Here is a 106,682-nt window from a genome sequence, read left to right as displayed (position 1 = left end):
ATCGTTGGTCACGTTTGAAAGGCCCACCTGGGTTTTGGTCACGGCATGGGGGTTGGCTTTGTCCGCTTTATGGCTGTTCAGTGCATTTTGCACCGCAGCAATGGCTGCCGCCTGGGCAGTGCTCACCGGCTTGTCCACGTCGGCTGTATTATCACAGCTGCCAAGCCCCACCTGGGCCTTGGTGGTCTTATGCGGGTTGGAGGTATTCCCGGTATGTGCGGCAAGGGCACTTTCCAGCGCACTTTTCACCGCCGCGTCCTTCTTGTCGGTCTCTTGCTGAGTGTATGCCCCCGCCTGATGGGCGGTCACGGTATGAGGATTTTCCGTGTCTGCCAGATGCTCCATCAGGCTGCGCACCGCCTTGGCCAGCTTGCCGAAGGCAAGGGCCAGGGTCTCGCCGCTCACCAGACGGCTCAGCGCCGCCGCCTCGGTATAGGTGGGGGTCTGGTCGTTGGTGGCCACGTTGGGCACATTGCCAAGGCCCACCTGGGTTTTGGTCACCGCGTGGGGGTTAGCCTTGCTGGCCGCGTGGGCGTCGAAATGCTCCCGCAGTTCGTCCGCCGCCGCTTTGTGGGCATCCAGCGTCTGCTTTGCTGCCGCCAGCGTGATGGCCGGGCCGTCGTTCCAGGCTTCGGTTCCCTTGATGCCCGCGATCTGCTGGCCGATCAGGGTCAGCAGTGCCTGAAGCTTGTTTTTCACCCCGCCCACGGTGCGCAGGCCGATCTTCTCATCGGTGACGCTGCCATCCGGGTGAGCCAGCACCGAGGCTGAAGCGTGAGCATTCAGCTCGGTACGGCTGGCCTTCAGGTCGTCCAGCTCGGCATCCTTATCCGCCTGCTTTTTCAGCTCCCGGTCGATAATCTCCATGTCGTAGGTCAGGTCGTCGATGTCCGCCGGATCATTACGTTCTTCAAGACGTTCCGGTAAACGCAGCTGGTAATTCTGGCTCTTTCTCATGCTTCACTCCCTCTTTTCAATATCATTTCTCCTTTCAGCCCTCCACCGCTGTATGTGAGCTGATTTTTCAGCACCTGAGCCGGGGCGGCCGTTTCCCATTGGATGTCCAGCAGAACCCGGTCGATGGGGTCCATCTCCGGGTTGCCGCGGGTGGTGCAGGTGTAGGTGCTGCGGCGCAGCAGATGCCCCCGCACCCAGTCCGCCACCGCCAGCGCCCGGTTCAGGTCGGTAATGAGCGGATTGTCCAGCGTTTCCACTGTGCCGTTCTCGTCCGCGTCCGTCACCGGGGCCACCGCGTTCTGGCTGCTGGTCTCCAGCTTTTTGCCGCTCACGATCAGGGTTGCCGGGCCGCTGCCCTCCAGCACCAGATCCGCCGCCGCGGCATACAGCGCCTGACTCGTCACCTGTGCGCCCTCGCACTCCACGCGGATGTCCGCCGCCTGATTCCAGCTCAGGTGCAGCTCCAGCCGCCCGTTCACCTGATAGGTACCCTTGTGCAGCTGGCTCTCCTTTTCCGCGGGAGCATACACCGTGGCCGGGCACTCCACCTGAAGAAGGCTCGCAGTCTTTTCCACTTTGGGCGCGCTTTCCAGCATGGCCGAAAGCCCGATGCTCACCCCGCTTTGGGCGCTCTCATCCGGCTGGATGCGGATCACGCCATCCCGGTCGGCATACAAAAGGCAGCAGGCCGCGTGAGCGATCAGCTGCAAGCATTCCCGATGCTGCTTTACTGGCAGCGGGGCAGCGGTGGTGATCTCTTTCAAGCCCTCCCACAGCGCCCAGGGCTGCTCGTCCTGCCTGCGGCGAGGAAGCTTCGCGTCCTCCAACACCAGCGTCGCCAGTTCCCACAAGCTGTGGGGCGCGCCGTCCCACACGCCCTTGTAATAGGTGCCATCCAGAAGGCCCAGCGCATCGGTGGCGGAGAATTTGTCATACAGCCCTTCCACCGTGGGCTGGCCGGTCAGGTAAAAGCGCCCACCAGGCATCCATTCCACAAAGCCACCCTGATATAGCTCCCGCCAGCCGCTGGAGGCCAGGTCGCCCCATTCCAGCGCCGCCGCGTCGCCCCACTTCATGCCGCCAGTCAGTTGCTGGCCGTAGCGCACCGTGATGGGGTTGCGCTGCTCGAAATACTTCCAGATGCCCTGCGGGTTGTCCGGGTCATACAGACCGTTCTGGCTGCCGGTGAGCAGGTTCACGTTCACCGCCGAGAAGCTGAACTCCCCGGTGGGCAGCCTGCGGCCGATGGGGTCTACCTCCATGGTCTGGGCCGCCTCGGTCAGCTCCGCCTGGCCGAAGATCAGCTCCATGCCGAACATTAGCCGGGTCAGCCGCGCCCGACGAAAGGGCTGGCTGGTGGCCTCAAAGCGGATTTCCAGCCGGTCGAAGCGATCGATCTGCACCATCTCCTGGTGCTCCACCGCCTTGGGCAGCACCTGCCGCTGCACCAACTGCTCGCCGCCCTTCCAGGCGGTCACGGTCAGCGCGGTGCACCATTCCTCCGCCACTTGGTCAAACCGGAAGCTCAGCGCCGGAACGCTCACCGGCGTTTCAAATTCCAGCGCCAGCACCGGCGGAGCCTCAAACCTGCCATCCGCTCCGCTCATCGCCTCGCTCACATAGCCCTCGGTCAGCAGTGCGCCGCCGGGCTCGTCCGCAATGCGCAGAGTTCCGTCCGCCTTCCAGCGCCCCGGCTCGAAGGTGGCGTAGCTGCGCTTTTGCGCGCCGTCCTGAGTGAGGGCGCTTTCCACACTGGACCAGTAGGCCTGCCCCTCGCTTTTGTCCGCCGCGCCGGGGGCTGCGTCCTCGTCCACCACGCTCAGGGTCACGGCCAGCTTTGCCGCGCCCAGCACCGGCTTTGTCATCTCCTGCCGGTAGGCATCGCTCACCTTTTGCATCAGATCACCCCGCAATCGATTACATTTACACTTGCATCTCGCAGGAAAGCTGGTTCCCCTGTGCCCGGGTCGATGATCTCCGGCGATACCTTTACATCGGAGATGTACATCAATCTGGTCAGCCACCGGCCTGTATTGAAGTTGAAATAGTGGCAGTAGAACGTAAAATGGTTGTCCTCGAACCAGCGATTCATCTCCCACCACAGAGAGCACGAGATAGTGCTCCATCCCATCTCCTGCTTGTCCAGGCTACGGCCGATCATCCGGCCCACCATAGTGCCCTGAGCATTGCGGGCCGAATCCACCAGACGACTGGTGGTAAACGGGGCTTTGCCTTGATCCGGGTAAGGAACTGCGATGCTATGGTTCTCCCTGCTGGTCTCCGGGCTGGTGCCGAGGTACAAAAAACCGGTGGCTTCCTTCAAATTAATAGGCATTTGCGAATGCACCTCCGATCTTTGCGCCCCGGTTTGCTTCGATCTTCGCCATGGCGCGGTACAGCACCTGTCCATCCAGTTTTACCTCGATTGGCTGGCTGGCGGTAAACTCCTGCGTTCCGCCAAGCTGAGACAATGCCGCAATGACAGCTTGGGTGATGGTCTCCAACGGGGCCTCCACGTTGGTTCCTCGCCGCTGGTCACCCACCACAGCCAGAAACGGATTGTTGGCCGGAAGAACCGCGCCCCGAGCAAGTTTTGGAATCTGAGGCGGGTCGAACTTCGCAAAGTTGAATCCGATGGTCTCACCGCCGATTCCCTGTACCCAGTCAGGCACTGTGAAACTGAGCGCATTGATTTTGTCAATAATCGCGTTCACGCCCAGCGCCACCGCACGCAGCACAGCATTGATCATATCAATTACCGTATTCACCGCTCCTTTTAGCACTCCCACAATGCCATCCCAGACACCGCCAAAGATGTCCTTGATACCATTCCAGGCCTTTTCCCAGTCCCCGGTGAAAACACCCGTCACAAATTCACAAAGGCCCTTCAGGATGCGAATCACCGCACTCACAATATCGCTGATCTTGGCGAATGCTGTAGCGAATGCGTCCACCACGAATTTGATTGCTTCGGCGAGAATTGGGGCGAATATATCCACCATCTGTTGGATCCAAGGATAAATATATTCATTCCAGATCGCGAGGACCATCTCTGCAAACGCACCAAAAAACTCCATGAGGTTATCCCACAAAGGTTTCAGGTGCTCACTCCACAACCAGTCGATCTGTTGCATGATTTCTTCGAGCACAGGCTTTACCAGGTTGTAGTAGACATCGGAGAGGATATCTCTTACAGACTGGAATCCAAGAGCAAGACCATCCAGGATTGGCTGACCGTATATATCCCATGCACCTTTGATGCCGGCAAACATATCCTGAATAACCTGCTGCAGAAAACCAAACATCGGCAGCAAAAAGGAATTGATCAAATCTCCAATGAGATTACACGCCCATTGGAACTGCAAAGCGAACTGCTCCATGATCAGACTGCCGATGTCCGCGAATATCGGCGCGAATGTCTCTGAAAAAGCATTCGTCACGCTGGGGATAAAATCTCCCAGAATGTACTCACCCAGCGGGCGCAGAGCAGTATCCCACAATTCCAGCGCGCTCCCCTGGATAATGCCCCAGGAACTTTTTGCCGCTCGGGACAGCTGATCAAAGGCCTTACTCCAAGCGGCGATGCTGGGCGCAAAGAGTTGCCCGATCTGTGCGATCAACTGCTTAATTTTTTCCAGAATCGGCGGTACTTCCTGTGCTTCGTCCACCGCTGCTTCAGGTACAAGGTTTGCCACACCTCCTGTACCACCACTGGCGGACGATCCGCCAGAACCAGCTGAGCCGGTATCCTGCTGCAGCACGTTCAGTTCGTCGATGCTCGCGGTCGCGGTCTTGGCTGCTTTGGCTGCCGCTTTGGTGCCGTCGGCCAGCTCGTGCTCACCCGCTGCCGCGGCTCCTGCGCTGGATGCGATTCCGGCGTTTGCCCCTTCAATGGCCGCGCCAGTCGTCTGGATCTGCTTCTGCGCGCCTCCAAAAATGGACGTAATCACCGCATTGAATGCGTTGGCCATATTGATGAGGGCGGCCACAATGGTATTGAGCATTTTGACCACCGGCAGAAGTACCGTAGTAAGAGCCTGACCGATGATGCTCATAAACTGCTGCCACTGCATGGACAGAATGCGGGTCTGGTTGGCCCAGCTGTCCTGCGTACGCAGGAAGTCGCCTTGAGCCAGCTTCAGCGAATTCATCACAAAACTGTATTGCAGTGCAACTCGCTCGGCCTGGCTCATGGCCTGGATATTGCTGTTCATCCCGTTGGCCATAGCATACTGCTGCAGGTTTGCCTGCGTCATGACCACGCCCAGGTCCTTCAATGCCTCAGTTTCACCGGTGAAGATGCTCCGCAGTTTGTACGCCGCATCCTCCTGACTGATGTTGAAGAAGCTGGCCACATCGCCGGACAAGCCGGTCAGCGAAATGGCCATATCGCTGGCAGCCTCATCCGCTACGCCCATACCCTTTGCCATGGCCATATAGGTGCTGCCGGTCTTTTTGGCCGCCAGCTCACTCATGCCGAAGCTGGTGATCGCAGTGTCGGCGAACTCCTCCATCTTGTAGGCCATGCCGCCGAACGAAACATCTACAACGTTTTGCACCTCGGCCACATCGCTGCCCAGCTGAATACAGGCAGCGCCGAACTGGATTACTTTCTGTACGGCAAATGCTGCAGCAAGTGCTGCTGCCAGCTTTCCAGCAACCGAGCGCAAACCACCAAGGCTACCGCTAACCTGATTCACACCACGTTTAAATCCAGTGTTATCCAGCGCCGTACTGATTGTTACCTTACCGTCTGCCAATTACATCGCCTCACTCTCCCAACAGTTTTTTCAGGCGCTCCTGCTCGGCCAGCTCCTCTGCGGTGTAGCGGGGCCGCAGGTCCACCTCAGCTTTGTGCTGCTGATAGTAATCCCTCTCCCAGCCTTCCAGCTTTTTGCCCCGGCGCCGCTTATCGCGAATACTCACTACTGTGGACAGCTGACCCTCGCCGATGGCCCCGAACCAGGCAAGGAAGGTCCACCAGTGCACGAAGGGCAGGGCGCGGATCTCGCACCCGGCCACCTTGTTCACATCTGCCACAATCATTCCCTGATCCTGCTCCCAGTCGATCAAACGGGGGCCAGATGGGCCGGTATCTTCCACGCCGCCCGCGATGAAGATCATCATCTGGCGGGCCGCCTCTTCCTGGTCCTTCTGGGGGATGCTGTCCCAATCCTCAAAAAACAGCTTCAGGGACACGAAATACCGCACCCGCTCATCCTCATCCGGATTGTTCAGCCAGCGGATGACCTCCAGCACATCCCGGAAGTCGGCGTTTATGGCATACTGCCGCCCGCCGATTTCCAGTGCCTCCGGCAGACTCCAGCGGTCCATTATTTGTGGCCGGCCGCACGCCGGGCTTCGCGGTTCGCCTGAGCCTTTGCCACAGCGGCATTGGCTTTCTCTTCGTAGAACCGGCTGGCACCCTCCTGAACAATGGGCCGCAGCGCATCCAACAGGTTGGTTACCACACGCTCACCGTTACCGGCCACCGCCATCAGGTTCACACCGTCCAACAGCTGGTCGAAGTCATTTTCCTTGCCGAATGCCTCCTGCAGAGCGGCCTTGGTTTTTCGATCAGCGTCAGCCAGAAGAGCAAGGGCTGCAACGCCATTATCCTCTTTCGGCAGCTGGCCTGCCTTCTCCACCAGCTCATTTTCCACGGCCTGGACCTTTTCCAGCATCTCCGTAAACCGGTTGTACACATTGGGGTCGCTGGGATTGAAACGCAGCACACCGCTGCCGTTGATTTCGAACTCCTGCACACCGGTGTCGATGCTCAATTTCTGTTTTGCCATACTGACCTCCTATACAAAATTACCCGGCCGGTGACAACCTTTCCGGCCGGGTGTATGCTTACTCTTCTTCGTCCACGGTGAAGGTCTTGGTGTCCACTTTGAAGTGGCCCTTCACGGGCTTGCCGCTGTAGTGCAGATTGAAAGGAATCTGGTAACCGGTAGCATCGCCACCATAGCTGCTTACCTCGATCACCGCATCGTCCTTGACCGCAGGGTAGCCTTTTTCAGGGTCCGCCTCTTCCCACAGATGCACCTCCACCACAGTGGTATTGCAATCATCCAGAATCTTGCACTCATCAACAATGCCCTGCAGCCGGGCAAAAAGAGGATCGTCCTTTTCTGCGTAGTAGGGTTCCACGCTGCCGCTCTTTTCGTAGCTGGTCAGCATGATGCTGCTTTCGCCCAGAATGTTTTGCTTTTTCTCTACGTTGGCGCTCAGCTCAGGGCTGTATTCCTCCAGATCTTTGCCCAGCCGCACATAGTTGGGGCTGCCCTTCGATACGCTGGGGAGTGCTGCATCGATATAGTGGGCCATATACTTTCGTTCGATTTTTGCCATCAGATCACCTCATACTTTTCTTTGAATTCCGCGCTCAAAGCCACGATGTAGAGCCCAACTCCATCCTGGTCAGTGTCGTACAGTTCGCCGTTCTGTGCCTTGATGCGCTCCTGTTGTTGATCGATATTGCCAAAGGTAGGGGCCCTGTGCGTAATGCTCTGCTGTTGGACCCAGCGCTGGAAATCTAGCACCCAGTCAGCGTTATAGGCCGCGCTCGCACCATCCCCAGGGCTTTTCGCCACCGCAATATACAAGCCGAAGTTATACTGGTTACTCACAGTCACATTGCCCAGGATATCCTCATTGCGGCTGATCTCCACCAGCCCACCCGGCCGCAGGCTTTTGCTGCCCGGGATGCTGTCCAGATAGTCCACCAACATGTTTGCGGCCAGATCATACCCGGGATAGGTCCCAAGCCACTCCCTCAGCCGATCCAGATCACTTTTTTGGTTCATCCATTACCCTCCCTTACTCCTGATATACCTCTGCACATCTGCAGCCATGGCAGGGCCTTCCGCTGCGGAAAGCGCACGGTCCCAGAAGGGTCCGGCTTTCGGATTTTTGGTTTTGGTGTAATCCAGAGGACGGTTCACGACATGCTTGGTCTCTCCCTTTCTCGCCCAGGGGCTTCCGGTCACATCGCTGACCATAAGCTTACCGTTGAAGAGGAACCGGGCGTAAGGCGTGTCAGTAACGATCAGCGGTTTGCGGATATTAGTCTGCGCCACCGTAACCTTAACGGTCATGCCACTCTGATAGGGCATGTACTTCACGATACGCCGCAGCACGTTCTGGGTGTGAAACATCTGCACATACCCATCCGGAGCCAGACCTTTGTCTTTCAGGATTCGCTTCACACTGTGCATCTCCAGATATGCCACGGTCCCATCCGGCAGGCGGAAAAGCTGTTTCTTATTCGCCATATCAACCACCCGCCTCAATATGGCACACCGCAGCGTTCCAGTATTTCACATCCACGTCCTTGACCACAACCAGCCCCGGCACACTGGCCGGGATAAAATTCCCCCAGTCCGTCCGATCAGAAATCTCCGGGCCATCGCCCAGAAACACCTTGTCCCCGGCCGCCAAGGAAAACACCGTTTGATCTGCACCAAGAGGCTGTGCGGCTGCCGCATCCACCCACACCGGGCGGCCATCCCACCCGGATGGAAGAACAAGCAGGAAACTGTTTGCCTCCTGCCTGCCGATTTTGTCCACGGTCTGCACCTTCTTGGCGTCAAAAAATGCACCGCGAAACAGGGTTCGGGTGCATTGAAAACCGTTTTTTAAATCTGCATGGTACAACGTGACAGTCTGGTTACACAGACTGTAATCCACCGGCGGGCCAGGTCTTACTCTGAACATATCACCATCCCCTTTCGGTCCCACGGTAAATATCCAGATAGAGCTGGGCGCAGCGGTAAAGCTCACGATTCTGGGCGGCCGGGCTCAGATCCGGCTGCACACCCTGCGCCCGGCTGCTGCTCACACTGCCAACACTCACGCTGGCAGCCGCCCCGCCGCTTCGCACCCAGTCGAAATAGTACAGTGCATCGATCATGGCACACAGGGCCATCTGTTCGCTGTTTTCGGCCGTGGGCGTTACGGAATAGATGCGCTTGTAGCGTTCCAGATGAGCCGAAGCGTCTCGGGCATACGCCCGGAACTCTCCTTCCGGCACACTGTCACCGCCATATACATCCCGGTAAAACGCAAATTCAACCACCGCGCCACACCTCCTTAACCCGCAGCAGGCGGGGTAAGCGTCCCCTCGACCGTTTGCGTGGTCTCATCCGTCAGGGTAATGGTCAAGGTCAGCTTATTGCTGCCATCGATACTGCCGGCGATGGTCTTGATGCCAACACCAGGGTCACCCTTGGGGCCCGGGTCCCCTTGCGGACCAGCGGGGCCTTCCGCCCCACTGGCTTCATCGACCAGAGCAAGTACGCGGTTGAAATTCTCTGCGACTTCAACCTCGCTACGAGGGTCCAGCAGTCGCTTGTCGATTTTACGCATCATCCTGCACCTTCTTCTTGGATTTCCCCGGGGCTGGGCTCTCCACAACGGTGGTATCCACAGCGGTGGTATCCATAACGGGCTTCTCTGCCTCCTGCTTCTTTTCGGCCGGTTTCTTGGGTACCAGGTAGCCTACAATTCTGCCCATACGCGCACCTCCATCAACCAGCGGATTTGTAGCTGGCGTATACACCCTTCACCTTGTTCTTGTACACATCAGCGATACCAACATTGCGGTAGCCGTACTTGTAGGCGTCCGCGTCCTGATTCTGCTCAGGGGTCACGATCTTGGGGGCCACATGCTTCTCGAACTGAATCAGGGCGGGCTTGTGGATGACCATGAAGTTCAGATCGGCACCGCCGGAAGAAGCCTTGGTATAACCGCCGGCTTCCTGCCCGCCGGTGTGGCCGTCCTTCTGATCGATGGCAGTGTAGAAGCGAGTCTGGGGAACCAGCGTCTTGCTGGCGAAGCGGGCCAGGATCTCCCGGCTCTTGGTGGTGTCCAGATCGGCGATCATGCCGTCCAGGGTGGGGGTGATGAAGAGGTGGCGGTCTTCCATGGGCACCTCGGCTTCGTCCATGGCGGTGATGGCCACCCGCAGGGCCGCCAGTACGGCTGCGCCGTCGTTCAGGGTCTCTTCCTTCTTGGTGATGCCGCTCTTGCCGCAGTAGCTGGCAAAGCGGAAAGCGTCCAGCTCAGGCACCACCTTGGTGCGGATGAACTCACCCGCCAGGCGGCCAAAGGCCAGACCGGCGGTCTCAGCGTTGTCCATGTTGTCTACAGTGAACATGCGGCCGCGGTCGAAGTTGCACTTCACGGTTTCGTTGGTCATTGTCACGTTGCCGGACGCATAACCGCTGTTGCGGTCGTAGTCGCCCAGGCCCTGCATATCCAGCATGGGGACGATCAGCTCATTCGCATTGGCGCCCTGCTGCGCCAGTTCGGGTGCGCCATCCAGCTTCGCGGTCAGGGATGCATTCTTGTATACCTCATCCAGCATGGGGATGTACTTTTTTGCCAGTTCGATCGTGTTTGCCATATTCTCTTACCTCACTTTTCAAAAATCACTTGTTTTCCGCTGCGGGCAGGCCAAACGCCGCACGCAGCGCCGCATCCGGGTCGCCGCCGGCCGGGCTGCCGCCGGTACCGCCTGCATAGGGAGGGGGCGGGTTGCCAGTATCAAACAGATAGTCGTTGTCTTTGGCCAGCTGCTCCAGCGCAGCGGAAATGTCCTTGTCCGGGTCCTTGCTGGCCCGCAGGGTATCCACATCCAGCAGCGCCTTGATGGCCTTTGCATTGCGGCCCTTGGCCTTGCCAATGGCGGAATCCAGCTGTGCATCGAAGCGCACGGCCTCCACCTGTGCCGCGGCATCCTTTTCGGCCTGCTCGGCCTTCTTCTTCCAGTCGGCAGCTTCCCGGCGTACCGCTTCGATATCCATGTCCTCGAAGGCCTGGATCCTCTTGTTTGCCTCGGTCAGCTGACTTTTCAGGGTCTTGTTCTCGGTGTTCTTGGCGTCAAAATCCACCTTGGCCACAAAGGCCTTACCAATCTCAGCGCTCACCTTCTTGTCGATCTCCTCGGTGTAGCTATCACCCAGGATCTCCTTCAGCCATTCCAACATATGGTCTCCTTCCTTGATTCCGCTGTCCTTTTTGTGGGGCCAGTCCCCCTACTGCGGTGCCCTGCTTATAGTCCCCCGGGCCGGGGGTATTTTGAGTATAAAAATAGCCCGCCCCGGCTTCATGCGGCCAAGGTGGGCATAAAAAAACCACCTTGCAAGGCAGGGTGGTTTTTTCTTATGTGTTGCTCAAATACAAATCATCATAGGCACGCTGCGCTTCGCGGCCAAAGTCGTTGTAATCCTCGTACTTAGGGGGGGCAAAGCCTTTTTCGTCAATCAAAATATACAAAGCCTCCAAGACATCTCGGATGTTTTGCATTTCCAGCGCTTCCGGCAAATTCTTTTCAAGAAACGCCCTCGTATTTGCTTGCATACAAATCATGAGATCCCCCTCCTTTGTTGTCACATTGGGTTTGTTTGAATCAGGCGGCCATCATTGACAGCAATCGTAACTGTCGCTTTTTCTCCAAAAAACGTTTGGCGCACATCAGATTCGCTTATTGTACGAATCTCACCTAATTTCACCGGATTTTGCAAAGCAGCCAACGCAACCTCAACGCTCACGCCTGTTCTTTTACCCGGATGCGGCTCTGCTACTTGACCAATCACCCGGTCAATGAAATGCGTGGAAAAACTTTCAATTTCCACTCCGGTGGAAGTTTTTTGCCCAACCATGACCTGCTGTATCTTTTGACTTGTTTCTTTGTAAACATCAAAGCCAACCAGAGGGGATATGTCGCCTTTTTCGACTGCGGCGTTGTATCCTTTGAGCAGTTCATACTCAGGAGATTTATTATACTTCCCATCGTAGTATTTTGCAAGTGTATTCAGCTCTGTGCTTTCCGCGCCAATGGATTTAAGCCATTCGGCGTGGTGTGCCTTTGCACTTGCCCTCGCTTTCCCAGCCTGCCGGCGGCTCCACCCCACAACCTCCAACCTTTCTGCCCGACTCTTGAAACCCATGGCTTTGTTGAAGCGGGTATACTCCTGATTCAGTCGGGCCAGCTTGATCCGGTCGGTGAGCAGCTGCGACTCATCCCCGGCCAATTCGCTCATCAGCACACGCTGCTTCTGGGTGCGGATATTCCGCTCAATACGGTTCTGGTACTGGGTAGCCTCGTAGCCGGTCATGTGCCGGCCCTCGTAAGTAACGCCCCGGGCATTGTCCTGCCGGAAGGCTTCCAGCTCCGCATCTGTATACTGCGGACTATTTATCCCCAGCAAGATGGGGAAAGCCACATGGCCGCAGTTCAGCGTACCGATGCGCCGCGCGAGGTTGCCATTCAGACGCTGGAACTCTGCATCACTGTACTGTCGGCCCTGGATCGGCTCGTGGTCGGGGGCGCTGTTGGCGTGGGCACTGATCTCCCAGCCGTTGCAGCCCAGCGCATCATGGTTCTGTTGGGTAACCTGCTCCACCAGCAGACCCATGCCACCCATCAGGTTGCGCCGTACAGCTGCTCCCAGTTCTGTGCTGATGCCGCTGGCATAGTCGATGGTCACAATACCGCGCCCGGCCAGCTTGCGGGTTGCCTGTCTGGCCGCCTCGCTGGCGCTGGTGGCGCCTGTGGCCACCAGTTTGAATGCCTCATCCATGCACTCCCGATACACGTCCTGCAACGGCAGAGGCTTACCTGTGGCGGGAGAAACCATTCCCATGGTCTGAGTAATATTCTCCAGCTGCTCTCCGGCCAGCTTTACAGCAGCCTCCGTCAGCTGCAGCAGACTCCCTGCATCCGCTTCGGTGGCCCACACCCCTACACGGGCATAGTCATCCTTTTGGGCAAATTCCGCAGCGCTTGAAAGCAGCTGCTCGGCCTGCTTTTTCGTAACCTTCAGCTGAGCCTTCAGGTATTTTTGCAGGTCTTTCCGAGCCAGCCCAAGCGCCTCGGCCCGATATGCCTCATAGGCAGCGGTGCTGGTCATCTTACCGGCTTCCAGGACCCGCTCAACGATGTCTTTCAGCAGCCACTCGATAACCGGCTGCGCGATCTCCTCCGCCGCTACCTGATAACCTGCAATCTGTTCCGGGGTCAGAGCCACGGCCTACACCCCCCTTATTCCAGCATGGATTCCAGCTCAGGCATGTATTTCTCGCGCACCTTCTGCAGATCACTGGCAGTCTCCCAGGGCAGGCCGTATTTCCAAGCCAGGGCAATCTCCGGCTTGAGCATTCCTGCACTCACCAGCTGCATAGTCTCGGCCCATTCTTTGTCCTTGTCATACAGAACGCCGTTGCCCCAGTCAATGCACACCGCCCGTTCCGGGTCCGGTTCGAAAGCGCCGGGGACTCGGTACAGTTTGCCCAGTTTGCCGCACAGCACTACGGTGCACCGCACAGCTGCTTCCCACATCTGCTGCAGATCCTGAATGGTCAGGCTGTAATCGCCCTGACTGCTGGTCACCTCGGTGGCAGTGCGCTGAGCTGCCTCCACCTCCCCCAGAATACCCCGCTTCAGGCCGATCAGGCTCTCAACGTTGCGCAGGTATTCTCGCTTGCGGGCCAGAAAACTCTCCTGCCGCAGGGTGGGGGCAAACACAGTGACGCCGGTGTTGGCGATATCGTCGTCGATGCCCACGAATAGGCCGGGCGGCAGCACCGGGCGGCCGTTCTTACGCTTGTCCAGCAGGTCCGCCGATGCGAACACCCGGCTCTCGCCGTGGTCGAACTCCCGGCTGAGCTGTCTCTCGTTTCGGTTGATGTTGTGAATCAGGCCGGCCGCTGCAGCGTAAACGCTCACCGGATCAGCGCTGCCATCTACACAGTTCTCCAGGGGCACCTTCAGGCCCACGAGACCGATACCGCCAACATCGCCCACCACCGCCTTCGGCTCCAGCGCAGCATATTGTGGCAAAGCGGTAAGCCCTACCTGGGTGCCGATACTTTGTCCATCCCAGCTGCAAAAGAGTTTATTCTCAATCACCAGCCGGCCCGCTTCGTCCAGGCTGCGTCGTTCCAGCAGCGTGTAGAATTTGCCGTTTTCCGTGGTCAGCTCAGCGCTGCCCAGTGCGGTGGCCTCGCCGTCCGGTCCCCGGCCCAACACCGTAACCATATCCCGACGCATTACAGTGAAGGAAAACCCGGTAGGTCCCGGCACCGGTTTCAGCCATGCCTCGCCGCCGATCATGGCCAGCTGCATCGCCTTTTTGCGCACCGATTCCAGACTATCCAGCACACCAATCACAAATGGATGCTTTTCGCCGGCCGCTGCTTCGTATTCCGCAAAGCACGTTCGGCTCAGCTTGCTCACCACCGTGTAGGGCAGCCGCTGGCAAGGGTCCTCCTCGTCGGTCACATCCCGGTCGAAATAGAGGCGGAACCAATCCTCGATAGCTGTTCTCATGGCAGCAGAGGTGCAATCCTTGGCCCCCGGATAAGCCTGCTCAAAATGATAGACCTTGTTATTCAGCAATGCGCCAAAGAAACTCACCGGCTCACCCCCACGCCCTGGTTGTAGATAATCACACGGCGCTGACGCCGCAGTCCATCCTGCATCCCTTCAATGTAGCTTTCCAGCCGCTGGTTTTCATGCTGCAGTTCTGCCAGTTGCCGCACCAGCCTCTGGTTTTCTTCCATCAGCTGTCGGCGTGCCCACTCAGGCAGGAAACGCAGCCGCATCCAGGTATAAAATTTCTTGATCATGCGCCCCTCCTCTTCCAGATCCGGCTCATCGCGTAGCGCACCGCATCGATGTGGTGGTTATCCAGATCCGGGTAACCTTCCAGCACCTCGCCGGTCTTCTTATCCTTCTCATATTCGTACTCGCTGAATTCCTTGGCGGTGTCCGGGCAGCGGGCCGGATCGATGCGGATCTCCGCAAGGCTCTGCAGCCACTTCATGCCCGCCTTCACGCTGCCCGGGCCTTTTTCTGCTCCCCGGCAGGGCAGGCCCAGTGCGCGATAATCACCACAGCTCTTTTCCTCCGCGGAATCTGCTGTCAGATACTCTTCACGGCCATCCTCCTGACACACGCCCTTATCCAGCAGGATTTGGGCCGTATCTGCGTTTGAAGTGCGTCGGCGAGTAGATTCATCCCAGATATATAAAACCTTTCTGGCGGCATCATAGCCGCAGCTGTTGAAGGCCCAGGGGTCAGGGTACCATCCCCAGTCCACCCCGTGGTAGCGCCGCTCCATCCGGGCAATCTCCTCATCAGTGATGGCCGTTAGATTCAGATTTTCAAAGACCTGCGTTCCGCTGCCCACCACCTCGCCCAGATACTCGTGGCGATATGCGGTTTCGTTCGTGGCCTGCAGGTGCTCGGCATCCGCCAAGAATCGAGGCCCCAGCCATTGGGGCGGAACGCTGCGGTAGTCCGATCGGTAGACCAGCTTCCCAGGGCGCTCCTCCAGCGCATATCGGTTCGCCCAGTTACGGGCCATTGCCGGAGGGTTGAAGCTCTTGAACGCAAAAGAAAAAGAGCCGCCGCGAAAAAGCGACTGCTCTGCACTGCGGATCTCTTCCGGCCCGGAATACTGGTCCAGCTCCTCGAACCACACCAGACCCACATAGCCAAACGGAACCTTGATGGATTTAATTTTGCCCGGGTCATCCAAACCGAAAAACATGATCCGCTGCCCGGTCGGTTTGTAGATCGCCCGCATTGGGCTCACCGTGAGCTCGAATCTGCTTTCTAAGCCAAGTTCTGCGATTGCCCAGGCTACTTGTTCATATACGCTGTTGCGCAGGGTATTGGCCACCTTGCGCAGTACCACTGCATGACAATCTGGATGCCGCAAAAGCATAAGAATCAGCTCCACACTGGCGAAACTGCTCTTGGTGCTGCCACGACCGCCCGGGAGGACCACTTCGTTGACACCGCCCTGTCTGATAGCCCTGTGGACATCGTACAGCCCCGGGCTGATGATCTTACTCAGGGATGTCGTCAATAATGGTCACTCCTTCCGGTGTTTCCTGGCTATCCCTATCAAACAGGCCCAGGTTCCTGCCCATCAGCTCCAGGGCCCGAACCTTATCAGCCATCTTGATCTCAAGTCCATACTTGCCTTCTTTGATGGATGCAATGGCCTTTCGCGTATCTCCTGGCACATCGTCAGTATTGGATATCACAACCCGGCCAGCTTCCACCTTTGCCAGATTTGTAACATCAGCGAAGCCTATCGCAGCCAGTTCCAGCAGCACCCGTTCCGGGCTCACCGCCCGCTTGGCCATCTGCTGGCGCCGGCGGGTCAGATAACCCTGAATCTCTTCCCGATCCAGCAGCTCATAGCTGCGGCCCCTGGCAAAAGATTCGCTATACCCGGCTGCCAGAGCCGCCCGATATGCGTTCCCGCCATTGCTCAGGTAGGCGTCAGCGAACGCCTTGTATCTTGTGCGCAGTTCACTTTTCGCCAACGCCACCACCTCTCTATAAAGAAAATCCCCAGACCCACCCGCCGGCGTCTCCTATGCCGGCCACTCGTTCCGATCGGGCCCTCGTGCGGGCCAGATTGGCATAAAAATACCCCGGCCAGGTTGTTCCCGGTCGGGGTATCGTGTGTGGCAGACTACTCGGCCCGCGGCCTGCCAGCGCGGGTAAAGGAGGGTACGTGGCTCATCATGCCCAGAGCCTTATCGATCGGCGCTCATGCGCTTTTCGACAATTCCAATTGTACTACAAAAGCTGTATTAATCAATTGAAATTATCCGAAATATCGGACAATGCTTTTTGATGAAGATACATCAGCGATCTAACCTGAGATTCCCCATCACGGCCATACATATACAGTGCGATCTCCTTCCATGTAAACGGTCTGATGCTATTACTATCCATATACCGCAGCCGCAGCACCTCCCGTTCGAGCGGATCAGGCAAGGCGGCTACGGCGGCCTCGATCTGGGCCATCTCCCGGCGATTCGCGTCCACCAGCGGCCTGATCTGCTCCTCGTACTCCATGTAGGCCTCGATGGCCCGGGCCATTCTCTCCCCACTGGAGCCGGTGTGCTTGGAGCCGTCAGGATCTTTCTGAGCAGGCATCTCAGCGTTGCTCTTCATTCTGGCCAGCCGCTCCAGCCGGTTCTCGTTCTCTTTTTTCAGGCTTATGTAGCGGGTCAGCCGCTCTTTTGTAACCGGCTCCATGGGATCCTCCTTATCCTATTTTCAAAATCTCACTTGGGAAGAAGCATTCAAGATAACTCCCGCCCGTAACCGTGAAGCGCACCAGCGCCCAGCGCCCCTTCGGATCCACGTCCTCCAGAACGCCCTTGTCGGGGATCCTCGGCCGCCAGTCATCCCGGTAGCAGGGCGTGAAGCGGTAGACCAGCACCTCGCGGCCGAGCGTCAGGTTTCTGACGTCACGAAAGCCGTTTTCCGGAAGCCTTTTGCGTACTTTCATCCGGATCATCTCCAATCGCTTGCTTTTTATCGCTTGTCGCTTGTTCCTGCAACCATTCCTCAAAGCCCTGGAGCACTTCCAGCTGCTCTACTGCCGCCCGGATCAGGGCGCATCCCTTGATGCCGCAGTTGTCCTCGTGCTGGCAACCCATGCAGGCCAGACTGCCGGTCTGCACCTTTAGGTGGTTGAGTTCATGGATCAGGTACGCCCTATTCACGGTTGGCCTCCTTTTGCAGATACTTGTAAAGCTTTCGGCTCATCACTTCACACGGGCACTTGCCTTCAGCGTTTCGCCCTTCGCAGGGCTGACCATGACCGCCGTACAGCTCGCAGGCCAGGCAATCCCTGGGCCATCCTTTTTCCTTGTTCATATGTCCTCCTTCGGTGCAAAATCGTCGCAAAAGCCTGTCTCTGACTTGTAATACCCAGTATTTGCGCATTTGGAATCTACATAGGCAGCGCACTCCCCGCAGCGGCCAACCGGCAGGGTCGGGCGGGTGTTCCAAAATTCGATTGCCTTTTGAATCGAACTGCTACCGGCTCCATAAGCCCCGCAGTAATGCTTTTGGCAGGCCACCGTATACAAAGGCTTTCCGCCCGTGTGCAGCTCGTTTACTTCGGCTTCTCCGCCGCATTTCCAGCACGGCAGCAAAACCCCCTGTTGGGTGCATTCTTCCTGCGCCTGCCGGTCGCCCAGCAGAGCGCGGCGCTCAAGATCAGTCACTCTGTTCACCGCCTTTTCTCGCAATCAAAGAATCAAGCAGAGACGCGCATTCTCCGCATACCACATGACCTGGTGCAAGAACCTTCCCACAACCTTGGCAAACAGGCTTTGGTGGCTCACTCATGGTTCTTGCCCGCTTTCGAATCTCATTTATCATGTCGTCTGCCAGCTGTTTTGCTCTTTGGTTAAAAGGAGATTCGCATGTTTCTGCGATCTGATACAGCTGCTCCGCATTTACAGCAGCGCATACAATTCCCTGCAGCCGCTTGATGGCCGATGCCCTCTGTAATGTATTCACTGACTTTCACCAACCTTTTCCGACTTAACTCGCGTGTCAAAATAAGTCACCGCAACCGCCATAGCCTGCCATGCATCGGCACTGAACCCGTAGAAGAACCCGGGATTCTTTTTGGTGCCTTTGCCCCTGTTGGGCTGCCCTGTAGCGTATCTGTCCACCAGCGCCTGAATAATATTGGAATCGTTTGCTTTTGCCGAGTGGCACAGATTACTCTTTTCATCAATCCGGTAAACAAGGTGTTTTTCGGTGTTATCGGGAAGAATTCCGCCGGCCTGGAGAAAGCGCCCGATCCATACACAGGTTTCAAACACCTCCCGGCCAACAGCCATCCCGTAACTGGCCACCATTTCTACGGTAATTTCATTCACACCCACATGATAGGGTAGCTCACGGAGCAAAGCTTCGTTCTGAATTTTCCCTTTGTGGATCACCTGGACGATCTCATTTCCATCGTGTTCCACAATCACAAACCCACTGTGAGTAGTGCCCGGGTCAATCGCCAAAATCCGATTATTCAACCTCTTCATTCCTTTCGATTTTGCCCGGGCCGCAAGTGCAGCCCGGGCTTTTCTTTTAATTGATCGTTCAGCAGCCCAAACGGTGGGGTCCGGATAGTGTTCTACGTTATAGAACACGGAGAGCAATCCTCCCTCTTCATACGTAGCGGGCGGCGCACAGGCCGCGCTAAAAAATCGTTGCCGCTGGGTGTAGGCCTGTCCACTCTCGCGTTGTAGCCGACCTTGCGGCGGATCTGCTCCGCCTCGTAGGCCGCCAGATCCATGCCCTTGCGCTTGCACTCCTCCAGAGACTTGGCAAGGTATGGCCACTTCTGGCCGCCAGCCTGAGCCGTGACCTCGATCACCTTGCTCACCAGCTCCGGCCCGAGGCTTTCCACGTAACTCCCCAGCGACCGGCGAATCACCGGGGTAGCAGTACCATAAGCCCCTTCGTATGATTCAATGAGCGTGGTCATCGTCGTCGTCGTCGTCAAAACAACCCCTTCTTCTTTAGAAGAAGATGATTCTTCTTTTTTATTTGTTTCTTCTTCTTCTTCTTCTTTTTCTTCTTCTTTAGGTTGTTTAGGTTGTTTTTGCTTTCTGGCGTTCTGATTTCCCACCGGGGCGCCGCCTTTCTTTCCATTTTCCCGCTTTTTCTCGACCTTGGCATCGTAAGCCGCAGCCTCGCGGTCAAAATTGGTTTTCATGAAAGTAAAGGCCATCCTTTCGCTGGGGGGCAGATCAGGGATGGTTTTGTCCGCGCCGTATTTGAGGATAGCGCGGACAACCCGCCCAACTTCTTCGTCCGTCAGATCGGCCAGCGGCTCGAGATAAGAAAAGTACATCTGAACATAGCACATCGCCATCTGGCCAGTCCTCCTGTTATCTTTATTCGATGGACAACTGCTCAGGGGTTTCGCTCTTGAGCGGCTTGGGAGCTTTGACCGGACTGCCAGTGATGTGCCGGAGTACCGGTAAAATCTTGGGATCAACCCGATACTCGGGGATACCAACAGCAGTCACCCGGGCCAGACTCTCGCCGAATCTGGACGGTACCGCTACACAGTCACCCACCTTCAGCTCCTGATCGGCGTAGTAAGTATATTCCCGACCCACAAACTCACCGGGGCGGGCGGTGCTCATAAACTGTACGGATACGATATCGGTTGCCATATTAACCTCCTGTCATTCTTGGCCGGCAATGATTACCTGCCGGCCGGTTGCTGCAGCCACTGCATTGCGCATTGCCACGCGGTCCCCATGGCTGTGACTGATGTGGATGAGCCTGATATCCTGCACCTGGCTGAGATCCTGATGCAGGAGAAAGCGGATGCAATCGTCCAAGCTCATGTGGTTACGGATCACTCGGTCAGCGTGGATAGCATTTGTCTGTCCCATACTGTCCAAACCCATGTGGTTGCACTCCACCATGATGTGGTGGACTGCTGGCAGCGAAACATCAGCAACCCTTGTGTCAGTGAGGAACACCAGCCGCTGACTGCTGGCCTCGGAGTAGATCAACCACCCCAAAGGCTCAGCAGCATCGTGCTCCACTGCGATGGGCATGATAGCCATGGTCCCAATCTTCACTACATGACCTGCGCGCATTTCCGAATGCACCACAGGTTCACCATCGATTTTCAGCGCCGTCGCCGTCCCTTTGCTGCACCAAATTGGAATACCGAGGCCAATCAGCTGCTTTACAGCCCTGGCATGGTCCCCATGCTCGTGGGTAATCAGGCAGGCAGACACACAGGAAAGAGAGTATTTGCTACGGCGCATCAGCTCTCTCAATGGGATGCCGCATTCCAGCAACAGCACGGTGCAACCATCGTCCACCAGATAGGCGTTACCGGTGCTCCCTGTTGCCAACGTCTTGATTTTCACATGCTGTGCCCCCTATCAAAACGGCGCCACATTGGACTGAGGAGCCGGGCTGGCTTTTTCGGCCGGTGCCGCAGGTTTCGAGGCCTCCGGCTGGGGGTCCTGCCGGGGCGCCGGGGCCTCCTGCGGCTCTTCCGGCGCCGCAATGTACCCCGCCGGGTCCTGGATCTCCTGGTATTCCACCGTTATAGGCTGACTTGCCGTCCCCTCCTCCGCCGCCATGCTGTTGTTGTACATGGACAACGCCATGCTATTGGCGAAATCCTTGGGGATGGGCTTGATGCAGTTGTTCCGCATCTTTCGCAGAATCATCCGCTCACGGCTTCCCTCCCGCCAAGCGGGGGAGATGTACGGCTGAAGCTCGGGGATGTCCAGGATCTCATCAATGTCCTTGCCGTCCATCAGGGCCTTCAGTTCGGCCTTGCGCTCCTCGATCTGCTTGCGCTGCTCCACCGTTGCCTTGTAACGGTTTTCAGCGATCCCGAAGGTCTCGTTCATGAGATTGTTGCTGATGTGGGCCACCAGGTTTACCCGGACGTCCTCCCGCTCCGAAATAAAATACTGGACCGAATCGTCCTTGAACCGGACCGGGTATACCACCCGCACATACTTGCCCTTGCCGCTGCGCTGCCAGACGGGCGGCTCCACATCAACGCCCCGATGCACCGGGTAAGTAAAATCGTCCCCCTCGCGCACGTCCCAGTAGGGATACACCTCGGCCACGTTATGGCCAAAATTCCGCAAGATGGCGTCGTTCCCGTCGCCCTCAATGCCCATCTCTACAGTGGTGACCCACTCACCATTGGGCTGCTTTTTCTTGCGGGCCGTGAAATAGCATTCGCGCGGCTGGCTGTAAGGATTCAAGCGCAGCGTGGCCACCTGCTGCAGGATCTCCGACAGGGTGGTGCGGTCGATGTCGTTGATCATGATGCCGTTGGCGTTGGCCACATCGTTGATGACCGAGATGGCGTTGATCATGCACTGCTTTTGGTAGGCGTCCGGCTGGATGCCGTTGCGCCCGAGATGGGAGACCATCATCGGGATCATTACGTCCGCCGCCTTCTGAACGATGGTTCTGGCGTCCGGGGCCTTTTTCGTCATCTGAGTGTTATTTGCCATAATGCTCCTCCTTTTGCTTTTAGCTGCAGCTGAGCCCGACCGCAGCCGGATCCACCTGCAGGTTGATCACTTGCATGGTTTCCGGGATGTCCAGGGTGCTGACGCTCTCCCGGTTGTCAAGAAACAGGGGCAGCTGATAGCCCGAAGCCAGCGCAAAGGCCCTCACGATCTCCACGTTGGCCTGCATTTTGCTGGCGGTGTTCAGCGCGCCGTAGGGCACACCGTCCACCTCTGCTTCACAAATTTCCTTGAGCCCACCATTTTTCTGAGCCTCAAACAGTCGCCAGCGAACTCGATTAAAATGCTGGTTGACTCGGTTCGTCAGCTGCGTCACCATCTGGCGGGTGTACTCATCGCACAGGGCCAGCCCGCGCTCCGCGGTTTCCAGCTCCTTCAGGGCCTGCTTTTGCTCCAGCTGCAGCTCATCAATGCGAGCTTTCACGGCAGCCACTCGCTGGATTCCGGCCAGCTCCCGCTGAAGATCTTCCACTTCTGCCTGCAGCCGGTCAATCTCCGCTTTGTGCGCCTTGCCTGCATCTTGGGCCGCCTGTGCTGCATTCTGGATAGATGCCATAATTTCTGCGGCCCTGGCGTTCAGCTGTTTCTCCTCCAGGTCAAGACTGGCCATCACTTCCCGGTCTACTTCAGGCGGTTTCTCGGCGGCAATCGCATCGTACTGCCGGCAGCACTCGGCGTAGAGCACTTGCGCACATTCTTTCGAAGGCCTGTTCTCATCCAGCAAATTGCAGCACCGGGCCAGTGCGGCCTGCTTCTCCTTGGCACTGGCCGTGATGGCACTCAGCTCATCGGATTTGCGGAGATTGCACCGTTCCTGTGCTGCCCTAACCTGCTCCACGGGGATTTCCTGGCCGCAGGTGGGGCAAACCGTATCCACTGCATCCACCCGGCTGTTGCGCGCCACCCACTGATCGCGCAGACCCTGAATCTCAGATTCCAGCCGGGATTTCTCCGCCAGGAGGGTGGATCGTTGTCCTTCCACCTCCTGAAGGGCAGCAGCTGCATCCTGCTTTTCTTTCAGCGCCCGCTCCATTTCCGAATTGTGAGCTTTGAGCCAGTCCCCGGTGGTAAGATCCTGCATCATCTTGCGCCGCCGGGGCAGTACCGCCAGTTTCTCGTTCACCTGATCCAGTTCCTTTTGGGCCTCTCTCTGCACACTACTCTCGGTGGTATGCTCAATTTCATACCGGAGCTTAGCAATGGCCACATTCCGCTCGCCAATTTTTCCGCGAAGGTCTTTTTCATCGCCCACGGAATCCGGAAGCTGCTTACGGTTTTCGTCGATGCGGGCCGGAATCGCGTTCAGAGCATCGGTATATTTCTTCCGGCGCTCAACACAGATACGGCGATATTCATCCACGGAATGCCCCTCCAGCAGCTGGATCAGCGGCGCCAGCGTGGGGCTGCCCTGTAACACATCCATCTCCTGCAGCCCGCCGAAGTAAGTCAACAGCAGTTTTCGGCGCTCCTTGTAGTCCTTGGTCTGCTCGCTGAAATAGGATGCATTGAGCAGCACCGGAATCAACGTCGGGCAGCACAAAGTGACAAGGCGCTGATTGTACTCGGTGACACTGACCGGCACATCGTCAATCGTGCATTTGGTTTCGTCACCGCTGTACTCACTCTCGGCCGAGCCCCGGCGCTTGGTCCACTTTTCGGCCAACGCCCGGGTGAGCACAAGATGGGTACCATTCTCAAAGAGCAGGCATGCGGTAACCTTCGGGAAGCACCCAGGCAACCGCTGGCCGTCCGGCCCCAGCGGGAAAATATTGTAATCGGCCCGGCCCTGTGCGTCCTTGCCGGTGAGCAGCCAGAGGAAGGCGGTCATCAGAGTGGATTTTCCCGTTCCGTTTGCGCCACGCACTGTGATGCTATTTCCTTTGGGATTGATTCCAGCATCCCGAACGCCTTTGAAGTCATGTAATGTCAATGACAAAAGATTAATCATTGTCCTCGCTCCTATCCTCAAAAATTTCGTCGATCGAGTCCGCAAATTCACGCAGCGCCCGGGCTAAGCTGTCCAGCGCGCCGACATCGTAAAAAGCCAGCTCCGCGCGTTGGGCATTGCTCAGCAGCGAGGTCTGCATAGTGCGCAAATACTGCTCCAGGACGGAAGCCTGAGCGGACACCGTGTTCCCGGATGCCATCTGCTTGATCTGCTCGTCCCTCTGGTTGATAATCTTGAGCAGAGGTTCAGACAGCTCGTTGGCCCGGCGCTCGATTTCCTCCTGATCAACCGCAGCGGCCTCGACGGTAATACCGGATTCCAGCTCTCGGATACGCTCATCCCGCTGGTCGACAAGCTCCTGCATCTCGAGACCGGCCTGCTTCCAGCCGGCCGCATCTTCTTCAGCTGCCCGGGCGCGACGCTCGGCCTCCTCGGCCCGGTGCTCGGCATCCTCTATCCGCTGTTCGGCGGCGTCTCTCTGCTTGGAGAATTTGTTGGCCATGGCGGAAAGATTGGCCTGCGCATCCCGGGCTGCGTCACGCTCCTGCTCAGCCTTTTCTTTGGCTTTCCGCGCTTCGTCCCGCTCGGTCTGGACGGCTTTTAGCTGGTTCAGAATGTCCTGAATCCGGTCCGAATCACCTTCCCCGGCTGCTTCAACCACCTGATTCGCTACGCCATTACGGGCGATCAGATTAAGATCCTTCTTGGTGAGAACCGGAAGATTTTTTAAATCCGCAACGCTTGCGGATTTAAAACCGTCTCCATTTTGCACCATGGTTCGGGCGCTGCCTTCGCTGATTCCCTTACTCTGATACCAAGCCGTCCAAGTTCCACCGCCGTATCGCCCAGCTTTTGCTGTAAGTTCGTGAATACGAGCCAAATAGATGCAGGATACCAGATATTCGTCCTGCGCCCGGCCATAGTGCAAATTGAACTGCTCGTCCGCTTCGGCTGCCTGCTCGGCCAAGTCACCCAGCGCCGAGAAATCAAAGGCTGTCAGCCCACCACTGCCAACAAGAATATTTTCGTCGGCACCGGTCGTCGCTGCGCTGGTCTTTGCAACAGGTGCCACCGTCATACTGGCCAAATCCAACGGTTCCGGGGTGGCCGCAGTTTCCTCTGCCGCAGCAGTGGCAACAGCCGAATAAGTAGGGTTTTCAGAATCATCTCCGCCGCCTTGCTGCGCATCGGCATTGACACTCTGGGACTGCGAGAGCAGCACATCCGATGCAGTAGGAGCACACTGCTGCACATCTTCGGCGGCATTGGTAGGGTTTTCGACCGGCACATTCTCCACCGGCTCCCAATTGTACTTCTGAGCAGCTTTGTCCAAAACTGCCTGAAGCTCTCCGATCGTTTTGGCGTCATCCTTCACGGCGGCCAGAACACCACTCATAACCCACTGCTCAGATTCTTTTGCCTTGCACATCAATGCAGGTGAACCATTATGTTCACGCACGGCAAAAAGGGTGCCGTACTGGTTTGTGTATACTTGCATATCTTTTTCCTTTCCGCTTGCCTTCGCTTTGCCCGCCTCGATGGCGGCCAGTACAATGGCTTTTTCTTCTTCCGGGGTCGTATCCAGCCGGTGCCCGTCCGGACCAAAGAAGCGTTCGATCAGAGCAGCCTTCGCGGCCATGCCCTTCTTGTTCTGCATCGGGTAAACGGACATGCCATAAAGCCCGCCGATAAACTCGGTGGCGCGGATCTTGCTGCGGTCAAAGCTGCAGCTGATTTCCTTGTCGGGAAATTGCTTGGCTGCCCAAGCGGTCACCCGGTCCAGGAAGTCATAATCCAGGCTGTAGATGTGCAGCACACATTTATCTTCACCGCCGCCCTGGTAGTAGGTGGCATAGTCCAAGGACGGTGACATCCTGCATTCGTAGCCTTTGACATCGGTCACCATAGCGTGGCGGGTGGCGTCCCACTGGGTGGGCCCCCAGGGCAGCAGGTACGGGCAGCCCTTGCAGTTTTCGGTATCCCGGTTGCCGGTGTTGTCGGCGTTGGTGCTCTTGCGCACTTGACGCCCGCACTTGCAGATGTAGATAGTGGCCATCCTTATGCACCTCCAAGCCAACGGACAACCGTTTTTGCGTCCGCCTCGCTCAGGCCGGAAAATTCGTCTCCATCGACCCCGACCACAAGAATCGTCCCGACAAAATCAATCCCGGGAAAGCGGCAGTTGTGCGGCAACCCCATCAGTCTGCCCTCCTCGTTGCAGATGATGACGGCGTCCCGGGCAAGCGTCACGGTCTCGATCGGGCCGCCTACGGCATGCTGTAACGCCTCCAATGTGTTATCCACCTGTGCCACCACCGGCGGCCGCCCGGGTGATTTACAAACCACTTGCATGATTGTCCTCCTCCCATGCGTCGAATTCCTTCAGCAGTCCGATCACACGGCCAATATCCTCTGCGTGGATACTACACGGCTCCAGCTGGCAATCATGGCGGGTCACGAACACCGTGCCGTACAGGTGTTCGTGGGTAGCCCGGCAATAGTACCCACCCTCGCCAGCACATTCCAACTGCGCCATCTCATCCACAAAGGCGAAGAACAGGCCCGCCGGGTCAATGCTCACGGCATACGGGGCCCCGGCCAGTTCAGCCTGTACGCCGTTGCTCAGCTCCACGATCTCCGGGGCCATCCCCGGGGTCAATTTAATTGCATACATGTGCTTAGTCCCTCCATTGATGAATCAGTTCACGGCTCACCAAAGCCACAAGCAATACGAAAAGCGCGAACACAGTCAGCGCCGGGGCTTTGTGGTAAAGCCACTCAAGCCCCCCACACCCCAAACACACGGCCGCACCAAAAGCAGCCACCTGGATGCAGCCAATCAGGGTCTTTAAACCTCGGCGAAAAAGTGGTACAATGGGGGTGCTCTTCGAGGCACCCCGCAAGGGGTTTCTGGCGTCCAGCTGTTGCCGCAGCTGGGCGCTTTCTTTTTTCAGCATCTTGCTCGCTCCTTTCGTGCCTCTGCCTCAACGGCATCGGCAAAATAGTTGGACATTTCTTCAAGCGGAATTTGCAGCAGGCCGCAGGCCCGGAAGGCGTCGGCCATGCTCCAGGGCGTACGCCCATTCAGCCTGGCCGACAGAACCGAACCCGGCCAGCCCATTTCTGCGGCAAACTCCTGATCCTGATATCCGGCATCTTCAATCCGATGCCGCAGCTGCAGGAACAACCTTCTTTGTACAGGCATTATGTTCCCTCCATTCTTTGTGGATTTCTGCCTTCAGAGCCATAAGCGCCTTAAATTCATCAGGGTCACGTTGCCCCAACGGGGTGCATGCGTAACGCTCAGCCCGCTCCAGATACTCCATGACCTTTTCATCGGTACGCATGGTTTACTCCTTTCTTCGGACCATTTTGCCGGCATCAACAAAATGGTCTATTCGTTTCTTGTCCAACTTCCCGGCCAGTGCTACAATGAGCTGGAAAGGAGGTGATTTACATGAATATGATTCCGGTGAATTCTTCAAACATCGCGAGTATCGGATATGTGGGTGGTTCTTCAGGAACGCTATATGTTGCATTCCACTCCGGAACACTCTATTCCTACGCCGACGTACCTCGCTCTGTTTATGAAGGCCTTATGAATGCTCCCTCTCATGGCAAATATTTTCATGCATTCATAAAGAATCGCTATGCTTATCAGCGAATTTCTTAGTCTGTAACCATCAGCACAACTGCCGGTCCTTCGGCCTCAAACTTGGATTTTTGATAAGGCGGAAGGACAATTTTTTCTACGCCATCTCTATCGACCAACTCCTCCACGAGTTGGTTGGTAGGGATGCCTTTTAATTCAGTCGATGCCCGGTCACTATTCTGGTGACTCCGGATACACGCCTTGACTGCACTTGAAACCGCATCGAGCGGAGATTCTTGACTCCGCACTCCGCTCAAGAGCGTTGCGGTCTCAATCATTGCCCGTGTGAGATTTGGTAATTCTTCCAGAATAGCTTCTTCAGAACGCTCGGAGAGCAGCTGCAACTGCTTTTCGAGCATTTCTTTTATTTTGGAATCCATAGAGTTACTCCTTTCCGCCGCCTTGTGCAGGCTTTTTTATTCCATTGCTCCTTCGCTCAGCTGCCTGATCTCCTGGGCAATGCACTCTTCCCAGAAGCGCACATTATCGCGGATCCCTTCCCGTGTCTTGCGCCACTCGTCATAGCGTTTCCGGGCTTCGTGTGCTTGCCTGCCGGCCTGAGCGGTGATGCGTTCAATATCCGCCAGCAGCTTGCGGTTCCGATCCAGCTTTGCCTGATATTCATCCAGCTTGGCCAATCGTTCCGGCGGCACGCCATAAGCTCCGGTCTTACGGATGCTGGGCAGCACATCGTGGGTCACCCAGCGCTTGAACTGCTTGGCCTCCGGCTTGTCCGACCGAAGGATGACGGAGTACAGGCCGGGTTCGTTGACGATGGTGGTGACGCGGGTCTGAGTGACCCCGTTGGAGCTGGTGTAAGGCAAACTTACATCAGCTCTTTCGTCCTCATCCAGCCGCCCTGCCACCATGGCGGGGTTGCTCATGCCCAGCACCCGGCAAACATCCCTCAGCACCCACCACAAGCCGTCATCTCGCTGGACGGTTCGCAGCTGCTCGCCGCTGTACACGAAAATCTGTAAGTTGTTCATGCGGTTCTCCTTTCGTCGGTTGATGTTTCTCAACTCTTAGGGCAAAAAAAATATTTTCCGATTTCATGCGCATCAATATCAAGAATATTGCACAGACCGTTGATTTCATCTTGGCGGAAAACATACTCGCCAGACAGCTTCCGACTAAGCTGTCCCTCGCTAATTCCCAGTATCTTTGCGCATTCTTTTTGGGTCAATCCAAACTCCTTAATCCTTCCAAGCAGCGGGTTGTAGTTCATTTCAGGCACTTCTCTCACCTCCCTCCTTTTGGTTGCGGTTTCTCAACCACAAGGTCAGTTTAGCACACGAATTGCGCAAAGTCAACACCGTTTTTTGATATTCATCAACTTAATTTTGAAAAATGTTGATTTTCCGCAATTCTAGGGATATAATATAAACACATACAAAATGAGGTGGTAGATATGCCGGATAAAAATTCTTCATTCCAATCTCGACTACGTGACGGGCTGGATTCTAAGGGTATGACTCAAAGCGAACTATCCAAACAATCGGGCGTCAGCAAATCCAGCATCTCACGCTATCTTAGCGGTGCCTGGGAGGCAAAACAGGATGCGGTTTACCTTCTTGCTCAGGCTCTGGACGTAAGCGAAGCATGGCTAATGGGCTATGACGTACCGATGGACCGGAACGCCGCTTCGGCAGAGAAGGACAATACCCTCCATCTCCCCTCCAACATCATCCCGGTGCCCCCGGCCTCCAAGACTGTTCCCCTGCTTGGCACGATCGCCTGTGGTGTTCCAATTCTGGCCGAGGAAAATCTGGATGGTGAAGTCTCTCTCCCCGACTTTATCCACGCTGATTTTGCTCTACGCTGCAAGGGTGACAGCATGGTGGACGCCCGTATCCTGGACGGGGATATCGTATATATCCGCAAACAACCTGACGTGGAAAACGGCGAGATTGCTGCCGTACTGATCGGCGACGAGGCCACCCTGAAACGGGTGTATAAGTACCCTGGTCAGATTGTACTCCAACCCGCAAATTCCAAATACGCACCAATGATCTACACCGGCGAATCAATCAACGAAATGCGAATTTTAGGAAAAGCGGTATTTTTCCTGTCTGCAGTACAATAGCCAAACTGCCGCCCCTCCCATGGGGCGTGGATAGATAGTGGAAACCAAAACTTGGTAATTCAAAGGAAAGGCGGAACAATCGTGTCACTTTTTGGTCTTAAGGAAAAGAAAGAAATCGAACGACTGCGGGCACAGATGTCTCCCGAACAGCTAGAAATGGCCGATTTACAGGGAGCGCTCGATAAGGCCCGGGCCGAATTAGATGCACTCACCCAGCAAGCGGAACAGCAACAGCGCCGTTTGGACGAACTGCAATCGCAAATTATCGAAACCGATGAAGCTGTTTCTCTCCAATCTTTTGGAGTTTACATGCCCCGCTACGATTTCATGCGCGCCGATGAATACCGCGCTCGATTGCTGGAAATCCGTGCAAAGCAAAAAGAACTGATTAGGGGAAAGGCAGCCACTACCGGCCTGACCAACTGGACTGTAAACAACAATGCAGCCCAAGGGCGAAAGATGGTCGCTGACATGCAAAAGTTACTATTGCGAGCCTTTAACGCTGAGTGTGACGACATCATTGAGCATGTGCGGTACAGCAATCTGGATGCCAGCGAGAAACGCATTACCGTTTCCCGAGATGCTATTTCCAAGCTGGGCGCGATCATGGGAGTTTCCATTACTCCCGCCTATTATCGGCTCAAGATCGAAGAGTTGTATCTGGCCTTTGAATACCAGCAAAAAAAGCAGCAGGAGAAGGAGGAACAGAAGGAGGCCCGCGCCCGCTTGCGGGAGGAAGCGAAGCTTGCCAAAGAGATCGAGGAAGAGCGCAAGAAGCTGGAAAAGGAACAGCGGCACTACCAAAATGCACTGCGCAAAATCGAAGCCCAGCTGACCGGCGCCTCGGAGGCCGAGAAAGCCGATATCGAGCAAAAGCGCGAAGAACTGGTGCAGCAGTTGGAGAAGATCGATCAGGCTTTCAAGGATGTGGATTATCGGGAAGCCAACCAGCGCGCAGGCTATGTGTACATCATCTCCAATGTGGGTGCTTTCGGCGAGAACGTATATAAAATCGGCATGACCCGCCGTCTGGACCCCATGGATCGTGTGGATGAACTAGGCGATGCATCCGTTCCATTCAATTTTGACGTGCATGCCATGATTTTTTCCGACGATGCCCCCAAACTAGAGGCGGCTCTGCACAAAGCTTTTGCCGACCGTAAGTTGAATTTTATCAATCAGCGCCGGGAATTCTTCCGGGTAACACTGGACGAAATCAAAGATGTGGTCCGTGCCAATTTCGATAAAACCGTGGAGTTCGTAGACTTTCCTCCGGCCGAGCAGTACCGCCAGAGTTTAGCAATCGCTGTGGAATCTTCCCAGTCTCAAAAATAAAAAATCCCCCACCGGCGCCAACCGGTGAGGGAATATGAACAGGCTTACACGAAAGGTGCAAACTCGTCCGGACAACGAGATTATACCACCTCCCGAGTAGGCTTGTCAAAGTGCACCTACAGGGAGGTATTTTTATGTCAATTCGCACCAATACGGCCGTCTGGGTCGAGGGCCGCCAGCGCTGGCAGATCAATGTGCAGAAGGACGGCGTGCGCAAAACCTTCACCAGCGCGAAGCCCGGCCGTACCGGCCAGAGGGAGGCCAACCGGAAAGCCGATGAGTGGCTGGAGCACTCGGTTATCAGCACATCCACCAAGGTGGACGTGCTCTATCCTCAGTTTTTGACATCCAAGCGGGCCACCACCAGTCTCAGCAACTGCCGCCCAATGGATGGCCGCTGGCGGAACAAGATTCAGCCGTTGATCGGCCAGAAGTCCATCGGCCGGCTGACTGATGGAGATCTGCAGCAGGTACTGGACAGAGCCCTTGCCGGTGGATATTCCCGCAAAAGTCTGCAGAACCTGCGGGCGGATCTATGTGCGTTTTTGAAATGGGCTCGCCGGAACCGTTACACCACTCTGACCGGCGAGGACCTTGAAATCTCCAAAGCTGCTCAGAGGGGTCAGAAACGCATTTTGCAGCCGAAGGATGTCCTGATACTCTTCAACGTAGACACCACCATCCTGCGCAAAAATAAGGCCGTGGAAGATTACATCAACGCATACCGGCTGGAGGTGCTCACCGGGCTACGGCCTGGGGAGATCAACGGTCTGGAATGGGCCGACTGGCACGGCGACCGGCTGGAGCTGCGCCGGGCCATCAACTGCTACGGCGAAACCACCACCGGGAAGAACGATAATGCCCGCCGGGTGGTTTACCTCTCTTCCCTGGCCCGCCAGGTGCTGGAAGATCAATATCGCATCACCGGCCCGAAGGGGTCTGTGTTCTGCATCAGCAACCTCCAGCACTACCACAGCCGCTGGAAGCGATATTGTAAGGTCAATGGGCTGCCGGATATCGCGCCCTATGAAATCCGGCACACGTTTGTGAGCATCAGCGACGCCCTGCCGGAAGCCCAGATGAAAAAGCTCGTCGGCCACAGCCAGAGCATGGACACCTATGGTGTGTATGGCCACGAAGTGCAGGGCGAAGGAGAAGAGATCAGCCGCAACCTGGATGCCATCTTCTCGAAGATCCTCAGCGCCACATAAAGCCGTATGCAAATATGAAGTGTGTACCTTTGTGTGTACCTGAATACAAAAAAGCCCGGTAGAATCGCATTCTACCGGGCTTTTTCTGGCGGAAAGAGAGGGATTCGAACCCTCGGTGGGTTTATGGCCCACACACGATTTCCAGTCGTGCGCCTTAGACCAGCTCAGCCATCTTTCCATGTGGAGGTGCTGACCAGATTTGAACTGGTGAATGAAGGTTTTGCAGACCTTTGCCTTACCACTTGGCCACAGCACCAAATTTGGAGCGGCTTACGAGGCTCGAACTCGCTACCTCCACCTTGGCAAGGTGGCGCTCTACCAGATGAGCTAAAGCCGCAAATTGTTGCTCAATTATAATACCATAGCCTTATGAAAAATGCAACCCCTAAACTGCCACTTTTTTCATTTTTTATGTTTCTTTTTGAGAAAACGCCGATTCGCCCCCGCACATCTTTCCTGTCTGGCCAAAAGATGCCCCCCTGCCCGGGCTCCTGGCTGGGGCTGCCGTGTCTCCAAAGCCGGAAGAAAAGGCGGAAACCGCTGCAACTGATCTTCCTGTGCTTTACAAATCGCCTGCGTATCTGGCCAAAAGTGACCGATGAATCAAAAAAAAATCGACAAGCACCACAGGGCACCTGTCGATTTTTTGGTTGGGTTGGCGGGATTCGAACCCACGGATGCGGGAGTCAAAGTCCCGTGCCTTACCGCTTGGCGACAACCCAGCAAAAACGCCGTGTTTACGGCGGGATGATATAGAAAAAAGCGAACTCTTTCGAATTCGCTTTTTTAGTGGGGTGGCTAGTGGGATTCGAACCCACGGCCTCCAGAGCCACAATCTGGCGCGCTAGCCAACTGCGCCATAGCCACCACATGTTTGGTGCGCCCGGAGGGACTCGAACCCCCGGCCCACTGCTTAGAAGGCAGTTGCTCTATCCACCTGAGCTACGGGCGCTTAGTCGTTCTTCCCTGGGAGACGCTGCTCAAATATAATACCATCCTGCCCAGGTATTGTCAATAGCTTTTTTCAAGTTTTTTTAAAAAACTTTTTCGACCCGAATTTTACCGTTTCAGGCGCCCGCGCCGGAGCATTTTCTCACGCCCGGCGCGGGCATCTTTTTCTGTCAATTCAGTTCTCTGCTTTCTGTTCCATTTTGCGCTGCAGTTTTTTCCAGAACACCGCAAACATGATCACAAGAATCACACCCTTACAGATGCTGGAGATGGAGATGCTCCACCAGATGCCGTTCAGGCCCAGTGCGGTGCTGGTCAGCACCATGGCCAGCGGGATGCGCGCCATGGTGAGCACCATGCTCAGAATACTGGGCGGCGCGGTATGGCCAAGGCCCGCATAAGCTCCCTCCACCAGAATCTCCCAGCACATGAACAGCTCGGAAAAGCCCAGAATCACCAGATAGTCCACACCCAGCGGCCGAACCGCCTCCTCCGGAATGAAGAATCCGAAGATGGGGCCCGCGGCAAAAATCAACAGGCAGCTGCAGAATACGCCCCACAGGCTCATCATGGCGAAGGCGGCGGCAAAGCCCTTCTTCGCACGTTTCAGATTGCCCGCGCCATAGTTCTGGCCCATAAAGCTGTTCACCGCAGCGGCAAAGCCGTCCGCCGTCATCCAGCTGATGGACTCGATCTGACTGCCCACCTTCTGAGCGGCCACCGCATTATCGCCGAAGGCGGCCACCATGCGGGCGATGTACATGGAAATCAGCGGGAACACCACATTCATCACAGTGGCAGGGCCACTGATGCGTACCAGCGCCCAGAGCTCATCCCGGGTGGTGCGCTGGGTCAGGCGCACCGCATCGAACAGGCAGCGATCCTGCCGGGCATAAGCCACCAGCAGCACAAACACCACCACCTGCGCCATCACGGTGGCCAGCGCAGCGCCCGCCACCTCCATACGGGGAACCGGCCCCACGCCGAAGATGAGCACCGGATCCAGCACAAAGTTCAGCCCCAGACCGCAGCACATGGCCAGAAACGGCGTGTGACTGTTGCCTGTGGCGTTGATCACCGCAATGAGTACCTGGTTCAAAAAGGAAAAGAACATGCCAAGGCCCACGATGATCAGATACACCCGCGCCTGCGCAATTACCTGCGGGCTGTTCAGCTGGAAAAAGCCGATCAGGGGCCCGGCCCCCGCCACCATCAGCAGCGCATAGACCAGAGAAATGACGGTAGCCAGCTGAATGGCCGCAGCCGCATAGCGGGCAGCGGCCTGCTTGTCACCCGCGCCCAGACGCTGGGCCACCAGCACCTGCCCGCCGGTCTTGCCCAGAATCGCCAGACCGTTGGACAGCCACATGAACATGCCGGCAGCGCCCACAGCTGCCACTGCACCTGCGCCCACGCGGCCGACCCAGATCATATCCACCAGATTATATGCCATCTGCACCAGCTGGGAGCCCATGATGGGCAAGGCCAGTGCGGTAAGGCTTTTCAGGATACTGCCGTGCAGCAGATCCACCTGCTTTGCCATTGTAATTGTTTCCTCCTCTTTTCTGTTTTCCGTCAGCGGATCACAAGCCCCAGCACCCGGGCAAGATCCGCAGCCTGGCTCACGTTCACGATTGCGCCCCGCAGCTCCTTACCGGTATCGCTGACCACGATGCCCTCCATGCGGCTTCTGGTGAAATCCAGGCCGTATAAAAGCGTGCCGAAAAAACTGGTCCCCATCAGGGTGCATTCCCGAAATACCAGCCCCTTGTGGCGGCACTGGGCCAGAAACGCCTCGCTCAGATCCACCTCCTGCAGCTGTACCTGCTGCAGCAGTGCCCCGGTCAGATTGGCCTGCCGCAGACTGGTGCCGGTCATCTGCACATGGGCCAGCCGGCTGCCCGCAAGGCTCGCCCCCAGCGCCTTGGTGTTTTCGATCCTGCAGCGGCAGAAATCCGCATCCTCTGCCTGAAGGCCCGAGCAGTCGCAGCCCCGCAGCACCACGTCCGAAAAGCGGGCTCCGTGCCAGTTGGCGCCGGTGAACCGGCAGTTCTGGAACAGACATCCCTGCACCTCCAGCTCGGTCATATCCATACCGGTCAGGTCTGCCCCAGCGATCTGCCAGCCTGTAAGCGCATCGCCCCGGGCCAGCGCCATATCCACCAGCTCCTCCGGCCGCTCCGCCAGCTCCAGCCGTGCGGGCAGCGCAGGCTCCAGCAGCCTGCTTCGTTCCATTGCCTTCTCCTCCTTTTTGTCTGTTCTGCACTGGTTCTATCATAATCCATTCCAGCGGGCGGCACAATCCCCCCTGCCACCTTTGCCTGCATCACAAGGCCCGGCGGCCCCTTCCGAAACCGGAAGGAGCCGCCGGGCTGCTTTAAAAGAATGTTATGTCGAAAGCCTGTGTATTGCTTCAGCTCTGTTTACGGCGCAGCAGCACCAGTGCCGCCGCACAGGCCAGTGCCAGACCGCTCAGCGCAGCCAGCGGCCAGACAGCATCGCCGGTCTGAGCGGACGCCGCACCGGTGGGCGCGGAAGTGGCCGCCGGTGCCGTACTGCTGGCGGAATTGCTGCCGCCGTTCTGACTGCCCTGCTGGCCGCCGCCCTGATCCGGCGTGGGAGCAGGAGTGGGAACCGGTGTGGGCACAGTCGTCGGGGCGGGAGTCTCTTCCGGCCCGCTCTCATTCCGGGTATAGGAACCGGTCACCACCAGATTCTGCTCCGGCATGGTCTGGGGCAGGTTCTGCCAGCCGCTGAAGGTATAGCCCTCATGCTCCGGCGCGGCAGGCGCGGTGATCTGCTCGCCCGCCTTGCAGGAAAGGGTGGCAAAGCTCTCGTTGGCAAAATATTCGCCGGTGATCTGGAAGGTCACGGTATAAAGCACGTCGGCCTTTTTCTCCAGACTGCTCATCGCCCGGAACAGCGCTCCGGTGGCCTGATCAATGGCTTTCTGGGCCTGCTCCGCCCGGGTCTGTGCGGAGGCAAGACGGCTGACCGCCTGCACGAACAGCGCGCCGTCCTGCGCCGCGGCCTGTTCGGCGGCAGCACGTTTTTCCTCCAGCAGGTTCCAGCTGGCGGGGGTATAGAGGGCCTCGTCCAGCTTGTCCACAGCTGCCAGCAGATTTTTCAGGCCGGAAGCGTCGGTGCGGTAATAGCTCTCGCCTGCCTTCAGCTCGCTCTTCAGATAGAACGCCATCTCTCCGCCCTTTGTTTCAGAGATGCGGAACCGGCCGTTCTGAACCAGATAATAGGTGGTGCCATCCAGCTCGGTGCTGATCTGATAACCGCCCTCCCCGTTGCCGGTGATGGCAAAGCGGGTGGGGGGTTCGGATACCGGCGCCCAGTCGTCACCGCTGGAGCCCTGTACCGCCAGATAGTGGCCCGGCCATGCCATGCTCTCCAGAGTATAGCCCTGCTCGGTTCCGGTCACCTTCCAGGTCTGGGTGTCCATGGTAAAGGAGGGTTTGTCGTAGTTCGGATTGAGTTCGCCGCCCTGATCGGTCACAGCCAGCTGATCCACACGATTCAGATCCTTTGCGGAATACAGAACCTTTCCGCCGGAGACGATGGCATAGACGCCATCCTCAATTGGGGTCTGCACCTTCAGCAGGGCGTTGTCATTGCGGGCAATGCCCTCCACGACGCCGCTGTTTTCAAACTCGTCGGGCACCGTCACGGTGTTTTCGTCGGACACATACACCCGCACGCTGTCGCTCAGGGTGAGTACCCGGTCCTCGCATACCGCCTGCGCGGTCACGGTCAGGGTCGCCTTGCCCGCCGCCTGTGCGGTCAGGGTCACCGCTTCGTCCACGGCGGTTTCGGTCTTGTCCAGCTTCGCCACCTGGGTTTCGCCGTCCGCTGCAATGCTCCACTGAAGTTTGCCCTGCAGCTCGCCCTTCGCCTGGGCGTTCAGCTGCACGCTGTCGCCTGCGTTCAGTGCAAGATCGCCGGAAGCAAGGCTCAGAGAGGGAATCTCGCTCAGATATTCCCAACCTTCGCCCAGCAGGCTGGTCATGGCAAAGGAATCATACAGGATGTAGCCCGTGCCGTAGCTGGTGTCCTCCTTTTCATACAGAAGGCCCAGATTCTCGCCCTCCAGCTGGGTCAGACAGGAATACAGATAGCTGCCGGGGTATTTGATCTCCGCCGGGTTCAGCCAGGTCACCTGATTGGTGGCCGCATCCACACTGCCAATGCGCAGCACGCCGTTGTTGCGGCCGCTGCCCTTCGGGTAGGAGGCCGCGATCAGATTGGTGTACACGTTATTGTCCGCATCCACCAGAGCGCCGTCCACATTGATGAAGGAGACCATGCAGTTGCCCACATAGCTCAGATCTTCGTCCCTGTGGGAGGGGCCCCAGGTCACGCCGCCGTCGTAGCTGTCGGCATAGCTGATGTAGCCGATGTCGTTGCGGGAATACATGCGGATACCGCCGTCCGGCAAAAGCACGGTCTGGGACTCGCTGGTCTTGCCCACATTGTTGGTCACATGCTCGCCCCGATGCCAGGTAGCGCCGCCGTCATCGGTGTAGATGGTGCTGGCCCGTTCCTGGCCGGTGGCATTGTCGTAGACCTGGAACAACACCCGCTCGGTACCGTTCTCGCCCAGCTCCACGGTCAGGCCGCGGCCGGGGCACACGCCCACAAAGCCTTCGCCCTGCTGCTTTACGTTCAGAATCTGGGGCTCGCTCCACTGAATGCCGGTTTCGGTCACGGTACCGGTGCGCAGCCAGATGTGGAAGGTGGGATAGATTTTCCATTCCGACTGACTGTAGAACACATTGTTCTGCACGGTCTTGCCGGTGATCTCCTGCTTGCACAGAGACTTCACAACCGCATCACCGCTGGTCTCGTACAGATTGTACTCTGCGTCCACCCATGCGCCGGTCAGCTGACCGGCAGCGTCCTTGATGGGATAAAGGGTGCGGTTCTGGCCTTCCACGAGTTTGGTCTGGGGGGCCTTGCCGTCGATGTAACAGGTATAGTCTGCCGCTTTGGTGGAAGCGATCTTGCCGGCTTCGCCCTTTGCAATCACCAGATTGCCGTTTGCATCAAAGCCGGTGCTCTCTTTGCCGGCGGTGCCGCCGTTCTGCAGGCCGGAATAGGCCGGGCAGGCGTCCACCACCATGTAAATAGTGCCGTCCTCACTCTGGATCAGCGCCGGATCAATGAAGGACGCGCTCTTTTTATAAGCGCCGGGGGTCTGGTCCGGGTAATCGGCAAAATGGTTGATCATCTGCCATTCCCAGGTCTTGCCGCCGTCCCTGGAAAGGCTGACCAGCCCGTCCAGATTGTTGGCGGCGTCCATGGTGGAGCCCCAGCGGGCGTCCGCCGCGGTCAGAATCCAGCCGTTGTCCAGCGTGATCATCGCCGGAATGCGGAACCGGCGGCTGGCGCCGGTCTCGTCCGGGATATAGGGCTGGCCGGTGGTCACACCGGAATGGCCGCCCTCCACCGGGCCTTCGTAGCTGGCCAGATAGCTCCAGCCTTCGCCCAGCATGCCGGTGATGGTCAGGTCCTTGTAATAGATGCCGCCTGCACCGCTGTTTTCGGTGCTGCCGGGGCCGGCAGTGCCGGATTCAAACAGCAGACCCAGCGCGTCGCCGCCCTTCTGGGTCAGGCAGGAATACTGATACCGGCCCGCGAAGTCCACCTCTGCGTCGTTCAGCCAGGTAACGGTTCCGGTGTCTGCGCTCAAAGAGCCAACGCGGATCACACCGTCGGTGCGGCCGTTGCCCGCCGGGTAGGAGGCCAGCACCAGATTGCCGTAGACCTTCCCCTCCGGGCTCTTCACATAACCGGCTGCGTTGATGAAGGACACCATGCAGTTGGAGGTATAGTTCAGCGCGTTATCCGCCACGGCCTGGCCCCAGGTGGCGCCGCCGTCGTAGCTGTCCGCGCAGGTGATCTGGCCGCCCAGATTGCGGCAGAAAATGCGCATGCCGCCGTCCGGCAGGTTCACCACCTGAGACTCGCTGGTCTTGCCGTCGCTGGCCAGGTTATTCACCCGTGCGCCGCGGGTCCAGGTTGCACCGTTATCATCGCTGTAAATCACGCTGGCATACTCGTTGCCGGTGGCGTTATCGTACAGGGGGAACACGATGCGCTGCTTGCCCTGCACGGTGGTCACCAGGCCGCGGCCGGGGCACACACCGGTGAAGGGCTCGTTTTCGGTGTATTTGATGTTCAGGAAGGTGGGCTCGCTCCACACCAGGCCGTCCGCCGTGATCTCGGCGCTGCGCAGCATGATGTAGAACACCGGATAGGCCTTCCAGACGCTGCTGCGGTAGAACAGATTGGTCTGCACCATCTCGCCGCTGTCCAGCTGCTCCCGCATGACCTTTTCCACGGAATCGGACTTGCCGTCCCACAGGAACAGATCCAGCTCCGCATCCACCCAATAACCGGTGGCTTCGCCGCTCTCGGTGGTGATGGGGTACAGCTTCAGCTCGGTACCCTGCACCGTGACCCGGGAAGGCTCTGCATTCAGATCCACCCGGTGGGTGTAGGCGCTCTTTTCCTTGGGAGCATCGCCGTTTTCGCTGGCGAGGACCACCAGCATGCGGTCCTGCTCGTCAAAGCCGCTGCTCTGATTGCCCATCCGGTTGCCGCCCATCAGGCCGGTGTAGGAGGGGCAGGCATCCACCACCATGTACAGCTTGCCGTCCGGCCCCTGCACCATGGAGGGGTCGATGAAGGAGGCGCTGGCCTGGCTGGTGGCGCTGTTGGCCTGATCGTCAAAGTAGTTTACGATCTCGTAGCTCCAGGTCTTGCCGCCGTCCCTGGAAACGCTCACGATGGTATCCAGGTTCTGGGGGGAATCGGCGGTGGTCTGCCAGCGCATGTCCGCCGCAGCCACCAGCCAGCCGTTGTCCAGCGTGATCAGGGAGGGGATGCGGTAGTTCTTGCCGTTGCCGCCATCCGGTTCGCCATTCACAAAGGGCTGGCCTTCGGTGGTGCCGGTAATGGCCTTCTGCGGGCCGCAGGCAGTCAGGGTAACGCTGCCCAGCTCCACCGTTTTGTCAGCGGTATAAACCAGTTTACCGGCGGCCGTAGCGGTGCCGCTGGCCTTGCGTGCGGTGAGCACACCGTCTTTCAACTGGAACGCGCCGTCGGGATTTTCGGTCAGAGTCCACTCCACAGCCGCGGGGTGCGCGCCCTCTGCGTCGGTGTAGATCCATTCGGTACCGCCGGTCACCGCCAGCTGGCTGGTGCCCGCATAGCCCTGTTCCACAACCGCCTTTGTGCGCACCAGCGTGGGCTGCTCGGTCTTTTTCAGGAACAGCTGCACGGGGCTGCCCTGCTCGCTGGTGGTAAAGCCGCCGTTTTCCACAGCCAGCTTTCCATCGTCGGTGCCGATGGTATAGGTGTTGTTGTCGTTCTTCGTCACGGTGAGCAGCACCGGGGCATCGCTGCGGAATACGCCCTCGCTGCTCAGGCCCAGATAAACCGGGCCATCCGGCGTCATGGCGGTGAGATACACCCCACCCTTCGTGCTGGTGAGCGACAGCTCCGCGCCGGCCAGCGCCTCGTTGGTATTGGTCAGCTTACCGGTCCGGTCGTCCCGCAGGCCCTCGTTTGCGTTGTTCTCGCCACTGGTGGAAAGAATGCGGAAGCCATTGTCGTAGCCCACCACAGCATATACACCATCGGTCAGCGTATCAGACTCAGCCCGGGTGTAGCCGTCGATTTTCAGTTCCGTCTCATTCAGGGTGATGTCCCGGGCATAGAGCCAGAGGGTGTAGCTCTTGCCTTCCGCCAGATTGCGGGGGCCCCAGAAATCGGTGATATGATTGGGGAACTGGGTGGTATCGCCTTTGCGGTTAAAATCCAGCACACGGCTGCCGCCCTTGATCTGCCAGCCGTCGCCCGCCTTGACCACACCCAGCTTTACCGCCTGAGCCGATACCATATTGCTTTCCGCCAGCGCCAGATAGTTGCCGCTTTTGGCGTTCTGCAGGCTGAAGCCGTCGTCCATGGCGCTGCCCACCAGGGTCAGATCCTCCATGGAAAGGAGACTGCCATCCTTCAGCCAGGCGGCCTGCACACTGCCGTCGGTCAGGGTCAGCTTTGCGGTGACGGTACCGTCCGCACCGTTCAGCGCGCCGGGGTTCAGGCTCTTGCCCGCGTCGCTCAGGTACAGAGCATACACCTCGTCTTTATAGGCTTCATTCTTGCCCCGGGTCACAATCAGGTATTCCTTGCTCAGATCCAGCTGACTGCTGGTATACAGCGAAAAGCCGGGAATCTGAGGGGCACTTTCATCCGCCTGACGAACATACAGGTAGACGCTGTACGCCGTTTCCGACTGGGGACCCCAGAAATCGGTCTGAGCGCCGGTGAAATTGCCGCCGTCGCCGTTGATGTTGAAGCTGAGCACCCGGTTATGGGCCGCGTTCCACAGGTTATAGGAACCGTCGGCCTTTTTCTCCACGGCCAGATAGTTCTCGGAGCCGGCGGTCATGCTGCCGTCCAGCTTCAGCCACTGGCCGGTTGCCGCGTTGGAGAAGGCATAGCCGCCCTCCTCGTTCTGCTTCACGTCCAGCAGCAGCTGATCCAGCGAAAGCTGTTCGCCGTTTTTGAGCCAGGCAGCGCTCACCGCGCCGTCGGTCAGGGTCAGCTGGGCAGTCACCGCGCCCTTCGCTTTCAGAGCTCCGGGGCCGACGGACGCGCCGTCCGCGCTCAGATACAGCGCGTATACATCGTTGCTGCCTTCCCGCTGATCCTGAGCCACCAGTAGATACTGGGCGGCGGTATCGATGACTTCGCCGGTGTACTGTTCAAAGCCCGGGATCTGAGGCGCGGCCTTTTTGCTCTGGGCCGCTCTGTCCACCTCATCCGGCGCCGCCGCAGGGGTTTCCTCTGCCGCGGGCACACTACTGTCCGCCGGAGTCTCCGTGGGTACCGGGGTTCCGGTCGAAGCCGGTACTTCGGTTGGCGCCGAAGTTTCAGCCGGTGCCGGCGCTTCGGTGGGCGCCGGAGTTTCGGCCGGTGCCGGTGCTTCGGTGGGCGCCGGAGTTTCAGCCGAAGCCGGTGCTTCGGTGGCTACCGGAGTTTCGGCCGGTGCTGGTGCTTCGGTGGACGCCGGCAGTTCACCGGGTGCGGCTTCTTCGCTCAAATCCGCGCCGGATACTGCCAGCACCGGCAGCGGTTCCTCTGCCGCAAAAACAGGGGCCGCCGTGCTGGCCATCACACAAACTGCCAGCAGCAGCGACACCATGCGTTTGATCTTCAATTTCATGCTATCCTTAACCTTTCCGCTGTTCTGCGTTTAATTCCTTGCGCAACGGCGTTTTTTTGCCTTCCTCCTCTCCGCTTCATCTATTTGCACATTGCACAGATTTTCTCGTCAATGATAGCATTTTTCATTGATATGTATATCTCGTTTTCCACTTTTTGGCTTAATGGAAAAATTTTTCATCCTTTTGTGTAAATTATGAAATTTTTCTTCATCAAAACGCCTATTTTTTTAATGGATTTTTGTTTGGTATGAATATTGCTTTTTTGTCGAACATACGTTCTAAGAAAAACTGCGTAATCCGTTTTTTCTTTTTCTCTGCCCGCTTTTGCCCCTCAAATATCCGGTTGATTTTTCTCTCTTTTTGCATTTTCCTTTTATTTTTCTTGCGCTTTCATCCACCTGTCTTTTCGTGTTACCGGTCAAGATGCCTGTATGCCAAAAGAAAACAGGCCCCGGAAGCAAAACGCTTCCGGGGCCTGCTCATCCATTTCTTCCGAGCCAGAGATGCAGAGACATCGATCCGCCCTGCCGACACAACGAAAAAGACCCGGTCGAATGACCGGGTCTTTGGTGCGGATGAAGGGACTTGAACCCCCACGGTATCGCTACCACTAGAACCTGAATCTAGCGCGTCTGCCAATTCCGCCACATCCGCATATTCTGTTGTTGCAGCCAGCAAGCCGGAGCCCTTGGCCCTTGCCTGCTTTGTGGAGCAGGTGATGGGAGTCGAACCCACGTCCTCAGCTTGGAAGGCTGATGTACTAGCCGTTGTACGACACCTGCGCATCAGCTCTTGTGTCGGCTGCGAAATGTATTATAGCACGGTGTTTTACAAAACGCAAGCCCTTTTTTCAAAATATTTTTCAAAAAATTATTTTTCTTTTTCCCGAGGCCCTGCTGAGGTCCATAGAAATATATGTTATAATAAATATTACTGCGCTTTTTGCAAGCTGCACATTCCCCAGCCAGGGCGCAGCTGTGCGCTGCCCGGCCGGGCAAATTTTCTGTGAGGGAGTTTTTCTTTTATGAGCCTGATCGAACTGTTTATTCTGGCTGTGGGCCTTTCCATGGACGCCTTCGCCGTATCCATCTGCAAGGGTCTGAGCCTGCCGGTATTAAAGCCCCGTCATGCGGCCATCACCGGCCTGTACTTCGGCGGCTTCCAGGCTTTGATGCCTCTGGTGGGTTATCTGCTGGGCACCCAGTTCCAGCAGTTCATCACCAATGTGGATCATTGGATTGCCTTTGCCCTGCTGGTATTCATCGGCGGAAACATGATTCGGGAATCCCGCTCCGAGCCGGAGGAGCTGAACAGCCAGTTTGGCCCCGCCGCCATGCTCCCCCTGGCGGTGGCCACCAGCATCGACGCGCTGGCCGTGGGCGTGACCTTCGCCTTCCTGTCAGTGGACATTGTGCCCGCCGTCAGCTTCATCGGCGTGATCACCTTCTGCCTTTCTGCCGTGGGCGTTGCCATCGGCCATCGGTTCGGCGCCCGCTACAAATCCCGTGCGGAACTGGCCGGCGGCATCGTTCTGGTGCTGATGGGCTGCAAGATCCTGCTGGAACATCTGGGCCTGCTGGCATTTTAACCGGCAGCGTTGCATCCCGCTTTGTTTTGTGGCATAATCGTTTTATGGAATTCTGGTTGGCATCTTGCCAAAATTTGTAACCCCCGGGAGGCCTTTTGATGGAATTTTACGAATACCTTCCCTTCTGGCCCAAGCTCACCCGTGAGCAGCAGCAGTTTCTGGCCCAGAACGTGACGCTGCACCATGTGACCAAGGGTGAAGTGGTACACAACGGCTCGGAGGATTGTGTGGGCCCTCTGATCGTTGTTCACGGCCAGCTGCGGGGCTATTCCTTTTCCGATGAAGGGCGCGAGGTCACCCTCTACCGCCTGTTCGAGCGGGACGTGTGCATTCTGTCGGCCTACTGCATGCTGAACAGCCTGCAGTTCGACATTTCGGTGCAGGCGGAAAAGGACTGCGTGCTCTACCGCATCCCCGCCCCGGTCTACAAAAAACTGATGCAGGAATCCGCCCCGGTTGCCAACTATACCACCGAGCTGATTGCCAGCCGCTTTTCCGATGTGATGTGGCTGCTGGATCAGATCCTCTATAAGCATCTGGACAGCCGCCTTGCCGCCTTCCTGGTGGGAGAGGCCCAGCTGAACGACACAACCGAGCTTCGCCTGACCCACGAGGAGATTGCCCATCATCTGGGCAGCGCACGGGAGGTGGTGACCCGGATGCTCAAGTATTTCCAGACCGAAAAAATGGTGCTCATTGCCCGGGGCTGCATCACCCTGCTGGATATGGACAAGCTGCGCGCTGTGGCCAAAGACAGCCTGCGCTGAACTGGAAAATTTCCACCATTTCGGTATATTTACCGTGATTTTATCACGGATAAGCCATTCGGCCGCTGGTATACTAAAGCCAATGGATGAACCGCCCCGCCCGCCGGGGCCCTGAATAAAAAGGAGTGTTATGAAATGAGCGTTGTAACCGTAAATAAAGCAAACTTCGAGCAGGAAGTCCTGCAGAGCAACCTCCCCGTTCTGGTGGATTTCTGGGCAACCTGGTGTGGCCCCTGCCGCATGATGGCCCCCATCGTGGATGAGCTGGCCGAGGAGAAGGCCGGTCAGGTGAAGGTGTGCAAGATCGACATCGACGAGAACCCTGAGCTGGCCATGCAGTTCGGTGTGATGAGCATCCCCACCCTGATCGTATTCAAGGACGGCGTTGTTGCCAACAAGAGCGTGGGCCTGAAGCCCAAGGCCGCTGTGGAAGAGCTGCTGAAGTAATTCGATTTTCAAAACCGCCGGCTTTGACCGGCGGTTTTTCATTTGTATGCAAAAGCGTGCCCGCCCGAATTTTTCGGGCGGGCACGCTTTGCCTTGTCGATTTATTTTTTGCCGGTCTTTGCGGATTTGGCGGGCTGTGCAGCAGCCTTTTTCCCCGGCTGGGCCGGATCCAGCATGTACTTTGCCTTTTCCACACCCCGGCTGCGCAGCCGCTCCCGGGTTGCAGTGCGCAGCATACTGTACAGAACCGAGCACAGAGGAATCATCACCAGCATGCCCACCACACCGAACATGCTGCCACCCAGCGTAACCGCGGCCAGCACCCACACCGAGGGCAGGCCCACCGAGCCGCCCACCACGCGGGGATAGATCAGGTTGCCCTCGATCTGCTGGATGACCAGGAACAGAATCACAAACACCACAGCCTGCATGGGGTTCTGAATCAGAATCAGGAACGCGCCCACAAAACAGCCGATGAAGGCGCCGAACACCGGAATCAGTGCGGTGACCGCCACCAGTACGCTGACCAGCAGCACATAGGGCATGCGGAAAAGCAGCATGCCCACCGCAAACAGCGCCCCCAGAATGCAGGCCTCCAGGCACTGGCCGGACAGAAAGTTCGAGAAGGTCTTGTTGGCCAGGCGAACCACCTCCAGCACCTTTTCCGCGTGCTCGGGGCGCATCCAGGCAAACAGAAGCATCCGGCCCTGACGGCTCAGCGTCTCCTTCTGGAACAGCAGGTAGATGGCAAAGATCAGTGCGATAAAGAAATTCACAAAGCCCGAGATGATACCGGTGGCAGCGGTGACCGTGTTGCCCACCAGTGCCAGTCCGCCATTCTTCAGCCAGTCCATCACCTGCTGGGTCACATTGCGCAGGTTCAGATTCCCGGCCTCACTCAGCCAGTCCGCCAGCTCCGGGTAACGGATCATCAGCTCGTTGGCCCACTGCTGCGCCTGTGCCCAGAAGGCGGGCATCCGGGCTGCGATGGTCTGCACGGTGTTTTTCAGCTGGGGCAAAACCAGAAGCGACACCACCATTACTACCCCGACCACCGCCGCCAGGGTAAGCACCAGAGAAATTCCCCGGTGAGCCCGCTGCAGCTTTTGGGGCAGATGGGTCTCGATGGCCCGCATGGGCACATTCAGAATGAAGGCCATGGCAGCGCCCAGCAGGAAGGGCAGCAGCAGGCCGCCCACCGTGCTCAGAAAGCCCGCCACCTGATCCATGTTCTGCAGGCCCCAGTAGAGCAGGATGCAGAAGGTGGCAATGCCCAGCACATTGCGTAGAAATTTTTTATTTTCCATACGATTCTCCTAAAACGGATGTATTTTTCTCTTCCCACGGGCCGTATTTCACGCCTCTCCGGCAGGCCCGCTGCGGTATCGCCTTAACCATAGCACGTTTCGGCTGCGGATGCAACTGAAACCGCCGCTATTCCTCAGCCAGAATCAGGGCGATCCGGTCCAGCTTATCCTGTGCGGCGCGCCACAGGGCATAATAATCGGAATTCTCCGGCTGGCCAGGATCCACCTCCGGCAGGTAGCCGTTTTTGCCCGCAGCCCGGATCAGGGGCAGATAATCCTTGTAGCTGTAGTTCAGATCCACGTTTCCGTTCACACCGCCAACCTGCCCCACCGAGGAATACTGCCATACACCGTAATCCCCCTGATAGCCCACACAGCCCCGGTAATCCGCCACCCACAGCGGATAATCCTCCAGCTGCCGGGTGTTGATGTAACGGCGCAGAAATTCCGTATAGCTGTAATACCCCGGGAACCAGCCCTTCTGATCCAGAATGTCCATGGAAAACTGAATCAGACCGGTCACCTTCTCCCGGCCCAGACTGGCCAGCGAAGCGTCTTCCGCATCCACATAAACCGGATACTCCAGTCGGTGCCCCTCCAGCGCCTTCAGAAATACCTCCAGCTCCCGGATGACCTCGTCCTCGCTTTTTGCGTAGGTGTAGAAATATGCCCCCACCCGCAACCCGGCTTCGTGCGCGCCCTGTACATTGCGGGTAAAATAAGGATCCACATAGGGCCCGCTCTGGTTGCTGGAGCCCACCCGGACGATGGCGAACTCCTTGCCCGCCGCGGCCACGGCGGACCAGTCCACCACACCCTGATAACGGGATACATCGATCCCTTCCTGAAACACGGTCATTATGCTCCCCTCCTTGCCCGCATTGTATGCGGCAGGGAGCCAAAGCGTTACACCACCAGCCCGCCGTTCACGCCCAGCACCTGGCCGGTGATATAGTCCGCGTCGTCGCTGGCCAGGAACAGAATGGCCTTTGCCACCTGCTCCGGGCTGCCCAGACTGCCCAGCGGCGTTTCCTCCGCCAGGGCGGCCTTGTCCTCAGCGGAAAAGGATGCCATCATATCGGTTTCGATCACGCCGGGGGCCACGCAGTTCACGGTGATGCCGCTGGGGCCCTCCTCCTTTGCCAACGCCCGGGTCAGGCCGATCAGCCCCGCCTTTGCGGCGGAATAGGCCACCTCGCAGCTGCCGCCCACCTGCCCCCACATGGAGCTCACGGTCACAATGCGGCCCCATTTCTGATGCAGCATGTGGGGCAGCGCACACTGGCAGCAGTGGAACGCACCGCTCAGGTGCACATCCAGCATCCGCTGCCACGCCTCTGGGGTCACGTCGGTGAACAGCTCCTGCCGGGCAATGCCCGCATTGCACACCAGCACATCCACCCCGCCGAAGGTCTCTTCCACCTGCCGGAACATGGCCTCCACCTGGGCCCGGTTCGCCACGTCCGCCTGCACCGGCAGCACCCGGCCGGGCCACTGGGCTGCCAGTCCCTCAGCCTCGGCTTTGCTGGTGTTGTAGTTGGCAGCCACCCGATACCCGGCAGCGGCAAAGGCCCGGGCCACTGCGGCCCCGATGCCCCGGCTGGCCCCGGTGACAAGCACGGTTTTTTCTCTCATTTCCCCTTTTTCTCCTCTCGTTTGCGCCGCAGCATGGCAAAAAACTCCTGCAGCAGCTCCGCCGCCTCCTGCTCCCGCAATCCGCTTTCAATCACCGGATGATGGTTGAAGGGGTAGGCGAACAGATCCACCAGCGAGCCACAGCAGCCGGCCTTGGTATCCTTTGCGCCGTAGACCACCCGCTTGATGCGGCTGTTGATGATGGCCCCGCTGCACATGGGGCAGGGCTCCAGCGTCACAAACAGCTCACACTGCCACAGCCGCCAGCCACCCAGCTTTTTGCAGGCCGCATCGATGGCCAGCAGCTCGGCATGGTGCAGGGCATTTTTCTCGGTTTCGCGGGTGTTGTGGGCCATGGCAACGGGTTCGCCGTCCTTGGCCACCACTGCGCCCACCGGAACCTCGCCCAGTGCGGCGGCTTTTTTTGCCTCCTCCAGAGCAAGGCCCATCAGTTCTTGGTCGGTCATCGGATTTCTCCTTCGTGATAAATCATGTAAATGTGGCGTGCAGCATCTGCATCGCCAGCAGCACCACCGCCAGCCCGTAGCCGGGGCAGCGGATCAGAACGCCTGCCCCGGTCCCCTGCAGGCGGGGCGGACGCCCTGGCTTTATCGCCCATGCCATCAGCGCGGCGGCGGGCAGGCCAAACAGCAGCAGCGGCTGAACCCATGCACTGCCTGCACCGGTCTGGCTCAGCAAAGCCAGCGTATTGTTGTAAAGATGAAAAGCCATGCCGGGCAAAAGGCCGCCGCTGGTTTCCGCGCAAAGGCCCAGCGCCAGCCCGGAAAGCAGCGCCGAAAGGCAGGCCGGTGCATCGCCGTGCAGCAGCGCAAACAGCACCGCCTGGCCCCACACCGCCGCCCGGCTGCCCCAAGGGCGCAGATACCCCTGCATCAGCCCCCGGAACAGCAGCTCTTCGCCCACCGCCGGAACCAGCGCCAGCCGCAGCCAGATCAGAGCCGCGGGTGCGTCCGCAAGCTCTGCGCCGCCCGCTTCCCCCAGCAGGGCCAGCAGGCCGCTGCTGGCAAGGTTTCCCGCCATGGTAAGCCCCCAGAACAGCACAAACAGCACCGGAAGCATTCCTCTGCGGGGCCGGCGCAGCCGCACCGGGGCCCCGGGCGGGCAGGCCAGCACCAGCAGAAAGGGGGCGGCCAATGCCAGCAGATTCTTGCCCAGCGCCACCAGCTCGCCCGCCGCCGGGGGCAGGCCTTCTACCGACGGGCCAAGCAGCCCGCTCAGGGCCGATTCCGCCGCCAGATAAGCCAGTGCCCCCAATCCGCACAGGGCGGCGGCCCGCTGCATGTCCGGCGACGGGGTCTGTGCCCGTTTCGGATTGATCCGTTCCATGCCGGGTCAGCGTTTTTCGTCCAGATCGCGCCAGTCGGCCTCCACGATGTCGCCGTCGTCAAAGGCGGGATCGGTGAGCATCTCCTGCATCTGATCCGCCATATCCCGGGCGGCCTTTTTCAGGCCCTTCAGCTGAATTGCCGCCCAGATGGAACCGGCCAGATTCAAAATGCCCTCCACCATCAGGATCACGCCGATGGCCATGACCAGCACTTCCACGGTGCCGAACGGGTTCCACAGCATTACCGCGCCCAATACCACGCTGACCAGCGCCAAAAGCAGCAGGCTCCACCAGCGGTCATAACCTGCAGCCCGCAGCTCAAAGGCACTCTGCACCCGCATCACACCGTCCATGATTACAAACAGGCCCACCAGAATGGGCAGCACGGAAACTACGGTCTGGGGCCGGATCAGCAAAAAGATGCCCAACGCCACCGCAGCCGCACCGAACAGCCAGCCGAAGTAGCTGAAGAAGCCCCGCACCTCTGCCCGCAGGAAGGTATAGATGCTGCTCACGCCCTTCAGCAGAATTACCAGGCCGAACAGGCCGCACACCAGCCGGAGCGAAATATCCGGCCAGAGCAGCAGTGCCAGGCCCACCAGAATAAACGCCACCGAAGAGATGGAAAAGGTCTTGCGGAAATTTTTCATTGTAAATTCCTCATTTCATCCGGGGGCGCCCATGATAGGACGCCCCGTTTTGATACTCGTTTTGATTATTATACCATAAAACCGGGCGGTTTCCCGCTGCATCGTGCATATCCCTTCTTTTTTTGCGCCGCCGGGGCTAAGTGTGGTATGATAAAGTGAAAAAATGCGGCGGTCTTTCCCGCCGGGATACCGCTTTAAAGTTTAAAGGAGCAATCCCAATGTCTGATTCATTTTCCCCGCTTCTGGAAGCACTGGCCCGGCACAGCACCGACGGCCCTGCTCCCATGCACATGCCCGGCCACAAGCGGAACTCCGCTCTGGCCCCCTATCTGGCTGCACTGGGCGCGGCCTGGGATATTACCGAGATTCACGGCTTCGATGATCTGCACGAAGCCGAGGGTATTTTGAAAGACTCCATGGACCGGGCTGCCCGTCTGTGGGGTGCCGCAAACAGCTTTTTTCTGGTGAATGGCAGCACCTGCGGCATTCTGGCCGGTATCCGGGCGGCGGCAGGCCGGGGCGGCAAGGTGATTCTGAGCCGCGGCTGCCACAAGTCCGTGTACCATGCGCTGGAGCTGTGCGGCGCGGTGCCGGTCTGGCTGGCCCCGCCGGTGGACGAAGCCTTCGGGGTGCTGGCCTCCATCACGCCGGAGCAGGTACGCACGGCGCTGGCCGCCCATCCGGACGCAAAACTGCTGGTGCTCACCAGCCCCACCTATGAGGGCGTGATCAGCGACCTTTCCGCCATCTGCGCCGCCGCCCATGGGGCGGGCGTGCCGGTGCTGGTGGACGAAGCCCACGGGGCCCATCTGGGCCTTGCCCCCGGCTGGCCCGCCGGAGCGGTAGCCGCCGGTGCGGATGTGGTGGTGCAGAGCCTGCACAAAACCCTGCCCAGCCTGACCCAAACCGGCATCCTGCACCAGCAGGGGAATCTGGTTTCGGCCGAGGCGCTGGAACGCCAGCTGGGCATCTTTGAAACCAGCAGCCCCTCCTACCTGCTGATGGCCAGCATGGATGGCTGCGTGGATCTTCTGGAACATCGGGGCGACGAATTGTTTGCCCGCTGGCAGGCGGCACTGGCCGCCTTTGACCGGGCCATTGCCGGCCTGACCCGGCTGCGGGTGCTCTGCCACGGGACGGACGCACCGGAACGCCACCCCACCCTTTATGCCCACGACCCGGGCAAGCTGGTAGTCTCCACCCGGGGCACCGCCCTCACCGGCCCGGGGCTGATGGCCCGGCTGCGGGAGGAATTCGCCATTGAGCTGGAGATGGCCAGCGGCGACTGGGCCATTGCCATGACCGGCCTTGGCGATACCGAGGAAACCCTGCTGCGGCTGGCCCGGGCGCTGGTGGCAATCGACCAGAGCCTGGCCGCCCGCCCGATGCCCCCTGCCGCCGAGCCGCTGCCGCTGCCGCCCTCTGTCCTTCCGGTGAGCGAGGCGCTGGAACGCCCCGGAGAGGAAACGCCGCTGGCCGATTGCGAAGGCCGGGTGTGCGCGGAATATGTGTGGGCTTATCCGCCGGGTATTCCTCTGATCGTGCCCGGCGAACGGGTGGACCGCACATTCCTTTCCTGCTGCGCCCGACTGACCCGGCAGGGCGTTCGGCTGCACAGTACCGGCGGCGGCATGCCCCGCGTACTGCGGGTGCTGCCGGATGAACCCAATCTGACCAAAGGAGGCTGATCGAATGTTATCCAGCTTTTCCAACGCGGAAGCCTTTCTGCGCCGTCACCGCCGTCTGGTACCTGCCGCCGGGGCGGTGAGCGGCCTTTTCTGTGCACTGTTTCTGCTCTGGGCCTGTCAGGTGTGGGCCCCGCCCGCCTTCTGTTTGTTCTGGGGCGTCTGCTTTGTGTGCGCCGTGCGCGGCCTGTGCCAGAAGCCCGGTCGGCGGGAAGGTCTTGCCTGCGGGGCCTTAGGCGCGGCGTTCTGCTTTTTCACCCTGGGCCAGAACGCAGTGGCCGGCACCATGCAGTTTGACCTTTCCTTTCTGCTGTTCTGGGTGATTCTCAGCGCGCTGCTCTTCCCCATTCTGCTGGGGCTGTGCCGGTTTCTCACCCATCTGCCTGCGGTGCAAGTGCCCACGGCGCCCGCCGGGCCGCTGTGGCGTCAGCTGGCGCTGTACACCGGCGTGATTCTTCTTTTGTGGCTGCCGGTGTTTTTGTGCTGGGGCCCGGTGCGGCTGGATGTGGACTCCGTTTCCCTTCTGGAGCAGGCGCTGGAGGGCGGCCTGAACGACGCCCACCCCATCCTTTACACGCTGCTGCTCCGGCTGATTCTCTGGCCCTTTTACAAGCTGGGGCTGATCGAACTGGGGGCCTATCTCTTCGGCTTTTTGCAGATGACCGCCGTGGCCGCCATGCTGGCATACAGTCTGGTATGGATGCGGCGGCGGGGAGCGGGGCTTCTGGCCGTCGGCCTGGGCTTCGCGCTCTTTGGCGGCTGCACCATGTACGCCTTCCAGAGCCTTGTGGTCTGGAAGGATCCGCTGTTCAACGGGGTGCTGCTGCTCTACTGCCTGTTCCTGTTCGACACCGCCCGCTGCCGGGCGGAGAACCTGCGGCAAAAGGGCCCGCTGATTCATTTTGTTGTTCTCACCCTGCTTTTGTGCTTTCTGCGGGGCAACGGCTGGCCCATTGCGGCGGTGGTCTGCCTTGCGCTGTGTGCTTTGCGCCCGGCCCGCCGCCGCATCCTCACCGTGATGCTGCCGGTACTGATCGCCGTGAAGCTGGTCACCGGCCCGCTGTACACCGCGCTGGGGCTGCAGAGCACCATGACCGCCGAGGCCTGGGCCGTACCGCTGCAGCAGCTGGCCTATGTGGCCTCCTCCAAGCCGGAGGCCTTCAGCCCCCAGCAGGCCGAGACCATTGCCCGGGTGATCCCGGTGGAGGCCATGGCCCAGAATTACAGCCCCATCACCGTGGACCCGGTGAAAACCAGTTCCGAGTTCAACGCCGAGCATTTTGGCACTTTGCAGGGCAAGCTGGATCTGCTCTCGGTGTGGGCGCAGCTGCTGCCCGGCCACTGGCAGGGCTACCTGAAGGCCTGGCTGGCCGAGATTGCGGGCTATGTGAGCCCCCGGTTTGACGGCGGCAGCTATTCCTTCCCCTACGAGGGCAGCAACGGGGCCTTCGGCATCACCAGCAAGGACATCGTGCTGGGGCTCACCGGCTGGGCCGGCCTGCGGGACGAGCTGGAAGCCCGGGCGGTGTTCTTCCCGCCGGCACTCATGGCCTGGGGCCTGCTTTTGTGCGGTGTGGTGCAGCTGCTGCGCCGCCGCGCCCGGCTGCTGCTGGCCTATCTGCCGCTGTATCTGGTGTGGTTCGGGCTGGTTCTGGGTGCGCCCAGCTATATGCAGATCCGCTACCTGCTGGCCTTTGCCTACTTTATCCCCTGCGCGTTGTTCACCCTGCTGGCTCCCGCCGGGGCTGCCAAAGTAGGTATTGACGAAAAGGCCGCTTCCATTGTATAATAAACGCAAGTTTCTATAGGTTTCTTAAGCACCGGGCATTCCCGCCCGGTTCCCGGAAATTTATGGTATAGAAAGGGGGACGTATCGATGAACCGGATTCAGACTCTCGAGACCCGCGACCTGGCCAAGAGCATACAGACCGGCGGCTGCGGCGAATGCCAGACTTCCTGCCAGTCTGCCTGCAAAACCTCCTGCGGTGTTGCTAACCAGATGTGCGAGCATAAGAACGACGAGAAGTAATTCTTGCCTTGCAGCATACCGCCTGCCGATCCTGCGCAGGCGGTATTTTTTGCGTTTTCATCCAGTCGGGCCTGCTGCCCGCCGGATTTTTGAATAGATTCTTATTCTTTGATCGATTCATTTACAGAAAGGAACCTTCGTTTCATGATCCATCAGTATAAACTCAACGGATACAACATCGTGCTGGATGTATTCAGCGGCTCGGTCCATGTGGTGGACGAGGTGGCCTACGACGTGATCGGCCTGTACGAGACCACCCCCGCCGACGAGATCGTGGCCAGGATGCTGGAAAAATACGCCGACCGCGAGGACGTGACCGAGGCCGACCTGCGCCAGTGCCTGGCTGATATTGCCGAGCTGGAGAAGGCCGGCAAGCTGTTCGCCAAGGACATCTACGGCGACATGGCCTTCGATTTCAAAAAGCGTGTGACCGAAGTGAAGGCCATGTGCCTGCATGTGGCCCACACCTGCAACCTGAACTGCGAATACTGCTTCGCCAGCCAGGGCAACTACCACGGCGAGCGTGCCCTGATGAGCTTCGAGGTGGGCAAGCAGGCGCTGGACTTTCTGGTGGCCAACAGCGGCAAGCGCCGGAATCTGGAAGTGGACTTCTTCGGCGGTGAGCCCCTGATGAACTGGGACGTGGTCAAGCAGCTGGTGGCCTACGGCCGCAGTCTGGAGGAGCCCAACAACAAGAAGTTCCGCTTCACCCTGACCACCAACGGCGTTCTGGTGGACGACGAGGTCATCGAGTTCGCCAATAAGGAAATGAACAACGTGGTCATGAGCATCGACGGCCGAAAGGAAGTCCACGACCGGCTGCGCAAGAACTACGCCGGTCAGGGCAGCTACGACACCATCGTGCCCAAGTTCCAGAAGTTCGCCAAGGCCCGCGGTAACAAGGAATACTATGTGCGCGGCACCTTCACCCACAACAACGTGGACTTCACCAACGACATCTTCCATCTGGCCGATCTGGGCTTTGACCAGCTGAGCATGGAGCCGGTGGTCTGTGCCCCCGGCGATCCCTACGCCCTCACCGAGGAGGACCTGCCCAAGATCATGGAGCAGTACGAGATTCTGGCCAAGGAGATGCTGCGCCGCGAGAGCGAGGGCAAGGGCTTCACCTTCTACCACTACATGATCGACCTGAACCACGGCCCCTGCATCTACAAGCGAATCTCCGGCTGCGGCAGCGGCACCGAGTATCTGGCCGTGACCCCCTGGGGCGAACTGTTCCCCTGCCATCAGTTCGTGGGCGACCCGAAATACAGCATGGGCAACGTGTGGGACGGCGTGACCAACACCGCCCTGCGGGATGAGTTCAAGCTGTGCAACGCCTACGCCCGCCCCGGCTGCAAGGACTGCTGGGCAAAGCTGTACTGCTCCGGCGGCTGCGCGGCCAACGCCTACCACGCCACCGGCAGCATCACCGGCGTTTACGAGTACGGCTGCGAGCTGTTCCGCAAGCGGATGGAATGCGCCATCATGATGAAGGTGGCCGAGGCCGGCATGAAAAAGTAATTTTCCACAACCTTTCCACGAAGTTTTCCACATTCCCACATGGGAACGGTGAAAAACTGACCTGTCCTGTTCACAAATCCCCGAAAAGCGGTGTCCATCGCACCGCTTTTCGGGGATTTTTTTGCCGTAAGAAAATTGTATGGAAACTGAAAGCCGGCCGCAAAACACCTGCGGCCGTTTTTTGTTATAACAGAAGCATCCAATACCACGCCGGGCGACGAAGCGCATTTTCCGCTACCCGGCAAAGAAAGGCCGATGCTTGTTATGACCACTCCGCGCACCATGCGCCCCCGCTGCCCGGTATGCCAGCCCGCGGCGGCACGCCGTGTTTCCCCTGCTCCCCGCCGCCGGGCAAGGCGCCGGCGCCGCAGCCGCCGCGGCCCGCTGGCTTTGTGGCTGCTGGCCCTGCTGCTCTTCGCAGCACTTGCCGGATTCAAATCTCTTGCCGGCGCCGAATCCGGTGCGTCTGCTCCTGCCTCTTCTCCTTCCTCCACCGTGCCCGCTTTGAACGGGCTTTTCAGCCCGCGGGCCGCCCTGCTGGATCGTTCCAGCGGCAGGTTTCTTGCCGGGCAGGCCATGCAGGAGCAAGCCCCTCCCGCTTCGCTCACCAAGATCATGACGGTGCTGCTGGCCATCGAAAGCCTGCCGGATCTGGATCAGATGGTGACCGTTCCCGCTGAAATTTTCAATGATCTCTGGGCCGAGAATGCCTCTCTGGCCGGTTTTTCCCCAAGCGAAACCGTTCCCCTTCGGGATCTGCTCTACGGCGCAATGCTGCCCTCCGGTGCGGAGTGCTGCCTGACCCTTGCCCGGCAGGTCAGCGGCAGTGAATCTGCCTTTGTGGAGCAGATGAACCGGCGAGCCAAAGAGCTTGGGCTGGAAAATACCCGGTTTGCAAACTGCACCGGCCTGCATGACCCGGACCATTACGCATCGGCGGCGGACCTTGCCCAGCTGCTGGACGCGGCGCTGAACAATGAAATCTTCCGTCAGGTGTTCACCTCCCGCAGCTACACCACATCCCCCACTGCCCAGCATCCCCAGGGCTTCACCATGTACAGCTCCATGTTCTCCCTGCTGGACAATCTGCCCGGGCAGGGCAGCGAGCTGCTGGGCGGCAAAACAGGCTATACCAGTCAGGCGGGGCTGTGCCTGGCCAGCCTGATGGAGGTGGACGGCCGGGAATACATTCTGGTCACCACCGGTGCACCCGGTGACCACACCACAGATCCCTATCATCTGCTGGACGCACTGGAAGTCTGCGACCAGCTGCGCAGCGGCATTCTGAACGCATAAAGAAACGGAGCGATGAACCCATCGCTCCGTTTTTGTTTATCCCAGTGCCACGTCCAGAATCATCATCACCAGAAAACCGGCCATCACGCCCAGTGTGCCCACGTTGGAGTGCTCGCCCAGATGAGCCTGCGGGATCAGCTCCTCCACCACCACATAGATCATGGCGCCCGCTGCAAAGGCCAGCAGCCAGGGCATGAAGGGCCCGATGAAGCCCGCCAGCAGCACCACCAGAATGCCGAAGATGGGTTCCACAATTCCGGAAAGGCTGCCATACACAAAGGCCCTGCCCCGGCTCATGCCCTCCTGATGCAGGGGCAGCGAGATGGCCGCACCTTCGGGAAAGTTCTGGATGCCGATGCCGATGGCCAGCGCCATGGCTCCGGTAAGCGCCGCCTGCGCCCCGCTCTGCTGAGCCGCCAGCGCGAAGGACAGGCCCACCGCCATGCCCTCCGGGATGTTGTGCAGGGTCACCGCCAGCACCAGCAGAGTAGTGCGCCGCCAGTTGGAGTGCAGGCCCTCCGGCTGGGCCGAACCCGCGTGCAGGTGGGGCAGCAGCCCGTCCATCAGCATCAGAAAGGCCGCGCCCAGCACAAAGCCGCCTGCCGCCGGAATCCAGCCGATCTGGCCCACCGCCTCCGCCTGTTCGATGGCCGGAATCAGCAGACTCCACACCGAAGCCGCAATCATTACACCGGCTGCAAAGCCCAGAAAGATGCGCTGCATCCCCTCGCTCGTCTTTTTTCGAATCAGGAACACCATGGCCGACCCCAGGCTGGTCATGCCGAAGGTTATGCCTGTTCCCAGCGCCGCCCACAGCAAGGCTTTTGTCATTGTTTCCTCCGTTCTGCGGGCCGTTTTGCCCGCCGTGTTCTTCCTTTGCCCGGAGTATATAGGAATAATTCCTGTTTGTCAAGTGACATTGTTGCACAATGCTTTCCGGATTCCGCCCTGAACAAACGAAAAGCGGCTTCCCCAAAACAGGAAAGCCGCCGTAAAACCGCATTTTGCTCAGCAGTCGGTGTAGTATTTGCCCAGCTCGTCCGCCGCCAGAATGGCTGCGTATACGCTGTCGGCGTCCACCGGGAAGGGCATGTTGTGCAGGGTGTCGGCGTCGGCGCAGGCCAGCTTTGCAACCTCCATCAGCTGCTCCTGGGTGGGATTCTCCACACCCAAATCGGCCAGCGTGGTGGGCAGGCCCACTTCGGTGCAGAACTCCAGCACCTCTTCCAGCTCCTCCAGCGGGGCGTTTTCCAGCACCAGCTGAACCAGCGTGCCGAAGGCCACCTTCTCGCCGTGGTACAGGCTGTGGGTCTCGGGGATGGCGGTCAGGCCGTTGTGGATGGCATGCGCGCCCGCCAGGCCGCCGCTCTCGAAGCCCACGCCGGACAGATAGGTGTTGGCCTCGATCACGTTCTCCACCGCCTTGGTGCAGACGTGGCGCTCCACTGCCAGCTTGGCCTTCAGGCCGTCGGCCAGCAGGGTCTCGTAGCACAGACGGGCCAGGCTCATGGCAGCCAGCGTCACCTTGCCGCCCACACAGTTGGATGCACCGGAGGCCTGGCAGGCCCGGGCCTCAAAGTAGGTGGCCAGTGCGTCGCCCATGCCGGACACCAGCAGGCGGGCGGGAGCCGCGGCCACAATGTCGGTATCCACCAGAACCACGGTGGGGTTGGCGGGCAGGAACAGGTACCGGTCGAACACACCCTCATCGGTGTAGATCACAGACAGGGCGCTGCAGGGTGCGTCGGTGGAGGCGATGGTGGGCACGATGACCACCGGAGCGCCTGCATAGTAGGCAGCCGCCTTGGCGGTGTCGTGGATCTTACCGCCGCCGATGCCAACCACCACGCTGCAACCGGAAGCCTTAAAGGCCTCGACCACCCGGTCGATCTCCTTCTGGCTGCACTCGCCGTTGAAGATCTCGTAAACAACCTTTGCGCCGGTGCCTTCCACGCTCTGGGCGATCTTGCCCTCCACGCGCTTTTTGCCGGATGCACTTACCAGCACGAACAGATCTTTGCCGTATTTCTCGCAATGCTCATACAGATGAGCCAGCTCTCCGCGCCCCTGCACATAGCGGGAGGGGCTGCCAATCACATTTGCCATAGTCACTCTCTCCTTTTTGATCCGCGCAGGTCAGGCCCGCGCAACCGTTCTGGCGTCATTATACCACTGTTTTTCGAACAAATTCTACTGGCAATCGTTAAAAAAACAACGTCTGTTTTTTATGAAAGTTGCACCAGCCCCCCCTTCGCTTTTTCCGTCAAAGGTCACACTTTAAAAGCATCATTCCGCGTGCGCTTTTCGTTTCAAAAAGTACGTCTTTACGCATTTCCTCTTTTGTTTATTAACCATGCAGCAGATCCTGGCTCTGCTTTTTTATGAAATTAAAGTTTTATTCATATATTACCCAACATTTTCATAGTATAATAGGGGAAAGCAGCAAAAAAACCGGTCCTCAAGGGCTTTTGCGGGCTTTTTTCGCAAAGCAGCCCCAATGCGCGGGGCTTTTCCTTTGGTTGACAAGATCTATTTTAATTTGTTACCCTATTAATATAGGTTTTTTAACGAACCGGTACGAAACAAGAGAGAGGGGTTCGAGATTCGCATGAATGTATTACTGGAAGAATTCGTGCTTCCGCGCGATTTGGAAATGATTTTGAACAACAGCCCCAGCATCATTATCCCCAAAACGGAGGAGATGCTGTATGATCTGATCTTTGGCAACGGCAGCACCAAGCAGATCGACGTTTCCTACGATGTAAACGGCACTCTTGTGAAGGAGGCCGACGTGGTTCGCTGCAAGAACGGTGCAGTGGTCAACTATGTGGAGGACTACATGCGCCGCCGCGACCCGGACTGCATGCGCATCGGTGACGACAAGCCCACCGACAAGCCCCGCTTCAAGGACGTTTACGGCTACGACTTCAACACCCTGAAGGTGGATACTTACAAGTGGCTGGCCCGTCAGGAGCTGATCCTGGTGCCCTTCATGGCCGGCGGCTATGAATACGGCTATCAGGCCCTGCTGGTCTGCCCCCGTAACGCGGCTTTCTTTGCGTTTGCGCTGTCTCAGCTGCAGGCCTTCGTCTGCGCCAAGGACATTCACAACTTCAAGCCCCGTGCCATCGTGTATGTGGCTCCTCCCTTCCGTCACACCCACTTCGACGGCAAGCAGGTGTGCGTACACAACCGGCTGGACGACCGCCACGAGGTATTTGCCTACAACCTGTATCCCGGCCCCTCCGCCAAGAAGGGCATTTACAGCGTTCTGCTGGACATCGGCGAGCAGGAGGGCTGGGTTACCGCCCACGCCTCCGCCGCCAAGATCGTGACACCATACGAAAATGAGATGGTCATGATGCACGAGGGCGCTTCCGGCGGCGGCAAGAGCGAGCTGCTGCAGGATGTGCACCGTGTGCCGGACGGCCGCGTGCTGCTGGGCACCAATCTGGAAACCGGCGACCGGGACTACCTGCACATGAGCGATACCTGTACCATCTATCCGGTTACCGATGATATGGCCATCTGCCATCCCTCCTTCCAGACCGGCAGCGGCAAGCTGGCCCTGTACGACGGTGAGGACGGCTGGTTCCTGCGTGTGGACGGCATCACCGAATACGGCTCCGATCCCATGTACGAGCGCATCACCATCCACAGCAAAAAACCGCTGGTATTCTTCAACATCGAGGGCGTTCCCGGTTCCACCTGCCTTGTGTGGGAACACACCATGGACTCCACCGGCAAGCCCTGCCCCAACCCCCGCGTGATTGTGCCCCGCAAAATGGTGGACAACATTGTGGATAAGCCGGTTGAGGTGGATGTGCGCAGCTTCGGCGTGCGCATGCCGCCCTCCAGCGCCGCTCACCCGGACTACGGCATCATGGGCCTGATGCACATCATCCCGCCCGCTCTGGCCTGGCTGTGGCGTCTGGTGGCCCCCCGCGGCTTCAAGAACCCCAGCATCAGCGGCAACGCCCCGCTGGCCAGCGAAGGCGTGGGCTCCTACTGGCCCTTTGCCACCGGTCTGCGGGTGCGTCAGGCAAACCTGCTGCTGGAGCAGATTCTGGCCTGCCCCAACACCAAGTACGTTCTGATCCCCAACCAGCACATTGGCGTATACCGTATCGGCTTCGCGGCCGAGTGGATCAGCCGTGAGTATCTGGCCCGTCGCGGCGGCGTGAACATGAAGATGGAACGCCTGTCCCCTGCTCCCTGCGCCCTACTGGGTTACTGCATGAAGGAGATGAAGGTGGACGGCCAGGACATCCGCTCCGCCTTCCTGCATCCGGAAACCCAGGAACAGCTGGGCATGGATGGCTACGAGAAGGGCGCCCAGATCCTGTACGACTTCTTTGCCAAGGAACTGGAGGCCTTCGACGTGGAGGAGCTGCACCCGGTGGGCAAGCAGATTCTGGAGTGCTTCAAAAAGCGCGGCACCATCGAGGATTACTGTGCCATCACTCCTCTGGGCCTGAAATAATCGTTTTCCCATCGGCCCCCCGGTCAAGCCGGGGGGCCTTTTTCACCCCATCACGGAGGAACCCATGAAACGCTGTTTTTCCCTTTTGAACGGTGACCGGCTTGTATGCACCGAGCAGGCCGCGATCCTCACCTTTTCCGGCCCCCGTGCGGTGCTTTCCACTGCGGCCAACGGCGGCGGCCTGCGCCGGGATCTGGAGGCTGTGTTCAACTACTGCGACTGCGGCCCCGCCGGGGTGTGCCAGCCCATGGAGGGAAATACTCTGCAGGAGCATCAGAAGGCGGTGGCCCTGCGCCTTGGGCTAAACCCGGAGCACACTGCCGGGCTGGATACCGCAGTCAATCTGGACAACATGGTGCTGGTCACCCGCCGGTGGCAGGAGCTCTGGGTCACGGCGGCAGTTTCCGCCGGAGCGGACGTGAACGCCCTGTGTGCCGGAGACCCTGCCACACTCACCGAAGCGGCTGGCAAACCCTGCCCGGTGCCGGCGGGAACCATCAACATCTTTCTCATCACCGGGCAGGCGCTTTCCCCCGGGGCCATGGTGGAGCTGGTGCTCACCGCCACCGAAGCGAAAACCGCTTTGTTGCGGGATCTGATGCAGGGCAGCAGCGTTTCCTCCCGGCTGGCCACCGGCACCGGCACCGACGGCGTGGTGATTGTTTGCGACGGCTCAGACGGCACCTCCTGCCTGCTGAATGGCGGCAAGCATTTCAAGCTTGGGGAGCTGGCGGCGCAGGCCGTAAGCCAGGCAACCGCCGAGGCGCTGTTCCGGCAGACCGGCCTGTGCCCGGAATTTCAGCACAGCCTGCTGCGCCGGCTGCAGCGGTTTGGCATTACCGCTCAAAGCCTTCGGGCCCGGTGCCCGGCCCAGCTGCCCGGGGGCGAAACCGCCTTTGACCGGGCGCTGGCAAAGCTGGATCGGGATTCCTTTGCAGTGGCTGCCACCGCCCTGTATCTTCATCTGGTGGATCAGCTGCACGCCGGAATGCTCACCCGGCCGCAGGCGGAGGACTGGGCCCTGCATCTTCTGGAGCAGCTGGCCATACACTTTCATTGCCCCACCCCGCAGTCTGATTCGGAGCAGACACTGGAAAGCTGGCTGGAAGCGTTCCTGGCCGGGGCAATTGCGGCTCATCTTCAGGAGCAGAACCGCCTTTATCCCGCAGGCTGAGACGGTAATTTCCGCCGCGTTTCTTTTTCCTTACTTTTCCCTATCGGTTTTATTGACATTGCTTTTTTTATATGGTATCCTTTTGGGCAATCAGTCAGATTTCCCCGCGCTTTCCATTTGCGAAAAAGCTGCATTTGCCTGAAAAAATCAACAAGGAGGACCTCATGGATCTTTGCCAGCGCACAAAAGAACTCTGGGCGGCCTATCTGGCCGACTGCAACGCGGGCTCCTTTGACGAGCTGACCGGCATTGCCCCGGATTGCTCCATCATCGGCACCGGCAAACACGAAATTTATCGGGATCTGGAGCAGTTCTCTCAGGCCATGCGCAGAGATCTGCAGGATCAGAATGATCTGCAGTTCCATTTTCGGGATTTCTGGTGCACCGAACAGGTGGTGGATGAGCAATGCAGCCTGGTGTACGGCGGTCTTTACATTGGCGCCGACTGCGAAAGCAGCGGAATCCACATCAATATGGACAGCCGGTTTTCCCTCCTGTACAAAAAGGTGGGGCAGGAATGGCAGGTCATTCATCTGCATCAGTCGGTGCCTAACCCGGAGCAGCTGGACGGCGAATATTATCCCCGCACACTCACCCAGCAGATTGAGCGTTCCCGGGAAACCATTGAGTATCTGACCCGGCTGGCTCAGCGGGACAGCCTGACCGGCCTGATCAATTTCAACACTCTGCAGAGTTTCTACACCGATCTGGACAAGCACGGCGCCTGGATTTTCGTGGTGGATATGGACGATTTCAAAGCCATCAACGACACTCACGGTCATCTGGCGGGCAACCATGTGCTCAAGCGCGTGGCCAGCCTTCTCACCAGCACCATGCGTGCGCAGGATCTGGTCTGCCGCATGGGCGGCGATGAATTTGTACTGCTCTGCTGCGGGCTGGGCACGGAGCAGAACGCGCAGGATCTGATGCGCCGCCTTCTTGCCCGCGCTGCCGAAGTTGCCGGCGAGGAGCCCGCATGGACCGGAATTTCCATTGGCGCCAGCCCCATCCACAGCGGCGACTGCCTGGAAACTGCCTTCAAGCGGGCGGATCAGGCCCTTTATCAGGCCAAGGCCGCCGGCAAAAATCAGGGCTGCATTCTCTAAAAAGCAGCTTCCCCGATTTTTTTGAAACACAGCAAAAAACACCGCCCGACCGGCTTGTTCCGATCAGGCGGTGTTTTTGTTTTTTACAGCTGGCCGTCCAGCAACAGCCGACGCACCTCGTGCAGATCCCGGCAGCAGCGGCTATACAGTGCGCGGATCTCCTCATCCGGCTGGGCAATATCCGGCACCATCACCGTCACTGCTCCGGCTGCATGACCGGCACGCACACCGTTGAAGCTGTCCTCCAGAACCAGGCATTTGTGGATGTCCACGCCCAGGCGGCGGGCCGCTTCCAGAAAAATGTCCGGAGCGGGCTTGCTGAACCGCACATCCGCAGCGCAGACTACCTGCTCGAAATAGCGGCTCATCCCGGTGGTTTCCAGGTTTTTCAGAATCAACGCCCGGGGGCTGGAGCTGGCCACAATCCGGGGAATTTTTTTCTCTTCCAGTGTCTTAAGCAGCTCCTCAAGGCCCGGCTTGCAGGGCACGCCCTGCCCAAACCGTTCCTCCGCCAGCTCCCACACCTTCTCCACAATCACCTGCGGATCGATCTGGGGGAAATATTTTTGAATATGTTCGTTCAGCTTGGTGCCCGCAAGGCCCCGGCCACCGGCCAGGAATTCCTCAAGATTTGCCGGCATGGCCAGGTTCAGCGCCTGGCAGGCCGGCTCCCACAGGGTATCCCACAGTCGCTCGGTGTCGAACATCAGGCCATCCATATCAAAAATGACTGCTTTTATCATAAAAGAAGTTCCTTCCTTGTGTTTGTTTTGCAGCCTTTATTCTACCCCATTTCCCACAGATTGGCAACCGGCGTTTCCGGGCATCTCTGCAGCAGAAACGCAATTCTAGTTTTCGACCAATTCTCAAAATGTGTTTTCTGAATTCTGCCGGACAGATGGACCGTGCAGCACAAAGCCCCGTGCTGCTCTGAGCGCAGCCCACAGGCCTTTGAAAAAACAGAGAACATCCCGTTTTTTGTTTTTGCGAACCGCGCTCTATTTTGTTTCTCATTCCAATTCCTGCTCCAGTGCCTTAATCACATGTTTTACTATGCCCCGAACAATCCGCTGGCTCGCGAAAATCTTCTGATTCGGATACTTTGCCTGATTCCGGTATTCAAGAATCGCATTCTTAGTCTCCTCATCAACACCGCCAAACACCTTCAGAGTACTTTCATTGTCCTCGGTAAGAGCAACAACAATGTCCCCAATCTCAGCGGTACAATCCGTTCGGACCACAACCAAATCGCCAGGATCAATGCCCGCATCAACCATGGAATCACCGGAAACCTCCAGAATATAAAACTTTCCTTTCCCGAAAAGAGAAACTGGCAGTCTAATATATTCTCTGACATTTTCCTCCTTTATCTGTGCAGATCCACACGGGATAGCCCCTACAAACGGACAGGGCGCTGACTCAGGAGCAAATTTCCTGATGATTGGCGTACGTATCATTCGCGCTTTTCCATCGTATTCAATCATTCCACGATTGTTCATTTCGACCAGATAGCGGTAGGCAGTCGATCTAGGAATACCAACGCCCTGCGCAATTTTCCCAACGGAAGGAATGGTATGTTTGTCGCAGAAGTATTGGTTAACAAATGAAATGATATCGGCCATCGTTTCCTCGCTCATAACTCGCATGGCTCCGCTTCCTTTCTGCGATATTAATACGTATTGTTTCGATAACCCTACGAGACTTTCCATCGTATTCAATCATTTCGCGTCTATCCATCTCTACCAGATAGCGATAGGCAGTCGTTCGCGGAATGCCGACTCCCTGAGCAATTTCCCCAATTGAGGGAAATCTATGCATATCGCAGAAATATTGATCAACGTATAACATAATATATCCCATTATTTTTTCGCTCATGACTCTCATGGTTTTCACTCCTTCCGCCGATAATGGAACAGTTTATTTCATTAATTTCATTATAAAACCCCTTGTTTCGAGAAACAAGGGGTGATTTTTTAATGGAACACAGGTGCACAAAATTTTGATCAATTGCCCCGCATCCGCCGATGATAAAGCAACGTGCGCATTTTAAATTTGACGCTCTACGCCTTTAGCTTTCTTCCAAAACGTAACTAGCGGAACACTTGCTGCTTCAGGTCTGAAGTGCTTGCATGTATACGCCGAATGTTTCAATTTACTTGGCCTCCCAGATAAGCTAGTTAGTGTATTCTGTGTCCATCAGACAAGATATCCTTCGAAAAAGGCGTTGATATTACCATAGAAAGAGCGCTTCATTATTGCTCTTCGGTCATCATATGCATCAATTCGCAAGTGGAGTCATAGAGCTTATCATATATTGCCTGATACTTCTGGTAGATTTTATATTTTTTGAAATCAGGCTTATATACTGTTCCCGTTTTGATATGCTGAGCCAAGCAAGAAAAATTCTCAAATCCCGGATGTCTCACTCCTACTGCGGCCATCATGGCATCGCCGTAACTCGCTCCCACTGTGACGTCCGGCGTGTTGATCTCTCTGCCCGTTACATCCGCCACAATCTGCATCCACAGCGCATTGTTCACCCCGCCGCCCACAGCAAAGATTTGATCAATGGACACATCCTCATGACTTTCCATCAGGCGTAGCTGCTGCTGAATGGAATACGCTACTCCTTCCAGCGCGCTGCGGTATAAATGCCGACGCGTATGGGAGATCGTGAGTCCAAACAAGATACCACATGCCAGTGGATCATTGACCGGTGTGCGTTCTCCCGCAAAATAGGGCAGCGTGATCAATCCGTCCGAACCTGGCGGTACCTGATCCACTCCCTCCAGCATCAGTTGATAGGCATCAATCCCCGTCTTTTTCTCCTGTTCCAATGCATCACTGAACAGTTCATCTCTATACCATTTGGTCAAACTGCCACCAGTGTTCGTACCCGCGGAGATATCGCACAGTCCGGGCACAATGAATTGCTCACGCCACAACCGCTCGTCGTCCACCAGGTGTCTGGTACCCAGAATCATATAGATGGAGGAACCAAACTGAATCATCATTTTGCCCGGCTCCACCACGCCGGCGCTGATAGCTTCAGCACCAGAATCATCTGTCCCCGTGATCACTGGTGTTCCCGGGGCCAGGCCTGTCTCTTTGGCCGCAGCCTCGGTTACGTAGCCCGCTAGATCCGTTGCCTCCTGTACCTTCGCCAACTGGTCCGGTCGACAAACAGGCGCGCACAGTTCCGGGACCGGTCGCCAAGTTTTCGGATCATACAACGGATTGAAACTGGCCAGTCCCAAGAAACGATCCACCACATAATTGTCTGTCAGCTTTGACGCAAGAAAACTGGAGCCAGTTAAAAATTTGTAAGTTCTGGCATACACCTCTGGCTCGTTATTTTTGATCCACAGGATTTTGGGCATTACATCGCTAGAGCACAGCGGACGACCATACCAGCGGCGGATTTGTTCTGGGCCATACAGGCTGGTCAACTGTTCAATCTCTTTTCCTGCTCGCGCATCAATGCCATACAAAATGGCCTTGCGCAATGGACGGCACTGTTCATCAACTGGAAGGCAATCAGCTCCCAATGCGCTAAGCCCCACTGCCTTGATCTGAACCGGATCAATCCCGGATTTTTTCAATAGCCCTTGGCTGATACGACAGAAATCGCCCCACCAATCTTTTTCGGCATCGTGTTCGAAGTGATTCGGCTTCGGATTGGTCATGGTGTGCTGAGTAGAACAACACGCCACTACATTGCAATCCTCATCAATGATCACACCTTTGCTGGAATTTGTTCCCGTATCAATTCCCATAAAATATGTAGCATCCATGCAATTCAACCTCCTTGACAACTATTCGCACAGTTCATTGAATTTCTTCGAAAAAATGTGCAACAATATGGGCCACTGTATCTTCATTATTGCAAAAAGGAGATACATAATCTGCCGCCCCCTTGACATGAGGCCGCGCGTTGGCCACTGCTACACCGATGTCACTGTTCTTAATCATTTCAATGTCGTTATCGTAATCCCCAACAGCAATGATCCGGAACGGTTGAACCGGCAGCAGCGAAAGCAGGCGACAAATACCGTTCCATTTGCTGATTCCCGGTGCCATGATGTCTACACTGGTAGGGTCGCTTGGCGTAACACTGAGTGCAAGCCCCTTGCGCCGCACAAACTCCCACACGGGCTTCCAGTCCTGGGTCACAGTAAAGCCCTCGATGTCATCCAGCGGCAACTGATCACAGTGTTGAAATCGGCTGGGCCAAACCCCCAACTGATCAGCATACTCTCTCAGACTGTCATTTTCCTTATTCACCGCCCATAACGGTCCAGCCAGTACATGTAACAGATAGTCATGATGCAAGCAAAATTCCACCAGCTGCCGAGCCGACACTGGATCAATTCGTTCCCGGAACAATACCCGGCCACTGCCGGTCTCTACTAGCTTACCCCCGTTGTTCAGCAACAGATAGTCGGCGCAGTCAGACACGTCTCCCAGTGGAAGCATGTCCACCTCTCGACGACCAGTGGCAAAGCAGACCATATTCCCCTGACTACGAACCCATTGCAACGCTCGCCGGTTCTCCCTGCTGATGTTCCCCTGGTCATCGCAAGTAGTGCCATCCAGATCCAGAACCAACAGGGCCGGAACTCTGTTGCTATCTTTATGCCCCCTCATCTGGCTCGCACCTGGTACACTACCTGCATCAGCTCCCTGACCCGGTCAGCGCACACCCGCACATTCTCCAACTGTTCGTTTTCCAGTCTACCGCCCTCCTTGAAATAGGTTCCCACTACTGCTCCATCCGCCACCGCCAGCTTACGGGCAATGGTATCTGGCCGACATCCTGTATTGCACAGGATCACCGTTTGAGGCGCAGCCTGTTTAACACTGGCAATCAGCTCCTCGTCCACATCTTGTCCGGCCGCATTGGCTGAAACACATAATCCATCCGGATGGACCTTGAAAATAGTGGATCGAGCAATGTCTGCCAATGGCCTGTTATCTAGGTTTTGGTCGGATTCCGGATTGATAAAATACAGCATCCGAAGCTGCTGCAGATGCAGCTCCGCACGCCGGCGCATCAATTTGGAAAAATCATTGTTATACAGGCCTCCATCTCCCACATACACGCCGGAAAAGGTCCCACGCACAAAGTCTGCATCCACCGCGGCGGCCAGCTCAATCGTGGCGCGCCCATCCGAGATGCAGTCCACGCCAAAGGGGACTCTCAGATCCTGCTTGAGCCGCCCCACCACATAGGCCATGGCCGCCGGGGTCACAAAGTTCATCTGTCGCTCATAGGGCAGGCTGAACTCGTTGCTGATCAGCACCCCGTCCACGCCGCCCTCCTGCAGCGCCTGCAGGTCCGCCCGGGCATGTTCCACAATCTCTTCCATCGCGGTGTTCGGGCGAAAGCGGGGATCGCCAGGCAGTGGGTCCAGATGCAGCATAGCGATGATGGGCTTTTTTACGCCGAATAAGATTTCACTCCAAAGCATGGTTAGCATCCTCCTTTTTGAAAAGAGCCGCCGCAACGACTCATGCAAGGAATCGCTGCGGCGGCTCGTGCTGTAAATGGATCAATACTCAAATTGGCGGTAGTAGCGGCGGATCGACAGCGGATGGCGCAGGAACAGCTCCATGTAAGCGTCCACGCGATTGTTCACACCGTGCATCACCAGATGAGAAATCGTGCCGCGGAATTCGGGGCTGATGCCCTTCAACGCAAACTCCTTGGTATCGATGATGGTATAATTGCCGCACACCTTGGGCAGGAAACGCGCCACCCGTTCGGCCAGCGGACGCTGCTCATCCTCGCCCATAAACAGGGTAACGGGGGTGTCCCACACCACAATCTCCTGCATGCCGTGGAAGAACTCCTGGCAGGAGATGGACTTGGTGCGAATCCACATCTGCTCTTCCCAGTAGCACATGGCATAGGAATAGGTGGCACCATACTGGTTGCCGGAACCAATGAAGTAGCGCGGCAGGTCCGGATGCTCGTTCCGGAACGCGACACAGGCCTTGGCGTAATCGTAGGCCCAGGCATCGGACTCCTTTTCCACATCCACCAGTACCTGCGCCAGATGAGCCTCCATCTCCCGGTTGTACCGGTCATAGTCCGCAAACTCGCCGTTTTTGTACATCAGGTAGTTCGCTACCATGTAAAATTTCAGCTGTTCGTTCTTGGGATAGACCACCAGATAATCCTGCTTGTCCGGCTGGGTCAGCACACTGCCCGGCGTGTCGATAAAGCTGAACACCCTGCCGCCAATCTGATGCACTCGGTCCACCAGCTGTACCATCTCCTTGGTGTTGCCGGAAACCGAAGAGAGGATCACCACCGAGCGATCGGTGAATCGACGGTTGCCCGTGGTCAAAAATTCGGCGGCATTCTCCACGAACACCGGCAGTTTGGAGTGTCCGCGCATATAGACCTCCACCTGCATGCTGGAGGCGTAGGTGCCACCGATACCAATAAAATAGATTCCGTCGAAACCATCGGCCCAGATCTGGTCAATGATCTGTTCAATCTGGCCACGCAGTGCCAGCGCGCCATTTACACTGTCCAGAGATTCTTTTTCATCAAAATTACGCAGACACGCACCGGTCTGTTCGTTCCACATAGAAGTCGTAACCATAATACAAATGCTCCTTCTCTTTCATACTATCATACAGTTTTCCCGCCAAGCGCCGGCTCAGAAAATCGGGCTGGTCTGCAGGTCCATTCCGCAAAAATACTGGAACGCCCGCTGGATCGCCACATCCCAGAAGGGCCACGCATGCTCTCCGGCCCATTCCAGATAGGTGTGTCCATATCCCGCCGCTCTGGCCGCATCCCGAAAGCGCAGATTGTCTGCATACAAAAAATCTTCCGTGCCGCAGATCTGCAGCAGCCCGGGGCGCCCAGGGTCGTTGGCCCGGTCCCTCAGCAGCTGAAACAAGTCCTCCTGCGGATCAGGCGGCATGCCCATTCCGTGAAGGGCGTCCAGTTCCTGGGACAGCACATCCGGCCACTCTCCTTTGCGGACCCGTTCCACCATGGCGGCATAATCCATCACGCCGGACAGACTTGCGCAGGCGGCAAAGCACTCCGGCCTGCGCAGGGCCACCTTGACCGCCCCGTAACCGCCCATGCTTTCCCCCGCAATAAATGTGGAGGCTCTTGCTTCGGGCAGCCGAAACCAGGTTTTGCACAACTCACTCAGTTCGTCGGCCACATACCCGAAATAGTCCGGGCCGTACCGGGCCGTGCAGTAAAAACTGCGCTGGACCTCCGGCATGATCACAATGAAATTGTATTTTTTGGCATAGTATTCAATTTTGGAAAAGCGGGTCCATTCGCTGGCGTTGGCCGCAAGGCCATGCAGCAGATACAGAACCCTGGGCTCCCCCGTCCACAGCGGAGTTACATCGTTGGAGGGGTCCGGGAAGATCACATACAGCTGGGTGGTCATGCGGAGCTTTTGGGAATAAAATTCCCCGCGGAACAACCCCATTACAAGCCCTCCCTTCACAGGGCACGCTCATTTTTGAAAATGAACGGTAAAATTGCACTTGTCGCCCCGGGTATAGTTGCGCGAAAACTCAATCACCCGACCGTTTTCATCCTGGCTGGTGCACTCGAACAGCATCACGGCCTGCTCGCATGAAATGCCGAGCAGACGCGCGTCGTTTGCTTCCAGCACAGCCAGGTCCAGCGTTTGCCGCGCTTGTTTGGGGCGCACGTGATAAAAATCATAAACCTCATACAACGAAAAGACGGACAGATCGATTCCTTCCAGCTTCGGGACCACATAATGCGGAATGAAAACCTCTTCCAACGAAACCGGCTCATCGCTCACATAGCAGATACGCTTGATGTAATAGATGGAGTCCTCCGGCTGAATCCCGAAGACCAACGCATACTTGTTTCCCGCCGGGCGTAGCGCCTTGGTGAGGATTCGGGTGGAGGGCACCGCGTTTTTCTGCCGGATGGTTTGCGTAAACCCGCCCAGATTGTCCAGGTCCCGGTTCATCTTTTCCCCCAGCACATAGACGCCCTTGCCCTGCACCCGCTTGAGCAGTCCCTCGTACACTAGGGCTCCAATGGCTGTGCGCACGGTCAGACGGTTCACATCATATTGGGCTGCCAGTTCGTTTTCCGGTGGGATCGCCGTGCCGGGAGGGTATATCCCTTCCTCAATTTGTGCGCGAATGATCTCCCGCAGCTGCAAAGAGACAAGTCCAGTTCCGATGTGTTCCATGTCGAGTCCTTTCTTGTTCGGCTTATGCGGGACCGGTTACAGCCACGCGCCGAAATATTGCAATGTTTCTGTGGAGGTTGCGGCTCCCTTTTCCATGCACGCCTCAATGGGCAATCCGTCCACCAGGCCATGCAGGAAACCAGCGATGTAGCTGTCGCCCGCACCCATCGTATCCACCACATTGGGGCAGGGAACAATCCCAAAGGAATGGAAGGTCTGACCATCAAAGCACAGACTTCCCTGCTCGCCCAGCATGGCAATCACCAGTTTGGGCCCCTGGCTGTGCAGCACCTTCATCAGCTCACGCAGGGTTTCGGTGTCTCCGTCATCCGAGGAAAAGAACAGATAATCCGTATAGGGGATTGCCTCCGCGCAAGCGGCGTCTCCGGGACGAGTGGCACAGTCAAATGCGGTTTTTACCCCGCGCTGCTGGAGCTGGCCGAAGAAACGGCCCACCTTGCCCCACAGGTCGCACACCACCACGTCATGTGTGCTGATGAAATCCATATCTTCCGACGACAGGGTGTACTGCTCCAGCACGCCCTCGTCATAGTCGCCGAATACCCGTTCACCGTCCACCAGGGTCACCTGGGAAACCGCCGTATGACCGTGCAGCACGTGCAGATGACTCGTGTCCACACCCTTGCGAGTCATAGCTTCGGCCATAATCTGCCCATACACATCGTCGCCCACCGGCCCGATGTAGGAGGCCTGGCCCCCGTTGCGCACCGTGTAAACCGCCATGTTTACCGGGCCGCCGCCGGGATAGGCTGTTCCGCCCTCCACATTATTATAATAATCAATGCAATTGCTGCCAACTGCTGCCAGTTTCATAACTGTTCCACCTTTTCTTTGGGTTGTGTTGTAAGGATGCTGGAAAACCGGATCTTGTCGGCGCGCGTGACAGATTTGAACACTTCGATTGGCCTGTTCTGGCTGTCGAACGAGATACCGGACACATAGAACAGCGGTGCCCCCACCGGAACCTCAAGCAGTTCACTTTCCCCTTCGGTGGCGTAAGTGATACCGATAGTCTGGTGACCATGATCCACCGTAATGCCGTAATGTGCCAGCACGTTGTAGAAGGATTCATTGGAAAAATCGTACTGCTCAATCCCCGGGCAGATTGCCGGATCAAGGTAGTTGGCCTCAATCGTCACCGGCTGTCCGTTGATACAGCGCAGTCTCCGCAGCTGGAAGACCGGGCTTTGCTCCGCAAGCCCCAGCTTCCTTTCCATCGAGCGGGGGGCCGCTGCCGTTCGCACGTCCAGCGGCCGGGTCTGCATGCTACGGTAGTTCTGCAGAACCTGATCGGTGAAGGACTTCACATCCTGCAGCGTCCGCTCCAGCTTGGGCGGCGCCACAAAGGTACCCGCCCCCTTGCGGTGGTACACCTTGCCCTCTACAATCAGTCGGCGGATCGCGCTGCGCAGCGTGGTCCGATTCATTTGCCACATGCTGCACATATCCCGTTCGCTGGGCAGCTTGGAATGCGGTGCAAGATCGTTCTGCAAAATATAGCACTCAATCTGTTCCGTTGCCTGGTCCCGCGGGCGTGCGCGAAATTGCTGTTCCATAGAATCCCGTCTTCCTTATCCAATTGCCGGTCCCGGATTTCCGCGGCTTAAAGCCGCGGAAATCCGGTCGGCCGATTCACTGTTGTGGTTTGCGGAAACGATCAGGCGTTCCCTTGCTTTTTCTGGTTCTGCCGCTCCATCAGGTAGTAAGCCGGCAGGCCGGTGCCCACCGCCACCACTGCAGCAATGATGCTGGGCAGCGCGGACCAGATGAAGGTGGAGTAGATCAGCGTGGCAGTCATCACCATGGCGATTACCGGCATGGCGTATCCGCCGGGCATTCTGTAGGTGGGTTTGTAATGCTCCTTGCGGCGCAGCACAAAGATGGTGCCGAAGGTCAGGAAGTTCTTCAGCAATGCGATCACGGTGAAGTAACCCAGAAGATCAGACAGGCTGGAGGCGAAGATCAGAACGATAGCCACCATGCACTGAACAACGATGGAGAACGCGGGGGTCTGGTATTTGGGATGCACCTGGCCAAACTGCTTGAAGAACAGTCCGTCACGCGCCATCGCGTACTCGATGCGGGGCTGGAACATGATGCAGCTGGACAGAGAGCCGATCACCACGATGATGGCCATGATCGCAACCACCACGTCGGCGCCCTGGCCGATTACGGGGATCTTGGAGGCCAGCAGCGCGATGGGCGCATCGGAAGAAGCCAGCTCATCGATGCTCAGCAGGCCGGAAGCTACGAAGGTCAGGCCCACATACAGGCCCAGAACGATCAGCGCGGTAAGAATCAGACCACGGGGCATATTCTTCTCGGGCTCTTTGATCTCGCCGGACATGTAGCAGGCAGCGCCCATGCCGTCAAAAGACCAAGTGGTGGCGGAGATACCGGCCAGCAGCGCCGTGATTCCGGTAACCGTGGTGCCCGCCAGAGGAGTGGCCGACAGCAGGGTGGACCCATTCATGAAGAACAGTCCTACACCGATAATCAGTACAAAGGGCAGAATTTTCAGGGCGGTGATGAAGGTCTGGAACTTGCCGCCTCCCTCCACACTGCGCAGATGCACCATCATGAACACCAGCACGAAAAGCGTAGCAACGATCTTCAGCACGATGCCGTGCATGGGCAGGAAGTAAGCCAGGTAGTTAACGATCGCCAGCGCCATAATGGAGATGGACGGGGGATCGGTGGCCCAGAAGCTGATCCAGCCGCACAGGAAGGCCAGCGGGCGGGACCCGGCTTCACGGAAGTAAACATACTGACCACCATCCTCAGGGAATGCGGAAGCCAATTCTGCGTAGCAGAAGTTGGCAGGTACCTGAAGCAGACCGCCGATCAGGAAGGCAAGCACCAGGAACAGGCTGCTTCCTGCGGCATTGGCCACCTCAGACAGAGACGAGAAGATACCGGAGCCAACGGTGGTGCCGACGCCCAATGCGATCACAGCGCCCAGTCCTAATTTGCGTCCCAGCTCCGCGCTGGGTGCAGTCGTTGTTTCGTGTTTCGACATGCTGATTCTCCTTTCACACAACGATATCCCGGCTGCTGCCGGAATGATTCCGCCCCCGTTGGGACCACTCGAGGGCAATTGGCTTTCATCACATAACACATCGGTTTTTTCATACCACTTCGCCAATTATTCTAGCATAATGAACAAATGCCATCAATATAATTCCCGAAATAAAAATCACAGTGCCCAAATTTTGGCGTTGTGCAGGAAAATCTCATTTTCTCTTTATGGATAGTCCAACATTTGAATCCTCAAACCGTACGTTAATAAATAAACAGGCATACCGCTTTTGGGAATTTTTCCCACGCACTTTTTCCCACCCTGTTTTCCGTTCCGTTTTCAGCCCTTTCTTTCTTCGCCGTCCGTCGATCTTTTTCGACAGAAAAGGGCGGGGTTCGAAAGGAATAAATCCATTCTGAACTCCGCCCTTTTGCGTCCGCTTTGTTTTAACGCCTGCTCACTCCTGGATCATGACCAGGATGGTGCGTTTCGCCGGACCGTCAAACTCACAGAAATAGATATCCTGCGCACCGCCCCGAATCATTTCTCCCTCGACCAGAGGGAAATGACAATGATTTCCGGTGAGATACGCCTTCAGGTGACCGGTGGGATTGCCGGCCGTAGATCCGTAATCCCGCAGCATGCGGGCATGGCTGTACGGTGCATCCTCCGGCGCCTGCCGCTGCAGGAACAGCGCAATATCGCTTTCCAGGCATTCCAGGGCCTCGTTCACCGTAATTCCCGTGGTGGTGTGCTTGGTCAGCACGGTAACCATTCCATTCTGAATCCCGCTTTCCTTTACGATCTGCTCCACCTGAGGAGTGATCACATCCATCTCGTTATAGGTTTTGGTCAAAAGTACGATTGGCTTGATATACATTGCCCCTTCTCCTTTCCACCCTTACAGAGAACCGCCCAAAAACTCTAGGGCGTTACCACCCCGAATCAGCTCCAGCGTACTGTCCCGCAACCCCAGCTGATCCAGTGCCTGGGCCATGCGAATCTGTTCAAAGCGGGGATTGTTGGACCCGAACATGACCTGGTGGCGCAGAGATCGATCGATCCAGGTGACCGGGATATCCCGCGTAAAGGTCTGCTGATAAAACTCCCGGGCACAGTCAAAATAAAGCGCACCGGTGTCGGCGTACACGTTGGGATACTTCACCATCAACATCGCAGTCTCCCGCACCCAGGGCCATGCAAAATGACCCAGACAGATGCGCAGTTTGGGATGCCGGGCTGCCACCTCCTCAAAGCAGAGAGGATGGCAATACCTGGTCAGTGTATCCGGCTCCCAGGAAAGGCCCGCATGGAACATCACCGGCCGGTCATACTGTTCGCACAGCGCATAGATCGGCTCCAACCGCTCGTCGGCAGGATAGAAATGCTGGCGGCCGGGATGAAGATTCACGCCTCGCAGCTTCAAATCCGCAAAGGCATGCTCCAGCCGGTCCACCGCGCCCGGTGCAAGCGGATCCGCTCCCGCAAATCCGATAAAGCGGTCCGGCGCCAGTCCAACCAGTTGATGGATCTCTTCATTGCTCACCAGCGTATCCCCCACCGTGCTGGTGTAATCCTGGCCCAACAGGCAGAGTCGGTCCAGCCCGGCGCAGCGCATCTGGTTGAAGATATGCTCCAGCGGGGCGGTTCCGTTGCGGTGGATATCCAGTTCCCGATGGCGCAGTTCCTCTCGCTGCTCGTCCTGGTTGATGGGTTCAAAAAATGCGGGATGTACATGAATATCGATAAACAAAGGTCATTCACATCCTTTCCGTTGATTCGACGGGTCACATACCCGCATGTGCCATCATAGCGCGCACGTTTTCCACCGCTCGGCGAGCATACATGCGGGGTTCGTTGATATACCCCAGCACCAGCTCCAGTGTGGCAGTTCGGTCGTAACCGATACGAGCCAGTTCGTGGAACATCTCCTGCAGAGGCATGCTTCCCTCACCGGGCATGATATGGCTGTCCGTTCCCTGTTCCCCGTCAATGATGTGCATATGATCCATCTTGTCCCCCAGCTTGTCAAAGTAGGCCATGATGCTCTCATGCTGCACAAAAGGCGGCACCACGTCGCACATGCCCACCACGTACGGGTTGTCGATCCGGCGGAACAGTTCGGCCAGATCGTTGGCCCGGGTAAAGAAGTTTGACTCATACGGGGTCAGCGCTTCCACGGTCAGCTTTACCCCCACCTTCGCCGCATGCTCTCCCAGTTCCCGGATGGTCTTTTCCAGACGGGGCCATAACTCGTCGTAGGTGGCAAGATACCCACCGTTGGCGGGGCTGGTCAGCATATATTCCGCCCCCATCTCCTTGGCCATGTCCAGGCACAGTTTCAGATATTCCACCGCGTCTTCCCGCTGGGCCTCGCTGCCAATCATGTAGTTGTAGGGGTAAGCATTGTGTTCCGGGGTGTAGCCCAGCACCGGCATCTCATATTTCTCAATCAGACGCCGCACCTCGTTGATATCGCCCGCCTTCAGATCCGGTGCATAGGCGTGAGGCCGCCCTCCCCAAAGCTCTATGTAATCATAGCCGAATTCCTTTGCATCCTGGAAGCAATGTTCCAACGGGTTGCGCTGGTAACCGGATGTGAACATACCAAGTTTCATCATGACAAAACCCTCCTGTTATGAATTTTTTCTCTATGAATGCGTATCTCAGTCTGTGACCCAAGGTTCAAAAACCTGCACCACACTGGAAGCTACCGTCGCTCCCTGCTTCAGGCAAGCTTCCAGCGCTGCCCCCTTCATATACTGATACAAAAATCCGGCGATGAAGCTGTCGCCCGCACCCACGGTATTGACCACCTCAGCCGCCGGCACCACGCCAAACTGGACAAACTGCCGGCCATCGTAAGCCAGACTGCCCAATTCCCCGAATGTGGCCACTGCGACCTTCATGCCTCGCTCCACTTTGTCCTTCAGATAGCCCTCGATGAATTCGTCCCGCTGTTTATGGTACGAATAAAACCCGATGTCCACATAAGGAAGTGTACTCTCCACCAGAGGATGATCTAGTCGATCGGCATAGTCAAAACTGATTACCGCCTGGCTGCAACTGCGGATCTTGGGCAGTGCATCCTGGGCATTTCCCCACAGTGCGGTGTGCACCAGATCATGCCCGGCAGCAAATGCGATGTCCTCCTCATCAAACACGATATGTTCCAGGACTCCTTCGATGTAATCTCCATGTACCCGGTCATTGCCATTCAACGTCATGTAGGTGATGGCGGTGGGGCCTTGTCCCACCTTCAGATGGCTCACATCCAAACCTTCGCCCTTCAGGGTGTTCACCATCCACTGCCCGTTCTCATCGCTGCCGGTAGTGCTGATGATGGAGGTCTTCATCCCCAATTTCTGCAGGTTGACCCCGGTGTCCACCACGTTGCCCGTGGGATACTTGCGATCATGGAACACGTTTCCCTGTCGGTCCACGTATTCCGTGTAGTGGTCGATACAGTTGTCACCAATCATTGCTGCTCGCATCGTTTCGTTACCTCCCGTATACTTGATTTTCGAATAGATGAGTCGCATTTCGTTGCAAACCACTTTTCTGAAAATTAGTATAGCGCCGGGTAAACTAGAGGGTCAATCACGAGCTTAACCAAAAAAAATCAGGTATTCTCCGTGGAAAGAGAGAAAACTGGTGTGCTTTTTCTTCCGCGCTCAGACCAGTTCCCGGGAATCTGGCTCCCCAGCCCGCAAAATCCCCTCGAAACCGAACTGGTCGTTGCGAATCACCGCAGAAAAGGATTCGATAGGAATTCCATAGTCATCCCGTGTTACGCCCCGCAGCAGGAGTAACGGCTGCAACACCGGAATCTGTAGTAATTCGGCTTCCATCTCATCTGCATAAGTAATACTCAGCGTCTGGTTACCGGAATCTGCATAAATCCCATACTCTGTAGCCATAATCTCAAACAGGCTGTTCTTAGCCAAATCAAACCGTTCCAGATCCCGTACCCGCAACGCAGATAGATATGTGGTTTCCAAAATGGCCGGCGTGCCATCCAGAAAACGCAGCCGACAAAGTCGATAGGCCTCACCCGCCTCGTTCAGTTTCAGGAGCCTCGCCACTCGTGGCACAGGCTTGAGCCTTTCCATGGAGATTACTCGGCTGGTAAATTGACGTCGGTTCTGTTGCAGGAAATACCACAAAGGTTCAAAATCATAGAGATTGCGCCGAAAACGTGGCATTGCCACAGTAAATCCGCTGCCCTTCCGACGGGTCAACTTTCCCTCACCCGCCAAACATCGAATAGCCGTACGCAGTGTATCACGGTGGCAGCCAAGCTCCTTCGCCAACGACTCTTCACTGGGTAGGCGCTGGCCTGCCTGCAGCCTGCCACTTTCAATCCAATATTCCAGCTGCTCAGCGATTACGCTCCAACTTGCTCGTCGGGACGTCTCGTCTTTTTTCATTACCATCCGTCGGCTCCCCCCTTCCTTCTTTTCCGGCAGTAGTGATACTGCCAGTTTCGATTATCATATACTTCCACTCCCAGCCAAGTCAAGAAATTCCATTCGTCCTGACCCGAGGAGTTGGTTCATCTGAAATCGGCCAAAGCAGACCAATTTTTGGCAGCCTGAAAGATTCCGTTTTTCCTTTCTGTGTCATCCTCCAAAAATGATTTTAACACCTTGAAATGACCGAATGCCCATGCTATCATTTGGTCAAATTCAGGACAGCGTGTCAGGACCAACACCGCCTGAAATACATAACACACCGGGCTTACCACTTCGGATTTTCTTGCAAAACATTGCGCGGTACGCTGACCACTTCATTCCAGCGTCCGTTAGCAAAATGCTAAGGAGTGACGTAAGTATGGCAGAACATACGCAGATCGTGCTGAGATCCAACTGTATCTTCGACGGGACTGGCGCAGAACCATTCTCCGGATATGTGGTTATCCGGGATGAGCGTATCCTGCAGGTTGTACAGGGGGATCTTCCCTCCGAATTGGCCCATGGCTCCACCGTGTACGAACTGGGGAACCGGACCATCTGCCCCGGCTTTGCCGACGCGCATACCTTTTTTACCGGATGGGCGCTGAACTATCTTGGCGTGGACCTCTCCCCCGCTACAGACAGCAGTCAGATCGGTCAGATAGCACTGACCTATGCCAACAGCCTTCCACCTGAGAAACCGGTGTGGGGGCATGGCTGGGACCCGACCATTGTCACCGGCGGACCTCAGAATCTGGACCGTGTTTTTCCGGACCGTCCCGCCGTGCTGTTTGCCGCAGGCGCTGAGACTTTCTGGATCAATAGCGCTGCAATTCAGCGGTACGGCTTTGACAACAGCGCCGACTGCAATGAGGTCTTCTGGCGACTGATGGAAGAGTTTCTGGCCGACCATGCCTTCTCCAAACCGTTGTTCCAACATTATATGCAGATGCTGAACCGTCAAGGTGTAACCTCGGTCAAGGAGATTGGCTATGATACCTTCAGCACTTTCCCGGAGGTGCTGGAGCAACTGGAACGGGACAACGCTATGACGCTGCGCGTGCACTTTATGAGTCAGCCCGTCAAAGAAGGCGCAAATCTGGATTACGCACGCCGGATGCGGCAGCGGTTCCAGGGTGAGTTCGTCCGATTTTCCGGCTTTAACCGCATGACTGACGGCTCTATCAGCCAGATGTGTGGATATCTGAAACAGCCTTATCGCTGTGCACCGGATACACAGTGTGCTCAAGAAATCGACTGGGCACTGATCGAGCGCGAGGTGCTGCAGGCCGACGCGGAAGGCTTCCGTTTTTCGCTGAACGCACAGGGCGACGCCGCTGTGGCGCGCGTGCTGGATATTTACGAAAAATGCTGCCGAGACTCCCGAGGAAAGGTGTGTAACCGGCATGCCATTACCGAAGCGGAATTCAGCGATCCACAGGACCTGGAACGAATGGGCCAATTGGGTGTAATTTGCGAATTTTATCCTCAAATTCAATCCATCGCCGACCGTGCGGGCAAGGTGGGTATGATCGAGGAAAAGCTGGGCACTGAGCGCGGGGCTGGTTACTGGAATCGGCGCAAAATGGCGGACAGCGGCGTCTTGCTGTGCTGTGGCACCGATCTTCCTCTGGTCATTGATGACATCCCACAGTCCTTGTATCACAGTGTCACCGGAAAATTTCCTGAAGGTGGCGAGCCCTTCCACCCGGAGAACACACTGACAGTTAGCGAAGTATTACAGGCCTGGACAAGCGGCGGCGCATACGATATGTACCGTGAAGGGGACACCGGTACACTGGCGCCGGGCAATAAGGCAGACATCGCTGTTCTTGACGCTAACGTCTTTGCGATGCCTATCGATGAGGTCCGTAAGGCCAAGGTCTGTCTCACTTTGGTGAACGGCGCCGTTGTATACGACGTCTGGTCTACGGAGGGATAAGCCTTGACATCTGTATACGCGGGGGCACTTTCCATTCTTCCTCCAGTTCTGGCTATCGTACTGGCTCTGCTCACCAAGGAAGTTGTCTCCTCTCTGTTGATTGGTATTTTGTCCGGCACGATTATTTATGCAGTAATGGCGGAGCTAAATCCGGTTGTAGCACCAATTCAGATCATGTTCGACATGACAATACAAACTGTGGACCTATATATCATTCTGTTCTGTTGTCTGCTGGGGGCCCTGGTCCACGTCGTCTCCATGGCTGGTGGCTCCATTGCTTACGGCAACTGGGCCAGCCGCAAGCTGAAAAGCAAGCGCTCGGCTATGCTGGCCACCGGGTTGTTGGGCTGCCTCATTTTCATCGACGATTACTTCAATTGTCTTACTGTCGGCACCGTCATGCAGCCAGTCACTGACCATCACCGAGTTTCCCGGGCGAAGCTGGCTTATATCATCGACAGCACTGCTGCCCCAGTCTGCATTATCGCCCCCATTTCCTCCTGGGCAGCAGCTGTGGGCAGCAATCTGCGGGATACCGCCGCCTTCCCTAGTGATTTTGCCGCATTCTGTGCTACTATTCCATACAATCTCTATGCGCTGTTGACCATTGTTACCGTAATCGTTGTTTGCTCTGCACACCTGGATTTTGGTCGGATTGCCCAGCTAGAAGCCCGTGCTGAACAGACGGGCGACTTGGGTGTGGTGAATTCTTCCGCTCAGGAACTCCCTCAGGGTAGCCGCCAGGGTCGAGTATGGGATATGTTACTCCCTATCGGCATGCTGATTCTTTGCTCGATCCTAAGTATGCTTTACAGCGGTGGCTTTTGGGGGACAGACCCTGCCTTCTACGGCAACTTTCCCGCGGCGTTGGGCAACTGTAACGCTGGCCAGGCTCTCACCTGGGGTGGATTTGCAGCGTTACTTTGTGCCTTTGTGCAATTTGTTCCCCGTGGGTTGATACGCTTTCGCGACTTCATGGACGGCGTGACCAAAGGGATCGCCGCCATGGTTCCCGCCATCATGATTTTGGTCCTTGCCTGGACCATCAGTGGTGTTTGCCGAGACCTACTGCAAACAGATGTATTTGTAAAAAACATCATGGCAGCCAGCAACATTCCCGGTGCAGTTCTTCCCGCACTGATTTTTGTGGCAGCAGCCTTCCTGAGCTTTTCCACCGGAACTGCTTGGGGCACCTTTGGAATCCTGATTCCCATTATCATTCCAGTGGCAGCTACTCTGAGCCCAAATCTGGTCATCGTTTCTCTGTCGGCCACTCTGGGTGGAAGCGTTTTTGGCGATCACTGCTCTCCTATTTCAGACACAACCATTTTGTCCAGTACAGGTGCTGGCTGCAATCATCTGGAACATGTGACTACCCAACTGCCCTACGCTCTATTGGTAGGCGCCTGTTGCATTGTCGGCTATCTGGTAGCAGGATTCACCAATGGCAATCTACCGTTGATGCTTCTAACCAGCCTTAGCTGCTTGCTGACCACCCTTTTTATTCTTCATCGCCAAAGTGTATGTTCTTCCCTATAAGATACTCATTTCATTTTGAAAAAGGAGAGGTTGCACCATGTCTGTCATCACATTGGATCAGCTTGCCGTCATGAGCGTCCAGTATGTTCAGTACACCTTCGATTATTTCTTGGATTCCATGGATCGATGTGGCATCCACAATATCGATTTATGGGGCGGAAGCCCCCACTTTTGCCGCTTGGACTACCCCTGGGGTCCCGCTGCTGCCCGCCGCATCCGGGAGTTGCGTCGGCAAATTGAGGACCGTGGAATGAAGGTCGTAATCTATACGCCTGAAACCTTAGGCTACCCCTTCAGCTACAGCTCTCCTGACCGCGCTCTGCGGGATCGAACACTGGATTACATGGAAGCCAGCATGGAAGACGCATTGGAATTCGGCACGGACAAACTGTTTTTAAATACTGGCTGTCACCCCCGTAACTTAAACCGGGAAGATGGCTGGGCACGAACGGTAGATAGCCTCCAACAGTTGGCACAACGTGCGGAACGGATGGGCGTTACCCTAATGCTGGAACAGCTGCAACCCTATGAAAGCAACCTGTTGTTGAACCTGGAAGACATGAAACAGATGCTGCACCAGGTTGATTCCCCTGCGCTCGCGACCTGTGTGGATCTGGTCGCCATGGAGGTAGCCGGAGACAATCTAGAAAGCTTCTACCAACAACTGGGTAACAAAATCCAGTGGATTCATTATTCTGACAGTCATCACGAAATTGTTGGTTCCGGTAACTTTGGTCGTAAAAAACTCGAAGGCTATATCCGTACACTGGAACATTTCGGGTATAGTGGCTGCATCGATCTTGAGATCAACGACTCCATCTACTGGGAGGATCCTCACACATCCATTCAGCAATCGGTGGAATATCTGCGTAATTTTCTGCCTGAAAGGCAATGAAAGCAGCTTTTGAACAGCAATACCGCGAGAGCCTTGTGCACAACACTTCATATATTTTCTCCCTTTGTAATATGTGAAGCACCTAAAAAACAGAACCCTCTGGAAATTCAGAGGGTTCTGTTTTTTATTACGCATCCGCGATTTCTTTTGTAACTCACCGATCCTCAAAATATCTTGGCGGGTGTTTAAAGCTGCAGCGCAAATATATATTTTGTTATAACACCGATTATTATATTATCAAATTATCCCCCGCTATCAATCCCTCCAATCTCAAGGCATATCACATTTCCGCAAGCGCACTTTGCAGCATTTCTTTATACCCTAATTTAATCATTGACGGTTCACTGATCTTGATTTTTCCGTTAAATCCAAATACCCAACAATAGAAAGTGGTGCTGGCACATACGCTGACCGTTGCTTTGAAATGCTCATCATCAACAGCTTCAACAGCGAAATCATCGCCAAAGTTGTCAATCAAATACTTCATAACCGACACGTGGCAATATAGCTGCACGGTAATCGGTTTATCGGTATCATACATACGGAAAACATGCTTGCTATAGTCAGCAGGATTATACTCTTCTGGCGGCATCACTGCAATCTGGTTGAGAATACTGGGCTGCTCTGCGATACGATCCAAGCGAAAATTCCGCATTTCCTGCCGCTCATCGCAGAAGCCGCGCATACAGTAGTAGTCTCCATCCCAGATCAACGTATAAGGGCTAACCGTATACGGCTTTCCGTCATTGGATATGTACCGCTGCTTTGTCACATCAAAATCCGTGTATCGAAAGGATATCTTCCTTTTTGTGTCAATAGCAGTGTTGATGGAGTCAACGATATAATACCCGTTTTCATTATCCGATTTTGCACGACCGACAACGTAAATATGGCGGCGGAGTTTTGCTGCGTTTTGCGCATTTGTCAGTGTAAGGAGCTTCGTAATCAGCTCGTCACTCTTACGCTGTGTGATAAATTTGGAAGAAGAAATCGCATCGACAAGGATCTTGAGCTCCGGCAATTCATAAATGTGACCATCATAATAGTATTTATTTTGAGTAGACTCGTAGTGCTCAATGTGAAGGCCGCAGTCGTGGAGCATGGTAAGGTCATTACTTATGGTATTCCTGGATACCTGCAGCGAATACTCTTCTTTGAGGATCTTCATCAGCTCAGCGGTTGATAGTGTATGTTCCGCATCGGTGTGTTGAACCAGGTGTTGATATAAATACAGAATTCTAAGCTTCGTGCCATTTTCCATAGTACTTCTTCCTATAATGGTTACATCAAAATGGACATTCCTTTTTGATGAATTTTATTGCCATAAATTTAGAATCCACATGCGCTTTCATTCCATCGGGAGATTTAGCCTCAAAGCTAACACTCCCGATGTTCTGGTATATATTACAGTGTATTCATTATATTCAACAGATTCTGATAGTCATTCACGACACTATACCGCACTTTGCTATTGGACATCTCATTGAACAGCTTTTTGGCGCAATCGGTTTTGGCCTTCTCGATAGGGCGCAGATCGAAACTTTCCATACTGCCTTTGGTTTCTGCCACAAAGAAGATGTGTTTCACCGTTCCCTCGTGGAAAGCAATGGCCCAGTCTGGGGAGTAATTGCCCACCGGGGTGGGAATGTGGAAGCCCTTGGGCAGTTTGGCATAGACACACACTTCTTCTGCGGCGTCCATGGCCTTGGCGAATTTGCGTTCGGTACTTTCCTCGGCGATACCGTCCGTAAATACATAGTCCTGAATCGCTTTATTGGCGCGGAAAGCCTTATCGAAATCGTGGGCACCCTTTTCCGCAACGAAAATCGTGTTGTCATACTGACCGTCGATTTGGTTGTAGGTTATGTGGTCAACAATGGTGTTGGCCTTCTGCTCGTTGATGAGCCGGACCACCTTTGTGATGAATTCTTCCGGGTTGTTCTTGAACATTTGGAACTTGTCCGCGCGCAGCCCTTTCAAGATATTCACCACCGTCCGCCGAGTGAGTACCGTTCCTTGCGCGATTTTGCCTACCAGGTCATATTTCAGATGACCGGAATGCGCCTGTCGCAATGTTTGTGTGCGGGTGCGTTCCCGACCAAAAGAATCACCGCGCTCCAGTTCATGCTCGTTCATTTCGTCCTTCTGGCGGCCTACCGTTGTGGTATACTGCAGCTCGGACACAAACAGCTTGTTGTTGATGTGATCCACGGACTTCTGCACCAGCTCTGCGCTGTTGAAAGAAACCGTGTAGGCATATTTGTGGTTGATTTCTTTCCAAAGGGCCTGAAATTCCTTTTTGGCAAAGTTCTCGTTCAGCGGGTTCTCTTTCACCTTGGTCTCGTGTCCGTCGGTGAACATAATTTCTTCAATCGTGTAGATGATATACACGCGGCCCTGCTGATCAATCCAGCCGTTCTTCGCAGAGAGTGTGACGCGATCCAGCAAGATTCCGTACAGGGTTTTCGCCTCTGCTGAGAGCACGCGGAACCGGTCATCCGTAAAAAGGATCTTCGGGATTCGGTAGAAGGCAAACTGTTCTGACTGAATCCCATAAAAATAATCAAACACGCATCGTCACCACCTGCTTTCAGGAGAATTTATCCCGCTTCAGGGGCTTTTGGCGGAACACGTCCGTTTGCTTGCCATACGGGCATCTGGAAAACTGACACCGGCGATATTTGAAATCCGGACGATAGTACACGTATCGCTTGCAACTGTCGGGCTTATCCTGCATCGCAGCCCTGGACAGCTTCTCGTATCTGCGCAGCAGTTCTTCCCGCTTACCCATTTGCCGCACCTTCTCTCTGTGCCCGGTTGATTCTGGTGGCCCGCAGCCAAACGTCCAGCTCCTGATAGCAGACAGCACCGACACAGGGCTGCCCTTTTGCATAGCAGCAGCCTTCGCACTTCTTTTCCTGCGCGGTCATCACAGCTTCGGCCAGATAGTAGCAATTCTGCTTGCCGAGGATGCAGCCGACCTTGCGGTTTTTCCAGAAGAAACATTTGCGACAGGTATTGGGCCTGTCCGCATAGTACCGGATTCCATCAATCAGAATGATTTTGCGCTTTGCCTTTTTGCTCATTTCGATATCCTCCTTGGTTTGATCCGTTTTCGGCTTCGTCCGAAAACGACAAAAGCCCTGTGGTGAGGGTCAGTCACCACAGGGCTATGTAAGATATCGATATTTCGTTTTCACGGGCACTTGAAGCCGTAATTATTGTGCTTCACTCTTCTGGGACAAGCAAGAAACAGCGAGACACGCCAATCCGATTCCGAGCATGCCCATTCCCGAAGTTGCGTCCAATTCATTTAACACGGACAGCACAGCCACTCCAACACCCATTGCCAGAGCGACTGCCTTCATAATCAAATGGACCATCGGCATGATATTTTTCTTATCTGCTTTCTGTGAATCCGCCTTGACCTGCATCAGTTCATCTACGCTTATGTCAAAACACTCTGCAAGCTTTGGGATTGTATTTACATCCGGACAAGATAAATCTCTTTCCCATTTGGATACGGCCTTATCCGTTACCCCCATTTTTTCAGCCAGTTCAAGCTGAGTCATTCCATTTTCTTTTCTCAATGATGCAATCATCATGCCAAGCGTTTTCTTTTCCATTTGCTTCAGGCTCCTCCTTTTGATGTCTGCATCATATCACTTTCTCTACGATTTACTCAAGCGACCACCAGTTTAGTTCAGTAGACCTGTGGTTTACCTGCTTTTTGGTATGGCCTTCTTTCTAATCCCGGCGCTTGTTTTTAGAAATCCAAAATTTCTCTGTCCGGACTGCTAATGCATTTAGAAATCCGTCCCTCAAGCCCCTCTTCCAGCATACCAGATTTACATGGTCGTAAACGCAAATTCATCATGAATTCCCACCCAGATTCACCGGTTCTAAGGGAACCATACGCCTTTTTTGGCAGGCGGGCTGTTTTCGGTTTGTTTTTCTCATTAGCAGAAGTCCCTGTTTTTTAGCAGACCATCAATTTTATCTTACTTTCATTAGCAAAAGCGCGGAAGATTTTTGCAATCTTCCGCGCTTATTTTGGTGTCCCCGCCCGGGCTTGAACCGGGGGCCTCGGGCTTAGGAGAAGAGCCTAATGAGCTAAACCAAATGTAACGGAACACAAAGAAAACCAGTAATATCAAGGCTTTTCCCGCATTACCTTATATACAGAGTACAACCAAAATCAAACCCAAACAAGGGTGAATTTCCCCTTGTTTTTTGCAAGCTGTTAGCAAACCTCTTTGTTTTCAGGAGCCGTCATCAGTTCAATCTGCTTCTGAAACCGCACCATTTTCGTTGAACTATATACAAGGGGGTAGTGGGTCTTTCTTGGGAGCTGACCTCAAATCGTTTTCTCCCCCCTAGAACCCCCCTAACCATCTGAAGGAGAAGAATAACTATCTGAAAATAGAATATCTATCCTCATCCTGTTATTTGCATCTTGCCAAATAACAGGATTTTTTATAGCTAATTCTGAAACTAACTGGAGGAATCTTTCATGCGAAGAGTAAGCAAAGCACAAATTCAAAATGCCCGGCAAATCGGAGTTTTGGATTACTTCCGGATTTGCAAGCCCCATGAACTGATCAAAGTAAGTGCCCACGATTATCGGACCCGCACACACAGTAGCCTTGTCATCAGTGACAATGGTTTGTTTCACTGGTACCGCGCAGGTGTAGGCGGAAACAATGCAATCGACTATCTGCTCAAGGTAGAAAATATGGATTTCGTTAGCGCAGTACGGTTGCTGAATGAACTCCAACCTGTCCGCTCCTCTTTTCAGCCGGTGCCCCATCCGATGAATACTCCTTCTATTCAAAAATCCTTTGAGCCACCGGTACCTGATCGAAGCAGCGAAACCATTCAGGCTTATCTTTATCGCCGCGGAATCAGTGGCAAAGTATTTCGTTTTTGCCGCAATGCAGGTACCGTCTACCAAACAACTCGTGGAGGATATAAAAACTGTGTTTTCCTTGGCCTGGATTCCCAAGGCACACCACGTTCTGCTTTCACACGCAGCTGCCAAGGAACTTGGCGTGGTGATATAGCCGGAAGTCAAAAGAAATACGGTTTTCTGATTCCTGCCGATGATGAGGACTGTTCCACTGTGGCAATTTTTGAAGCTCCCATTGATGCCATGTCTGGTGCTTCGCTCACACAATACCAACGAGAAAAGCCTTGGCGAAGCCAGTTCTATCTGGCAATGGGTGGCCTGAATCATCAATCCGTGGATTACTTTCTGGAAAATCATCCGCAGATTCGAACCATCAATCTTTGTTTGGACAACGATGCCCCTGGCCGGAATTTTGCCAAGCAACTTCTGGAATCTCTTTCAACCAGAGGATATATCGTGATCGACAGCCCTCCCAGTATCGGAAAAGACTATAATGAACAGCTCATTTATCAAAAGCAACATCTGAACTCGTCCCCTATCCGATGAATAAACTTCTTTTAAGGAGATTAGAAACCATGAAGCAAAAACGTATTACTGCAATCCAAGCCTATTGGAAAGGTGTGCGCTGTGCAGAACATCTCATCCGTGGCTTGAAGCAAATGTCTGAGCGCGATCCCGACGCATCTCCCAGCCTCATAGCAAACGCAATTTATGTCCTGACCTATTATGCAACCGGTCGCGACTGTCTTCGCCTGATGCCCATCTATTTCCGTATGTTGGGCATGGAAGTTCCCCGCCCTATTCGCCATCTTCCCAGCAGTTCCGATGAGAACCTTACTACTTCATTTCGCGTAGGACTTTTCGTTGGTCTGGAGGAGATCCTGGACAACTCGGATACTATGATCGAACAAACGGAGGAATTCTGATGAAAACCATTGCCATTGCCAATCAAAAGGGCGGTGTGGGAAAAACCACCACCGCTGTGAATCTGGGTGTGGCTCTTGCTCAGCAAGGCTACAAGGTTTTGTTGGTGGATGCCGACCCACAGGGCGATCTGAGCTGCTATCTTGGCTGCTATGACATGGAATCCGGAAACGGCACACTCAGCACCATGATGGATGATGTAATCAATGATCGCCCCATCACCAATGCGGTGCGCCATCACGAAGAAGGCGTCGATTACATTCCGTCTGATATCGAACTGTCCGATATGGAAGTGCGGCTGGTAAATGTAATGGCCCATGAACGGGTGCTTGAACAGGCGCTGGAGCCACTTCGGGATAAATATGATTATTGCCTGATCGATTGTATGCCCAGCCTGGGAATTCTCACGGTTTCTTCACTGGTTGCTTCCGACAAAGTTCTGGTTCCTGTACAGGCACAGCACTTCGCCATGAAAGGTCTGATTTCCCTGGTAAAAAGCATTCAGCAGGTACGGCGGCGAATCAATCCCCGTCTGGAACTGGATGGTATTGTAATCACCATGGTGGACAAGCGCACCAATCTTTCCCGCGATGTGAGTGCCGCCCTGCGCCGGGCCTATGGCCATCAGATCAAAATTTATGGTTCTGAAATCCCCATCAGCACCAAAACGGCAGAGAGTGCAGCCACCGGACGCAGCCAACTGAGCTACGATCCTAATGGCGCTGCTAGCAGAGCATACCAATCGTTGGCAAAGGAGGTCACACAGGGTGAACGAAAAAATGTACGGACAGAACATCAGTCTGCCCTCACTCGATAATCTGTTCAGTTCCGAATCGGATCGACAAGATGCAAAACTTGAAAAAGTACAGAATCTGCGATTGTCGGAACTGTTTTCTTTCAAAGACCATCCCTTTCAGATTCGTGACGATGAAGAGATGCAGAAGATGGTAGACAGCATCAAAGATCATGGCGTACTGACCCCTGCCATCGTGCGGCCCCGTCCGGAAGGCGGATACGAACTGGTATCCGGCCACCGGCGGCATCGTGGCTGCACACTCGCGGGGCTGGACACCATGCCCTGCATTGTAAGGGAAATGGATGACGATACTGCCGTGATCTTAATGGTAGACAGCAATTGCCAGCGAGAACATATCCTGCCCAGCGAAAAAGCCAAAGCGTATAAGATGATGTTGGAAGCCCTGCAACGAAAGCGTGGTAGACCCTCACTGGAAAATTCGGGCCAAGTTGGCCCGAATTTTAAAGGTGTCCGCTCCAATCAATTACTTGCTGATGACGTTGGCGAAAGCGTAAAACAAATCCAGCGCTACATCCGCTTAACAGATCTTATTCCAGACCTTCTGGATATGGTGGATGAGGGCCAATTAAAACTCACTCCCGCAGTGGAGCTGAGTTCTCTTGCTCCACACGAGCAGGAAGAAGTTCTTGAATACCTTCAATACATGGAATGTACCCCTTCCCTGTCCCAGGCTCAGAAATTGAAAACTGCCAGCAAAAATGCGCCGCTTACACCAGAAAGCATTGAAAAAATTATGTCTGCCAAAACCCCCAGCGTTTCCGCGCGGGAGCCACAGATACGTCTGTCCGTATCGAAAATCGAACAGTATTTTCCGAAGGGCTACACCATAGAGCAGATGGAACAGTATATTATCCGTTTGCTGGAAAACTATGAGCGCAGCCGTTCTCGGGAAGGGCGGTGACAGAAAATGGTTCGACTTCTTATCATAGAACCCGACTACTGTCCGTACATTGCAAACTTCGACAACATCGAATCGGCTGTCCGTGAAGTGATTCCGGGCACATCGCAGCTGACCCTGCCCTTCGATACCGCAAAAATCGGAATGCTGTGCAGCGAAAATCAGTCCGGTTTGAAGTTCAATCGACAAATCAACGAAGATTTTTCCGTATATGGTCGCTGCATTATCTGTGGGGTACGGGAAAATGCCGCAACTGGCCTGAGCCGGGAACAGGCAGACAGGTACAGCAGAAAATATTTTCTACCGGAAAGCACTCTGCAAGATGGAGATTTTCCCATTGCAAAAGCAAAACCGATGGATGAGCGTTTTGGCCGGAAGGTTCGCTTCTGGGAACGCTAACCAATTTACCACAGGAGGAACATAGATAATGACTGAACTGAAAATAAGCACGCCCTACGCCGAATTTATTGTTACCCCAGCTGTGCAGGAAGAGCAAAAATACTGTTTCACACAAGATATGTATTCGGATGCTAGAGGTGCCTGTATTGGTCACCTGCGAGGATATTGGGAAGGCATTTCTCCTGTCCCCTATACAAATTGGTGGCCAGACACATTCCCGGAAAAATCTTCCGAATTCAAGGAAGAGTTGGCGCATCTGTTCCATGGGCTGCAATCTTCCGGACTTCTGGCAGATCGGGCCACGATGAATGCCCGATGCAATCGATTCCCTTCTGCCGTCATCAAGACGCAGTTCCGAAAAGAGATGGCGTTCCGCATCAACACCGAACATCGCATCTATTTTCTGCGCTGTATCCCCCACAAGGGTGAATACAACTTCTACCTGTACTGCTATGATCGGAACGCTTTGATGGAAATTTTCCGTCGGGAAAAAGGACTCCCGACTTATTGTTTCAGTGAACATAAAACCACGCATCAGGTGGTGGTGATCAACTACGGGGAAAGCGGCTATCATCCGTGCAAAATCCGAGGTCTTGAAAACATTCCCACAAAAGAGTTGGTGGACAAACTCAATGCTGCAAAGGGTATTTCCAAAGCACAGGTCGCTGCCATGGAATGCGGCTCTCTGCTTCGATGGGATTGCCCCGCAGCAGACCCCAGAAACTACACGGAAGAGGGGTTGCCGATTCGCACACAATCGTCTGCAAAGGAGGAACGTTAAATGCCTTATATCGACTGTTTCTATGTTTGCGAGGATATTGCGCACCGCGGCCCTCTCAATATCAAAAAATTTGACACGCTGGATACCGCCATCGAAGTTTACAAGGCACTGCCTTCCGGCACGGTAAAGGCGCTCGGTGTACAAAACACCGCTCCTTTGACTGGCTCTCTGGATTTTGTCCAATGCCACAATGGCCGGGATGTTTTTATCCAGGATTACAAGCACTGTACTGGCTGGGACAACCCGGAAATCTCCCGAATGATTCACGAACTGCGTAATCACCTGATCCTTCAGGAAGAGCGAAACATCCGGTTCATCACTCCTGAATACGATGACTTATTCACTCTTCCGGATGGTGCAAAGCTGCTTCTCCAATACCCGGATGGTTCTAAAAAAACTGTCCCTTGCAAGGCATATCCGGATGGCCACCATTTTACGCTAGGGAACGGCGGCGTACTGCACATCTGTCAGTTTGCAGAACTTTGCCGCAAAAACGGCATCACCTACGCGCCGGCACATCCTCTTCCGGCAGATGTGGTAAACACCTATGAAATTTACCAAATCCCCCGCAACAGTCCATGTGATTATGTATTTTTGAATTACGAACACACCAAAAACCGTGTGAACGCAGCAGATTACCAGCTTGTGTACCGGGGTATGCTGGGTAGCCGTCTGACGCTGGACAACATCTTCGACCTTCATAACAGGCCTGACCGCCCGCTTCCTGCCGGGATGCGTTCCGTTTCCGTAAGTGATATTATCATCCTACATCAAAACGGTAAGGACAGCGCCCACTATGTGGATTCCATCGGCTTTATCGAACTTCCAGATTCATTTTGCGCCGCGCTACAGCTAAAAACTCAAAGCAAAACACGCCCATATGTTTTTCAGCGATAACCCGTAGAGTTTATCAATTTACATTCTCAAATCGAATATGATACAATTATGATTAATAATAGACCGAAAGAAGGTTTAATTCAATCATGGATGAAGTGCAAACAAACAGATTGTATCATTACACGAGCATAAATAGTCTTGCCCTTATTTTGAAAAACAAAACATTGCGATTAAATCCGTTAAATCAAATGGATGACTTGCAGGAAACCAAAAGTAATTCGCGACAAAACTATGGGCAATATGTATTTGTCAGTTCTTGGACTCAAACCAAAGAAGAAAGCATCCCTATGTGGAAAATGTATTCTTCCACAACTGGCGGTGTAAGAATTTCACTTCCTAGAAACCCATTTAAAATTTATGATGAAACCTTAAACAAATTTCGTGATCCAACTTTTGCAGAATGGGAAACCGCTTGTACCGTACCCTCAGAGTTGCCTGTAATTAACAAGTGGGAATATTTCCCTAACGAGGTTTGCCCCACTAACTATTTTTTGTCGGATTTGCTTTGTAAAGTTAAATATAGTAATGATGAAAGCAAGCTCAATCCTTCTATTGAACATATTTCAAACGAACAATTTTCTCTCCATGTGTCCAAATTAGGAATTTATAAGAGCCGCATCTGGAAATTTCAACATGAATGTCGCTACCGCCTAGTTTTTACGCCTAGTTTTCCAATTTCCCCTGGAGAGTCAGACAAAGCATTCGCGACGTTTTATGCAGATTTGTTCCACAACAATTTAACTTGTAAAATTCCTTATGTGGATCTCAGTTTAGCGCAAAACATGTTGGATCAGATGGTCATCACAACTAGTCCAGCGATATCCGACGCAAATATGATTATCGTAGAAAGTCTAGTAAGTCAGCTTTGTCCTAATGCCCGTATCGAAAAAAGTCATTTATCCGGGATGATAAAATAAGCAATAATTTTCTCTAAGAAGCAGGAACTAACATAAGTTCCTGCTTCTTGCAATTAAACGGAGACATAATTCCCATGCCCCAATACCAAGAAATCCATGACCTTGCAGGCTCGCTGATTGAACGTGTGACACAAAGCACGGAAAGTTGGCGAGCCTTTTTAAATTCCGCAGCATACACCTACAACTATTCCTTCCCCAATCAGCTGCTGATCTATCATCAGCGACCCACCGCGAAAGCCGTCGCCACCATCGAGTACTGGAACAAAAACGCCCAGCGCTGGGTCAAACGCGGTAGTCGCGGCATTTCTATCCTAGATACTTCCGCCAATCGCAGTCGCCTGCGCTATGTGTTCGATCTCGAGGATACTTATGCCCGTGCCCAAATACCGGAAGCTCTGCCCTGGCAGATTTCAGACTCGAATCGAGATGCTTTTTTTGCCGCTCTTCAGAACGGTCATGAAGCCAGTTCCCCTTTGGAACTGCTCACCAATCGAACTGCCGAATTGACTGCACAGCGGCGCGCACTTTTCTTTCATTCGCTGGACAAACACCTGACCGACAGCTCTCTGGAATGGCGCAGCAAAGAAAACAGGCAGCATACACTGGAACAGCTGGTACAGCGCAGTGTGCTGTATATGGCCTGCCAGCGATGCGGAATCGCAGACGAAAACGATTCTCCCGATGATTTTCTGGACATCGAGGATTTTGATACCATTGCATCGGCCACCATGCTGGGCAGTGCCGTAAATCAGGTCGCACGTCCCCTGTTTGCAGAGATTGGCCAGATTGTACGAGAAATCGACAGCGTTGCAAGAGAGTCAAAAGGCGCGCATAATAGAGCCGTCAAAGAAAACCAGTCATACAGCGCAAAGGAGGCAAATACAAATGGACTTCCAATACACGAACATCAACGGATTTCTGATCCCCAATCTGACCCTGGGCAACCAGCCGACACAGCCGCTGGGCAAGTACGGGATGATTCGCAGGAACTTCCTGGAACAGAACGCACCGGCGACCTTCGATCTGATGACCTTGCAGGGAACGTTGTACCCGCATCTGATCGAGATGGACAACGCCGCGCGCCAGCAGGTGCAAGCGACCATGCAGCAGTTGTCCGCTCAGAGCAGCGCACCGAATCGGAAGACCGATCCGGTAACCTGGACACAGTGGATGAACCAGCTGAAAGCACAGGCGGAGGAAATGGTTCTTCCGATGCTGCACACCCTGTAACAGATACACCCACACCAGCGGAGAGTGAAATTTCACCCTCCGCTTTTTCTATGCCCGAAAGCACCGGGCGAGGATATGTTTCCGAGGAAATCGTACAGGATCTGGGGCTTCCCGATACAGAACAGCAAACCTTCCTCATGGAAAAGGCAGAAATGCCCCCCAGCTTTTCTCCGCTCCCTGCTCCTACGGAAGATCTCAGCGCAAGCAAGATAACCGATGCCGAAATCTTCCGGGCCATGTGCGATGGCAGCGGCTTTGAACATGGGAAAATGCGAATTCAACAGCATTTTTCTCAACCAGTCCCCCCTGCCATAAAAGATTCTGCCACATGGCTGAAAAAAGAATATGGAATCGGCGGGCGTTCCTGGTACTTTGCCGATGGCATCCACGGTTGGCTTTCCTATGACAGCAAAGGATTTGAAATCCAATGGCAAAACAGTGAACAGCGACTGAAACGCCATTTCAGCTGGAATGAGATGGCACAGCGGTTGGGACAGTTCGTGCAGGAGAACCGCTACCTCACCCCGGATGAACAAAACCAGTATACACAATGGCTTAGCCAGCAGGAAATGCAGGACCCCCCTGACATAGAACCCTCTGCTGACTCCGATCATCCCACTTCGCCCCCCAATCCAGAAGAAGTTCGCACCTGCGAGATCGGAGATATTGTATATCTTGAAGATGGAAGTCCATTTCTCATACAAGATATCGGGCGTCACGATATTCATTTGCAGGATCAGTCCATGCCTTTGTTCAGTCGCGGAATCTCCCGTGAGGAATTTGCCCGACTTTTGGCACTGGATCGGCGCAATGCACATTTATTGGCTCCCCCGGACGATGTAACACAGGGCGAACCTTCGGCTCCTGGGCACATGGAATCCTCTCCTTCTGAATCGGATTCGCCTTTTGTGGAGCAGGTCATGGCGGATGCCAAGGCATTGTCCGAGCCTCGTGTCTATGAGCCCATCAACTATGTTGCCCCATATCGTCCGCAACTGCCTGGCTCACCGAAAGAAAAGTACGCCGCAAACGTAGCCGCGATTCGAACCCTGAAAGGAATTGAAGAGCGGGTATCACAAGGCGGCGATCCTGCCCACAGCGAGGAACAAACGATACTGGCAAAATATTGTGGTTGGGGTGGATTGGCTGATGCCTTTGACCCTCAAAAATCCAACTGGACGCAGGAATACACAGAACTGCAAAGCCTGCTCACTGAGTCAGAATATCAGTCTGCCCGCAGCAGCACTCTGACCGCCTTCTATACCCCTCCTGAGGTTATCCACTGCATGTATCGTGCATTGGAGCGAATGGGTGTTACGGGCGGCAATATTCTGGAACCCAGCATGGGAACCGGTGCTTTTTTTGCACACAAACCCAACAGCTTCGATCTGCACAGTGCAAAACTGTATGGCGTAGAACTGGACGATCTGACCGGTCGGATTGCCAAACAGCTGTATCAGAAAGCAAAAATTCAGGTTACAGGTTTTGAAAAAGCGAATTTGCCCGACAGCTTTTTCGATTGTGCAATCGGCAACGTCCCCTTCGGAGATTTCTCTGTCAGCGACCGCGCGTATGACAAACTCCATTTCCGCATCCATGATTATTTTCTGGCCAAAACCATTGATAAGGTACGAAACGGCGGCCTCATTGCCTTTATTACCACCAGCGGAACATTGGACAAAAAGAGCGAAGAGGTGCGTCGCTATATCGCCGCCCGCTGCGACTTTATTGGTGCGGTCCGGCTCCCCAATACCACATTCAAACAAAATGCTGGTACGGAGGCCGTAGCCGATATTCTCTTTCTCCAAAAGCGCGATCGCATCCTGGAAGAGGATCAACCCTGGATTCATCTAAGCGAGACTGTCGATGGCATTCCCATCAACGGCTATTTCGCCCAGCATCCCGAAATGGTTTGCGGCACCATTCAAATGGTGAGCGGACCTTACGGCCCCACCCCAACCTGTGTACCCAACACCGACACTCCTCTGGAAGAGCAGCTGGATCGCGCCCTTTCTAATCTCTCTGCTACTCTTACCAAAGCCGAATCCTCTCTGGAAGAGGTCACGGAAGCAAACGCTCATGTAATCGAAGCAGACCCGGATGTGAGAAACTTCAGCTACACGCTGAAAGAGGACAGAATTTATTTCCGCACCAATTCTGTGATGCAGGAAGTCAAACCCGGTGCTACCGCAGAAAAGCGCATCCGGCAGCTCATTGCCTTACGAGATACCGTGCGTCAGCTGCTGCAAGCTCAGATGGACGATCTTCCCGACGAGGTAATCCACAAATTGCAGCAACAACTGAACATCCAATACGATGCTTATCATCGTCAATATGGCCTGATCAACAGCCGTGGCTCCGCACACGCCTTTCAGGATGACAGCAGTTACTATCTGCTCTGTTCTCTGGAGGACATTGATGAAGAGGGCAAGCTGCGGGGTAAATCGGATATGTTCTCGAAGCGCACCATCCGCAGCGCGAAGCCTGTCGATCATGTGGACACCGCCAGCGATGCGCTTGCCCTGTCTATTGGTGAAAAGGCCGGAATCGATTTGCCCTACATGATGCAGCTGACCGGCAAAAGTGAACAACAACTTGTGGAGGAGTTGAAAGGTGTCATCTTTGTTGACCCTATGCAAAGAACTCCGGATGGAGCACCAATTTACCACACAGCAGATGCTTACCTGTCCGGCAATGTGCGTCAAAAGCTGGCCGTCGCAAAACTAGCCGCCGAGTCCAATCCATCCCTGCGAATCAACGTACAGGCTCTGGAGCAGGTACAGCCCAAAGATCTGGAAGCCAGCGAAATTGCTGTGCGTCTGGGTGCCACCTGGATTGACCCTTCTATCATCAAGCAGTTTGCCGATGAACTGGTGGACGCTCCCATGATTTCCCGCCGTCTGGTGGATGTTCATTATGTGCCGTACACCGGTGTTTGGAATATTTCCGGCAAAAGCAACACCGGTGGCAATATCAAAGCCACCGTCACCTACGGAACCAATCGAGCCAACTTCTATCACATTCTGGAAGAAAGCCTGAATCTGCGCGCCATCCGTATCTTCGACACCATCCGGGATGCAGACGGAACAGAACGCCGGGTACTCAATGCACAGGAAACGCAGGCCGCACAGGGAAAACAGCAGCAGATCGAAGATGCGTTCAAAGAGTGGATCTGGAAAGATCAGACCCGCCGCCAGCAGCTTGTTCAGCTGTACAATGAGCGTTTCAACAGCATTCGTCCCCGTGAATACGACGGTAGTCATATTCAATTCCACGGCATGAATCCGGAAATCACCTTGCGCCCCCATCAGCGTAACGCCGTCGCTCACATCCTTTATGGCAACAACACGCTCTTGGGCCATGTAGTGGGAGCCGGAAAGAGTTTCGAAATGGTTGCCGCAGCTATGGAGAAAAAGCGGCTGGGACTTTGCAGCAAGACTCTGATCTGCGTCCCCAACCATTTGACCGAACAGCTTGCATCCGAGGCCCTGCTGCTCTATCCAAACGCCAACATTCTGGTGGCCAAGCGAAGCGACTTTGAACGCGCAAACCGCAAACGCTTCTGCGGACGCATCGCCACTGGCAATTACGATATTATCGTAATCGGCCACAGCCAATTTGAACGGATTCCCCTGTCCACCGAGCGCCAGGCCATGTATCTTCAAACGCAAATCGACGAAGTGATCCATCAGACTGCATCTCTGAAACGGGAACGCGCCGAGAATTTCACCATCAAACAGATGGAACGAACCAGAAAACAACTAGAAAAGCGACTCGCAAAGCTGAATGATACCGAACGAAAGGATGACGTGGTCACCTTTGAAGAGCTGGGTGTAGATTCGCTGATGGTAGACGAGGCACATATGTTCAAGAATTTGATGTGCGTTTCAAAAATGCGGAATGTGGCCGGTATCAGCCAGAGCGAAAGTCAGCGCGCCAGCGATCTTTTGATGAAATGTATGTATCTGGATGATATCACCGGTGGTCGTGGAATCACCTTTGCCACCGGCACTCCCCTCTCCAATAGCATGACCGAGCTGTATACCATGATGCGCTACCTACAGCGACACACTCTGGAACGAAATGGCCTCGCCAACTTTGACGCCTGGGCATCTACTTTCGGTGAAACCGTTACCGCGATCGAGCTGGCTCCGGAAGGCACGGGTTATCGTACCAAGACGCGATTTGCGAAGTTCTACAACTTACCGGAGCTTATGAGTATGTTCAAGGAATGTGCTGATATTCAAACCGCAGATATGCTCAAGCTGCCGGTGCCTGCACTGGAAGGCGGTAAGCCCATCAATGTACAGCTGAAGCCCAGTGATATTCAGCGGGATATGGTCGCAAAACTGGGCGAACGAGCCGATGCAGTACGCAGTGGTGCTGTCGATCCCACTGTGGACAACATGCTTGCCATCACGAACGATGGGCGCAAACTTGCTCTTGACCAGCGGCTCATTGATTCGTCTCTGCCGGATGAGCCTGACAGCAAAGTGAATGCCTGTGTGGAGCAGGTATTCACCATCTGGGAAAAGACAAAAGCCAATCGTTCTACTCAGTTGATTTTCTGTGATCTTTCCACACCAAAAGCTGGTGTTTTCAACATCTACCACGATGTTCGTGAAAAACTGACCGCAAAAGGTGTTCCTCCGGAAGAGATTCAGTTCATTCACGATGCCAACACAGAAACGAAAAAAGCTGAGCTGTTCGGAAAGGTGCGCAGCGGTTCTGTCCGCATCCTGATGGGAAGCACCGCCAAGATGGGAGCAGGCACCAATGTTCAGAGAAAACTCATTGCCCTGCATCACCTGGATGTTCCCTGGCGTCCGTCGGACATTGAACAGCGTGAAGGCCGTATGGTTCGTCAGGGCAATGAAAATAAAGAAGTAGCCATCTATCGTTATGTAACCGAATCGACATTCGATGCGTACAGTTGGCAGCTAATTGAAAACAAGCAACGCTTCATCAGTCAGATAATGACCAGCAAAAGCCCTGCGCGCTCCTGTGATGACATGGATGAAGCCGCGCTTTCTTATGCAGAGGTAAAAGCCCTGGCCGCAGGCAATCCCGCCATCAAAGAAAAGATGGATCTGGATATTCAAGTCACCAGATTACGCACCCTCAAGGCACAATATATCAGCCAGCGGTATCGGCTGGAGGATTCCATATCCATTGCGTTTCCGGCTGAAATCCAGCGAAAACGAGAAATTCTTTCCGCTTGCTCTTTGGATGAAACAACTTTGAAAAACAACACCCTTCTGGATAACGACGGCAATGAGATTTTTTCCATTATGCTTATGGAAAAGAGCTACACGAAACGAGAGGATGCCGGTAAAGCATTACTCGGACTTTTGGGTATGGCCATGGATAGCGACTCGCCGGTAACAATCGGCAGTTACAAAGGGCTTCAACTTCAAATCCTGTATTTTCCTCTTACCAACGAGTTTCAAGCGCAACTGGCTGGTGAAGGCACCTACAGAACCGCATTAGGCGCGGATGCTCTTGGCAATATCACTCGTATCACCAACACCGCAGCATCCCTGCCGAAACGGATTGAAAGCACCCGGGACGCTTTGGTACAGCTGGATAAACAGCTGGAAAATGCCCGTGAGGAATTGAAAAAACCTTTTTTACAGGAAAAAGAACTGGCTGAAAAAAGCAAGAGGTTGGCCGAGCTGAACGCACTGCTCAACATGAATGAAAAAGAAAATGTGGTTGACCATATGCCCGATGATACGGAATCTCCTCTAAAACGTTCTGAACTTTTGCGCACATAAGAAATAAGCGCGGAGCCTGACCAGCCTTGTCAAGCTCTGCGCTTTTTGTTACAATCATTCCGGTGGTGCTGCCGGATACGGCAGGCGGTTAGTCCCAATGCACGCTGCGCATTGCAGCGGCGGCGGGGCGAAAACTCCGTTTTTCCCCGCTGCTTTCTGGCAGAGGGGGTGATACTTCCATGACACTGCAAGATGTCCTCGGCCTTTTCGCCCTGGTTGGCGGAACCGTCTTTGTGACCTTTCAGATCGTTTGGACAGTCACACACGATAAAAAACGGAAATGACCGCCACGCCCTGACAAAGCTGCGGTCATTTCCGTAACACTATAAGGGACTAACCCGTCACCGGGCAGCACCACTTTCTATTTGTATTATATCCCACAGCCCTCTAAAATGCAAGCGAGGAAGAGGCCGGTTCAAAACCGGCCTTTTTCTTTCTCAAGCAAACGGATCAGCAGTCTTAACAGAGACTATCCCCCATGCTATACTGTCTGCAAACTCATTACAGGAGGAACACCTCATGAAACGAATCCTTATCGTGTCCGCTGCCATGGCCGCAGTTATGATGCTGACCGGATGCAGCACCACCGTTACCGGCATCGATGTGCCGGAATCCATGACCGTTGAAGTCGGCCAGCCCGTTGACCTGGCTGTGAACTATACCTACAAAAACGAGAACGCCAACGACGAGAAAAAGGCTGCCGCACAGAGCGAGGCCGGTGTGAAACTCACCAGCGATAGCCCGGCAGTGACCGTTGCTGAAGACGGCACCCTGACCGCTGCTCAGGGCGGCGAAGCCATCATCACCGTTACCAGTGCGGACGGCACCCTGAGCGACACCTGCAAAGTGACCGTTACTGTGCCGCTTACCGGTATTGCTCTGAATCAGGAAACCCTGTCTCTTGCCATCAACGGCACGGAAAGCGCCAAGCTGACCGCCGCACCGGTGCCTGCGGAAAGCACCGAGCCGGTGGACGGAGTTAGCTATACCAGCAGCAATGAAGCTGTGGCGACTGTGGCAGAAGACGGCACTGTGACCGCCGTAGCCGACGGCGAAGCGGAAATCACCGCCACCCTGGGCGAATACACCGCCAGCTGCAAAGTGACCGTGACCACCGCGCCGGACGGCATTAAGTTCGGCAAGGCCAGCGGCAGCCTGACCGTGGGCGGCTCTACCACTCTGAAGCTGTACACCACCCCCAGCGAAGCAGCAGCCCCCGACATGAGCCAGGTCGCTTTTACCAGCAGCGACGAGGATGTGGCAACGGTGGACGGCGAAGGCAAGGTAACTGCCAAAAAGGCAGGCAAAGCCACCATCACCGCAACCTACAATGGTCTGACCGCTGAATATACCCTCACTGTCAACAATAAGGCTGCTGCCCCTGCTGGCGGCTCCACCACAGCTTCCGGTTCTGCGGCTACTGGCCACTCCACTTCTCCCGTTACCGGCGGTTCCAGCAGTGGTTCTACCGACAGCGCACCATCTACCGGCGGCTCCAGTGGCAGCACCACTCCTGCACCGGAACAGCCCGCACCGGACAACGGCGGGTCTTCTGGCAACGATTTGCCCATAATCAATCCGGGTGATGAATGGGACGGCAGCAATGCTATCATTGGCGGCGGCGGCGTGTTTGATAGCCCCGATGAAAATGCTACTCCCGATCAGCCCTTACCCGATGATTTTTAATTTTTCACATATTATCTACAAAGCACTCTTCCACACTGGGAGGGTGCTTTTTTATATATACATTTTTAAATTGAAAGGTGGTGCTGCCCTTGATCTAAGGCACACACTTTGAAGAAGCAAACCGAATGGAGGAAACTATGCAACATAAAAGAACAATCACCCAGCGGATTGCAACGGGTGTTCTGGCTGTTGCAATGCTGCTCAGTACACTGGCCCCCACGTTTGGGCCGGTGGTCTATGCGGATGATGTAAGCAGCATTGTAACAGACGTCGGAGGCATTTCCACCGGAACCCCCGAAGCCACATCCGCGCCGGAACCTTCGGCAATCCCGGAACCGTCTGCTGCGCCGGAAGCGTCTGCCGCTCCCACGGCAACACCGGAGACTTCGGCAGCACCGGAAGAGACTCCTGCTCCAACCGCAGCGCCAGAAGAATCCGAGAGGCCGGAGGGCTCTGCCACTCCGGAGGAATCCGCAGTGCCGGAAGGGTCTCCCACCCCGGAGTCTTCCGCAACTCCGGAACCTTCTCCGACACCTACAGCAACGCCGGAAGTTTCGGCAACTCCTGAACCTTCCGCTACCCCTGAGCCTACGGCAACTCCCGCACCTCTGGAGCTCATTGCTCCGGAGAACGATTTGCTGGAGGCCAGCGTGGGGGACGAACTTACCCTGACCGTGGAACTGAACCGGGAGGATGTGGAAGTCGCATATCAGTGGCAGAAGATGTACACCGGCAAGCCGGAAACGTTTGACACTGCTCTGGCCGATTACGCTGAAGACGAACCTACCTGGTACTCCTGGCCGCTGGAGGACAAGAGCGAGGCGGAAGCACTGGCTGAAAACCCGGATGCCACCTGGCAGGGCATGGAGCTGTATTTCGCCATCGTCGCCGCGCTGGACAAGATCGAGGCGGACAGCAGCAATGTGCGCATCGCCTGGAAGACCCCCAACTACGCTCTGGACGGCTTTGTAATTACTGCCGAAGCGAGTGAAGATGGAATCGTCCTGTATGCTGACAAGGACGAAGAGCGTCACATCGGCACACTCCAGGACGGCCAGTGGACATTTGGCGATGCGGTAGATGCCTCGCAGCCGGAACCGGCCACATGGCAGGATATTGATGGAGCGACTGCTTCTACCTATAATCTGACCGTTACCGAAGAAGATTTCGACACCAGCTACCGGTGCGTGGTCACGATTCTGGATGACGAATACAAGGAATTCTGCGCGTGGCTGCTGGAGGAGCAGGGCATTACCCTGACCGAGGAAGAAAAAGCAGAAGAGCAGGTGCTGTATTCGGCAACCATGAAGATCGCTGCCCCCGTTATGGACGAGGTAGATTTTGGGATTGCACCGCTTGCGGCCAGCGCAGCAGGTAATCCGAAACTCTCCAGCGATGCCCAGTGGATCACCGGCCTGACCAATGGCTATGAATACATCACCAAGGACACTTACGACCGTGTAACCGGCTGGCTGAACGAAGGAAAAATCACCAAGGGAAAAGCCGACCTATATTGGACTAAGATTGGCAACAATGGTTTTGCGTCTAACAACTATGCCAATGTTTTAGACGCAAATGGTTTCCCCACCGGAGATGTTCGTTCCTATAATGGCTTTGACCTGACCGACGGTGATAAGTTGGAAGTGCTGTCCGAGTGGTACGGCAAGACCGTTTATTTCCGGCCTGTAGAAAATGGCCAGAAGTGGACTTCCACCGGTACTGCCATTGACATCCCGGCCTATACCAACCTGACCATTAACGATGACGGCCATTATGTGGAATCCGCCTCCGGCACCAAGTACAAGAAAGCAATCACCATGCTGAATGCTTTCGTCCCGGACACCGGGTCTGTTTACAAAAACTATCTTGGTGTTACAGCCCCTAATGGCTGGATTCTTCATTCTGCGGATGACAACATCCATATCCAGCTCTACACTGTTAACTGCGAAAGTTTCAACCGCGATCCCGCGCGTTACTTGATCGACGCGGAAGGCAACTATCGCATGGATAGCTTTGCCTGGGGCGTTTGCACCGACCAGGAACCGGATATTTCCGGCAAGGCTTACTGGGAGCTGAAGAACTACATCGCCCAGGGCTACGGCCTGATGGTGGGCCACGATACCCTGTATGCATACGCTGGTGCCTACTACGATGCCTTCGGCACCGATCTGGATGAATCCAGCATCGACCCGAACGACACCACCACCCGGTATTACGCCCTGAACAGCTGGGTTCCCAACACCGGTCACTGGTACATGAACGAGCTGATGGGTGCCAACGGCGGCAACGTGAATTCCGGTTCTGTGCTTGCCAGCGATGCCCCCAGCCTGATTCTTTCCACTGGTGGCAGTCATGGGCAGTACGGCAAAAACATCCAGTACGGCACGGAAGAACTGCACATTCTGCAAACCGGCTGGGATGCAGCCACTGCAGCGGCCAATGTAAAGTACCGTACCCCCACCAATTTCCCCTATTCTTTTTCTGTTGGGCAAACTTTTGGTGCTGCCTGGACGCATACCAACCAGCAGGCAGCTTTCGGCACCATCTGGGTGGATTACAGTGGCACCAATAAGGGCGCTGCGGAGTATGGGTATTATGAAGACCCCTACACCTGGACGATTGGTGGCAAAACCGGTACAAACAACTTTTACCTGTCTGGCATCAGCAACTTTTTAATGAATCAGGTCGGACATTTGCCGACGAACTCCGCGACTACGGATGAGTCAAAACTATTCACCAACTCAGTGCTTTATATCTCACAGCGCAAACAATGCGAGATATGTGCCGCCAATCAAGGTGGACAGGAGAATTCCCACTTTGTCCGGCGCATCAGCAGCGCCAACGCAGATGAAGTGCTGACCGCACTCCAGAACGGCGGCAGTTACTGGTATCCGTTGGATGGCTGCTATATGCTGGTCGAGGACATCACCCTGCCCGCCAATTGGATACCCATCAAGAACTTTACCGGCCACTGGAACGCGGATGTGTACAAAGTCGATCTGAATGGAGCTGCCAGCGTGTTTGACACCAGCGGCAGCGATTGGAACCTGGGCACCGATAAGAGCAAGGGTGTTGAAACCGTCTTCGACAAAAACATGAACCGCACCACCGGCGTGGCCCGCGTGGTGGGCGATCTGAACGACCTGTTCGGCACCAGCACCTCTTACGCCGGTTATACGGTCAAAGTGCTGGGCAGTGACAATCCCAAGTACATGAAGAGCGGCGAGCAATACACCTGCTCCGTCAACTCCGATAACAAGTATGTGATCTCGAACTTGCCCTGTGTATATGACGGTACAAACGGTGTTTTAACCGCCCGCGTATACGACATAAATGGCAACGAGGTCACCAAATACGGAAAGATCGTGGTGCGGGTCAGCACCGCATACTGGGAAACGACCGAAACCATCCCTCTGCAACTGCTATCCTTCAGCGCATCGCCAGTGAAGGATGTCACCACTTATGAGAGCTTCGGCGCGAAGCTGCTGGAAGGCCGTGTCTACTGGACAAGTGCTGTGACCGATGTGCAGTGGCAGGTGCAGCGCAGCGGCGGCGGCAAATGGGAAAACATCCAGGATGTTGCCGAACTGAACGGCAAATACACCGCAAGCACCCCGAGCTTCGTTGACCAGGGCGATGAATCCTACACCGCCGTGGAACTGGAGCTTCGGGGCTGCAAAACCACATGGAACGGCTGGCACTTCCGCGCCGTATTCAAGTGGCAGGGCAAGACCGCCGACACCTACTCCGTGGCGACCAACGGCTACTCCGGTCAGCTGACTGTAAAGCCCTGGCCCATAAAGCTGACCCAGGCGTACAACCGTACTGTCTGGGAGGGCGAGAATGCCACCTTCACCGCCACTGCGGACTACTGGAAGGGAAAGGCCGACGGCCTCACCGTTTCCTGGGAGTTCTCAAAAGATGGTAAGGGCTGGTACTCCGTCGCAGATTCCGGCGAATTTATTGCTGGCGGCTCTCCCACTGTACAGAGTAGCAGCACCACATTGCCGGTATACAACAGCATTGCCAGCCGGTATGGCCTGAGCGGTGTTACCGCGCAGCGCA

The 106,682-nt window shown here is 55.7% G+C and carries 103 protein-coding genes, 8 tRNA genes and 2 pseudogenes; 31 read left to right on the top strand and 82 right to left on the bottom strand.

Annotation, left to right across the window (positions count from 1 at the left end):
- From EDD77_RS09130 to EDD77_RS18825, 26 genes and pseudogenes are all read right to left on the bottom strand, one after another.
- Positions 1–957: pseudogene (locus EDD77_RS09130) on the bottom strand (hypothetical protein); the annotation flags it as partial.
- Positions 954–2,855 carry a hypothetical protein gene (locus EDD77_RS09125; RefSeq protein ID WP_058965670.1) on the bottom strand — a complete coding sequence of 634 codons (1,902 nt, stop codon included), beginning with the start codon at positions 2,853–2,855 and terminating at the stop codon, positions 954–956. The pseudogene EDD77_RS09130 and the gene EDD77_RS09125, both read right to left, overlap by 4 nt.
- A complete protein-coding gene (locus tag EDD77_RS09120; RefSeq protein WP_058965668.1) occupies positions 2,855–3,292 on the bottom strand; it encodes a hypothetical protein in 438 nt (145 codons plus the stop codon). The genes EDD77_RS09125 and EDD77_RS09120 overlap by 1 nt, the downstream gene beginning before the upstream one ends.
- Positions 3,282–5,717 carry a phage tail protein gene (locus tag EDD77_RS09115; protein WP_132587374.1) on the bottom strand — a complete coding sequence of 812 codons (2,436 nt, stop codon included), beginning with the start codon at positions 5,715–5,717 and terminating at the stop codon, positions 3,282–3,284. The genes EDD77_RS09120 and EDD77_RS09115 overlap by 11 nt, the downstream gene beginning before the upstream one ends.
- A gap of 10 nt (positions 5,718–5,727) precedes the next feature.
- On the bottom strand, positions 5,728–6,291 hold the full coding sequence (locus EDD77_RS09110) for a Gp15 family bacteriophage protein (RefSeq protein ID WP_058965664.1): 564 nt from the start codon (positions 6,289–6,291) through the stop codon (positions 5,728–5,730).
- Positions 6,291–6,755 (bottom strand): hypothetical protein, encoded by a 465-nt coding sequence (locus tag EDD77_RS09105; protein WP_058965662.1) that lies wholly within the window; start codon positions 6,753–6,755, stop codon positions 6,291–6,293. Before EDD77_RS09105 ends, EDD77_RS09110 begins: the two co-directional genes overlap by 1 nt.
- 58 nt (positions 6,756–6,813) lie before the next feature.
- On the bottom strand, positions 6,814–7,314 hold the full coding sequence (locus EDD77_RS09100) for a hypothetical protein (RefSeq protein WP_058965660.1): 501 nt from the start codon (positions 7,312–7,314) through the stop codon (positions 6,814–6,816).
- On the bottom strand, positions 7,314–7,769 hold the full coding sequence (locus EDD77_RS09095; RefSeq protein WP_058965658.1) for a hypothetical protein: 456 nt from the start codon (positions 7,767–7,769) through the stop codon (positions 7,314–7,316). The genes EDD77_RS09100 and EDD77_RS09095 overlap by 1 nt, the downstream gene beginning before the upstream one ends.
- Positions 7,770–7,772: 3 nt before the next feature.
- Complete coding sequence (locus EDD77_RS09090; protein ID WP_058965656.1) at positions 7,773–8,237, bottom strand: minor capsid protein; 465 nt, start codon at positions 8,235–8,237, stop codon at positions 7,773–7,775.
- 1 nt (position 8,238) lies between these two features.
- Complete coding sequence (locus tag EDD77_RS09085; protein ID WP_058965654.1) at positions 8,239–8,679, bottom strand: hypothetical protein; 441 nt, start codon at positions 8,677–8,679, stop codon at positions 8,239–8,241.
- A gap of 1 nt (position 8,680) precedes the next feature.
- Positions 8,681–9,040: a head-tail connector protein gene (locus EDD77_RS09080; RefSeq protein WP_058965653.1), complete on the bottom strand. Its 360-nt coding sequence runs from the start codon at positions 9,038–9,040 to the stop codon at positions 8,681–8,683.
- Between the two features lie 14 nt (positions 9,041–9,054).
- Positions 9,055–9,333 carry a hypothetical protein gene (locus EDD77_RS09075; protein WP_132587373.1) on the bottom strand — a complete coding sequence of 93 codons (279 nt, stop codon included), beginning with the start codon at positions 9,331–9,333 and terminating at the stop codon, positions 9,055–9,057.
- A complete protein-coding gene (locus EDD77_RS18075; RefSeq protein WP_156417381.1) occupies positions 9,323–9,478 on the bottom strand; it encodes a hypothetical protein in 156 nt (51 codons plus the stop codon). The genes EDD77_RS09075 and EDD77_RS18075 overlap by 11 nt, the downstream gene beginning before the upstream one ends.
- A gap of 13 nt (positions 9,479–9,491) precedes the next feature.
- A complete protein-coding gene (locus EDD77_RS09070; RefSeq protein ID WP_058965649.1) occupies positions 9,492–10,370 on the bottom strand; it encodes a hypothetical protein in 879 nt (292 codons plus the stop codon).
- 25 nt (positions 10,371–10,395) lie between these two features.
- A complete protein-coding gene (locus tag EDD77_RS09065; protein ID WP_058965647.1) occupies positions 10,396–10,953 on the bottom strand; it encodes a phage scaffolding protein in 558 nt (185 codons plus the stop codon).
- Positions 10,954–11,128: 175 nt separating this feature from the next.
- Positions 11,129–11,335 carry a hypothetical protein gene (locus tag EDD77_RS09060; RefSeq protein WP_058965645.1) on the bottom strand — a complete coding sequence of 69 codons (207 nt, stop codon included), beginning with the start codon at positions 11,333–11,335 and terminating at the stop codon, positions 11,129–11,131.
- A gap of 20 nt (positions 11,336–11,355) precedes the next feature.
- On the bottom strand, positions 11,356–12,996 hold the full coding sequence (locus EDD77_RS09055; RefSeq protein WP_058965643.1) for a phage minor capsid protein: 1,641 nt from the start codon (positions 12,994–12,996) through the stop codon (positions 11,356–11,358).
- 14 nt (positions 12,997–13,010) lie between these two features.
- Positions 13,011–14,384: a hypothetical protein gene (locus EDD77_RS09050; protein ID WP_058965641.1), complete on the bottom strand. Its 1,374-nt coding sequence runs from the start codon at positions 14,382–14,384 to the stop codon at positions 13,011–13,013.
- The gene (locus tag EDD77_RS09045; RefSeq protein WP_058965640.1) at positions 14,381–14,596 is read right to left on the bottom strand and encodes a hypothetical protein; all 216 of its coding nucleotides are present in this window, start codon (positions 14,594–14,596) and stop codon (positions 14,381–14,383) included. The genes EDD77_RS09050 and EDD77_RS09045 overlap by 4 nt, the downstream gene beginning before the upstream one ends.
- The gene (locus EDD77_RS09040) at positions 14,593–15,843 is read right to left on the bottom strand and encodes a PBSX family phage terminase large subunit (protein WP_058965638.1); all 1,251 of its coding nucleotides are present in this window, start codon (positions 15,841–15,843) and stop codon (positions 14,593–14,595) included. The genes EDD77_RS09045 and EDD77_RS09040 overlap by 4 nt, the downstream gene beginning before the upstream one ends.
- The gene (locus EDD77_RS09035; protein WP_058965636.1) at positions 15,824–16,309 is read right to left on the bottom strand and encodes a terminase small subunit; all 486 of its coding nucleotides are present in this window, start codon (positions 16,307–16,309) and stop codon (positions 15,824–15,826) included. The genes EDD77_RS09040 and EDD77_RS09035 overlap by 20 nt, the downstream gene beginning before the upstream one ends.
- A 277-nt stretch (positions 16,310–16,586) precedes the next feature.
- Positions 16,587–17,033 (bottom strand): hypothetical protein, encoded by a 447-nt coding sequence (locus tag EDD77_RS09030; protein WP_058965634.1) that lies wholly within the window; start codon positions 17,031–17,033, stop codon positions 16,587–16,589.
- A gap of 10 nt (positions 17,034–17,043) precedes the next feature.
- Positions 17,044–17,289 carry an SRPBCC family protein gene (locus EDD77_RS09025; protein WP_132587372.1) on the bottom strand — a complete coding sequence of 82 codons (246 nt, stop codon included), beginning with the start codon at positions 17,287–17,289 and terminating at the stop codon, positions 17,044–17,046.
- Positions 17,249–17,506, bottom strand: a complete 258-nt coding sequence (locus EDD77_RS09020) for a hypothetical protein (protein ID WP_058965632.1) — start codon at positions 17,504–17,506, stop codon at positions 17,249–17,251. Before EDD77_RS09020 ends, EDD77_RS09025 begins: the two co-directional genes overlap by 41 nt.
- Entirely contained in the window at positions 17,499–17,660 is a 162-nt protein-coding gene (locus EDD77_RS18070) for a hypothetical protein (protein ID WP_156417380.1), read from the bottom strand. Before EDD77_RS18070 ends, EDD77_RS09020 begins: the two co-directional genes overlap by 8 nt.
- The gene (locus tag EDD77_RS18825) at positions 17,657–17,941 is read right to left on the bottom strand and encodes a hypothetical protein (protein ID WP_394326286.1); all 285 of its coding nucleotides are present in this window, start codon (positions 17,939–17,941) and stop codon (positions 17,657–17,659) included. Before EDD77_RS18825 ends, EDD77_RS18070 begins: the two co-directional genes overlap by 4 nt.
- Between EDD77_RS18825 and EDD77_RS18500 the strand changes: the two genes are divergently transcribed.
- Positions 17,891–18,202, top strand: a complete 312-nt coding sequence (locus EDD77_RS18500) for a hypothetical protein (RefSeq protein ID WP_243117490.1) — start codon at positions 17,891–17,893, stop codon at positions 18,200–18,202. The genes EDD77_RS18825 and EDD77_RS18500 overlap by 51 nt on opposite strands.
- Positions 18,203–18,307: 105 nt before the next feature.
- Here EDD77_RS18500 and EDD77_RS09010 read toward each other — a convergent pair whose 3' ends face one another.
- The 12 genes from EDD77_RS09010 to EDD77_RS08955 are packed head-to-tail and all read right to left on the bottom strand — an operon-like array spanning position 18,308 to position 27,124.
- Positions 18,308–18,946 (bottom strand): hypothetical protein, encoded by a 639-nt coding sequence (locus EDD77_RS09010; protein ID WP_242868432.1) that lies wholly within the window; start codon positions 18,944–18,946, stop codon positions 18,308–18,310.
- Positions 18,931–19,674: a DUF6291 domain-containing protein gene (locus tag EDD77_RS09005; protein ID WP_058965628.1), complete on the bottom strand. Its 744-nt coding sequence runs from the start codon at positions 19,672–19,674 to the stop codon at positions 18,931–18,933. Before EDD77_RS09005 ends, EDD77_RS09010 begins: the two co-directional genes overlap by 16 nt.
- A gap of 22 nt (positions 19,675–19,696) precedes the next feature.
- Positions 19,697–19,981, bottom strand: a complete 285-nt coding sequence (locus EDD77_RS09000; protein WP_058965626.1) for a hypothetical protein — start codon at positions 19,979–19,981, stop codon at positions 19,697–19,699.
- Between the two features lie 12 nt (positions 19,982–19,993).
- The gene (locus EDD77_RS08995) at positions 19,994–20,695 is read right to left on the bottom strand and encodes an MBL fold metallo-hydrolase (protein ID WP_058965624.1); all 702 of its coding nucleotides are present in this window, start codon (positions 20,693–20,695) and stop codon (positions 19,994–19,996) included.
- Between the two features lie 15 nt (positions 20,696–20,710).
- A complete protein-coding gene (locus EDD77_RS08990) occupies positions 20,711–21,811 on the bottom strand; it encodes a recombinase RecT (protein WP_058965622.1) in 1,101 nt (366 codons plus the stop codon).
- Between the two features lie 19 nt (positions 21,812–21,830).
- The gene (locus tag EDD77_RS08985; protein WP_077138585.1) at positions 21,831–23,777 is read right to left on the bottom strand and encodes an AAA family ATPase; all 1,947 of its coding nucleotides are present in this window, start codon (positions 23,775–23,777) and stop codon (positions 21,831–21,833) included.
- Complete coding sequence (locus EDD77_RS08980) at positions 23,770–25,833, bottom strand: coiled-coil domain-containing protein (RefSeq protein WP_058965618.1); 2,064 nt, start codon at positions 25,831–25,833, stop codon at positions 23,770–23,772. Before EDD77_RS08980 ends, EDD77_RS08985 begins: the two co-directional genes overlap by 8 nt.
- Before the next feature lie 2 nt (positions 25,834–25,835).
- Entirely contained in the window at positions 25,836–26,129 is a 294-nt protein-coding gene (locus tag EDD77_RS08975; RefSeq protein WP_058965616.1) for a DUF3846 domain-containing protein, read from the bottom strand.
- A complete protein-coding gene (locus EDD77_RS08970; protein WP_058965614.1) occupies positions 26,113–26,451 on the bottom strand; it encodes a hypothetical protein in 339 nt (112 codons plus the stop codon). Before EDD77_RS08970 ends, EDD77_RS08975 begins: the two co-directional genes overlap by 17 nt.
- Positions 26,452–26,455: 4 nt before the next feature.
- Positions 26,456–26,734, bottom strand: coding sequence for a hypothetical protein (locus EDD77_RS08965; protein WP_058965612.1), 279 nt, complete (start codon positions 26,732–26,734; stop codon positions 26,456–26,458).
- Positions 26,728–26,982, bottom strand: a complete 255-nt coding sequence (locus EDD77_RS08960; RefSeq protein ID WP_132587370.1) for a DUF739 family protein — start codon at positions 26,980–26,982, stop codon at positions 26,728–26,730. The genes EDD77_RS08965 and EDD77_RS08960 overlap by 7 nt, the downstream gene beginning before the upstream one ends.
- A complete protein-coding gene (locus tag EDD77_RS08955; protein WP_058965610.1) occupies positions 26,936–27,124 on the bottom strand; it encodes a hypothetical protein in 189 nt (62 codons plus the stop codon). Before EDD77_RS08955 ends, EDD77_RS08960 begins: the two co-directional genes overlap by 47 nt.
- A 110-nt stretch (positions 27,125–27,234) precedes the next feature.
- Here EDD77_RS08955 and EDD77_RS08950 point away from each other — a divergent pair, with 110 nt between their 5' ends.
- Entirely contained in the window at positions 27,235–27,450 is a 216-nt protein-coding gene (locus tag EDD77_RS08950) for a KTSC domain-containing protein (RefSeq protein WP_077138584.1), read from the top strand.
- On the opposite strand, the gene EDD77_RS08945 is transcribed toward EDD77_RS08950, so the two are convergent.
- Genes EDD77_RS08945 through EDD77_RS08935 form a run of 3 tightly spaced genes read right to left on the bottom strand, consistent with a single transcriptional unit; the run spans position 27,447 to position 28,657 of the window.
- Entirely contained in the window at positions 27,447–27,809 is a 363-nt protein-coding gene (locus EDD77_RS08945) for a BC1881 family protein (protein ID WP_058965608.1), read from the bottom strand. The genes EDD77_RS08950 and EDD77_RS08945 overlap by 4 nt on opposite strands.
- Positions 27,810–27,845: 36 nt before the next feature.
- Positions 27,846–28,418, bottom strand: coding sequence for a BRO-N domain-containing protein (locus EDD77_RS18820; RefSeq protein ID WP_058965606.1), 573 nt, complete (start codon positions 28,416–28,418; stop codon positions 27,846–27,848).
- A gap of 29 nt (positions 28,419–28,447) precedes the next feature.
- Positions 28,448–28,657, bottom strand: a complete 210-nt coding sequence (locus EDD77_RS08935; RefSeq protein WP_077138583.1) for a DUF739 family protein — start codon at positions 28,655–28,657, stop codon at positions 28,448–28,450.
- 183 nt (positions 28,658–28,840) lie between these two features.
- On the opposite strand from EDD77_RS08935, the gene EDD77_RS08930 reads away from it, so the two are divergent.
- The 3 genes from EDD77_RS08930 to EDD77_RS08920 all read left to right on the top strand — a co-directional run bounded on the left by EDD77_RS08930 (position 28,841) and on the right by EDD77_RS08920 (position 32,061).
- A complete protein-coding gene (locus EDD77_RS08930; RefSeq protein ID WP_058965602.1) occupies positions 28,841–29,515 on the top strand; it encodes a LexA family protein in 675 nt (224 codons plus the stop codon).
- A gap of 81 nt (positions 29,516–29,596) precedes the next feature.
- Positions 29,597–30,850 (top strand): DUF4041 domain-containing protein, encoded by a 1,254-nt coding sequence (locus tag EDD77_RS08925; protein ID WP_058965600.1) that lies wholly within the window; start codon positions 29,597–29,599, stop codon positions 30,848–30,850.
- Between the two features lie 134 nt (positions 30,851–30,984).
- Positions 30,985–32,061 (top strand): tyrosine-type recombinase/integrase, encoded by a 1,077-nt coding sequence (locus EDD77_RS08920; protein ID WP_058965598.1) that lies wholly within the window; start codon positions 30,985–30,987, stop codon positions 32,059–32,061.
- 86 nt (positions 32,062–32,147) lie between these two features.
- Here the strand turns inward: EDD77_RS08920 and EDD77_RS08915 are convergent.
- From EDD77_RS08915 to EDD77_RS08865, 11 genes are all read right to left on the bottom strand, one after another.
- Positions 32,148–32,239, bottom strand: a tRNA-Ser gene (locus EDD77_RS08915).
- A 3-nt stretch (positions 32,240–32,242) separates the two neighbouring features.
- Positions 32,243–32,317 (bottom strand) — tRNA-Cys (locus EDD77_RS08910).
- Between the two features lie 5 nt (positions 32,318–32,322).
- A tRNA-Gly gene (locus tag EDD77_RS08905) sits at positions 32,323–32,398 on the bottom strand.
- Positions 32,399–32,708: 310 nt separating this feature from the next.
- Positions 32,709–32,783: transfer RNA gene (locus tag EDD77_RS08900), tRNA-Gln, on the bottom strand.
- A gap of 68 nt (positions 32,784–32,851) precedes the next feature.
- Positions 32,852–32,928: transfer RNA gene (locus tag EDD77_RS08895), tRNA-His, on the bottom strand.
- Positions 32,929–32,936: 8 nt separating this feature from the next.
- Positions 32,937–33,013: transfer RNA gene (locus EDD77_RS08890), tRNA-Arg, on the bottom strand.
- 174 nt (positions 33,014–33,187) lie between these two features.
- Positions 33,188–34,555: an MATE family efflux transporter gene (locus EDD77_RS08885; protein WP_058965596.1), complete on the bottom strand. Its 1,368-nt coding sequence runs from the start codon at positions 34,553–34,555 to the stop codon at positions 33,188–33,190.
- Positions 34,556–34,587: 32 nt separating this feature from the next.
- Positions 34,588–35,247, bottom strand: a complete 660-nt coding sequence (locus tag EDD77_RS18275) for a pentapeptide repeat-containing protein (RefSeq protein WP_058965594.1) — start codon at positions 35,245–35,247, stop codon at positions 34,588–34,590.
- Between the two features lie 178 nt (positions 35,248–35,425).
- Positions 35,426–42,247 (bottom strand): exo-alpha-sialidase, encoded by a 6,822-nt coding sequence (locus EDD77_RS08875; RefSeq protein WP_132587369.1) that lies wholly within the window; start codon positions 42,245–42,247, stop codon positions 35,426–35,428.
- A gap of 574 nt (positions 42,248–42,821) precedes the next feature.
- A tRNA-Leu gene (locus EDD77_RS08870) sits at positions 42,822–42,908 on the bottom strand.
- Positions 42,909–42,961: 53 nt separating this feature from the next.
- A tRNA-Gly gene (locus EDD77_RS08865) sits at positions 42,962–43,036 on the bottom strand.
- Positions 43,037–43,278: 242 nt separating this feature from the next.
- Between EDD77_RS08865 and EDD77_RS08860 the strand changes: the two genes are divergently transcribed.
- The 3 genes from EDD77_RS08860 (at position 43,279) to trxA (ending at position 45,056) form a co-directional block, all read left to right on the top strand.
- Positions 43,279–43,842, top strand: a complete 564-nt coding sequence (locus tag EDD77_RS08860; protein ID WP_058965589.1) for a manganese efflux pump MntP — start codon at positions 43,279–43,281, stop codon at positions 43,840–43,842.
- Between the two features lie 98 nt (positions 43,843–43,940).
- Complete coding sequence (locus EDD77_RS08855) at positions 43,941–44,609, top strand: Crp/Fnr family transcriptional regulator (RefSeq protein WP_058965587.1); 669 nt, start codon at positions 43,941–43,943, stop codon at positions 44,607–44,609.
- Positions 44,610–44,744: 135 nt separating this feature from the next.
- Positions 44,745–45,056 carry a thioredoxin gene (gene trxA / locus EDD77_RS08850; RefSeq protein WP_058965585.1) on the top strand — a complete coding sequence of 104 codons (312 nt, stop codon included), beginning with the start codon at positions 44,745–44,747 and terminating at the stop codon, positions 45,054–45,056.
- A 101-nt stretch (positions 45,057–45,157) separates the two neighbouring features.
- Here trxA and EDD77_RS08845 read toward each other — a convergent pair whose 3' ends face one another.
- The 6 genes from EDD77_RS08845 to EDD77_RS08820 all read right to left on the bottom strand — a co-directional run bounded on the left by EDD77_RS08845 (position 45,158) and on the right by EDD77_RS08820 (position 49,996).
- On the bottom strand, positions 45,158–46,363 hold the full coding sequence (locus EDD77_RS08845) for an AI-2E family transporter (protein WP_058965583.1): 1,206 nt from the start codon (positions 46,361–46,363) through the stop codon (positions 45,158–45,160).
- Between the two features lie 127 nt (positions 46,364–46,490).
- On the bottom strand, positions 46,491–47,222 hold the full coding sequence (locus tag EDD77_RS08840; protein ID WP_058965581.1) for a glycoside hydrolase family 25 protein: 732 nt from the start codon (positions 47,220–47,222) through the stop codon (positions 46,491–46,493).
- Positions 47,223–47,269: 47 nt separating this feature from the next.
- A complete protein-coding gene (ymfI, locus tag EDD77_RS08835; RefSeq protein ID WP_058965579.1) occupies positions 47,270–47,998 on the bottom strand; it encodes an elongation factor P 5-aminopentanone reductase in 729 nt (242 codons plus the stop codon).
- A complete protein-coding gene (locus EDD77_RS08830) occupies positions 47,995–48,465 on the bottom strand; it encodes a nucleoside deaminase (RefSeq protein WP_058965577.1) in 471 nt (156 codons plus the stop codon). Before EDD77_RS08830 ends, ymfI begins: the two co-directional genes overlap by 4 nt.
- A 22-nt stretch (positions 48,466–48,487) precedes the next feature.
- Complete coding sequence (locus EDD77_RS08825) at positions 48,488–49,345, bottom strand: CPBP family intramembrane glutamic endopeptidase (RefSeq protein ID WP_082669638.1); 858 nt, start codon at positions 49,343–49,345, stop codon at positions 48,488–48,490.
- Positions 49,346–49,351: 6 nt separating this feature from the next.
- Positions 49,352–49,996: an HdeD family acid-resistance protein gene (locus EDD77_RS08820; protein ID WP_058965573.1), complete on the bottom strand. Its 645-nt coding sequence runs from the start codon at positions 49,994–49,996 to the stop codon at positions 49,352–49,354.
- Between the two features lie 218 nt (positions 49,997–50,214).
- Between EDD77_RS08820 and EDD77_RS08815 the strand changes: the two genes are divergently transcribed.
- The 5 genes from EDD77_RS08815 to EDD77_RS08795 all read left to right on the top strand — a co-directional run bounded on the left by EDD77_RS08815 (position 50,215) and on the right by EDD77_RS08795 (position 56,530).
- Complete coding sequence (locus EDD77_RS08815; protein ID WP_058965570.1) at positions 50,215–51,684, top strand: aminotransferase class I/II-fold pyridoxal phosphate-dependent enzyme; 1,470 nt, start codon at positions 50,215–50,217, stop codon at positions 51,682–51,684.
- A gap of 4 nt (positions 51,685–51,688) precedes the next feature.
- Complete coding sequence (locus tag EDD77_RS08810; protein ID WP_058965568.1) at positions 51,689–53,470, top strand: DUF6020 family protein; 1,782 nt, start codon at positions 51,689–51,691, stop codon at positions 53,468–53,470.
- An 87-nt stretch (positions 53,471–53,557) separates the two neighbouring features.
- The gene (gene scfA, locus EDD77_RS08805; RefSeq protein WP_058965566.1) at positions 53,558–53,710 is read left to right on the top strand and encodes a six-cysteine ranthipeptide SCIFF; all 153 of its coding nucleotides are present in this window, start codon (positions 53,558–53,560) and stop codon (positions 53,708–53,710) included.
- Positions 53,711–53,854: 144 nt separating this feature from the next.
- Positions 53,855–55,234 carry a thioether cross-link-forming SCIFF peptide maturase gene (gene scfB, locus EDD77_RS08800; protein WP_058965564.1) on the top strand — a complete coding sequence of 460 codons (1,380 nt, stop codon included), beginning with the start codon at positions 53,855–53,857 and terminating at the stop codon, positions 55,232–55,234.
- A 264-nt stretch (positions 55,235–55,498) separates the two neighbouring features.
- On the top strand, positions 55,499–56,530 hold the full coding sequence (locus tag EDD77_RS08795; protein ID WP_242868430.1) for a D-alanyl-D-alanine carboxypeptidase family protein: 1,032 nt from the start codon (positions 55,499–55,501) through the stop codon (positions 56,528–56,530).
- A gap of 36 nt (positions 56,531–56,566) precedes the next feature.
- Here the strand turns inward: EDD77_RS08795 and EDD77_RS08790 are convergent, their stop codons facing one another.
- Both EDD77_RS08790 and EDD77_RS08785 read right to left on the bottom strand, forming a co-directional pair.
- On the bottom strand, positions 56,567–57,361 hold the full coding sequence (locus EDD77_RS08790) for a ZIP family metal transporter (protein ID WP_058965562.1): 795 nt from the start codon (positions 57,359–57,361) through the stop codon (positions 56,567–56,569).
- 177 nt (positions 57,362–57,538) lie between these two features.
- The gene (locus EDD77_RS08785) at positions 57,539–58,636 is read right to left on the bottom strand and encodes a glycerol dehydrogenase (RefSeq protein WP_058965560.1); all 1,098 of its coding nucleotides are present in this window, start codon (positions 58,634–58,636) and stop codon (positions 57,539–57,541) included.
- A 502-nt stretch (positions 58,637–59,138) separates the two neighbouring features.
- Here EDD77_RS08785 and EDD77_RS08780 point away from each other — a divergent pair.
- The 3 genes from EDD77_RS08780 to EDD77_RS08770 all read left to right on the top strand — a co-directional run bounded on the left by EDD77_RS08780 (position 59,139) and on the right by EDD77_RS08770 (position 63,293).
- On the top strand, positions 59,139–61,013 hold the full coding sequence (locus EDD77_RS08780) for a DUF4914 family protein (RefSeq protein ID WP_058965558.1): 1,875 nt from the start codon (positions 59,139–59,141) through the stop codon (positions 61,011–61,013).
- Between the two features lie 64 nt (positions 61,014–61,077).
- Positions 61,078–62,187: an adenosylcobinamide amidohydrolase gene (locus EDD77_RS08775; protein WP_058965557.1), complete on the top strand. Its 1,110-nt coding sequence runs from the start codon at positions 61,078–61,080 to the stop codon at positions 62,185–62,187.
- Positions 62,188–62,351: 164 nt separating this feature from the next.
- The gene (locus EDD77_RS08770) at positions 62,352–63,293 is read left to right on the top strand and encodes a diguanylate cyclase (protein ID WP_058965555.1); all 942 of its coding nucleotides are present in this window, start codon (positions 62,352–62,354) and stop codon (positions 63,291–63,293) included.
- 83 nt (positions 63,294–63,376) lie between these two features.
- On the opposite strand, the gene EDD77_RS08765 is transcribed toward EDD77_RS08770, so the two are convergent.
- From EDD77_RS08765 to EDD77_RS08685, 17 genes are all read right to left on the bottom strand, one after another.
- Positions 63,377–64,036, bottom strand: coding sequence for an HAD family hydrolase (locus tag EDD77_RS08765; RefSeq protein ID WP_058965553.1), 660 nt, complete (start codon positions 64,034–64,036; stop codon positions 63,377–63,379).
- 267 nt (positions 64,037–64,303) lie between these two features.
- On the bottom strand, positions 64,304–64,930 hold the full coding sequence (locus EDD77_RS08760) for a LexA family protein (protein WP_242868429.1): 627 nt from the start codon (positions 64,928–64,930) through the stop codon (positions 64,304–64,306).
- On the bottom strand, positions 64,890–65,111 hold the full coding sequence (locus tag EDD77_RS18815) for a helix-turn-helix domain-containing protein (protein ID WP_242868453.1): 222 nt from the start codon (positions 65,109–65,111) through the stop codon (positions 64,890–64,892). The genes EDD77_RS08760 and EDD77_RS18815 overlap by 41 nt, the downstream gene beginning before the upstream one ends.
- Positions 65,112–65,545: 434 nt before the next feature.
- Positions 65,546–67,087: an FGGY-family carbohydrate kinase gene (locus EDD77_RS08750; RefSeq protein WP_058965548.1), complete on the bottom strand. Its 1,542-nt coding sequence runs from the start codon at positions 67,085–67,087 to the stop codon at positions 65,546–65,548.
- A 34-nt stretch (positions 67,088–67,121) separates the two neighbouring features.
- On the bottom strand, positions 67,122–67,901 hold the full coding sequence (locus EDD77_RS08745) for an HAD family hydrolase (RefSeq protein ID WP_158096434.1): 780 nt from the start codon (positions 67,899–67,901) through the stop codon (positions 67,122–67,124).
- Between the two features lie 35 nt (positions 67,902–67,936).
- Positions 67,937–68,764: a BtpA/SgcQ family protein gene (locus EDD77_RS08740; RefSeq protein ID WP_058965545.1), complete on the bottom strand. Its 828-nt coding sequence runs from the start codon at positions 68,762–68,764 to the stop codon at positions 67,937–67,939.
- Positions 68,765–68,845: 81 nt separating this feature from the next.
- Complete coding sequence (locus tag EDD77_RS08735) at positions 68,846–69,907, bottom strand: SIS domain-containing protein (protein ID WP_082669636.1); 1,062 nt, start codon at positions 69,905–69,907, stop codon at positions 68,846–68,848.
- Between the two features lie 57 nt (positions 69,908–69,964).
- Positions 69,965–70,765: an alpha/beta hydrolase gene (locus EDD77_RS08730; RefSeq protein WP_058965541.1), complete on the bottom strand. Its 801-nt coding sequence runs from the start codon at positions 70,763–70,765 to the stop codon at positions 69,965–69,967.
- Positions 70,766–70,792: 27 nt separating this feature from the next.
- On the bottom strand, positions 70,793–71,512 hold the full coding sequence (locus EDD77_RS08725) for a GntR family transcriptional regulator (RefSeq protein WP_058965539.1): 720 nt from the start codon (positions 71,510–71,512) through the stop codon (positions 70,793–70,795).
- Positions 71,513–71,548: 36 nt separating this feature from the next.
- Positions 71,549–72,346 (bottom strand): fructoselysine 6-kinase, encoded by a 798-nt coding sequence (gene frlD, locus EDD77_RS08720; protein WP_058965537.1) that lies wholly within the window; start codon positions 72,344–72,346, stop codon positions 71,549–71,551.
- On the bottom strand, positions 72,343–73,089 hold the full coding sequence (locus tag EDD77_RS08715; RefSeq protein ID WP_058965535.1) for a GntR family transcriptional regulator: 747 nt from the start codon (positions 73,087–73,089) through the stop codon (positions 72,343–72,345). Before EDD77_RS08715 ends, frlD (EDD77_RS08720) begins: the two co-directional genes overlap by 4 nt.
- A 101-nt stretch (positions 73,090–73,190) precedes the next feature.
- The gene (locus tag EDD77_RS08710) at positions 73,191–74,552 is read right to left on the bottom strand and encodes an amino acid permease (RefSeq protein WP_058965533.1); all 1,362 of its coding nucleotides are present in this window, start codon (positions 74,550–74,552) and stop codon (positions 73,191–73,193) included.
- A 457-nt stretch (positions 74,553–75,009) separates the two neighbouring features.
- The gene (locus EDD77_RS08705) at positions 75,010–75,432 is read right to left on the bottom strand and encodes a secondary thiamine-phosphate synthase enzyme YjbQ (protein ID WP_058965531.1); all 423 of its coding nucleotides are present in this window, start codon (positions 75,430–75,432) and stop codon (positions 75,010–75,012) included.
- Positions 75,433–75,453: 21 nt separating this feature from the next.
- Positions 75,454–76,305, bottom strand: a complete 852-nt coding sequence (locus EDD77_RS08700) for an amidohydrolase family protein (RefSeq protein WP_058965528.1) — start codon at positions 76,303–76,305, stop codon at positions 75,454–75,456.
- A gap of 34 nt (positions 76,306–76,339) precedes the next feature.
- A complete protein-coding gene (gene frlC, locus EDD77_RS08695; RefSeq protein WP_242868427.1) occupies positions 76,340–77,173 on the bottom strand; it encodes a fructoselysine 3-epimerase in 834 nt (277 codons plus the stop codon).
- A 45-nt stretch (positions 77,174–77,218) separates the two neighbouring features.
- Positions 77,219–78,046: a fructoselysine 6-kinase gene (gene frlD / locus EDD77_RS08690; RefSeq protein ID WP_058965526.1), complete on the bottom strand. Its 828-nt coding sequence runs from the start codon at positions 78,044–78,046 to the stop codon at positions 77,219–77,221.
- A 180-nt stretch (positions 78,047–78,226) separates the two neighbouring features.
- Positions 78,227–78,988, bottom strand: coding sequence for a GntR family transcriptional regulator (locus EDD77_RS08685; protein WP_058965524.1), 762 nt, complete (start codon positions 78,986–78,988; stop codon positions 78,227–78,229).
- 397 nt (positions 78,989–79,385) lie between these two features.
- Here EDD77_RS08685 and EDD77_RS08680 point away from each other — a divergent pair, with 397 nt between their 5' ends.
- From EDD77_RS08680 to EDD77_RS08670, 3 genes are read left to right on the top strand one after another with little or no spacing between them, the layout of a single operon-like run.
- Entirely contained in the window at positions 79,386–80,948 is a 1,563-nt protein-coding gene (locus EDD77_RS08680) for an amidohydrolase (protein ID WP_058965523.1), read from the top strand.
- A gap of 3 nt (positions 80,949–80,951) precedes the next feature.
- Complete coding sequence (locus EDD77_RS08675) at positions 80,952–82,487, top strand: Na+/H+ antiporter NhaC family protein (protein WP_058965522.1); 1,536 nt, start codon at positions 80,952–80,954, stop codon at positions 82,485–82,487.
- Positions 82,488–82,524: 37 nt separating this feature from the next.
- On the top strand, positions 82,525–83,382 hold the full coding sequence (locus EDD77_RS08670; RefSeq protein ID WP_058965521.1) for a sugar phosphate isomerase/epimerase family protein: 858 nt from the start codon (positions 82,525–82,527) through the stop codon (positions 83,380–83,382).
- Positions 83,383–83,662: 280 nt separating this feature from the next.
- Here the strand turns inward: EDD77_RS08670 and EDD77_RS08665 are convergent, their stop codons facing one another.
- The 5 genes from EDD77_RS08665 to EDD77_RS08645 all read right to left on the bottom strand — a co-directional run bounded on the left by EDD77_RS08665 (position 83,663) and on the right by EDD77_RS08645 (position 87,008).
- On the bottom strand, positions 83,663–84,643 hold the full coding sequence (locus EDD77_RS08665; RefSeq protein ID WP_058965520.1) for a helix-turn-helix transcriptional regulator: 981 nt from the start codon (positions 84,641–84,643) through the stop codon (positions 83,663–83,665).
- Positions 84,644–84,786: 143 nt separating this feature from the next.
- Positions 84,787–85,953 (bottom strand): restriction endonuclease, encoded by a 1,167-nt coding sequence (locus tag EDD77_RS18750; RefSeq protein ID WP_058965519.1) that lies wholly within the window; start codon positions 85,951–85,953, stop codon positions 84,787–84,789.
- A gap of 19 nt (positions 85,954–85,972) precedes the next feature.
- Positions 85,973–86,173, bottom strand: coding sequence for a hypothetical protein (locus tag EDD77_RS08655; RefSeq protein WP_058965518.1), 201 nt, complete (start codon positions 86,171–86,173; stop codon positions 85,973–85,975).
- Positions 86,166–86,468, bottom strand: a complete 303-nt coding sequence (locus EDD77_RS08650; protein WP_058965517.1) for a hypothetical protein — start codon at positions 86,466–86,468, stop codon at positions 86,166–86,168. Before EDD77_RS08650 ends, EDD77_RS08655 begins: the two co-directional genes overlap by 8 nt.
- A 132-nt stretch (positions 86,469–86,600) precedes the next feature.
- Positions 86,601–87,008, bottom strand: a complete 408-nt coding sequence (locus EDD77_RS08645) for a helix-turn-helix domain-containing protein (RefSeq protein ID WP_058965516.1) — start codon at positions 87,006–87,008, stop codon at positions 86,601–86,603.
- Positions 87,009–87,895: 887 nt separating this feature from the next.
- Here EDD77_RS08645 and EDD77_RS08640 point away from each other — a divergent pair.
- The 12 genes and pseudogenes from EDD77_RS08640 to EDD77_RS08585 all read left to right on the top strand — a co-directional run.
- The gene (locus EDD77_RS08640) at positions 87,896–88,837 is read left to right on the top strand and encodes a toprim domain-containing protein (protein WP_082669635.1); all 942 of its coding nucleotides are present in this window, start codon (positions 87,896–87,898) and stop codon (positions 88,835–88,837) included.
- Positions 88,838–88,866: 29 nt separating this feature from the next.
- Entirely contained in the window at positions 88,867–89,217 is a 351-nt protein-coding gene (locus tag EDD77_RS08635; RefSeq protein ID WP_058965514.1) for a hypothetical protein, read from the top strand.
- Positions 89,217–90,032, top strand: coding sequence for a ParA family protein (locus EDD77_RS08630; protein ID WP_077138579.1), 816 nt, complete (start codon positions 89,217–89,219; stop codon positions 90,030–90,032). Before EDD77_RS08635 ends, EDD77_RS08630 begins: the two co-directional genes overlap by 1 nt.
- Positions 89,995–90,933: a ParB/RepB/Spo0J family partition protein gene (locus EDD77_RS08625; protein WP_058965512.1), complete on the top strand. Its 939-nt coding sequence runs from the start codon at positions 89,995–89,997 to the stop codon at positions 90,931–90,933. The genes EDD77_RS08630 and EDD77_RS08625 overlap by 38 nt, the downstream gene beginning before the upstream one ends.
- A gap of 6 nt (positions 90,934–90,939) precedes the next feature.
- Positions 90,940–91,329 (top strand): DUF3846 domain-containing protein, encoded by a 390-nt coding sequence (locus EDD77_RS08620; protein ID WP_058965511.1) that lies wholly within the window; start codon positions 90,940–90,942, stop codon positions 91,327–91,329.
- Positions 91,330–91,357: 28 nt separating this feature from the next.
- The gene (locus EDD77_RS08615) at positions 91,358–92,110 is read left to right on the top strand and encodes a hypothetical protein (RefSeq protein WP_058965510.1); all 753 of its coding nucleotides are present in this window, start codon (positions 91,358–91,360) and stop codon (positions 92,108–92,110) included.
- Positions 92,111–93,007, top strand: coding sequence for a YodL domain-containing protein (locus EDD77_RS08610; RefSeq protein ID WP_058965509.1), 897 nt, complete (start codon positions 92,111–92,113; stop codon positions 93,005–93,007).
- Between the two features lie 86 nt (positions 93,008–93,093).
- Positions 93,094–93,924 (top strand): DUF2971 domain-containing protein, encoded by an 831-nt coding sequence (locus EDD77_RS08605; protein ID WP_077138578.1) that lies wholly within the window; start codon positions 93,094–93,096, stop codon positions 93,922–93,924.
- A gap of 885 nt (positions 93,925–94,809) precedes the next feature.
- Complete coding sequence (locus tag EDD77_RS08600) at positions 94,810–95,154, top strand: TnpV protein (RefSeq protein WP_058965508.1); 345 nt, start codon at positions 94,810–94,812, stop codon at positions 95,152–95,154.
- Positions 95,155–95,204: 50 nt separating this feature from the next.
- Positions 95,205–100,931, top strand: coding sequence for an N-6 DNA methylase (locus EDD77_RS08595; RefSeq protein ID WP_058965507.1), 5,727 nt, complete (start codon positions 95,205–95,207; stop codon positions 100,929–100,931).
- Positions 100,932–101,450: 519 nt separating this feature from the next.
- Positions 101,451–102,617: an Ig-like domain-containing protein gene (locus tag EDD77_RS08590; RefSeq protein WP_058965506.1), complete on the top strand. Its 1,167-nt coding sequence runs from the start codon at positions 101,451–101,453 to the stop codon at positions 102,615–102,617.
- A gap of 137 nt (positions 102,618–102,754) precedes the next feature.
- Positions 102,755–106,682: pseudogene (locus EDD77_RS08585) on the top strand (hypothetical protein); the annotation flags it as partial.

The organism is Allofournierella massiliensis (assembly GCF_004345265.1).
GTDB lineage: Bacteria > Bacillota > Clostridia > Oscillospirales > Ruminococcaceae > Allofournierella > Allofournierella massiliensis.
The sequence above is the reverse complement of the archived record's forward strand: the minus strand, read 5'-3'. Positions and strand labels throughout refer to the sequence as shown.

Bases quoted from the DNA above. Each gene is read 5' to 3' on its own strand.
- EDD77_RS09125 (WP_058965670.1), bottom strand. From the start codon at position 2,855: ATGCAAAAGGTGAGCGATGCCTACCGGCAGGAGATGACAAAGCCGGTG.
- EDD77_RS09120 (WP_058965668.1), bottom strand. From the start codon at position 3,292: ATGCCTATTAATTTGAAGGAAGCCACCGGTTTTTTGTACCTCGGCACC.
- EDD77_RS09110 (WP_058965664.1), bottom strand. From the start codon at position 6,291: ATGGACCGCTGGAGTCTGCCGGAGGCACTGGAAATCGGCGGGCGGCAG.
- EDD77_RS09105 (WP_058965662.1), bottom strand. From the start codon at position 6,755: ATGGCAAAACAGAAATTGAGCATCGACACCGGTGTGCAGGAGTTCGAA.
- EDD77_RS09100 (WP_058965660.1), bottom strand. From the start codon at position 7,314: ATGGCAAAAATCGAACGAAAGTATATGGCCCACTATATCGATGCAGCA.
- EDD77_RS09095 (WP_058965658.1), bottom strand. From the start codon at position 7,769: ATGAACCAAAAAAGTGATCTGGATCGGCTGAGGGAGTGGCTTGGGACC.
- EDD77_RS09090 (WP_058965656.1), bottom strand. From the start codon at position 8,237: ATGGCGAATAAGAAACAGCTTTTCCGCCTGCCGGATGGGACCGTGGCA.
- EDD77_RS09085 (WP_058965654.1), bottom strand. From the start codon at position 8,679: ATGTTCAGAGTAAGACCTGGCCCGCCGGTGGATTACAGTCTGTGTAAC.
- EDD77_RS09075 (WP_132587373.1), bottom strand. From the start codon at position 9,333: ATGATGCGTAAAATCGACAAGCGACTGCTGGACCCTCGTAGCGAGGTT.
- EDD77_RS18075 (WP_156417381.1), bottom strand. From the start codon at position 9,478: ATGGGCAGAATTGTAGGCTACCTGGTACCCAAGAAACCGGCCGAAAAG.
- EDD77_RS09070 (WP_058965649.1), bottom strand. From the start codon at position 10,370: ATGGCAAACACGATCGAACTGGCAAAAAAGTACATCCCCATGCTGGAT.
- EDD77_RS09065 (WP_058965647.1), bottom strand. From the start codon at position 10,953: ATGTTGGAATGGCTGAAGGAGATCCTGGGTGATAGCTACACCGAGGAG.
- EDD77_RS09060 (WP_058965645.1), bottom strand. From the start codon at position 11,335: ATGATTTGTATGCAAGCAAATACGAGGGCGTTTCTTGAAAAGAATTTG.
- EDD77_RS09045 (WP_058965640.1), bottom strand. From the start codon at position 14,596: ATGATCAAGAAATTTTATACCTGGATGCGGCTGCGTTTCCTGCCTGAG.
- EDD77_RS09030 (WP_058965634.1), bottom strand. From the start codon at position 17,033: ATGGAGCCGGTTACAAAAGAGCGGCTGACCCGCTACATAAGCCTGAAA.
- EDD77_RS09025 (WP_132587372.1), bottom strand. From the start codon at position 17,289: ATGAAAGTACGCAAAAGGCTTCCGGAAAACGGCTTTCGTGACGTCAGA.
- EDD77_RS18070 (WP_156417380.1), bottom strand. From the start codon at position 17,660: ATGAACAAGGAAAAAGGATGGCCCAGGGATTGCCTGGCCTGCGAGCTG.
- EDD77_RS09005 (WP_058965628.1), bottom strand. From the start codon at position 19,674: ATGGCGATGTGCTATGTTCAGATGTACTTTTCTTATCTCGAGCCGCTG.
- EDD77_RS09000 (WP_058965626.1), bottom strand. From the start codon at position 19,981: ATGGCAACCGATATCGTATCCGTACAGTTTATGAGCACCGCCCGCCCC.
- EDD77_RS08990 (WP_058965622.1), bottom strand. From the start codon at position 21,811: ATGGCAAATAACACTCAGATGACGAAAAAGGCCCCGGACGCCAGAACC.
- EDD77_RS08985 (WP_077138585.1), bottom strand. From the start codon at position 23,777: ATGATTAATCTTTTGTCATTGACATTACATGACTTCAAAGGCGTTCGG.
- EDD77_RS08980 (WP_058965618.1), bottom strand. From the start codon at position 25,833: ATGGCCACTATCTACATCTGCAAGTGCGGGCGTCAAGTGCGCAAGAGC.
- EDD77_RS08975 (WP_058965616.1), bottom strand. From the start codon at position 26,129: ATGCAAGTGGTTTGTAAATCACCCGGGCGGCCGCCGGTGGTGGCACAG.
- EDD77_RS08970 (WP_058965614.1), bottom strand. From the start codon at position 26,451: ATGTATGCAATTAAATTGACCCCGGGGATGGCCCCGGAGATCGTGGAG.
- EDD77_RS08965 (WP_058965612.1), bottom strand. From the start codon at position 26,734: ATGCTGAAAAAAGAAAGCGCCCAGCTGCGGCAACAGCTGGACGCCAGA.
- EDD77_RS08960 (WP_132587370.1), bottom strand. From the start codon at position 26,982: ATGCCTGTACAAAGAAGGTTGTTCCTGCAGCTGCGGCATCGGATTGAA.
- EDD77_RS08955 (WP_058965610.1), bottom strand. From the start codon at position 27,124: ATGCGTACCGATGAAAAGGTCATGGAGTATCTGGAGCGGGCTGAGCGT.
- EDD77_RS08950 (WP_077138584.1), top strand. From the start codon at position 27,235: ATGAATATGATTCCGGTGAATTCTTCAAACATCGCGAGTATCGGATAT.
- EDD77_RS08945 (WP_058965608.1), bottom strand. From the start codon at position 27,809: ATGGATTCCAAAATAAAAGAAATGCTCGAAAAGCAGTTGCAGCTGCTC.
- EDD77_RS18820 (WP_058965606.1), bottom strand. From the start codon at position 28,418: ATGAACAACTTACAGATTTTCGTGTACAGCGGCGAGCAGCTGCGAACC.
- EDD77_RS08935 (WP_077138583.1), bottom strand. From the start codon at position 28,657: ATGAACTACAACCCGCTGCTTGGAAGGATTAAGGAGTTTGGATTGACC.
- EDD77_RS08930 (WP_058965602.1), top strand. From the start codon at position 28,841: ATGCCGGATAAAAATTCTTCATTCCAATCTCGACTACGTGACGGGCTG.
- EDD77_RS08920 (WP_058965598.1), top strand. From the start codon at position 30,985: ATGTCAATTCGCACCAATACGGCCGTCTGGGTCGAGGGCCGCCAGCGC.
- EDD77_RS08885 (WP_058965596.1), bottom strand. From the start codon at position 34,555: ATGGCAAAGCAGGTGGATCTGCTGCACGGCAGTATCCTGAAAAGCCTT.
- EDD77_RS18275 (WP_058965594.1), bottom strand. From the start codon at position 35,247: ATGGAACGAAGCAGGCTGCTGGAGCCTGCGCTGCCCGCACGGCTGGAG.
- EDD77_RS08860 (WP_058965589.1), top strand. From the start codon at position 43,279: ATGAGCCTGATCGAACTGTTTATTCTGGCTGTGGGCCTTTCCATGGAC.
- EDD77_RS08855 (WP_058965587.1), top strand. From the start codon at position 43,941: ATGGAATTTTACGAATACCTTCCCTTCTGGCCCAAGCTCACCCGTGAG.
- trxA (WP_058965585.1), top strand. From the start codon at position 44,745: ATGAGCGTTGTAACCGTAAATAAAGCAAACTTCGAGCAGGAAGTCCTG.
- EDD77_RS08845 (WP_058965583.1), bottom strand. From the start codon at position 46,363: ATGGAAAATAAAAAATTTCTACGCAATGTGCTGGGCATTGCCACCTTC.
- EDD77_RS08840 (WP_058965581.1), bottom strand. From the start codon at position 47,222: ATGACCGTGTTTCAGGAAGGGATCGATGTATCCCGTTATCAGGGTGTG.
- ymfI (WP_058965579.1), bottom strand. From the start codon at position 47,998: ATGAGAGAAAAAACCGTGCTTGTCACCGGGGCCAGCCGGGGCATCGGG.
- EDD77_RS08830 (WP_058965577.1), bottom strand. From the start codon at position 48,465: ATGACCGACCAAGAACTGATGGGCCTTGCTCTGGAGGAGGCAAAAAAA.
- EDD77_RS08825 (WP_082669638.1), bottom strand. From the start codon at position 49,345: ATGGAACGGATCAATCCGAAACGGGCACAGACCCCGTCGCCGGACATG.
- EDD77_RS08820 (WP_058965573.1), bottom strand. From the start codon at position 49,996: ATGAAAAATTTCCGCAAGACCTTTTCCATCTCTTCGGTGGCGTTTATT.
- EDD77_RS08815 (WP_058965570.1), top strand. From the start codon at position 50,215: ATGTCTGATTCATTTTCCCCGCTTCTGGAAGCACTGGCCCGGCACAGC.
- EDD77_RS08810 (WP_058965568.1), top strand. From the start codon at position 51,689: ATGTTATCCAGCTTTTCCAACGCGGAAGCCTTTCTGCGCCGTCACCGC.
- scfA (WP_058965566.1), top strand. From the start codon at position 53,558: ATGAACCGGATTCAGACTCTCGAGACCCGCGACCTGGCCAAGAGCATA.
- scfB (WP_058965564.1), top strand. From the start codon at position 53,855: ATGATCCATCAGTATAAACTCAACGGATACAACATCGTGCTGGATGTA.
- EDD77_RS08795 (WP_242868430.1), top strand. From the start codon at position 55,499: ATGACCACTCCGCGCACCATGCGCCCCCGCTGCCCGGTATGCCAGCCC.
- EDD77_RS08790 (WP_058965562.1), bottom strand. From the start codon at position 57,361: ATGACAAAAGCCTTGCTGTGGGCGGCGCTGGGAACAGGCATAACCTTC.
- EDD77_RS08785 (WP_058965560.1), bottom strand. From the start codon at position 58,636: ATGGCAAATGTGATTGGCAGCCCCTCCCGCTATGTGCAGGGGCGCGGA.
- EDD77_RS08780 (WP_058965558.1), top strand. From the start codon at position 59,139: ATGAATGTATTACTGGAAGAATTCGTGCTTCCGCGCGATTTGGAAATG.
- EDD77_RS08775 (WP_058965557.1), top strand. From the start codon at position 61,078: ATGAAACGCTGTTTTTCCCTTTTGAACGGTGACCGGCTTGTATGCACC.
- EDD77_RS08770 (WP_058965555.1), top strand. From the start codon at position 62,352: ATGGATCTTTGCCAGCGCACAAAAGAACTCTGGGCGGCCTATCTGGCC.
- EDD77_RS08765 (WP_058965553.1), bottom strand. From the start codon at position 64,036: ATGATAAAAGCAGTCATTTTTGATATGGATGGCCTGATGTTCGACACC.
- EDD77_RS08760 (WP_242868429.1), bottom strand. From the start codon at position 64,930: ATGAGCGAGGAAACGATGGCCGATATCATTTCATTTGTTAACCAATAC.
- EDD77_RS18815 (WP_242868453.1), bottom strand. From the start codon at position 65,111: ATGCATAGATTTCCCTCAATTGGGGAAATTGCTCAGGGAGTCGGCATT.
- EDD77_RS08750 (WP_058965548.1), bottom strand. From the start codon at position 67,087: ATGGATGCTACATATTTTATGGGAATTGATACGGGAACAAATTCCAGC.
- EDD77_RS08740 (WP_058965545.1), bottom strand. From the start codon at position 68,764: ATGCTTTGGAGTGAAATCTTATTCGGCGTAAAAAAGCCCATCATCGCT.
- EDD77_RS08735 (WP_082669636.1), bottom strand. From the start codon at position 69,907: ATGGTTACGACTTCTATGTGGAACGAACAGACCGGTGCGTGTCTGCGT.
- EDD77_RS08730 (WP_058965541.1), bottom strand. From the start codon at position 70,765: ATGGGGTTGTTCCGCGGGGAATTTTATTCCCAAAAGCTCCGCATGACC.
- EDD77_RS08725 (WP_058965539.1), bottom strand. From the start codon at position 71,512: ATGGAACACATCGGAACTGGACTTGTCTCTTTGCAGCTGCGGGAGATC.
- frlD (WP_058965537.1), bottom strand. From the start codon at position 72,346: ATGAAACTGGCAGCAGTTGGCAGCAATTGCATTGATTATTATAATAAT.
- EDD77_RS08715 (WP_058965535.1), bottom strand. From the start codon at position 73,089: ATGGAACAGCAATTTCGCGCACGCCCGCGGGACCAGGCAACGGAACAG.
- EDD77_RS08710 (WP_058965533.1), bottom strand. From the start codon at position 74,552: ATGTCGAAACACGAAACAACGACTGCACCCAGCGCGGAGCTGGGACGC.
- EDD77_RS08705 (WP_058965531.1), bottom strand. From the start codon at position 75,432: ATGTATATCAAGCCAATCGTACTTTTGACCAAAACCTATAACGAGATG.
- frlC (WP_242868427.1), bottom strand. From the start codon at position 77,173: ATGATGAAACTTGGTATGTTCACATCCGGTTACCAGCGCAACCCGTTG.
- frlD (WP_058965526.1), bottom strand. From the start codon at position 78,046: ATGCGAGCAGCAATGATTGGTGACAACTGTATCGACCACTACACGGAA.
- EDD77_RS08685 (WP_058965524.1), bottom strand. From the start codon at position 78,988: ATGGTAATGAAAAAAGACGAGACGTCCCGACGAGCAAGTTGGAGCGTA.
- EDD77_RS08680 (WP_058965523.1), top strand. From the start codon at position 79,386: ATGGCAGAACATACGCAGATCGTGCTGAGATCCAACTGTATCTTCGAC.
- EDD77_RS08670 (WP_058965521.1), top strand. From the start codon at position 82,525: ATGTCTGTCATCACATTGGATCAGCTTGCCGTCATGAGCGTCCAGTAT.
- EDD77_RS08665 (WP_058965520.1), bottom strand. From the start codon at position 84,643: ATGGAAAATGGCACGAAGCTTAGAATTCTGTATTTATATCAACACCTG.
- EDD77_RS08655 (WP_058965518.1), bottom strand. From the start codon at position 86,173: ATGGGTAAGCGGGAAGAACTGCTGCGCAGATACGAGAAGCTGTCCAGG.
- EDD77_RS08650 (WP_058965517.1), bottom strand. From the start codon at position 86,468: ATGAGCAAAAAGGCAAAGCGCAAAATCATTCTGATTGATGGAATCCGG.
- EDD77_RS08645 (WP_058965516.1), bottom strand. From the start codon at position 87,008: ATGGAAAAGAAAACGCTTGGCATGATGATTGCATCATTGAGAAAAGAA.
- EDD77_RS08640 (WP_082669635.1), top strand. From the start codon at position 87,896: ATGCGAAGAGTAAGCAAAGCACAAATTCAAAATGCCCGGCAAATCGGA.
- EDD77_RS08635 (WP_058965514.1), top strand. From the start codon at position 88,867: ATGAAGCAAAAACGTATTACTGCAATCCAAGCCTATTGGAAAGGTGTG.
- EDD77_RS08630 (WP_077138579.1), top strand. From the start codon at position 89,217: ATGAAAACCATTGCCATTGCCAATCAAAAGGGCGGTGTGGGAAAAACC.
- EDD77_RS08625 (WP_058965512.1), top strand. From the start codon at position 89,995: ATGTACGGACAGAACATCAGTCTGCCCTCACTCGATAATCTGTTCAGT.
- EDD77_RS08620 (WP_058965511.1), top strand. From the start codon at position 90,940: ATGGTTCGACTTCTTATCATAGAACCCGACTACTGTCCGTACATTGCA.
- EDD77_RS08615 (WP_058965510.1), top strand. From the start codon at position 91,358: ATGACTGAACTGAAAATAAGCACGCCCTACGCCGAATTTATTGTTACC.
- EDD77_RS08610 (WP_058965509.1), top strand. From the start codon at position 92,111: ATGCCTTATATCGACTGTTTCTATGTTTGCGAGGATATTGCGCACCGC.
- EDD77_RS08605 (WP_077138578.1), top strand. From the start codon at position 93,094: ATGGATGAAGTGCAAACAAACAGATTGTATCATTACACGAGCATAAAT.
- EDD77_RS08600 (WP_058965508.1), top strand. From the start codon at position 94,810: ATGGACTTCCAATACACGAACATCAACGGATTTCTGATCCCCAATCTG.
- EDD77_RS08595 (WP_058965507.1), top strand. From the start codon at position 95,205: ATGCCCGAAAGCACCGGGCGAGGATATGTTTCCGAGGAAATCGTACAG.
- EDD77_RS08590 (WP_058965506.1), top strand. From the start codon at position 101,451: ATGAAACGAATCCTTATCGTGTCCGCTGCCATGGCCGCAGTTATGATG.